This is a genomic window from Brevibacterium sediminis (assembly GCF_024895295.1).
GTDB classification, from domain to species: Bacteria; Actinomycetota; Actinomycetes; order Actinomycetales; family Brevibacteriaceae; genus Brevibacterium; species Brevibacterium sediminis.
Window position 1 is genome coordinate 856,114 of the sequence record NZ_JAHQRN010000001.1, and the last position, 97,603, is coordinate 953,716.

Below are 97,603 nucleotides of genomic sequence, written 5' to 3' on the forward strand. Positions count from 1 at the left end.
ATGGTCCGCGGCGATCGTCATGGCTGTGAGATATCCCCCATACGATCCGCCCTGGATGCCCAGACGGCTGCGATCGAGCGAGGGATCGAGGTCGAGGGCATGGTCGAGGACGGCGAGCACATCGGCCATCGCCGGTGCCGCCATGTCACCTTGGACGGCGGTCCCCCAGCTGCGGGTGCGGCCACCGGATCCGCGCGGGTTCGAGAACACGACGGCGTAACCTGCGGACGTGAGCACCTGGGTCTCGTCGAACCACGAATGCGTGTACTGGGCGAAGGGCCCGCCGTGGATGTTGAGGATGACGGGGAACGGCCCGTCGCCGTGCGGTTTGGCCAGCCAGCCGGTGATCGTCCCCGAAACGCCGGGCACCCGCAGCACCTGGGGCAGGACGGAGTTCGCCGGCGCCGGATGCTCCTTGACGATGACAGAGGACCCCCTCGCCGAGGCGGCCCCGGACTCCGTGGGTCCGCCGAGGGCGATGCGGCCGAGCACGGCCGGAGAGTGCGGGGTCGATCCGGTGAAGACGAGCGTGTCGTCGTCGGCATCGAAGCCGTTGACGACGGTGGTGTCGTCGGTGAAGAACTCGAGGTCATCCACGCCGATCTCTGCGGCGTCGAGGCCGATGCGAACGATCCGGGTGGCCCCGTCCGTGTCGACGGCGGCGATGACCGCTCCCTCGCGGATCTGCGGCGGGATCGGTGCCAGCGCCACGGTCTCCGGGTCGGTCAGCCGTCTCGTGGAGCCGGTCGATACGGTGTGGATGAAGAGCCCGGGCATCTGGCCGACGAAGTCGAGTTCGTCACGGGTCAGCGCATTGCCGATCAGCACAACGGTGTCTTCGTCGAGCCACCGGTGCAGACCGACGTCCATGGACGGCAGCTCGAGTGGTGTCGGCGCCTCTCCCCCGAGCAGCCAGACCGTCGAGCGCAGATCGGGCTGCCCCTGGTCGGGGTGAAGCGCGGAGACCACGGACACTCGCGTGCCGTCCGGGGAGAACTGCGGATCGTGGACGTCGCTGTCCGGGGTCGTCAGCAGAGTCGACAGCGGAACTTCGGAGGCCCCGCGCAGGCCCACGGTGCCGAGACCGGGTTCGGCGAGGTCGACGAGGAAGGCGCGGGCCGGACGGTCGTTCGTATAGCCGAGGCCGTTGGCCAGGTAGGAGGCCGTGGTGATCCGGCGTGGAGCTTCTTCGGCCGCCGGAATGGCATCGTCGAGCCCGTAGCGTCCGGGTTCGGCGACGCGGGCGACGTAGAGGGCCCTGGAACGGGTGTCGTCGAGGGCGAATTCGGACACGCCGAGGTGGTTGTCCGTGATCTGGTGTGCCGTCTCCAGGCTGTCGCCGACGAAGAGCTGCGGGGCGGCTTTCTTCTCCGCGCTCAGATAACCGGACCAATTCAGGCCGCACTCTGGATTCGAGTCCGACCATGAGTGAGTCAGCCGTCTGGAGTTGTCGTCGCTCAAGGAGAACAGCTGGGAGAGGTAGCTGTTGGACTCGAGGTCGGGTCGTCGGATCGTGATGACGGCGTCGTCGCCGCGCAGCACGGGTGAGGAGTACTCGGCAAGAGTGCCGAGGTCTTCAGGATTCATCTGTTCCATTCCTTTTTGAGCCGTGCCTGCACATCGGCGTGCACTTGCGGCAGGGCTTTGGTCTGGGCGATCACGGGCAGGAAGTTCGCGTCTCCGCCCCAGCGTGGGACGACGTGCTGGTGCAGGTGGGCGGCGATGCCTGCGCCGGCCACGGGTCCTTGGTTCATGCCCAGGTTGAATCCGTGAGGACCGGATACCGCCCGGATGACGCGCATCGCCTTCTGCGTGAACTCGGCGAGTTCGACGGTCTCCTCTTGGGTCAGATCCGTGTAGTCGGCCACGTGACGATAGGGGCAGATCAGCAGGTGGCCCGGGTTGTACGGGTAGAGGTTGAGCACCGCGTACACGTGCTGGCCGCGGGCGACGATGAGTCCGTCCTCGTCGGTCTTCGACGGCGCAGTGCAGAACGGGCACTCCTCGGCGCGGTCGTCCTTCGGTTTGTCCTGTCCGTCGATGTAGACCATCCGGTGCGGGGTCCACAGACGCTGGAATCCGTCGGGTTCCCCGGGGAACCCGGCGGCAGCCTCGGGGTAGGGAATCCCTTCGCCGAGGCGGCCGTCCGAGTTCTCTGCTGCGGTTCGGCTGTCGTCGCCTCCGCTCATACCTGGGCCTTGGTCTCTATCGCGTCGAGGATCCGTCGCACCGCCTCGGCGACGGGGACGCCGTTCTCCTGTTCGCCGTTGCGGAAGCGGAAGGACACGGCACCGGCGTCGCGGTCCTCTCCGCCGGCGATGAGGGTGAAGGGCACCTTCGACTTCGAGGCGTTGCGGATCTTCTTCGGGAATCGGTCGTCGCTGTCGTCGATCTCGACGCGGACCCCGGACCTGCGCAGCTGGTCGGCCACCTCGGCGAGGTAGTCGTTGAACTCATCGGCCACGGGGATGCAGGTCACCTGCACGGGCGCCAGCCACACGGGGAAGGCACCGGCATAGTGCTCGGTGAGCACGCCGAGGAAGCGTTCGATGGAACCGAACTTCGCCGAATGGATCATCACCGGCTGTCTGCGGGAGCCGTCGGCGGCGACGTATTCGAGTCCGAAGCGCTCGGGCTGGTTGAAGTCGAGCTGGACGGTCGACATCTGCCAGGTGCGGCCGATGGCGTCGCGGGCCTGGACGGAGATCTTCGGGCCGTAGAAGGCGGCGCCGCCCGGGTCGGGGACGAGTTCGAGCCCGGTCTCCTGAGCGACCTCCTCGAGCACGCTGGTGGCTTCGGCCCACTGTTCGTCGGAGCCGATGAACTTGTCGGCCTTCTTTCCGTCCTCGTCGCGGGTGGACAGTTCGAGGTAGAAGTCGTCGAGGCCGAAGTCGCGCAGCAGGCTGAGCACGAAGTTCAGCAGGTGGCGGATCTCCTTGCCCGCGTCTTCCTGCGCCACATAGGAGTGGGAGTCATCCTGGGTCAGCGCGCGGACCCGCGTGAGGCCATGGATGACTCCGGAGGCCTCGTCACGGTAGACGGTGCCGAACTCGAACAGCCGCAGCGGCAGGTCGCGATAGGAGCGGCCTCTGGAGCGGTAGATCAGGTTGTGCATGGGGCAGTTCATGGCCTTGAGCCGGTAGGGAGTGCCCTCCTTGACGACTTCGCCGGACTCGTCGCGGACCTCGTCGACGGACATCGCCGGGAACATGTTCTCTCCGTAGTAGGGCAGGTGTCCGGAGGTGTAGTACAGCGTCTCTTTCGAGATGTGCGGGGTACCGACGTATTCGAAGCCCTCGTCGATATGACGGGCGCGGACGTAGTCCTCCATCTCGCGTTTGATGACCCCGCCCTTGGGGTGGAAGACGGGCAGGCCGGAGCCGAGCTCTTCGGGGAACGAGAACAGGTCCATCTCGGCACCGAGCTTGCGATGGTCGCGACGCTCGGCTTCGGCGATGCGGTCTTGGTAGGCCTTGAGGTCGTCCTTCGACGCCCAGGCGGTTCCGTAGACGCGCTGCAGGCTCGCATTCGCCTGGTCGCCGCGCCAATAGGCCGCCGAGGATCGGGTGATGGCGAAGCCGTTGCCGATGAGCTTGGTGTTGGGCAGGTGGGGGCCGCGGCAGAGGTCCTGCCAGACGACCTCGCCCTTGCGGTCGACGTTCTCGTAGACGGTGAGTTCACCGGCGCCGACCTCGACAGAGGTCTCCTCGTCGCCGCCCTTGCCCTTGTCGTTGATGAGTTCGAGCTTGTACGGTTCGTCGGCCATCCGCTCGCGGGCTTCCTCTTCGGAGACGACGACGCGATTGAAGGTCTGACCGGACTTGACGATCTGGGCGGCCTTCTTCTGAATCGCCTTGAGGTCCTCAGGGGTGAAGGGTTCGGCAGCGTCGAAATCGAAGTAGTAGCCGTCGGTGATGTAGGGCCCGATGCCGAGCTTGGTTCCGGGGAAGAGCTCCTGGACGGCCTGAGCTGTGACGTGACCGGTGGAGTGGCGCAGGATGTCGAGTCCGGCGTCGGAGTCGATGGTGATCGGAGCGATCCGGTCTCCTGACTGCAGCTCGCGGCTGAGGTCGGCGGGTTCGCCGTTCAGCCACATGGCGACGACTGTGCGGTCGGTGGAGAAGATCTCCGTTCCGGTCAGACCCTCTTTCCAGGGAATGCTTTCGCCCGCGCAGTCGATGCTGTCTGCCACTGATCTTCTCCGTTCGTCATGTGTTCATTCGACCGGCCCTTTCGGTGGGCTGGTCACCCTCAGATTCTAGTACCAATTCGGTTGTGACAAATCAGTTGGGTGGCAGTCGAATGACTGCCACCCACACTGAGTCTGCCGAAGCCTGCACCCGAGGCGTCAGGGCCGAAAGGGCCTGGTCACCTCGGGGAACAGGGTGTCACTGCTTGTAGAACTCGAAGTCAGTGCCCTTGCCGAGGTCGTCGATGAGTTCGAGCTTGAGGTGCATGCCATCGATTTCGGCCTTGGGGACGGCGTAGGCGAATTCATAGGTCGTTTCGCCGCCGGCAGGAACCGGATCGGTGAAGGCCAGAGAGCCCTTGTAGTTTCCGCCGTCGAAGACGTCGTCATATTCCGTGCTGCCGCCGTTGTTGGCAGTCAGGTTCGTGAGAGTCATCTCGACATCGGAGCTCGAGTTGTTCTTCACGGTCATCGTCACGATGGCGATCTCACCATTGGTCGATTCGGCTCCGGAGGCGGACGACGATGCGGTGCCCTCGCGGACACTGATCTGGGCAGTGACGTCGGTGCCGATCTCGACCTCGCCGGCCTGAGCAGGAGCGGCGTCTCCGCCGTCGGAGCTGCCGGAGCCCTGGCTCGGGTCCTGGCCCGCACCCTGGCTCGGGTCGGCGGGGGCGGATGAGCTGGCAGCTTCGTCGATGGCCTTGCCGAGCATGCCGATGCCGAGGATGGTGAAGATGACGACGGCGATCGAGATGACGACCGACACAATGCCGAGGATGATGCCGGTGATGTTGAGGCCCTTGTTGCTGGCCAGGCCCTTCTTGACCGCGGAGAGTCCGACGAAGCCGAAGATCACCGCTGCGATGCCGAAGAGAGCGCCGCCGCCGAAGACGAACGCGCCGAGGACGCCGACGATGCCGCCGATGAGGGCGAGGATGCCCCAGATGTTCTTCGAGGTGTTGCCGCCCGACCCGGATGGGTACTGGCCGTAGCCGGAGTTGGGATTGGCCGGAATGAACTGATCGGAGGATCCGTCGGCACCGGCGTAGGCCGGCTGCTGACCATACTGGTTGGCGTCGTATCCCTGCGCGTTGGTGTCGTAGGGGTTCTGTCCGTACTGGTTGTCCCCGTACTGATTCTGGTCAGGCTGGCCCTGACCGTACTGGTTCTGATTGTTCGGGTCCTGGCCGTACTGGTTCTGGCCATACTGATTCTGATCGTTCGACGCACCGTAGTTCGGCTGGGAGCCGTACTGGGGAGCCTGCTGTCCGTACTGCTGCGAGCCGTCGTTGCCGCCCTGACCGTAGTTCGGCTGCGAACCATTGGGCTGGTCGCCCGACGCTCCGTACTGCTGACCGGGCTGCCCCGCTCCGTACTGACCGGGCTGCTGACCGGCGTTCTGATCGTTGCCATAGTTGGGGGCATTCGGCGGCTGGTTGTTCGGGTTCTGCCCGTTGGGGTTGTTGGGCGAACCGTCACCCGAACCGTACGGGTTCTGAGGAGTAGACATAGGTGCTCCGAGTCATCGTCGTTTAGTACAACACCTAGCGTACTAGTAAACCCCTTTGATACCGCATGCTGACCGCGTTTCAGTCCTGGAACACGGTGAACTAAACGTACACAATCCAGTTTCGCGGGTTCAGCCCAGCTTAGAGTGAACAGCCCTGTTTCAAACATGGGCTATTCGCCCAAAAGTGAGCTATTGCGAAAGAAGCTCAAGCGTGAATGCACGAAGCCCCGAGCGGATCACTCGGGGCTTCTTCTGTGCGCGATACTGGGATCGAACCAGTGACCTCTTCCGTGTCAGGGAAGCGCGCTACCGCTGCGCCAATCGCGCTCTATTCATTTGTTGCACCGGAACCCGAGGGTCCCTGTGCGCGATACTGGGATCGAACCAGTGACCTCTTCCGTGTGAAGGAAGCGCGCTACCGCTGCGCCAATCGCGCTGGTCAACCGACATTCCTGCCAGTCATCCGAGGTGGCGACGGGATTCGAACCCGTGTATACGGCTTTGCAGGCCGCTGCCTCGCCTCTCGGCCACGCCACCGCCAAGGCAGTGCCATGACGCCTCCGAGCGGATGACGGGACTCGAACCCGCGACCCTCACCTTGGCAAGGTGATGCTCTACCAACTGAGCCACATCCGCATTTCTCGCTGCCCGGTTTCCCTGGCAACGAGATATAACTCTATACGCAGGTGGCGGCTTACGCAAAATCAGAATCGGGTGATCGTGGTCACACGCATCGATCAAGCTTTCAGGGTCACCATCTTATAGTGGTTGGGTGAATGCAGAGAGCCCGCAGACCCGCCCGAAAGGCTGGTTGTCACGCCACCACCGGCAAGGTCCCCGACCGTGGCGGAAACTGCGTTTGGGGTTCCTCCGCTGGCGGCGCACAGTGTTGGCCAACCCGCACACTGCACGCCTCTATCGCACCGTCGTCGGCGGCCTCGGCACACTCATCGTGCTCATCGGCCTCGTTCTCGTTCCGCTGCCCGGCCCCGGTTGGCTCATCGTCATCATCGGCCTGTTCATCATCTCCAGCGAGTTCCACTGGGCTCAGCGACTTCTGCACTTCGTGCGCGTGAACGTCGAACGCTGGACGCGCTGGATCATGGCTCAGCGGCTGTGGGTGCGGTGGACCATCGGGGCCGTGACGGCCGCCTTCGTGGCTGTCATCGTGTGGCTCACCCTGAAACTCACCGGCCTGCCCGATTGGGTCCCGGACCTGCGTCTCTTCGACGTGATCGGCCTGCACTGAGAGACGACCGACGCCCGCCCCACCTTCATCAGAGGTGCGACGGGCGTCGATGGCCTCTCGGCTCAGGACGACAGAGCGGTCAGTCGCGAGAGGCAGCGCATGTACTTCTTCTTGTACCCGCCGGCCAACGATTCTTCAGTGAATACCTTGTCGAGAGCGGCACCGGAGTTGATGATGTGCACATTGCGATCGTAGAGCCGGTCGACGAGCGCCACGAAGCGCAGAGCCACGCTCTCGTTGTCGATCGTGCGCACGTTCTCCCACACAGCCGCGTCGATTCCGTCGACCATCCGCCCGTAACGTGAAGGGTGAACGGTGGACAGGTGGCTGAGCAGCGCGGAGAAGTCATCGCGAGCCACAACTCCGTCAAGCTGGCTCGCGGCCGAATCGAGTTCGGATTCCGGCAGCGGGTCCGCTGGAGCTGTCAGCTCACGGGCACGGTAGTCCTTGCCGTCGATGCGATAGACCTCGAACTGATCGGCCAGCGCCTGAATCTCGCGCAGGAAGTCCTGAGCGGCGAAGCGCCCCTCCCCCAGGGACCCTGGCAGAGTGTTCGATGTCGCAATGATCTTCACTCCGGCGTCGGTGAGTTCACGCATCAGCCGGGACATGAGCACGGTGTCGCCGGGATCGTCGAGTTCGAATTCGTCGACGCAGACGAGCTTCATCTTCGACAGGTCGTCGCGAGCCCGGGCGAAGCCCAAGGCCCCGACGAGGTTCGTGTATTCGACGAAGGTGCCGAAGGTCGCCGGCTTCTCGTTGGCATGCCAGGCCGAAGCCAACAGGTGAGTCTTGCCGACCCCGTAGCCGCCGTCGAGGTAGACGCCCTTGGCACCGGATCTTCCCTTCGAGAACAGCTTGCCGAGGAATCCCTTGTCGGTCGAGCGCTGGGTGAATTCCCGCAGCTTATTCCGTGCCTCTTCCTGCGAGGGCTCTGCGGGGTCGGTGCGGTAGCTGTCGAAGGACACGTCCTCGAACTGAGGGGGCGGCACGAGACCTGCGATGAGCTCTTCGGGGGCAACCTGTGGGGATCGGTCGCTCAGTGCGACCAGAGTCTGCTCGGCATTCACTCGGCCTAGTCTAAGGCAGGCTCGAGTGCCCGGTTCAACCCGGGCCTCGCAGAGTGATGCCCGTCACAGGCAACGCATCCGCGGCGCTTCCGCCGTCCGTCCACTACCGCGCCGACGCGCTGTTCGCATCACCAGCGGCGACCGACCCGGCAGATCAGTTGTTGAAGTCGAAGCCGAGGCGGCCGAGCTGTTTGGGATCGCGCTGCCAGTCCTTAGCCACCTTGACGTGCAGGTCGAGGTAGACCTTCGTGCCGAGGAGCCGCTCGATGCCCTGCCGGGATTCCGACCCGATGGTCTTCAGCCGGCTGCCGCCCTTGCCGATGATGATGGCCTTCTGGCTGGGACGTTCGACATAGAGGTTGACGTGGACGTTCCACAGCGGATTGTCCTCGCGGCGCCCTTCCCGCGGGTACATCTCCTCGACCTGCACAGCCAGGGAATGGGGCAGTTCGTCACGCACTCCCTCGAGGGCCGCTTCGCGCACAAGCTCGGCGATCATCTTCTCTTCCGGCTCGTCCGTGAGGTCGCCGTCGGGGTAGAGCGGAGGAGATTTCGGCAGATGCGCCGCGAGCACCGAATCGACGGTGTCGACCTGGAAGTCCTCGACTGCGGAGACCGGGACGACATCGGCGAAGTCGGCGAGCTCGCCGACGGCCAGCAGCGCCTCGGCGATCTTGTCCTTGGGCACCCGGTCGACCTTCGTCACGAGCGCGACGATCGGGGTCCGTCCGTCCAGCAGCGCCAGCTGGGAGGCGATATAGCGGTCGCCGGGACCGATCGGCTCATCGGCGGGCAGGCAGAAGCCGATGACATCGACCTCGCCCAGCGTGGATGCCACCAGATCGTTGAGTCGGGAACCGAGCAGGGTGCGCGGCTTGTGCAGTCCGGGGGTGTCGATGAGGATGAGCTGGTGGTCGTCCTTGTGGACGATTCCGCGGATCGTATGCCGGGTCGTCTGAGGTTTGGCCGAGGTGATCGCGACCTTCTCCCCCACCAGGGCGTTCGTCAGCGTCGATTTTCCTGTATTCGGGCGACCCACGAAGCAGGCGAAACCGGCTCGATAGTCATCGGGGTAGTCCGTGCGAAATTCCATCTCAGTCCTCTTCCTTCGTCCCCGAACCTTCGGCTGCGGCGGTGCGCTGTGCGTGTCTGCTGTTCTCGTGGGTGCGGGTGACCCGCACGTGCGTGATCCGGTGGCGTCGGCCCTGGCCCTCCATGGCTTCGATCTCGAGGCCCTCGATCGACGCATGCGAGCCGTCGATGGGCACGCGGTCGATGAGCTTCGAGAGCAGTCCGCCGACGCTGTTGACATCGTCTTCGTCGATGCGCACATCGAAGTATTCGGCGAAGTCGGAGATCGACATGCGGGTGCTGATGATGAACGATCCGTCTTCGGCGGCGACGAGTTCGTCATCGCCGTTGTCGTATTCGTCTTCGATCTCGCCGACGATCTCTTCGACGATGTCCTCGATGGTCACCAGCCCTGCGGTGCCGCCGTATTCGTCGATGAGGATCGCCAGATGCGTCGAGTCCAGCTGCATCTGCCGCAGCAGGTCATCGGCCGGCTTCGTCTCCGGGACGAACAGGACGGTGCGGGCCAGGTTGCCCACGGGACGGTCGGCCTCCTCGGGGTGGAGGTGGAGGCGGCGCGCGACGTCCTTGAGGTAGGCGACTCCGCGGACGTCGTCGAGGTCCTCCCCGCAGACGGGGATGCGGGAGAAGCCGGAGCGGAAGAACAGGTTCATCGCCTTCTGCAGGCTCACGTCCGCATCGACGGTGATGAGGTCGGTGCGCGGCACCATGACCTCGTTCGCCGAGGTGTCTGAGAGGTTGAACACCGACTGGATCATCTCGCGTTCGCCGTCTTCGATGATGTCGGATTCGCTCGCCCGCTCGACCAGGTCGCGCAGCTGTTCGGAGGTCACGAACGGACCGTCCTTGTACACCTGGTCCGGTGTGAGCAGATTGCCGAGCACGACGAGGATGCGGGTGAGCGGTTTGAGCGCGACGAGGACGATGCGCACGACCCAGCTGAGGTTGAGGCTGACGGCCAGCGACCGGCGCTTGCCGATCGTACGTGGGGAGACTCCGGCGATGATGAAGACCGCCACCGAGGCTGTGATCACCGTGAGGAAGACCATGAGCGGTCCCACGGAGTAGTAGGAATCGTAGGCCAGGGCGATGAACACCGTGGCGAGTGCTTCGAGGAAGTTGCGGACGAAGATGATGACGTTGATGTTCGTCGGCAGGTCCGCGAGGATCCTCTCGACACGCACCGCTGAGCGCTTGCCGTCCTCCTTCGCCTCTTCGACCGCATGGTGGGAGACGTTGAGCAGCGCGGCATCCACGGCGGAGAGGGTGGCTGCGATGATGAGGCACAGTGCCGCCCCGAGGAAGAACATGAACACGATCAGACCTCGGTGGGGGTGGGAATGTCGGTGCGACCGTCGTAGCGAGCCGCGAAGAAGGTCAGCAGCAGATGCCGCTGGAGAGCGAACATCTCTTCCCGCGCTTCGGGCTCACCGTGGTCGTAGCCGAGCAGGTGCAGGAATCCGTGGACGGTCAGCAGAAGGACCTCGTCCATCGTCGAATGACCGGCCGCCCGAGCCTGAGCCTCGGCGACCTCGGGGCAGATGATGATGTCGCCCATCTGACCTTCGGTCGGCTTCTCCGGCTCGCCCTGGTGGAGCTGATCCATGGGAAAGGACATCACGTCGGTCGGTCCTTCGAGGTCCATCCAGGTGACGTGGAGTTCGGACATGGCCGCTGAGTCGACCATGGTTACGGCCAGCTCCGCACCGGGGTGCATATGCAGGGCTTCGCCGAGATACTCGGTCAGGGCAACGACTTCGTCGAGGTCCACCTCGGCGTCGGTCTCGTTGAGGATCTCGGTGTTCATTCGGCATTCCCCCACAGGTCGTAGGCTTCGACGATCTTCGTCACCAGCGAATGCCGGACGACGTCCTTGCTGCCCAGTTCGCAGAACTGCAGGTCCTCGATTCCGTCGAGGATGTCGCGGACGACCTTGAGTCCGCTGCGGGTCTTGCCCGGCAGGTCGATCTGGGAGATGTCACCGGTGACGACCATGCGTGACCCGAAGCCGAGGCGGGTGAGGAACATCTTCATCTGCTCGGCCGTCGTGTTCTGTGCTTCGTCGAGGATGATGAACGCGTCGTTGAGGGTGCGCCCGCGCATATAGGCCAGGGGCGCGACCTCGATCGTTCCGGTCTCGATGAGCAGCGGGATCGATTCCGGGTCGGCCATGTCGTGCAGGGCGTCATAGAGCGGACGCACATACGGGTCGATCTTGTCGTTGAGCGTGCCCGGCAGGTAGCCCAGGGACTCCCCGGCTTCGACGGCCGGCCGGGTGAGGATGATCCGTGAGACCTCTTTGTGTTGGAGGGCGTTGACGGCCATGGCCATCGCCAGGTACGTCTTGCCGGTTCCGGCCGGACCGATGCCGAAGGTGATCGTGTGGTTGCGGATGGCCCTGACGTAGTCGTGCTGGCCCATCGTCTTCGGACGGATCGACTTTCCCCTGGTGGAGAGGATGTTCGTGCCCAGCACCGCCGAGGCGGCCGCTCCCTCGGAGGAGAACGTCGTGACCCTCTCGATCGTCTCTTCGTTGATGCGATGGCCGGCCGCGTGGAGTTTCTTGAGTTCCCCGATGACGCTGACGAAAGCTTCGACGCGTTTCGGGTCGCCGGTGACCTGGACCTGATTGGCCCGGACGTGGATGTCGAGGTCGGCGAAGGTCTTCTCCAGGGTGCGCAGGTTCGATTCCCCGGGACCGAAGAAGGCGACGAGGTCGATGGAGTCGGGGATGACCAATCGCACGGTGTCACGATCGGCACCTTGGGTGTCCGTCACGGCATCATCGCGTGCGGCACCGTCGCCGGTGTCCGAGTCGGTGGGGTTCATGGAGTTCGGGTTCGGTGGGGTGATGTCCAGAATGTTCCTTTGCAAATGAGCGCACCGTCACCGGCAGCGCCTGAGTGTGCTTCCATCCTAGTCCGATGCCTCACCAACGGCCCAATGAATTCTGGGCCAGGACGAGGCCGGCGGGTCCCGCCGATGACGAGCGCAGGATCGTCGGTCCCAGCAGCACCGGGGTTGCTCCACGGCCGGTCAGGGCGGCGAGTTCGCCGTCGCTGATGCCGCCCTCGGGGCCGACGACGAAGACGATGCGCTCCGGCGGCTGCACCGAGTCGTTCGCGATCAGGTCGTTCAGTGCTTCGGAGAGCCTGCGCTGAGCGGTCTCGTGGAGGACGAAGACCGCATCGGCGTCGTCGAGGGTCTTGGCCAGGGCGGCTCCGCGGGCGAGGCCGTGGAGGATGGGAAATCGTGCTCGTCTGGCCTGCAGGGAGGCCGCTCCGAGGAGGTTCTCCCATTTCGCGGCCATCTTCTCCCGCTTCTTGGCCGGCCAGTCGGCGATCGAGCGTTCAGCGGCCCAGGGAATGACGTCGTCGACGCCGATCTCCGTGGCTGTTTCGATGGCCTGCAGGTCCCGGTCGCCCTTGGCCAAGGCTTGGACGAGGACGAGGCGCGGGCCCGTGCGCTCCTCGGCCGTCACCTCGGTGACGTCGATCGTCAGCTCATTCGCCGAGGCGGCCGTGACGGTTCCGCGCGCACGTGTGCCTTCCCCATCGACGATGTCGATATCCTCGCCGGGACCGATCCGACGCACCCGCACCGCGTGCCCGGCCACGTCCTCACCGAGGGTGAGGGCGGACCCGACGTCCGCCTCGGCGGCGGTGGCGGAGCGGAAGACGGGAAGACTCACCGACCGGCGAACCTCTCACGCATGCGGGAGAACATTCCGCGGTTCTCGGTCGAGATCTGCGCGCGCGGTGTCTCTTCTCCGCGCAGTTCGGCGAGTTTCTCGAGCAGTTCGCGCTGTTCGTCGTCGAGTTTGTCCGGGGTGAGGACGTCGACGGTGATGAGCAGGTCGCCGCGGGTCTCCGAACGCAGGCGGGCGGCTCCGAGCCCGGGAAGTTTGACGATGGTGCCGGACTGGGTGCCGGCGGCGATGGTGAGGTCCTGAGTGCCGTCGAAGGTCTCGAACGGGATGGTCGCACCCAGGGTCGCTGCGGTCATCGGCACGGAGACCGCGGCCCGGAGGTTGTCGCCGTCGCGCTGGAAGACCTCGTGGCGGGTGACCATGACCTCGACGAACAGGTCACCGGCGGGTCCGCCTCCGGGGCCGACCTCACCCTGGCTGGAAAGCTGGATGCGGGTGCCGTCGGAGACCCCGGCGGGGATCCGGATCTTCATGGTCCGCTGCTTGCGCACGCGTCCGTCACCCTGGCAGTTGAGGCAGGGGTTCGGGATGACGGTGCCGAAGCCGTGGCAGGAGTTGCAGGTCTGGTTCGTGACCATCTGACCCAGCAGGGTCCGGGTCATGCGCTGGACGCTGCCGGCTCCGTGGCACAGCGAGCAGGTCTCGATCTTCGTGCCTTCCTGCGTGCCGGCGCCCGAACAGGTGTCGCAGACGACTGCAGTGGTGACATCGAGGTCGACGGTGCCGCCGAAAGCCGCGGTCTTCAGGTCGATATTGACGCCGACGAGGGCATCCTTGCCGCGCTGGGTGCGTGGGATCGGACCCCCGGCCTGACCGCCGCCACCGCCGAAGAAGGTCTCGAAGATGTCGCCGAATCCGCCGAAGCCGCCGCCGGCTGGGAAGCCCTGGCCGTTCTCGCCGCCGCCCATATCGTAGTTGCGGCGCTTCTCCGGGTCGGAGAGCACATCGTAGGCCAGTGAGATGGCTTTGAATTCGTCTTCGTGACCGGGATTGACGTCCGGGTGGTACTTGCGTGCCAGCTTCCGGTACGACGACTTGATCTCAGCCGCGGAAGCGTCTTTGGACACTCCGAGTGTTTCATAGTGATCGGCCACAGAAACTTCTCTCTCCCTGACGTAGTGGTCTTCTCTGTTCGTGGTGGTGGCTGCGCTGCTGCGCGGTGCTCACCGGTTCTGCGCTGCCCGTCTGCGGGTGCCCCTGGTCGATGTCAAGAGACCTACCCTCGATCGAGGATCGAGGACACGTATTTGGCGACGGCACGGACTGCCGAGATCGTCGTCGGATAGTCCATTCGGGTCGGGCCGAGCACTGCCAGTCTGGCCGAGGAACCCGCGTCATGACCATATTCGGCGGCGACGACGGAAGTCGAGCTGAATGATTCGTGAGTATTCTCACGCCCGATGCGCACGCTGATCTCCTCGTGGTCTTCTGCCATCGAGGTGAGCAGCCTGAGCAGGACGACCTGTTCTTCGAAGGCTTCGAGGATCGGGGCCATCTTCTCTCCGAATTCGCTTCCGGAGCGGGCGAGGTTCGCGGTGCCGGCCATGATGATGCGCTCTTCACGCGTCGCGGCCACGAGGTCGACGACGGCGGCTCTGACCTGTTTGAGCCCGGAGTCGTCACGGGCGGTCGGCTCACTCGATTCGGTGGCGGTCGCCTCGGCGGCGGGGGCCGATCCGAAGACCTGCGCGAGTGTGCGTCCGGCGAATTCGGCGTTGATCTGATCGCGCAGTCCGCGGGCGGCGTCTTCGTCGAGCGGGCTCGGGGTGATCACGGTCTTCTGCTCGACCTGGCCGGCATCGGTGATGAGGACGACGAGGATCCGGCCGGGTCCGAGACCGACGATCTCGATGTGCTTGATGCGCGCCCGCGACACCGTCGGGTATTGGATGAGCGCGACCTGTCGGGTGAGGCCGGAGAGGACGCGGACGGTGCGGTCGAGCATCTCGTCGAGATCGACGTCGCCGTCGATGAGCTGGAAGATCGCGCGCCGCTCGGCGGTGGTCAGCGGTTTGAACTCGTCGATCCGGTCGACGAACATCCGGTAGCCGAGGTCGGTGGGGATCCGTCCGGCAGAGGTGTGGGGCTGGGCGATATAGCCCTCTTGTTCGAGCGCGGCCATATCGTTGCGGATCGTGGCGGGAGAGACGCCGAGGGTGTGGCGCTGGACGATCGCCTTCGATCCCACGGGTTCGTTGGTGGCGACGAAGTCCTCGACGATGGCGCGCAGCACCTGTGCACGTCTGCTGTCGTTCATCGCGGATCTCCTCTCCGTCTCGCCGATCCATCGCGGTCCCGTGCCTGCGCTTGGCACTCTGTGAGTCTGAGTGCCAATTCTACGCCTCTCGTTCCCGGAATTCATTTCAGGGGTGGCCTGCGGGTCTGCGCGCCTGCGGGACCGTCCTTGATTATGGTGGGTGCCCGTGAATGCTTTTGATCGATATGGTCCCGATGTGCTCTCCGGTTCCTCCCCGTCGTCGCACCGCCCGAAGAAGTCCCGTCAGGTCGAGCTCGGCCTGGGCATGGTTCTCGAGGATGCGATGAGCGGCTATGTCGGCGCTGTCGTCGGCGCGGAGAAGACCACGGCCGGTGTCGTCGTCAAGCTCGAAGATCGCGTCGGCAAGGTACGTGCCTTTCCCCTGGGGCCGGGCTTCCTCCTCGAGGGTCAGCCCGTCGATGTGCAGCTGCCGAAGAAGAAGGCGCAGCAGCCCGGACGGACGGCCTCGGGATCTCGCGCCGTGGTCGGCGCGAAGGCTCGGGTGGCCCGTGGGTCGCGGATCTGGGTCGAGGGCAAGCACGACGCCGAACTCGTCGAGAAGATCTGGGGCGATGATCTGCGCATCGAAGGCGTCGTCGTCGAACCCCTGGGCGGTCTCGATGATGTCGCCGACAAGCTCGAGGCCTTCGGTCCGGATCGAGACCATCGGGTCGGTGTCCTCGCCGACCATCTGGTGAGCGGGACGAAGGAATCGAAGATCGCCGAGGCGGTCCGTGCCGATCCGCGCTACCGCGATGTCGTCCACATCATCGGTCACCCGTACGTCGATATCTGGCAGGCGGTGAAACCCCATGTCGTCGGCATCCGCGAATGGCCGGTCGTCCCCCGCGGTGAGGATTGGAAGACGGGAATACTGCGTCGCATCGGATGGCCGCACGCCGACCATCGGGACGTTGCCCGCGGGTGGGTGCGCATCCTCGGGAAGGTGAGCACCATTGCTGATGTCGAACCGACGCTGTCCGGTCGGGTCGAGGAGCTCATCGACTTCGTCACCGTCGGCTGAGAGTCGGCGGTGGTGCGGCGCGGTGGAGCGTCATGGTCACGCGGAGCTGTCGGCGTGTGCCGAATCTGTCACAGGAGTGAGGCTTTCCCGACATCCTCGGGACACCTGGCTCGGCTAGGGTGAATGGCAAGCACTCTTCGAAAGGATCCCCATGTCGTACCACCCCGAGCAGCCGGGCAGCCGACCGATGCCGCCGAACTACTCCCAGGCCTCCGGTTCGCAGCAGCCCTACGCGCCGCAGGGCCAGCAGTATTCGCAGCCGCAGACGCACAGCGGTCAGCCGGGCTACGGTGGGCAGTCGGGGTATGGTTCGCAGCAGGCGTACGGCGCTCAGCCGAACTACGGGGGCCAGCCGGGATACGGCGCACAGCCGGGCTACGGTATGCCGCAGATGCACAACCCGGCGATGTTCGACTCCCGCTCCCTGCCTGAGCAGGCCTACGGACCCGGCTCCGAGCGGTTCTGGATGGCCCACGAACCCGACCGGACCACGGCATTGTGGACCCACCTCGGCTCGCTCATCTTCGGCTTCATGCCGCTCATCATGTTCCTTGTGAAGAAGGACGAATCGCCGTTCGTCCGCGAGCACTCACGTCAGGGTCTCAACGCGATGATCACGAACACGATCGTCACCTTCGGTGCGCTCTTCGTCTTCGGCTTCGTCGGTTTCATCCTGGCACTGGTGACCTTCGGGATCGGCATCATCGTCATGTATGCGGCGCTCATCGTTCCGCTCGTCTACTGCGTCTTCTACATCATCGCGGCCGTCGCAGCGAACAAGGGTGAGGGGTATAAGTTCCCGCTCACAATCAATTTCGTGAAGTGACCATTCCCGCTCACCCCGGATTCTCTGGGGCTGCCCGGACTCTCTGGGTTAGTGTGGAGTGATCGCACACTCTGAAGGGACTCTCATGTCGGACAACCCGCAGCAGCCGAACAACGAACAGTCACAGCCGATGCCTCCGAACTACTCCCCGCAGTCGGGCTCGCAGCAGCCGTACACCCAGCAGCCACAGCAGGGTTCGCAGCCACAGCAGAGTGGTCAGGCCCAGCAGGATGGTCAGGCCCAGTACGGCTCGCAGCCGCAGACCCCTCAGCAGGGATCGCAGCCGGGCTATGGCTCGCAGCCGCAAGCCGGGTACGGCTCCCAGCAGCAGAATCCGGCCTCCGGATCTCAGCAGCAGAACCCTCAGCAGCAGTATGGTTCCCAACCGGGCTACGGTTCGCAGCAGGCAGGCGGCGCCCAGCAGCCGTACGGTTCTCAGCAGCCCTACAGCGCTCCGCAGGGACACCCTCAGCCCGGTTACGGATTCCAGGGAGCATCGTCGGCGCAGTCGGCTGCCGCAGGAGTGCCCATGGGGGCCGAACTGCCGGATGCGGCCTACGGCCCGAATTCGCTCGGATTCTGGAATGCAGATCAGAGTGAACGGACGACCGCACTGTGGTCGCACCTCGCTCACGCCGCCACCTATGTCGTCGGTGTCGGCTGGATCGTCACGCTCATCCTCTTCATCATTAATAAGGACAAGTCGCCGTTCCTCCGCCATCATGGCGCACAGTCGCTGAATCTGCTGATCATCGGCGTCATCGCGGCGTTCGGCATCGGGCTGATCGGCGGAATCCTCACGATCGTCGGAATCGGCTTCCTCATCCTCCTGCTCCTGCCGGTGCTCTCGATCTACATGATCGTCATCGAGATCATCGCCGGCATGGCAGCCAACCGCGGTGAAGGCTACCGCATTCCGATGACGCCGAACTGGATCAAGTGATCTGACGTCCAGTGAGAGCCTCACCCCGGCAGATTCGCTGAACAGCTCGCCCCGCCACTCGTTCCCGAATGGCGGGGCGAGACTCATTCACACGTATTCGGTGAGGATGCGCACCATATAGTCGGCCATGAGTCGTCCCTGCAGAGTCGGCTGGAACCAGCCGGTCGCGGCACCATCGGCGTCGAGCAGTCCCTGCCTGACGAAAGTCCTGATCGCCTGTTCGCTGCCCGGGGCCAGAGAATCGAGACGCAGCTCGCGGTCGATCCTGGCCGCCAGCATGATCCGTTCGATCTCCCGGGTCTGAACGTCGAGGACCTCACGACCGATCGCCGGGGACTCCCCCGCCAACAGCCGATCGGCCCAGGCACGGGGGTGTTTGGCATTCCAGAACCGCACGCCTCCGACGTGTGAGTGGGCGCCGGGCCCGAAGCCCCACCAGTCGGCATTGCGCCAATAGGCCATATTGTGCTCACAGCGGGTCTCGAGACCGGTCGACCAATTGCTCACTTCGTACCAGTGCAGACCAGCAGCGGAGATCGCTGCGTCGGCGATCTCGTATTTGTCGGCCAGGTCATCCTCATCAGGCATCGGCAGTTCGCCGCGGCGAACCATCGCACCCATCTTCGTTCCCGGTTCGACGATGAGGGAATATGCCGAGATGTGATCGACCTCGTTGGACAGCGCCACGTCGAGAGAGCGACGCCAATCGTCGATCGACTCCCCCGGGGTGCCGTAGATGAGGTCGAGGCTGAGCTCGAGGTCGGCGTCCTTGACCCAGCGGGCCACCTCGGGGATCTTCTCCGGGTCGTGGGTGCGGTCCAAGGTCGCAAGCACGTGCGGCACGGCCGACTGCATACCCATGGAGATCCGGTTGAAACCGGCTCCGGCAAGGGTCGCGATGTAGTCGGGGTCCAAGGTGTCGGGGTTGGCTTCGGTGGTGATTTCGACATTCCCGGCCAGGCGGAAGCGGGCGCGGACATCGTCCATCACCCCGGCGAGCACATCCGCTGCGAGCAAGGTCGGGGTGCCCCCGCCGAAGAAGATCGTCGAGACCTCACGGTCGCCGGCCCCCGCCTCGGCGAGGGTGGCCACGGACAGATCGAGCTCACGGGCGAGATTGCTGCGGTAGTCCTCGCGGGACGCGCCCGGGCCGAGATCGTCGGCGGTATAGGTGTTGAAGTCACAGTAGCCGCAGCGGACCCGGCAGTACGGGACGTGGATGTAGAGGCTCAGCCGCCGCTCCGCGGCCCCGATCCCCACCGATGTCGGCAGCGAACCGTCGCGCGGAGGGACCTCACCGGTCGGTTGTGCGGGCACTTACTTCTTGCTGTCCTTCGTCTCCGGCTCGTCGGAGGACAGGGCCGCGATGAACGCTTCCTGCGGAACCTCGACGGTGCCGACCATCTTCATCCGCTTCTTGCCTTCCTTCTGCTTCTCGAGCAGTTTGCGCTTACGGCTGATGTCACCGCCGTAGCACTTCGAAAGGACGTCCTTGCGGATGGCGCGGATGGTCTCACGGGCGATGATGCGTGAGCCGATGGCCGCCTGGATGGGCACCTCGAACTGCTGGCGCGGGATGAGCTTGCGCAGCTTTCCGGCCATCGCCACACCGTAGGAGTAGGCGTTGTCGCGGTGGACGATTGCGGAGAACGCATCGACCTGGTCGCCGTGCAGCAGGATGTCGACCTTGACGAGGTCGGAGGCGTCCTGGCCGTCATCGGAGTAGTCGAGGGAGGCGTAGCCCTTGGTCCGGGACTTCAGCTGATCGAAGAAGTCGAAGACGATCTCGGCCAGGGGCAGCCGGTAGCGGATCTCCACACGGTCCGAGGACAGATAGTCCATGCCCTGGAGTTTGCCGCGGCGATCCTGGCACAGTTCCATGACCGCGCCGATGTAGTCGCTGGGGGTGAGGATCGTGGCCTGCACCATCGGCTCCCGGACTTCCTTGATCTTGCCCGTCGGGTACTCGCTCGGGTTCGTCACCACGGTCTCCGAACCGTCTTCCATGGTCACGTCATAGATCACGGACGGGGCGGTGGAGATGAGGTCGAGATCGAACTCCCGTTCCAGGCGGTCGCGCAGGACTTCGAGGTGGAGGAGACCGAGGAATCCGCAGCGGAAGCCGAAGCCCAGTGCCGTCGAGGTCTCGGGTTCGTAGGCGAGAGAGGCGTCGTTGAGTTTGAGTTTGTCCAGCGCGTCGCGCAGCACCGGGTAGTCGGACCCGTCGATCGGGAAGAGTCCGGAGAACACCATCGGTTTGGGCTCCCGGTAACCGCCGAGGGCCTCTGTCGCGGGCCCCGCAGCGGCGGTGACGGTGTCGCCGACCTTCGACAGACGCACATCCTTGACACCGGTGATGAGGTAGCCGACCTCACCGACGCCCAGTCCCTTCGTCGCCTTGGGCTCGGGCATGGAGGCGCCGATCTCCAGCAGCTCGTGGGTGGTGCCGGTCGACATCATCTCGATCTTCTCGCGTGGGGACAGAGAACCGTCGATGACGCGAACATAGGTGACCACACCGCGGTAGGTGTCGTAGACGGAGTCGAAGATCATCGCGCGGGCCGGGGCCTCGGCATCGCCGACGGGCGCGGGGATATCGGTGATGATGCGGTCGAGGACCTCCTCGACGCCTTCGCCCGTCTTGCCGGACACGAGCAGGCAGTCCTCGGGTTCGCAGCCGATGAGGTTGGCGAGCTCTTCGGCGTACTTCTCCGGCTGTGCAGCCGGCAGGTCGATCTTGTTGAGCACGGGGATGATCGTCAGATCGTTCTCCATGGCCAGGTACAGGTTGGCCAGCGTCTGGGCTTCGATGCCCTGAGCGGAGTCGACGAGCAGCAGGGCACCCTCGCAGGCGGCCAGGGACCGCGAGACCTCGTAGCTGAAGTCGACGTGCCCGGGAGTGTCGATCATGTTGAGCGCGTACGGGGTGTCCTCGTGCTCCCACGGCATGCGCACAGCCTGGGATTTGATGGTGATTCCGCGTTCGCGTTCGATGTCCATCCGGTCGAGGTACTGGGCACGCATATCGCGGTTCTCGACGACGCCGGTCATCTGGAGCATGCGGTCGGCCAGGGTCGATTTGCCATGGTCGATATGAGCGATGATGCAGAAATTGCGAATCAGCTCGGGTGAGGTGGCAGACGGTGAGATCCGCTTTGCAGCTTCCTTATTCACCTGAGGTGACATGAACGCCCTTTCTTTGACAGACCAGGTCCCCAGACAGACCGGATCCCCCATTGTTTCATGACTTGCGCGCGGACCTGGAATCCACGGGCGTGCACGTCGTGATCGTCCGGATCTTTCGCGATTCGCCCCGCCGAACGGTGCCGATCGGGGAAGATGGTCTCATGAGCGAATTCCGGGTCATGAGCTTCAACCTCCGCTATCCCGCGATGGACGGTCATCCGGTGGCCGAGCGGCTGCCCATCGCCGCCGATCTCATCCGGCGTGCACGTCCGCACCTCATCGGCACCCAAGAGGGCGAGCTCGACCAGCTCGAGACGCTCATCGACCTGCTGCCCGAGGAGTACATCTGGCTCGGAGAGGGCCACTCCGGTGGCAACTCCGGCGAGTTCACAGCCGTGATCCTCGATTCGAAGCGCTTCGACGTGGAAGCCGTGGACATCAGCTGGCTGTCCGAACAGCCCGACACCGTGGCCTCGGAATCGTGGGGAGTCTCGCATGCGCGCACCCTGACGACGGTCGATGTCCGCGACCTCGAATCCGACCGGCGTCTGCGTGTGCTCAACACCCACCTCGATCACAAGTCCGAGCGCGCCCGTCTCGAGTCCGGTCGGATCATGGCCGAGACCATCGCCGAGGCGGCCCGTCCCTGCGTGGTCACCGGTGACTTCAATGTCGCCACCGGCTCCCCGGTCTACAACTTCTTCTGTACTGAGCTCGGCCTCACCGACACCGCAGCCGAGGTTCCCGGTGAGGACATCGGCACCTTCCACCGCTACAAGGGTCCGAAGGCAGGCGAGCCGCGCATCGACTGGATCCTCACAACACCGGGCCTGCGCACACTGTCCACGCGCATCGACACGTTCGAGGTGGACGGGAAGTACCCTTCCGACCATTTCCCCGTCGAGGCGGTCCTCGAATTCTCGTGACCATGACGGCACATAGTTCTTTGCAGCCTGTGCCAGCCTGCTCGTTTAGGCTGGACGTATGAATTGGAGATCACTGGTCAATCGGGCCGCGAGAATCGGTGTCCGCGAAGGGCTGCGCTATCTGCGCCAATCGCAGTCGAAGAAGAACTCCGGAGGCGCATCGCAGCCAACGGATGCCAGCCGGCCGAATCCGGCACGGTCCGGCGGTGGAGGTGCCGCCTCGGCGGGTTCTGCCGATCGTTCCGCCTCGGGCGGCCAGGGCGGATCCGGTGCGTATCCCGGCGATTACACGGGCTCGATCACGGTCAGCTACTCCCCCGATCTCGACGGCGACGCCGATCCGGGCGAAGTCGTCTGGGGGTGGGTCCCCTTCGAGGAGGACCACTCGCAAGGCAAGGATCGACCGTCCCTCGTCGTCGGACGTGACGGCCGATGGGTGCTCGCGCTCATGCTCACCAGCAAGGATCACATCCCCGGCGGCGTCGGCGAGGTCCGGCAGGACCGGCACGCGAAGTGGATGAACATCGGCACCGGGGATTGGGATTCGCAGGGTCGGCCCTCGGAGCTCCGCCTCGATCGCATCATCCGGCTCGATCCCGATTCGATCCGCAGGGAAGGCGCGATCATGCCCCGCGACGTCTTCGACCGGGTGGCCGGGCACATCTCCGGCTGAGCCCCGGCAGACCGACCGAGCGAAGCCTGCAGCTTCCCTGCGCTGCTGGGCGCGCAGGGATTTCCAGCCCGGGACGAGAGCCTGTATCATGGGTGATTGTGTCTTCATCAAGGCGTGTGTCTCGCCGAGGTCGGGTGAAGACGCCGTCGGATTCGATGTCGTCGATGTGTTTCCCCGCGGAGATGATCATGTCGGTTCGATGCGCCCTCACGACCATGTACCACTAACACGAAAGAGTGTTGAAATTGGCTAATATCAAGTCCCAGATCAAGCGGATCAAGACCAACGAGAAGGCTCGTCAGCGCAACAAGGCTGTCCGGTCCGAGGTTCGGTCCTACGTCCGCGTCGTTCGCGAGAACATTGCTGCCGGCAACAAGGAAGAGGCACAGCAGGCTTATGCTGTGGCTGCCCGCAAGCTCGACAAGGCTGTTTCGAAGGGTGTTCTGCACAAGAACAACGCTGCGAACCGCAAGTCGCGCCTGGCCACGCAGATCAACGCTCTCTGAGCGCACGACTGAGGCTATAGCTTCACGGGGTCCGAACCACACGGTTCGGACCCCGTACTTTTTACTTATTACTACCTGACGGCGGCCCAGCAACCTCGCGCGAGGTTGCTGGGCCGCCGTCAGGTAGTAATTAGCGGAGGCGGGCTAGGCGGGCGACTTCTGAGACGAACCATTCGACGGCGTAGACGGGGTCGCGTCCACCGCCCTTGACGGCCGCATCGGCCTCGGCTGCGGCAATGAGCGACTGGCCGAGCGCCACCTCGTTCCACCGCCTCACCTCCCGGCGGGCCCGGTCGACCTGCCACGGAGCCATCTTCAGCTCGGAGGCCAGCTCGCCGCTGGTGCCGGAGAACCCCTGCACCTTCGCCATACCGCGCAGCTTCATCGCAACTGCCGCCACCAGCGGGACCGGATCGGACCCGGTCGACAGGGCATGCCTGAGCAGGCTGAGCGCGTTCTTCGCGTCTCCGGCCACTGCCGCATCGGCGACCTTGAAGCCGGTGGCTTCGACCCGGCCGCCGTAGTACTGGTCGACGACCTCGGCGGTGATCGTGCCCTCGGTGTCTTCGATGAGCTGGTCGACCCCGGCATTGAGTTCGGCGAGATCAGAGCCCAGCGCCGACATGAGCGCGGCCATTCCCGCCTCGTCGATGCGCCGCTTCGCGGTCTTGAACCGGGTCTGGGCGAACTTCGCCCGATCGCTTTCGTTCTTCAGCACCGCCGCGTCGATGCGCGGGAAGCCGGCGGAGTCGAGTTTCTTGATGAGCTTCGCTCCCCGGTTGCCGCCGGCGTGCAGCAGCACCACGACGGCGTCATCGTTCGGAGCGTCCAAATAGGCCAAAGCGTCACCCAGGAAGTCCTCCGAACACTTCTCGACGGCATCGACGACGATGAGCTTAGAGGACGAGAACAGAGACGGTGAAGCCGCCATCGCCAACTCGCCGGCCTGGTATCCCGCTGCGTCGAATTCGATCTCTTCGGGATCCTGTTTCCGTGCGGCCGATACGATGCGGTCCTTGGCCATGCGCACGAGCACCGATTCGCCACCGGAGATCATGACGACAGGTGCCGGTTTCGCCGAGCTCCACGGGATCAGGGTCTTCTTCACTGCCATGGACCCCAGCCTATCGCGGCTGCCCGACATGACCGGCAAGTCGGACCGACACCCGCCGTCTCACCCCTTGTCCTCGGAACAACTGTGGCCGGTGCTGAATCGACTCTGGGCGTAGAGCGCAACCGAACCGCAGTGATCGGTGCGCAGCACGGGCACGGGGCCGAAGGAGCGCAGTGACTTCTCACTCGGATGCCCGTAGCTGTTCTCCCCCACCGAGACGACGCCGAGGCCGGGAGCCGCGGCCGCGAAGAACTCGGGAGCCAGATCGGAGGAACCATGGTGCGGTGCGACGAGCACATCCACCGGCCGCACCTGCTGGGCGAGCACATACTGCTCCTCGGCTCCGACGTCGCCGGGCAGCAGAGTGCTCAGACCCTCCTGTTCGACCCGCACCACCAGGGAGTCTTCGTTGCGCAGCTCCTCGTCCTCTGCCGCAGCAGCAACCGAGCGCAGGGGCGGCCACAGCACCTCCAGACTCGCCGCCTCGAAGCTCAGCGTCTGACCACGGTGGGTGGGGACGGCCTCGGCGCCGATGTCAGCGATCACGCGCCTGACTTCGGGCGAAGTCGCGACATTCGCGGAGACGAACAGCCGATCGACCGTGCGCCCCCACGTCGTGCCCGCATAGCCGGCGAAATGGTCGGCGTCGAAGTGGGAGATGAGCAGATCGAATTCCTCGATCCCGGATTCGTCGAGGCAGGTGTCGATGGGTTTCGGCTCACGCCCAGTATCGACGACGAGACCCCGACCATCACCGAGGTTGATGATGGCAGCCGAACCCTGACCGACATCGCAGACGAGCACCAGCCAGTCCGCTGCAGGCGGCTTCGCCCTCACCGTGACGATGACGGCGGCCGTGAGCAGGCAGCACAGGACGAGGACGGGCAGACCCCAGAGGCGACGCCGCACGAGCATCCACGTACCGGTCACGGCGAGGCCGAGCAGCCCGAGCGCCAGCAGCGTTCCGAGCGGCGGCACCGGCCAGTCCAGTGCCGCTCCCGGCAGTGCGGCGCAGACTCGGGCGACGAGGACGATCCACCAGGCCGGAAAGGACCCGATCCACGCCAGCAGGGCAGAGGCGAAGTCGGCTCCGGGCAGCCCTGTCGTCGCAATGCCGGTGGCCACGAGGCTGAGGAAACCCGCCACCGTCGCCGGCATGACCGCGGGTGCGGCCGCGGCGTTGGCAGCGACCGACCACAGTCCGATGCGCGGGTCGATCGCCACGAGCACCGGGGTGCACGCGAGCTGGGCGACGAAGGGCACGATGAGCGCGGTCACGAGCACCGTGGGCAGCAGCGGCAGGTGCACGGCGAGACGGCGCAGCAGGATCGGGACGACGAACATGATCGCGGCGGTGGAGACCACGGACAGGACGAACCCCACCGAGGTGGCCAACACCGGCACGAAGGCGAGCAGCAGGCTCGCGGTCGAGCACATGACCGCAACCGGGGAGATCCCACCGCCGCGCAGGAAGACGAGCGCCGCAGCAATCGCCATGCCGGCGGCCCGGATGGCGCTGGGTTCGAACCCGACGATGAAGACGTAGCCGAGGCAGGTGAGCACTCCGATGCTCACGCGCAGCCGTGGGCCGGCTCGGCAGGCTCCGGCAAGCAGTCCGGCACCGAGGCTGACGATCGTGACGTTGCTGCCCGACACGGCCGAGACGTGAGTGAGGGAGACGACCCGCATATCGTCGATCATCCGGTCGTCCTGAGGCGAGGTGTCACCGACGACGAGTCCAGGCAGCAGCCGTCCGCCGTCGTTGCCGGCGGCGAGAGAATCGACGCGGAGTTCGGTGCGCAGCCGCTCACGCCACTGCCACAGTCGGTTCGGTGCTTCGAGCACCTGTGGTTCCGCCTCGGTCGAGCGGATATCGTCGAGGCGCTGAGTGCGCATTCGCACGGTCGCTCCGTCGGCAGCGATTTCGGGACTGAGCACGTGAGTGAATCCGGTGGTGGTGAGCAGGGTCAGTCGCGTCCAGCCGGACGCTCCGGGTTCGCTGTGGCCGACGACGATCCCCGTGGTCTCGGCCTCATCATCCGGTCCGTGGGCGGCGGCCAGGGCGGTGATCTGGATCGTCAGCAGACAGGTGAAGACGAGAACCCCGACACCGAGGTGGTGGTGCCGAAGCAGGATCACGATCCCGAGGACTCCGAGCACGGGAACGCCGAAGAGCACCCACGGCTCCGGTGACAGGAGAGCGCTGGCCCAGAGGCCGACTGCACAGCAGAGGAGACGGACGGAGCCCGGCCACAGCGCCGCCCGCTCCCGCACCCAGGCAACCGCAGCCGCGCACACATGTCGCAGGGCAATCAGTCTGCGCTCCCACGCCTGCTGGCAGGATCGCCTCGTTCGCAGCCGTGAGTGCGCGGCTGCGGGACCCGGGTCAGCCGACGGTGACAAGGTCTTTGAGGCTTTCGAAGGTCTTCGGCCCGATGCCTTTGACGAGCAGCAGATCATCGACGCTCGCGAACGGCTGCTGGGTACGGTGGCTGATGATCGCCTCGGCTGTGACGGGTCCGACCCCGGGCAGCGTCTCGAGGGTCGTGGCATCGGCGGTGTTGAGGTCGACCTTCCCCGCCTGACCGGGTGCCCCGCCGCTCGCGGCTGCAGATGAATCCGAGGATCCCGGCGAACCGCCTCCTTCCGCGCCCCCTCCCCCACTTCCAGACGAACCGGTTCCGTCCTGACCGGTTCCGTCCTGACCGGTCCCGTTCGCCCCAGTCCCGTTCGCATCGGCACCATCGACTCCGGCTGCCGGCTCTTCGCCTTCTGTCGGGATGTGGATCTGCTCACCGTCGGCGAGCACGCGCGCCAGATTCACCGCTTCACCGTCGGCTCCGGCGCTCAGTCCTCCAGCGGCTTCGACGGCGTCTTGGACCCGCGCACCTGCCTTCAGCGTGACCACGGAGGGGTCGTTGACAGCCCCGGTGATATGGACGATCACCTCCCCGTTCGCATTCGCCGACTTCGCCGAGGCGGCTCCTTCCTGTCCTGCGGCCGATCCCGCCGATCCCTCACCGGCTTCTCCTGTTTCACCTCCCTCGCCGGTCGCGGCAGGCGACTGACCGGCTCCTGTGCCTTGGCCGGGATCGTCACCGCCGCCCACGGGCGAATGCTGTGCAGCGGGACGGAAGAGGAAGAAGGCGAGAACGAGGATTCCGACCGTGGCGATGCCGAGAGCTGCCAGCACGGGCAGACGCACGCGACGGGGCTCGACGGGTTCTTCCTCACCGGCGGTGTCGGCGGTATAGACGTCGCCCGGCACCCAACCGCCGCGCTCGGCACTGGCGCCCAGGAGGCCGGCGAAACGATCATCCGGAGACACAGCCATGGTCCGAGGTTAGGAAGCGCCGGTACGCAGCGGCCAGGGCAGAAGCGTCGCCTGTGGACAGAGCATCTGCGTCCACAGGGCAGAGGTGATCAAGTCACCCGAGCATCCCCAGGCAGGAATGTGTGAGTCAGGGTGTGGTCTGCACGGTCACACCGACCGTACCGGGGCCGACATGCGCGGTGATGATCGTCGACAGCGTCCTGAACGACGAGTCGAATCCGAGCTCGCGCAGCCGTGAGCTCAACAGCTCGGCATCCGCTGTGTCCATCTCCCCTTCGGCGTTCTGGACCTCGACGTGCACGGTGTCCTCGGGATCGGCCACCTCGGCTGCGGCCTGCGCGGCCAGGGCGACGATCTTCTCCAGGGCTTTGGTGCGAGTGCGCACCCGGGCGAGCGGAACGACGACTCCGGCGCTGAGACCGAGCACGGGGACGATCTGCAGGGCCCGGCCGAGCAAGGAGGACGCGGCGCCGATCCGGCCGCCTCGGCGCAGGTGTTCGAGGCTGCCGGGGGCGAACACGGAACGGGTCTCGGCCGCGCACCAGTCGGCGATGGTTCCGGCGATCGATTCGACGTCGAGTCCCTGCCGGATCCCGGCCACGGCCACAGACAGTGCCCCGGCCAGTCCCGCCGAGGTGGTCCTCGAGTCGACGACATCGACGAGGATGTCCTCGGCTTCGGCGGCCTTGACCGCGGAATCGCGGGTGCCCGAGAGCTCCGCGGACATGGTCACGACGATGATGGCTTCCGCGCCGTCCTCGCGCAGCCGTGCATAGGCGTCGGAGAACTGGGCCGGGGTGGCCATGGACGTGGTGACCTCGACTCCGTCGGTCATCTTCGCGCACAGATGCCCGGCATCGACCTCACCGTCGGCGAAGGCGACTCCGCCGATGAGCACGGTCAGCGGCACCACGGCGAAGAGACCGCCGGTGGCCTCGCTCAGCGCTTCGCGTTCGTCCGCGGAGAGCTGCGCCGTGGAGTCGGTGACCAGCCCGATTCTCATGGACGGCCCAGGGCTCGGTAGGTCCAGCCCGCTGCCCGCCACAGTTCGGGAGTGAGCACATTGCGGCCGTCGACGAGCACTTTCCCACTCACGAGCTCGGCGGTCGCCGCCGGGTCGAGGTCGCGGTATTCGCGCCATTCCGTCAGCAGCAGCACGGCTTGCGCCCCGGTGATCGCCTCGGCGGTGTCGGCGACGTAGTCGAGTTCGGGGAATGACTTCTGCGCATTCCCGATCGCCTGCGGATCGGTGACGGTGACCAGCCCGCCCTGGGTGGCGATGAGCCTGGCCACGGCCAGGGCCGGAGAGTCACGGACGTCGTCGCTGTCGGGCTTGAACGCGGCGCCGAGGATGGTGATCTTCTTGCCGATGAACGACCCGCCGAGGGCATCGCGGGCGATGTCGACCATCCGCACACGACGGCGCATGTTGATCGAGTCGATCTCCTTGAGGAACGCCACCGCCTGATCGGCGCCGAGCTCTCCGGCCCTGGCCATGAAGGCGCGGATGTCCTTGGGCAGGCATCCGCCGCCGAATCCGAGCCCGGCGTTGAGGAACTTGCGGCCGATCCGATCATCCATGCCGATCGCGTCGGCGAGCTGGGTGACATCGGCTCCCGATGCTTCGCAGAGTTCGGCCATGGCATTGATGAATGAGATCTTGGTGGCCAGGAACGAGTTCGCGGCGGTCTTGACCAGCTCAGCGGTCGCGAAGTCAGTGATCATCCGGGGCGTGTCTTCGGCGAGTATCGAAGCGTAGACCTCGTCGAGGGTCGCGGCCGCGGCCTGCCCCGGCTCACCGTCGGCGACTCCGTACACGAGACGATTCGGGTGGAGGGTGTCTTCGACGGCATGGCCCTCGCGCAGGAATTCCGGGTTCCACATCATGGCGGCGCCGGTGTCGGAGATGATTCCGGCCAGGCGCTCGGCGGTGCCCACGGGAACGGTCGACTTTCCCACAACCACCGACGTCGCAGTCAGGTGCGGGTGCAGGGATTCCACGGCCGCATCGACATAGGTGACATCGGCGGCGAACTCACCGGGCTTCTGCGGAGTGCCTACACAAACGAAGTGCACGGTGGCGTCGGCGGCGCGGGAGATATCGGTGGTGAATTCGAGTTTTCCGCGCTCCTGAGCCTTCACGAGGAGTTCACTCAGTCCCGGTTCGTAGAAGGGCGGACGACCGGAGGTCAGGGCCTCGACCTTCTCCGTGTCGACGTCGACTCCCGTGACCTCATGGCCCAGAGACGCCATGGCCGCCGCATGGACCGCGCCCAGATATCCGCAACCGATGACTGAAATCTTCAAACCGAGCTCTCCTGGGTATTGGCATGCGTTTTCGACCACACTATATGCCACCCGGTTGCACGATATGTGGAGGTTGAAACAGTAGGCTTGGAATTGTGAAGCGTTTCCTTGATTTCCTCACCAACTCACCGGCCGCCGTGACGTTTGCGGTGCTCACCGTGCTCGGCATCATCGTCTTCGCCATCCCCGGGCTGCACTCTGCAGCCTGGATCATCGGACTCGTGCTGTGCCTCGGCGTGATCGCCGCGCTGCTGATGTTCCACGGCGAATGGCGACGTGCCCAACAGCAGATCGACGCACTGCGCCAGCAGCTCAGCGTCGAGCGTGGTCGGATGGACACTCTCGGACTGACCCCGGTGGAGGACAAGGTCGAGCTGCTTCCCGATGAGCGTCGCGCCCGTCGCATCCTCGAGCTCATCCCGGATTCGTCGGGCCTCGTCCAGTCCCTGCGACTCGATGCGACCTTCGCCACCGTCGCCGTCGACGAACTCGAGCCGCTCACCACCTTCTGTGCCGAGTTCAAGAAGGCCAGCTTCGACAACCCCCGTTCGCACACCGCGTTCATGAACCTCTATCGGGCAGCCGAGGGGCTGTCAATCTGGGTGAAGGAGGAGACCCAGGTCTCTCCCGATGATGCCGGCACCCGTGAGATCCGTCCCGGCGATGCCCGCAAGGACGGCTGGCGCGGTTACACCGAGGCTCAGAGCCGGGGCGAACGCCTCAGCGACGACTTCGTCTCCTCCCGATGGGAGTTCAACCAGACAGCACTCGAACTCGGACTCGTCTCAGGCACCCCGCCGTTCAACGACTGACAACGTTCGACAGACGACGTTCGGTAAAAAATTGAGGCCCTCACATTGTGAGGGCCTCAATTGCTGCCAGTGTTCACGTGCTCGGCTCAGTGCCGGATCCACCACGAATCGACCGGAGCCACGGGGGTGCGGCGTTTGTGCTCTGAGCGGCGGTACTTCTCGATGAGCGCCGAGGCGGCCGCGGGCTCGATCTCCTTCCCCTCGAGGAAGTCATCGATCTGGTCATAGCTCAGACCCAGCGACGATTCGTCCGTCTGCCCGGGTTCGTCATCGAGCAGATCCGCGGTGGGGACCTTGACGATGAGATGTTCGGGAGCGCCGAGGTGGCGCAGCAGTTCCCGTCCCTGCCGTTTGTTCAGACCTGCCAGGGGGATGACGTCGGCTGCGCCGTCGCCGAACTTCGTGAAGAACCCGGTGACCGCCTCGGCGGCGTGGTCCGTGCCGACGACGAGCGCTTTCTTCTCCCCTGCCAGCTCGAACTGCGCGATCATCCGCATCCGGGCCTTGACGTTGCCCTTGCCGAAATCGGTGATCGGCTCTCCGGTGGCCTTCTCGTACTCCTCGGCGGCCGCATCCGTGGCGGCGCCGATGTTGATCGCGAGTTCGTGATCGGCGGCGATGAACGACAGAGCGTCCTGGGCATCGGCCTCATCGGTCTGCACATGGTGAGGCAGGCGCACGGCCCAGAATTCGGCATCGGCCCCACGGCGGCGCAGGTCCTCCACCGCCAGCTGGCAGAGCCTGCCGGCCAGTGTGGAGTCCTGCCCGCCGCTGATGCCGAGCACGAGACCTCTGACTCCGGTGGTGAGCACATAGTCGACGAGGAACTCGACACGCCGGGCGATCTCCGTCGCCGGATCGATCTGCGGTCGCACGCCGAGGGCGTGCCGAATCTCGTCTTGGACTCTGTCGTTCGTCATGCTCACACCAGTCGTAGTCGGGGGCGAAGCGCCGCCGTTCGGCGCCCGCACTCATGCAGTCTCCCAGATGCCGTGTTACGGCGAAGTATCGGCCGGGTCTCAGGCGTCGGGGACGATGTTGACGAGCTTGGGGGCTCGCACGATCACCTTGCGCACTCCGGCGCCGCCGAGGGCCTTGACGGCGTTCGGCGATTCGAGAGCCAGCTTCTCGAGTTCTTCTGCGGTGATGTCCGGGGCCACCTCGAGCCGTGCGCGCACCTTGCCCTTGACCTGGACCACGCAGGTCACGGTCTCGGCGACGAGGTGGTTCGGGTCCGCCTCGGGGAAGGCCGCATAGGTGACCGTCGACTCGTGTCCGAGACGTGACCACAGCTCTTCGGCCAGGTGCGGTGCGAAGGGTGCGAGCATGATCGTCAGCGGTTCGAGGACGTCCCGGGTCGCACCGCCCTGTTTGGTGGCATGGTTGGTGAGCACGATGAGCTTGGAGATCGCGGTGTTGAACCGCAGATGGTCCATGTCCTCGCGCACACCTTCGATGACCTGGTGGAGGACCTTGAGCGATTCGGCGTCGGCCTCACCGTCTGCGACCACGGACTCGCCGGTGGTCTCGTCGACGAAGAGTCGCCACACGCGCTGCAGGAACCGCTGTGCGCCGACGACGGCGCGGGTGTCCCAGGGACGGTCCTGTTCCAGCGGGCCCATCGACATCTCATAGACGCGGAAGGTGTCGGCACCGAAGGCGTCGTACATCTCGTCGGGCATGACGGAGTTCTTCAGCGATTTGCCGATCTTTCCGTACTCCCGATTGACCTGTTCGCCGTTGTACCAGAACGTCAGCTCACCGTTCGATTCGGTTCTCTCCTCCACCTCGGCGGCGGGGACGTAGACGCCGCGGGAATCGGTGTAGGCATAGGCCTGGATGTATCCCTGGTTGACCAGACGGTGGAACGGCTCGGACGAGGAGATGTGCCCGAGGTCGAAGAGGATCTTGTGCCAGAAGCGGGCATAGAGCAGGTGGAGCACAGCGTGCTCCTGTCCGCCGACGTAGAGGTCGGCGCCGCCGCGCGGTTTCGAGGCCCGCGGTCCCAGCCAGTACTTCTCGTTGGCGGGGTCGACGAGGCGTTCGTCGTTGTGTGGGTCCGCGTAGCGCAGCTGGTACCACGAGGATCCGGCCCAGTTGGGCATCGTGTTCGTCTCACGCTGGTAGGTCTTCGGACCGTCGCCGAGGTCGAGTTCGATGCTCGTCCATTCCTGGTTCCTGCTCAGCGCCGGTTCGGGACGGCTGTCGGCATCGTCGGGCGCGTAGGTCCGCGGTGCGAAATCGTCGACTTCGGGCAGCTGGACGGGCAGCATCTCGTCGGGCAGAGCAATCGGGGTGCCGTTCTCGTCGTAGACGATCGGGAACGGTTCGCCCCAGTAGCGCTGGCGCGAGAACAGCCAGTCGCGCAGACGGTACTGGGTGGACTCGGTGGCCAGTCCTTTTCCGGCCAGCCATTCGGTGACCCGGGCCTTCGCCGCGTCGATCTCGAGGCCGTTGATGTCGATCTCGGCGTTGGCCGAGTTGATCATCACGCCGGTGCCGGTGAACGGCGCGTCCTCGTCGTGGTCGGCCGGAGGCTGCACAGTGCGGATATAGGGCAGTCCGAACGCCTTTGCGAAGTCCCAGTCACGGGCGTCTTCGGCCGGCACGGCCATGATCGCTCCGGTGCCGTATCCCATGAGCACATAGTCGGCGATGAAGATCGGAACCTCGGCCCCGGTGGCCGGGTTGAGCGCATAGGAGCCGGTGAAGATGCCGGTCTTCTCCCGGCTCTGCTGCCGGTCGGCGTCGGTCTTGGCCGCAGCGGCGCGCTGGTAGGCGGCGATCGCCTCGGCGGGGGTTGCCTCTCCCCCGCGCCAGGACTCGGGGGTGGACTCATCCCAGACCTCAGCGGTCAGGTCGGCGACCTGCGGGTGTTCAGGGCTGAGGACGAGGTACGTGGCGCCGAACAGGGTGTCCGGGCGGGTGGTGTAGACCTCGATGTCGGACGCATCGTCACCGGCGATGGGCAGGCGCAGCAGGGCGCCCTTCGACCGGCCGATCCAATTGACCTGCATGGCGTGGATCGCATGCGGCCAGTCCAGCACGTCGAGGTCGTCGATGAGGCGGTCGGCGTACGCCGTGATGCGCATGTTCCACTGGCGCAGACGGCGGGTGAATACCGGGTAGTTTCCACGCTCGGACAGACCCTCGGCGGTGACCTCTTCATTGGCCAGCACGGTGCCCAGCCCTGGGCACCAGTTGACCGGGGATTCGGAGACGTAGGCGAGGCGGTAGCCCTGCAGAACGTTCTCGCGCTCCGCCGAGCTCAGCTCCGACCAGGTGCGACCGTCGGGTGTAGGGCGGGCACCGGAGGCGAACTGCTCGATGAGCGTGTCGATCGGTCGAGCCGCGCCTTTGGCCTCACCATCGGGGGTGGTCGCCTCGTTGTCGTACCAGGAGTTGAAGATCTGCAGGAAGATCCACTGCGTCCATTTGACGAATTCGTCGTCGGTCGTGGCGAAGCGACGGCGCACATCGTGGGCCAGCCCCAGGCGACGCAGCTGCTCGGTCATGTTCGCGATATTGGCATCGGTGGTGATGCGCGGGTGCTGACCGGTCTGCACCGCGTAGAGATCGGCGGGCAGTCCGAAGGCGTCGTAGGACAGGGCGTGCATGACGTTGTGTCCGCGCATCCGCTGGTAGCGGCCGTAGACGTCGGTGCCGAGGTAGCCCAGCGGGTGGCCGACGTGCAGTCCCACACCGGAGGGGTACGGGAACATGTCCATGATGTACAGGGACTCGCGCTCGCTGAGGTCGGCCGGCGGACCGTAGGGCGACGAAGCATCCTGGGAGTCGAGCTCGCCGAGGTCTCCGGTGGGGTTCGGGGTGTGGAACGTGCCCGATTCCTCCCAGGTGCGCTGCCAAGACTTCTCGATCTTTTCGGCCAGCGCCGCATCATAGCGGAAACCGGTCTCCTCAGGGTTCGTCGTCATTACCTTCCTTCGCAGAACAGACGTGAGCGGGTTCTGACCATCGTACTCTGAACGCCCCCTGATTCGACTTGGTTAGACTGCTCACAGGTCAGCGGACGCCGGTTATCTCGGCAAACGTGATCGATTTCACTGAGACCCGGCCGAACTGTAAGATAACCGAGCAGTAACTTACGTCCTCGAAGGAGACTCATGAGCTCAACGACCATGCCGCAGTCGTCAACACCCGTCGTCGGTTTCGAGGTCGATACCGCCTCGTCGACCACCGATATCTTCCTCAGCACAGTCGCTGAGAACCCCAGCCGCCCTCTGGTCGCTAAGCCCGACGGGGACGGTTGGAACGAACTGACCGCGGCCGAATTCCTCGCAGAGGTCAAGGCGGCCGCGAAGGGGCTCATCGCCTTGGGCGTGGGAGTCGGTGACCGGATCGCGATCTTCGGCCCCACCTCCTACGAGTGGACGCTCAGCGACTATGCCATCTGGTACGCCGGCGGAATCTCCGTGCCGTTCTACGACACCTCTTCGGAGAGCCAGCTCAGTTGGATGCTCACCGACGCCGATGTCACTCGTGGGCTCGTCGCCACTGGCGACCATGCCGATCGGGTGCGGGCGGCGGCCAAGGCTGCCGGACGGGAAGAGCCAGCCCTGCGGGTCTGGAACGAAGGCGCTTTCGCCGATCTCACCGAAGCCGGCAAGGCCGTCACCGATGAGGAGCTCGAAGCCGCCCGTTCGCAGGTCGGCTCCGATTCCGTGGCGACGATCATCTACACCTCCGGCACCACCGGAAAGCCCAAGGGCTGTGTGCTCACCCACGCGAACTTCGTGCAGACCGCCCAGGCCGCGCGCCACCAGATCCCCAGCGTTCTCGACACGAAGATGCGCTGCCTGCTGTTCCTGCCGCAGGCTCACGTCTTCGCCCGGTTCATCGAGGTCCTGGCCATCAGCAACGGTGCTCTGTTGGCGCATCAGTCGGACCTGACGAAGCTCACCGATGCCATGGGCAGCTTCCGTCCCTCGTTCATCCTCGGTGTGCCCCGGGTCTTCGAGAAGGTCTTCAATTCCGCGCTGGCGACCGCTCAGGCAGGCGGCAAGGAGAAGATCTTCCGCCGTGCCGAGCAGGTCGCCGTCGCCTATTCGAAGGCACTCGACACCGGCAAGGTGCCCACCGGGCTGAAGCTCCAGCACGCCCTGTTCGACAAGCTCGTCTATTCGAAGCTGCGCGCGGTCATGGGCGACAACGTCACTCATGCGGTCTCCGGCGGCGGTGCGCTCGGCTCTCATCTCGGCCACTTCTTCCGCGGACTGGGCATCATCGTCCTCGAAGGCTACGGACTCACTGAGACCACGGCACCGATCACCGTCAATATTCCGGAGAAGTCGAAGATCGGAACCGTCGGCGTGCCGCTGCCGGGCGTCTCGGTGGCGATCGCTCCCGACGGTGAGATCCTGGCCAAGGGCGTGCCGGTCTTCCGCGAGTACTGGAACAACCCCGAGGCCACGGCCAAGGAGTTCCACGACGGGTGGTTCGGCACCGGTGACCTCGGCTCACTCGATGACGACGGCTACCTCACGATCAACGGCCGCAAGAAGGAGATCATCGTGACCTCCAGCGGCAAGAACGTCGCCCCGGCACCGCTCGAGGACGTGCTGCGTCGCCACCCGATCATCGGCCAGCCGGTGCTCGTCGGCGAGAACCGCAAATTCGTCTCGGCGCTGATCTTCCTCGATTCGGAGATGCTGCCGGGCTGGCTGAAGAACCACGATCTGCCGCAGATGAGTCTGCGCGAGGCCGCCGAGGACGATGCGGTCCAGGCCGAAGTGGCCAAGGCCGTCGAACAGATGAACAGGACCGTCTCGCGGGCCGAAGGAGTCAAGAAGTTCACAATCCTGCCGATCGAGCTCAGCGAGGAGAACGGCTACCTCTCTGCCAAGCAGTCGGTCAAGCGTCACCTCATCAATAAGGACTTCGCCGCCGAGATCGACGCGCTCTACGCCGGCTGACGCACAGCCGCTGCCGGCTGGGACACAGTCGCTGAACTCAGCCTGCGGGGTACGGCCCGGGCACGGACTCGAACGGTCCGTCCCGGGCCGCCGTCGTCCCGCCTCGATGGCGGTGGGCGGACTCCTCCCAATCGGGAGGGCACGGCAACGGTGACGTCGTCCCGCCTCGGCGTGGGCTTGCCTCAGCGTCGTAAGCTGAGGACAGAAGTCGAACTCATCGATCTCATTGGAGGCAGCGTCATGTCCGAGACCACCGATCACACTCCCAGCTACGTGACGGAAGGGGCGGCATTCAACCGGGATACGAACTACATCGACGATCGCATCCTCAACGATCCGAACGCTCAGTGGCCCGTCGAACCGGGCCGGTACCGCCTCGTCGCCGCCCGTGCCTGTCCGTGGGCGAACCGGACGATCATCGTCCGTCGCCTCCTCGGGCTCGAGGACGTCATCTCCCTCGGCATGCCCGGCCCCACCCACGATGCGCGGTCGTGGACCTTCGACCTCGACCCGGGCGGGGTGGATCCGGTGCTCGGCATCGAACGCCTGCAGCAGGCGTTCTTCGCCCGTTACCCGGACTATCCGCGCGGAATCACCGTGCCGGCCGTCGTCGACGTGCCCACCGGCGTCGTCGTCACCAACGACTTCCCGCAGATCACGGAGGACTTCTCCACCCAGTGGACCGAATACCACCGAGAGGGTGCCCCGAATCTCTGGCCCGAGGAATCGCGGGAGGAGATGGAGAAGGTGATGCGCCATATCTACACGGAGATCAACAACGGGGTCTACCGCTGCGGTTTCGCCGGCTCCCAGGACGCCTACGAGGCGGCTTTCGACCGCCTATTCAACGCGCTCGATATCGTCGAGGATCGGCTCAGCCGGTCACGGTTCCTCATGGGTGAGACCATCACCGAGGCGGATGTGCGACTGTTCACGACGCTCGTGCGCTTCGATCCCGTCTATTTCGGTCACTTCAAGTGCAACCGGCAGCCGCTCACGGCGTTCGAGAACCTGTGGGGCTACGCCCGTGACCTGTACCAGACACCGGGCTTCGGGGACACGGTCGACTTCGAGCAGATCAAACAGCACTACTACATCGTCCACCAGGATGTGAACCCGACGCAGATCGTGCCGAAGGGCCCCGATCTCTCGGGTTGGCTCAGCGATCACGGTCGCGACCGGAAGTTCGGCGGATCCCCCTTCGGCGAGGGGACCGCTCCCGGGCCGGTCAAGCCCGGCGAAGAGGTCACACCCGCGCATACGGCGACGGCTTGGGTGAGCTGAGCCGAGGAATCACCTCAGACCTCGAATTCTCCGGGCTCGATATGATCGCCTTCGGTCGTGTCGAGCCCGGCGGCTTTCTTCCGCCGCTGTTTGCGGACCTTGAACACGATCCACACGATGACGAAGACGACGACGGCGACGATGACGACGTTCTGGAAGTAGCCGGCGTAGGTCTCGACGACCGACCAGTTCTCACCGAGGGTGAAGCCTGCGACGATGAGGATCGTGTTCCAGATCGCGCTGCCGGCCGTGGTCAGCAGCAGGAACTTGGTCAGGCGCATGTCCCGCATTCCGGCGGGGATGGAGATGAGCGACCGGAAGATCGGGATCATCCGACCGAAGAACACGGCCTTGTCCCCGTGCTTGTCGAACCAGTCAACGGTCTTATGCACGTCGTCGACGTCGACCAACGGCATCTTCACCGCGATCCGGGCGATGCGTTCGATGCCGATCCACTTGCCCAGCGCCCACAGCAGAACCGCGCCGACGACCGAACCGATCGTGGCGAAGACGATCGCGGCCACAATGTTCATCTGGCCTTGACTGGAGGTGAATCCGGCCAGAGGCAGGACGAGCTCACTGGGGATGGGCGGGAAGATGTTGTCGAGGAAGACCATGAACCCGACACCGACCGGCCCCAAGGTCTCCATGATCGTCACGGTCCAGGCCGAGAACCCGCTGAGATTGTCAGCAGCGCTGCCGCCGGCGGCGAGGACATCGGCAGGAACTCCGCCGGCAGGCAGGCCGGCAAGGCTGTCGGTGGCAACGGGTGCGAAATCGGCAGTCGGAGCGAACGAATCAGTGATCGGCATGGTCAAAAGTCTAGATAAGGGCGCGGCCTGCCGCTCACAGTACGCTCACAGCGGCTAGTGTGGAAACGAACACCTCAGACCGGAATACGAACGCACCTTGCGGATACGCATCGAAGGAGCACACACGTGGCACCTGCCAAAGTACTGGCCTCGCGCAACACCGTCGCTGAGGTCGGCCACAATGCCGTCAACCGACCCGGACCCGCCCACCTCATGCGCGCAGTCCAGCGTTTCGGACAGCGTCTGGGCAATCAGTTCGGTGCCGCGATCACCTACTTCCTCGTTCTCGCGGTCATGCCCATCGCCATGGTCAGCCTCGCGAGCATCGGATTCGTCCTCGACGTCGCACGCCCCGAGCTCCTTCCCGAGGTCACGAAGCAGATCGAGACCTTCACAGCCGGCAACTCCTCGCTGACCGAGCAGCTCGAGAGCTTCCTCCTCGACTGGCAGGGAGTGGGAATCATCGGTATTCTCACCGGCCTCTACACAGGTCAGGGATTCATCGGCAACCTCGGTGCCGCGGTGAGAGCTCAGCTGCACGACGACTTCGACGATGCCGTGCCGGAGAAGTCCTTCGTCAGCAAGGTCATCAACAACGTGGTCACCCTCATCGGCCTCATCATCGGCCTCCTCCTGGCCGTGGCGCTCACCGTCGTCGGCACCGGTCTTCGCTCGATGATCGCCGACTTCCTCGGGCTCGGCGGATTCGCCGGCAGTCTGCTGTTCATCGTTCCGGTCATCCTCACCTTCGGCGCCGCCTGGCTGATCTTCTGGTTCCTGTTCACGATGCTGCCGGAGAAGCCGGTCGACAAGCAGGCGAAGAACCGCGGTTCGCTCATCGGCGCGACCGCGTTCCTCATCCTCATCAACTTCTCCACGGTGCTCGTCAATCTCTTCTCCGGGAACAAGGCCGCCGGTGTGTTCGGGTCGATCATCGCGATCATGCTCACCCTCAACGTCTTCGCCCGCATCATCCTGTTCATCGCCGCGTGGATCGGCACGGCGAAACCACCGCGGCCGCGCGAAGAGGAGCCGGAGTATCGGTTCGTCGAACCGAAGGTGCAGGCGCAGAGCCTCGGCGCGCTCATCACCGGTGCGGGAATCGTGGCGCTGACCCTGCTGGGCTTCAAACGGTTCGAGGAACGCCGGTCCGATCGCGAATAGGCGAGACGGTAGACTGTTGGCGCATCCGTTATAACTGACCGAGGGGACACGACCTTTGACTGACGCTACGACTGCTCGCCTGGACGATTGGGCGAAGAAGCAGACCGCCGCCGAAGAACTCATTCCGCTAGTCGGACGCCTGTACCGTGAGAACGACGTGCTGCTGACCCTGTTCGGGCGGTCGCTGCTGAACAAGTCGGTGACCGGCATGATCAAGGCGCACCGCTATGCTCGCCACTTCCTCGGCGAAGAGCTCGACATCCAGATCACCCACCGCATCGTCAAGGCGCTGTCCGGGCTCAACCTGGCTCCGGCTCGCATCGATCTGGGCCGTCTCATCGAGAAGCTCGATGATCCGAACGCGGACGTCGACGCCTTCCTCGCCGCCGAGCTCGCCGAGGTCGTCCAGTCGCAGTCCGGCAAGGGCGAGGTCCGCGACGTCGTCCTCTACGGCTTCGGTCGCATCGGTCGTCTGCTCGCCCGCATCCTCATCGATCGCGCCGGCGGAACCGGTATGCGTCTGCGTGCGATCGTCGTGCGCCGCAATGGGGAGAACGACATCGTCAAGCGCGCCTCCCTGCTGCGCCGTGACTCGGTGCACGGAGCCTTCGACGGCAGCATCGTCGTAGACGAAGAGAACAGCACCATCCAGGCCAACGGCACCCTCATCCAGGTCATCTACTCGAATGATCCCTCGGAGGTCGACTACACCGCCTACGGAATCGATGACGCCATCATCGTCGACAACACCGGAAAGTGGCGTGACGAAGAGGGCCTGTCCAAGCACCTCGCGTGTCCCGGTGCGTCGAAGGTCCTGCTCACGGCTCCCGGCAAGGGCGATGTGAAGAACATCGTCTTCGGAGTCAACGACGACGCGATCCTCGACACGGACACCATCGTCTCGGCAGCTTCGTGCACGACGAACGCGATCACCCCGGTGCTCAAGGCCATCAACGACAAGTTCGGCGTCCGCAACGGCCACGTCGAGACGGTCCACTCGTTCACCAACGACCAGAACCTCATCGACAACTTCCACAAGGGCTCCCGCCGCGGCCGTGCGGCCGGACTCAACATGGTCCTCACCGAGACCGGTGCCGCCAAGGCTGTCGCCAAGGCTCTGCCGGAGCTGGCCGGGAAGCTCTCTGGCAATGCGATCCGCGTACCCACCCCGAACGTGTCCATGGCGATCCTCAACCTCAACCTGGACAACGCCACCACCGTCGACGAGCTCAACACCTTCCTCCGCGAAGTGTCGATGCATTCGCCGCTGCGCAACCAGGTCGACTACGTCACCTCTCCCGAGCTCGTGTCCACCGACCTCGTCGGCTCCAAGCGGGCGGGTGTCGTCGACGGCCTGGCCACGATCGTCGATGAGGACCGCGTCGTCGTCTACGTCTGGTACGACAACGAATTCGGCTACTCCTGCCAGGTCGTGCGCTGCGTGGCCAAGATGGCCGACGTGGACGTCCCGGCATTTCCCTGATATCGCCGAGGCGGCCCACCGAAACGCTCGGATGAGCGCTCGGTGACCGGCTGAGACAGGCACCCGGAGTCACATGACTCCGGGTGCCTTCGTCATTCACCTCCGTCGCCATCCCGCACCCTCGGCCGCAAGCTCTGTACTTCGGGCCGCACCATCTCTCACCGGTACTGCCACGCCCTACACCTCCCGCCGAAACCTCTCGGGAATGACAAAAGCGCCCGCAGGAACGAGAGGTTCTGCCGGCAACGAGGTGTTCTGCCTAATTCGCGGCGTCGGACTCCATGGCCTCATGCAGCCAGATCGGGGTGAAGGTGGCGAATCGCTCCGCCAGATCATCATCGCTGTCGAGGATGACGGCGAGTCGGTCATCGGCATTCGCCAGCTCATTCGCCCAGATGGGACCCAGGCAGGCCAGCAGCAGGCAGGCGATGACGACGGCGCCGGCCAGGATCGGAGTCTCGGCCCACAGCAGCATGCCGAACAGGATTCCGACGATGGCGAAGCCTACCGCGACGGCGAGTCCGGCGTTCCGCGTCCGCGGCGCCTTGGCACGAGCCGGTCGCGACGCAGCGATCGAGTCGAGCACGTCCCTGTTGATCCGCGTCCAGGCGATGATCGCGCCCAGCGCGCAGACGATGCCGATCATGATGAGGCTGAACGCCGAGAACAGCAGCACCGCATCGATGTGATCTCCTTGGGCTTGGAGGGCGGCCCCGAGTCCGGCGACGAGCATGGCCAGGGCGAGCACCAGCATGCTGAGCAGACGGGCACGGCGCACGGCGATGAGTTCGGCGATCACCCTGGCCAGGAACACCCGCTCTGCCGCGGGGTCGTCGGCCTGGCTCACCGCACGTACCCGAGCTGCTTGTCCACGGTGTGCGGGAACTGCTCACCGGCCAGATACTGTTCGAACAGGGCGTGGAACTGCTCCGCCAGTCGCATTCTCCACCCGTCGGTATCACCGCTCATATGCGGGGTGATGATGACATTGTCCAGCGACCACAGAGGATGGTCGGCGGGCAGCGGCTCTTCGTCGAAGACGTCGAGTCCGGCCCCGCTGATCTGTCCCTCGCGCAGCGCGGTCACGAGTGCGTCAGTGTCGACTGTGTCTCCGCGTCCGACGTTGATGAACACGGCGGTGTCGTCCATGGCGGCGAACGCCTCGGCGCCGATGAGTCTCTCGGTCTTCTCCGTCAGCGGTGCGATGTCGATGACCCAGTCGAATCCGGCCACGTGCTCGGGCAGAGTGGCGGAGTCGATGACCTCACCGAAGTCGGCGTCGCCGCTGCGGGCGCGCGATCCGGCTCCGGTGACGTCGATGTCGACGGCCTTCAGCAGGCGTGCGATGCCTCGACCGATGGCTCCGGTGCCGACGATGAGTGCCTTGGTTCCGGCGATGTCGCGGGTCGACCGGCGGTTCCACCTGCCCTCCGCTTGGTCGTCGAGCGAGCCGATCGAGCTCTTCGCGTGCATGAGGATGTAGCTGAGGACGAATTCGGCGATCGGGCGGTCGAAGATTCCCCGGGCGTTCGTCACGGTCACCGGTGAATCGACCAACTCGTCGAAGAGGAGCGAGTCCACGCCCGCTGCCGCGGCATGGACCCACTCGAGTCTGTCGGCGCTGCCATAGGCGTCCTTGAGTGCGGTGGAGAAGAAATCCCACATCAGCAGCACATCGGTGCCGGGCAGCGCCTGGGCCAGGGTCGATGCTTCGGCGATGCGCAGTTCGATCCCGTCCCGCTCCCCCAGATCAGTGATCAGTGCGGGGACCTCGGTCCCGGGTGAGTTGAGTATGGTCAGTACCGTCATTCCTCGGCTCCTTGGACAGTGGGCTTTCTGCCACACTAACCGATGAAGTCTCTGCCGGGGTGGAAACCGGCGCGGACACGGCACCCGCATGCTCGGCTTCGACATCGAGGCTCTCGCGCTTCGCCGGTTCGTTCTTCAGTGTCTGCGCCAGCGGAGTGTTCGGCAGGAAGCAGAGGAAGACGAAACCGAGGACGGCCAGCGGAGCCACCCACAGGAACAGGGGCACGAGAGCGTCGTTGTAGGAGGTGATGATGAGTGAGTGCATCGGCTCCGGCAGCTTCGACACGATCTCCGGGGTCAGCCCCGTCGAGGAGATCTTGGGCATCTGCCCGTGTGGGGCCGCCTTCGCGATCTCTGTGATTCCGGACTTGATGTTGTCCATGAGCCGCTGGGTGAATACGGATCCGATGAAGGCCATTCCGAGTGTGGCGCCGACCTGACGGAAGTAGTTGTTCGACGCGGTCGCGGTGCCGACCATGGACACCGGGAAGGCGTTCTGGACGACGAGGACGAGTGTCTGCATGCTCAGGCCCAGACCGAGTCCGAGCAGCGCCAGGCAGCCGATGGTCTCCCAGGCCGAGCTCTCGGCCTTCAGCTGGGAGAGCAGGACGAGCGAGGCGGCCATGATGAGGATTCCGGTCAGCGGGTACTTCTTGTACTTGCCGGTGCGGGAGACGATGAACCCGACGAGCGTCGAGGACACGAGCATGGTGCCCATCATCGGCACCATCATCAGCCCGGCGACGGTGGCGTCGATTCCGTGGACCATCTGCAGGTAGGTCGGCGTATAGGAGAGCACACCGAACATGCCGATGCCGACGAAGAGGCCGGCGATCGTGCACAGCAGGAAGTCGCGGTTGGTGAACAGGTGCATCGGAATGACCGGTTCGCTGACCTTGAGTTCGACGAAGACGAAGGCGACTGCGGCGATGATTCCGGTGATGATGAGCCCGTTGATCTGCCAGGATCCCCATTCATAGTCATGTCCGCCCCAGGCGGAGGTGAGCACGATGCAGGAGGTGACGATCGAGATGAGCGCCATGCCGATGACATCGATCTTCGGGCGAGGGCCGGCACCCTTGGTGTGCTTGGGCACTTTGAGGAACACGGCGGCGGCGATGAGGGCGATGATGCCCAACGGGAAGTTGATGGCGAAGGCCCAGCGCCAGCCGGGTCCTTCGGTCAGCCAGCCGCCGATCAGCGGTCCGGCCACGGACGACACTGCGAAGGCGGAGCCCATGATGCCCATGTATTTGCCGCGTTCGCGGGCAGGGACGACGGAGGCGATGATCGACTGTGAGAGGATCATCATTCCGCCGCCGCCGATGCCCTGGAGCACTCGACCGAAGATCAGCGTCGACATCTCATTCGCGATGAGGGCGAAGACCGAGCCGAGCAGGAAGCAGCAGATGGCGAACATGAACAGCGGCTTACGTCCGAACAGGTCGCCGACCTTGCCGTAGACGGGCATCATGATCGTCGAAGCGAGCATGAATGCGGTGGAGACCCACAGCATCTGGTCGACGCCGTCGAGTTCGCCGACGATGGTCGGCAGCGCGGTCGCCAGCACCGTCTGGTTGAGCGAGAACATGAACATCGCGATCATCAGGCCCACGAAGAGCAGAATGATCGCCGAGGTGGCCATCGGCTCTGTCTGTGCGTCGGGTCCCGCGGGGGCGGAGTTCTTCGAGGTGGTTGCCGTCATCGTCTTCTCATCGGGTTCGTGGTTGCTTCTCATCACAGCTTTCGTCATGGCAGTCGGTCCAGGACCTTGCGGAACAGGTTCAGGGAGTCTTCGAAGATCGCTTGGGTGCCGCCTTTGTCCTCGACCGCCTCAGGATCGGCCTTGATCACCTGTCCCGCATGGTTGAGCGGGACCCGGCAGAGTTGGGTGAGCATGCGCGCGCTGCGCCAGGCGGAGTCCTCCGAGGAGAACTCCTGGCCGAGGTGTCGCAGTCGGGCGAGCACGTGACCGGTGACGATCTCTTCGAGTTCCTCTGCCCGGTCGAAGCTCTTGCTCACGAGTTCCGGATACAGCGCGAAGAGGCGGCGGCGCCGCGCCGGAAGTTTCGGATCGACGGAGCCGACGAGGAGCGCTTCGCGGACGAAGCGCGCCGTGTCCTCGGCCAGCGTGTCGAGCCCGGCAGGGCTGTGGACATAGTCGAAGGCGAGGCCCTCATCGACGCCGACATCGGCTCCGAGGCCGACGATCGCGTCCTCCTTCGTCTCGAAGTAGTTGAAGAAGGTGCGTGTGGACACTCCTGCGTCGGCGGCGATCGTCGCCACGGTGGCGCAGGCCAAGCCGTCTTCGAGCACGCGAGTGATCGCCGCTTCATGGAGGGCGTTGCGAGTCAGGCGCGCCTTTTTAGAGCGCAGGGATTCTTCAGCGGGCATAGGTACATTTTGCACCACATGCAAACTTTCACCAACTGCAAATCTGCAATTGTGCACTATTTCACTGTGCGCAGTCTTTCACATGAGCATCTTCAGCCGTGCCCGGTGCTGCTCGAGGGTCTGCAGCTGACCGAGCAGTGCTGCCTGACCTGCTCCGTCGGCGGTGTCCTGGCGCTGCAGGCGGGAGTGGAGTTCCTTGGCGATGCGTTCGAGGTCGTAGTCGAAGAGGCGGGCGACGATCCCGCGGGCGAACCGATCGATCCCGTCTCCCTCGATGACAGGCAGCGGGGTCACGAGCAGCTGGGCCACATAGGGCTTGAGGTCCTCGGCTGCGGCGTCGAGCACGCGTTCGGCCCATTTCGACTGAGCCGTGCCGGCTGCACCCAGTCCCCCGGCCTGTTTGATGGCGTCCTGGATCCGCCGGTAGCCGGGGTGCTCGAAGGCCTTCGCGGACAGCGAGTCGAAGAGCTTCGCATTGACCACCTCCGGATGTTGGAGGGCGACCATGAGAGCCCCCTTCTCCGTCTTCAGCCGGGCGGGGCTGATCGGGGCCGAGAGGTTCGAGACGTCGGGGCGTTCGTCGTAGACGTATTCGATGCTGCGTTCATCGGAGACCTCCCCCGCCGAGGCGGGACCGGGCCCGCGTGCGCCTCCGGACGGGGCGATTCCCGGCTCGGTTCCGGGACCGGTCCCCTGTCCCGAACCTGACACGTGCCCGGGTCCGGATGTGGCCGGCGACGAGGGTGCGGGTGCGCTCGGTGCCGGCGGTGGGCCGTCGCGGTAGGACGACTGGCGGGCGGGCGCCTCGGCGGGCTGGCGGTTCTGCTTCGGTTGGCGGGCGGCGGTGCGGACCGCGGCCTCCACCTCGTCGATATCGACGCCGATGCGACCGGCGACGAACCGGTAGTAGTGGGAGAGGCTGTTGCGGTCGCGGATGTCGGTGAGCACCTCGGCGGCGGCGCGGACCGCGGAGATCCGTCCTTCGACGGTGTCGAGGTCGAAGCGGGAGATCGCGGTGGTGATGACGAACTCGAAGAGCGGCTTGCAACCGTCGATGAGTTCGCGCAGGGCCGCGTCGCCCTTCTGCATGCGCAGGTCACAGGGATCGAGGCCATCGGGTTCGACGGCGACGAAGGTTTGGGCGGTGAACAGGTTCTCGAATTCGAAGGCTTTGAGCGCAGCCTTCTGACCGGCGGCGTCGCCGTCGAAGGTGAAGATCACCTGTCCGGTCGGGTCGTCGCCGAGGAGGCGGCGGATGATCTTCACGTGTTCGGCGCCGAAGGCCGTGCCGCAGGTGGCCACGGCCTGGTCGACTCCGGCGAGGTGGGCGGCCATGACGTCGGTGTAGCCCTCGACGACGACGACGCGTTTGGTCTTCGCGATGGACTTCTTCGCCAGGTCGAGTCCGTAGAGAACCTGATTCTTGTGATAGAGAGCGGTCTCGGGAGTGTTGAGGTACTTCGGTCCCTTGTCATCGTCATAGAGTCGGCGGGCGCCGAAGCCGATGGTCCGGGCGGTCATGTCCTTGATCGGCCAGATCACCCGACCACGGAATCGGTCGTAGATTCCCCGACCGCCCTCGCTGGCCAGGCCGCCGGCGAGGATCTCCTCATCGGTGAAGCCGGCCTTGCGCAGATGGCTCGTCAGGGCATCCCAGGATTTCGGGGCGAACCCGATGCCGAATTCCCGGCTCGACTCGGCGGGAAAACCGCGGCCGGACAGGAACTCCCGGCCGATCTGCCCGGCCTCGGACTCGAGGGCCTGGGCGAAGAAGCGCCCCGCGACCTCGTGCATCTCCAGCAGCCGCTGCCTGCGGCTGGCCTGTTCCCGGTCCGGGCCCTTCCCGTCCTCGTAGCGCAGGTGCATTCCGGCCTTGCCGGCCAGCGTCTCGACGGCTTCGACGAAGCTGAGCTGTTCGACCTTCTGCAGGAAGGTGAACACGTCTCCGGACTCACCGCAGCCGAAGCAGTGGTACATCCCGACCTGCGGACGCACCGTGAACGACGGAGTCTTCTCGTCGTGGAACGGGCACAGTCCTTTGAGGGATCCGATGCCCGCGGTCTTGAGGGTGACGAATTCCCCGATCACCTCGTCGATGCGGGTGCGGCTGCGCAGTTCGTCGATGTCCTCGCGTTTGATGAGTCCGGCCATGGTCTAGAGCCGATCCTCCGCTCCGGCGTTGAGGTGGTGGTACAGGGCCCAGGCGGAATGGTCGGTCAGGGAGGCGATCTGGTCGACGATGACGCGCAGTCGTGCGGAGTCGTCGGCGGCCTCGGCGTGGTCGGCGCGGAACATCGGATCGAGCTTGTCCGGTGACTGCGAGTACCATTCGGCGAGTTCGTTGATGACCGCCGCCTGGATGTCATGCAGCCGCAGTCGATCCTCGGCGACCATGACCGTCAGCGTGGCCATGCCTTTGAGCACGGCGATCTCCACGGTGGTCGCCTCGGGGACGACGAGCGAGGCCGAGTATCGGGCGAGGGGCTCCCAGCCGAATTCCTCACGGGTCGCGGATTCCGCGGCACCGACGAAGCGCCCGATGAGCTGACTGGTCATGTGTTTGAGGCCGGCCTGAGTACGTCGGGATCCGTCGAAGGCCTCCTTGGGCCAGTAGGCGGCGGCCTGCAGTCGGCCGAGTGCCTTGTCCATCTCCGCATCTGTGGTTTCCGGCAGGTACCACTGACGGGTGATGTCGAAGAGTTCGGCCCGCCGCTCATCGGCGGCGAAGTCGGCAAGGTCCAGATGGCCTGCGACGATGGCGTCCTCGACATCGTGGACGGAATAGGAGATGTCGTCGGCCAAGTCCATGACCTGGGCTTCGATGCATTTCTGGCCGTTGTCGATGCCGTCGCGGTAGAAGTCGAAGACAGCCCGGTCGTCATCGTAGACACCGAATTTGCGCACCCCTGAGTCACGGCGACCGGCCGTGGCTTCGGCTCGGGGCCATGGGTACTTCGTCAGTGCATCGAGGCTCGCGCGGGAGAGGTTGAGGCCGGCCGGGCGACCGTCATCGGCGATGACCTTCGGTTCGATCCGGGTGACCAGACGCAGGGTCTGGGCATTGCCCTCGAAGCCGCCGATGTCTGCGCACAGGGCATCGAGGATCGTCTCACCATGGTGGCCGAAGGGAGGGTGTCCGAGATCGTGGGACAGGCAGGCGGTGTCGACGATATCGGGATCGCAGCCGAGGTAGCGGGCGAGTTCGCGGCCGACCTGGGCGACCTCGAGGGAGTGGGTGAGACGGGTGCGGACGAAATCGTCCGTGCCCGGGGACACGACCTGGGTCTTCGCGCCGAGGCGGCGCAGACCCGAGGAGTGGAGGACGCGGGCACGGTCGCGCTGGAAAGCCGAGCGCCGCGGATTCTTCGCCGGTTCGCTCACCCACCGCTCCTCGTCCCACGGCGAGTAGACCGCCACGGTCCCCGTCCCCACCGAGATGTGCGGGTGAGTGTCGAAGGGCATTCTCATCCTCCTGAGATGTCGAGTTCGGCCTCCGACAGCAGCGACTTCCCGCTGGGATCGAAGATGCGGGAGTTCAACCACCCCTCGGGCAGGTGCGGCTTCTTCGGCCGGGTGGTGCGGCCGCGGGACCCTTCGGCGGCTTCTCCCGGGTAGGGCGCTGACTTGTCGAGCTGGTCGAGCAGTCCGGCGAGTTCCTCGAGAGAGGAGACCATGGCCAGCTGACTGCGCAGCTCTCCCCCGACGGGGTAGCCCTTGAAGTACCAGGCGATGTGTTTGCGCAGGTCACGGACGCCGAGGAATTCGTCCTCGAAGTGATCGACGAGGTATTCGCCGTGTTTGTACACGGCACGAGCCACCTCGGCGAGTCCGGGACGGTGGCGTTCGTCGCTGCCGTTCAGCGCGTTCGCGAGGTCGCCGAACAGCCACGGCCGGCCCTGACAGCCGCGCCCGATGACGACGCCGTCGCAGCCGGTCTTGGCCATCATGTCCAGGGCATCCTCGGCGGCGAAGATATCACCGTTGCCGAGCACCGGAACGGTGTCGCCGAGGTGGTCCTTGAGCCGGGCGATCGCGTCCCAGTCCGCGGTCCCCGAGTAGAGATCGGCCGCGGTGCGGCCGTGCAGTGCGACGGCGGCGACGCCGGCGTTGCGCGCGGTCTCGGCGGCGTCGAGGAAGGTCGTGTGGTCAGCGTCGATGCCTTTGCGCATCTTCACGGTCACGGGCACGTCCCGGCGGCCCGCCTCGGTGACGGCCGTGGTGACGATGGATTTGAACAGGTCCTGCTTCCACGGCAGCGCGGAGCCACCGCCCTTGCGGGTGACCTTGGGGACGGGGCAGCCGAAGTTGAGGTCGATGTGATCGGCGCGGTCCTCTTCGACGAGCATCCGCACGGCCTGGCCCATGGTCACCGGATCGACTCCGTAGAGCTGGACGGAGCGTGGGGTCTCATAGGGCTCGTGGTGGATGATGCGCATCGTCTTCGGATTGCGCTCGACCAGGGCCCGGGTGGTGACCATTTCGGTCACGTACAGGCCGGCGCCGTATTCGCGGCACAGACGGCGGAAGGCGGTGTTCGTGATTCCGGCCATGGGCGCGAGCACGACGGGCGAGGACAGCTCGATGGGCCCGATGCGCAGGGCAGTTTCGGGCTTCGGGGATGCGGCTTCTGGGGCAGGGCTGATGACACTCACGCAACCATTATCCCAGTCAAGTCAAAATCGCACATTCGTCTGCCTCTCCTGCCTGCTTCGCCGCCTCGGCTCGTCCTTTTCGCCTCAACTCAATCAACGGCTTCCGTGCGCAGAAATTCCCGCACATCCCATTCGGTGTCGACGGAGAGTTCGGCGGCGAGCCGGTCGTCGTGGGTGACGATCACCATGGCACCGCCGAATCCTTCGAGAGCGGTCACCAGCGCCTCGAGGGATGACAGGTCGAGATTATTGCCCGGTTCGTCGAGGATGAGCAGCTGCGGAGCCGGGTCCTGGAGGAGGCCTGAGGCCAGGGCGACACGGAAGCGCTCCCCTCCGGACAGGGTCTGACAGATCTGGTCGGTGCGTCCGGCGCGCAGTCCCATGGCCGCGAGCACCTCGTGGACGCGGTGCGGGTCGAGCTGCGGATTGCCCGCGCGCACTGCCTCCATCACCGTGAGCTCCCCCGGCAGTCGGTACTGCTGGTCGAGGTGAGCCGTCGGCGCGGAGACGGTGATGGCGAGGTCGCCGAAGAGTTCAGCGACCGGCGGACCGGTTTCGGCTCCCGCGTGTCCCTCGACAGTGTCGCCCGTGTCCCCGCCCGGTCCGCCCTGGCCGTTGGCAGCCGCCAGGATCGCTGCCAGCAGGGTCGACTTGCCCGCCCCGTTCGGTCCGGTCAGCCGGATCCGCTCGGGACCGACGATCGTCTGGGGTCGTTCGGACCTCGCCGAGGCGGCCGTGGAGATCTCGAGGAGCCGTTTGCTCGCGTGGACCTGGGTGTCCGGCAGGTCGAGGCGGACGCTCGAGGACCGGCGCAGCGCATCCTTGGCGTTGGTGAGCTCGTCCCAGGCAGCCGCTTCGTCGGCGGCTTTGTCGCCGCGGCGTTTGGCCGCGGACTTCTCGGCGAAGTTCGTCAGCCCGTTCATCACGATCTTCGGTCGACGTTTGTTCTCTTTGTCCTTCTTGGCTTTCCGGTCGGCTCGAGCGAGTTTCGTCTCCAGTTCGATCCGTTGGCGCTTCTCGACCTGGTGGGACTTCTTCGCATCCGTGACCTTCTGCTGCTTCGCCTCCTCCTCCGCGGCGACCATGGCTTCGTAGTCGTCGAAGTTCCCTCCGTAGACCCGCAGCCGGTCGGTCATCTCGATGATCGAGGTCATATGCGACAGCAGCGTGCGGTCGTGGGAGATGACCAGGGTCGGTCCGCGTCGGTCGGTGAGCAGCGTCGTCAGCAGAGTCCGTCCGTCCTCGTCGAGGTTGTTGCTCGGCTCGTCGAGGATCAGCCAGGTGTCACCGACCAGTGCCGCTCGGGCCAGTCCGATGCGTGTGGCCTGTCCACCGGAGAATCTGCTCAGACTCCGATCGAGATCGCTGACACTCAGCTGCAGACCGAGTTCGGACAGCGCCGCCAGGGCTCGCTCTTCGATATCCCAATCGTCGCCGATGAGGTCGAAGTCGGCCCCCGTCGCCTCTCCGGCCAGGGCGCGGCCCAGCGCTTGTCGGACGGGGGCGATGTCCAGTGCGGCATCGACCCGCTGCGTCGAATGCGGCAGCAGCTGGTCGATGTAGACGGCGCCATCGGCACCTGTGACGGTTCCTGACGAGGCACTCAGCCGACCGGCGAGGATGCGGGCGAAGGTGGATTTGCCGATTCCGTTGTCGCCGACAAGTCCGACGAGGTCGGCAGGGACAGTGGCGGTGAGTCGGGAGAAGATCTCGGTATCGTCGCCGAGGCGGTAGTCCAGTTCGGACACAGTGATTGCTGCAGGCATGAGGGTCCTCATTTCGTGTACGCAGAAGCGCTGCGGGCCCGTGGCACCCGCAAGTCACGGTATGAGGATTCACTTCACAGCAGAGACGTCCTTGAACGGAAATGGAACATAACAATGATCGCCGAGGCGGCTCACCCGGTCAAGACCACCCCTTATTGCTACCTGACGGCGGCCCCACAACCTCGCGCGAGGTTGCGGGGCCGCCGTCAGGTAGCAATAAGGGGTTCGGCAGGTTCAGACGATGATGAGCATGAGTTCGGCAGGCTCGTCGTGAGGGTTGGCCAATTGGTGCGGAACGTCACCGGGAGCCTGGGCGCAGTCACCGGCGTGCAGGGTCGTGCGGCGGTCGATGGTGACGACCTCGATGCTGCCTTTGAGGACGAAGAAGCTCTCACGCGATCCGCTGCGGTGGGCGGCGAAGGCCGAGGTCTCGCTGCGCGGGTCGAGGCGGTAGTGCACGACATCCATGTTCTCGATCGCCGAAGGCAGATCCCGCCGCCAGACCCCCTTCCCGAAGGTCGAGGTCGTGGGGATCGCCTCGCTGCGGGTGATCGTGACTTCCGGGGCGGCCAACAGTTCACCGACATCGACGCCGAGGGCGCGGGAGAGACCCATGGCGTTCGATACCGATGTGTCCTGCTCGCCGCGTTCGATCTTCGACAGAGCGGCGCGGGACAGTCCCGCCCTCACCGCGAGCTCATTGAGGGTGAGGTTGTTGTACTTGCGCCGGGCTCTGATGCGGGCGCCGAAGACACGTGCGCCGAGATCCTCTTCTTTCGCCATTGGAGCATCATATTCTATTCTTGGATCATAGAATCACATCTCACAAAGGAAACTTCACCCTATGGCGGCAGTGCTGGCTCTCACACCGATCCTCATTGCCATCGTCCTGCTCCTGCTCAAACAGAGCTCCTGGGTCGCCGCTCTCGCCGGCGCCGTGCTCGCGGCCGGTCTCGTCGCCTTCGTCTTCCCCACCCCCGCCTCGGTGTTGGTGGAATCGGGGATCGACTACTTTCCGCTCATCCTCGAGGTCGCGCTCATCCTGCTCTTCGGCATGCTGCTCGCCCGGCTGCTCGAGTCCGCGGGGTCGATGTCGCAGATCTCGTCCTGGGTCGAGTCGCTGTCACCGGGGCGCCCGCTCGGGGTCGCGCTCGTCGTGTTCGGCATCGTGCCCTTCGCAGAATCGGTCACCGGCTTCGGCATCGGCGTCACCGTCGGGGTGCCGATCCTGCATCATCTCGGCTGCACCCTGCGGCAGTCCGCGATCCTCGGCCTCCTCGGTCTCATCGCGGTGCCGTGGGGTGCCCTAGGACCGGGCACCACCGTCGCAGCGGCGCTGGCCGGACTGGACGTCGACGAGCTCGGTCTGGCCACAGCGTGGATCAACGCGATTCCGGTCATCATCGTCGCGATCGCCGTGGTCGCGATCATGCGACCGTCCGCCGCCTCGGCGCTGGGGATCATCGGTTCCGGCGCACTCATGTGGGCGGGGATCCTCGCCTCCAGCTCTGTCATCGGCATGGCCCCGTCGGGGATCATCGGCTCTCTGATCGTCATCCTCCTCGTCGGTATGCTGTTCATGATCCGAAAGAGAGCCACGGGGCTCACGCGTCGCCTCGGCGTGGCGGTTCTGCCCTACGGGGTGCTCACGGTGGGCCTGCTGTTGGCACGGGCCCTGCATGCCGCGCTGCCGTCGACCTTCACGCAGATCATCGCCTCTCCCCCGTTCTGGCTGGCCGCCGCCTGTCTCATCGCTGCCATCACCGTCGCCGGCAGACGCGATGTCACGGTTGCGGCCGTGCGTTCCTGGGTTCCCATCGGCGTCGGCACCGCCGCATTCATGCTCATGGGTTGGATCATGACGACGACGGGGATGAGCGAGGCGATCGGTTCCCTGCTGCCGGCCGGGCTCATTCTGCTGACTCCCTGGCTGAATTCCATCGGAGCGGTGCTCACCGGGTCGAACACTGGAGCGAACTCGATGTTCACCGGCACTCTGACCGCGGCCGCCACATCATCGCATGTTTCGGCCCTGCCGGTCGTCGCGGCCGGAAACGCGGCAGGATCGCTGGCCGCTCTCGCCGCTCCCCCACGGGTGGCGATGGCTGTGCAGATCGCCGATTCATCGGTGGCCGCCTCGGCGAAGGACATCTCCTGGGTGCAGGGCCGAGCACTCGCGGTGGCGGGGATCAACGCCCTTGCCCTCGGCCTGTGGATCCAGTTCTTCGCCTGATCGTCGCCGGCGAGTTCGGCTCGGGGATGTGGACGGAGACTGCCGAGGCGGGCGGGCTGTGCCCGAGGGCGGCCGCGGAACCCCTCAGACGCGGATGATCTCACGCGGGAAATGGGTGAACGGTTCGCAGCCGGTGTCGGTGATGAGCACCGGTTCCGAGAGCTCGATTCCGTAGCCGTTCATCCACATTCCGCCGATGAGGTGGAAGGTCATTCCCGCCTCGAGGATCTGGTCGTCCTCGGTGCGGATCGAGATCGTCCGCTCGCCCCAGTCGGGAGGGTAGCCGATCCCGATCGAGTACCCCAGGCGACTGGGTTTCTCCAGTCCCGACAGGGCGAGCACGCGATTCCAGGTGCGGGCGAGTTCCGCAGTGGGCACCTCGGGTGCGGCGACGTCGAGGACCGCGGACAGCGCCTCGGCGACAACGCCCTCGAGACGGACGAGCTCCTGCTTCGGTCGCCCGGTCACCGCGGTGCGGGCCAGCGGAACATGGTAGCGGCGGTGGACTCCGGCGAGTTCGATGCTCACCGATTCGTCGCGTTCGAACTTCCGATCGGTCCAGCTCAGGTGCGGGGTGTCCGCGCTTTCTCCGGTGGGCATGAGCGGGACGATCGAGGGATAGTCACCCCAGACTCCGTCGCCTCCTCGGGTCTGGGCTTCGGAGATCGCGGCCGCCACTTCGTTCTGGCCGACGCCGACGCCGATCGTGCCCAGTGCCGCGTCCATGGCGGCGGTGGTCACCTTTGCGGCCTTGCGCATGAGCGCGATCTCCGCCGGAGACTTGACCGCGCGGATCCAGTTGACGAGCTCGAAGGAGTCGACGAGGCGCCATTCGGGCACGCCGTTGACCAGGGCCCGGAAGGCTCGCGGGGAGAAGAAATGCGAATCCATCTCCACCCCGACCGGAGAAGTCGAGGCACGGGCGACCTCCCACCGCTGGCGCAAGGCGAAGGCGACCCAGTCGAAGGGGTGGATATGCGGACGCTGCACATAGCGTTCGGGATAGCCGACGATGTCCTCGGGCGGCAGCCAGGAGGTATGCGAGGCTCCCCGTGCGTCCATATCGCGCATGAACAGCGTCATCGGTCCCGACGACGGCACGAAGAGCAGCTGCGGGGTGTAGAACGACCACGCGTTGTAGCCGGTGAGATAGTAGATGTTCGCCGGGTCGGTGACGATGAGCGCGGCCAAGCCCTGGTCGACCATCCGGTTGCGCACCGAAGCGATCCGCCCGAGGTACTCCTCGGCGCTGAACGACAGTTCGTTCGCGCCGATCGTATCGACCTCGCCGGGAACCGGCTGCGGGCGCGCCTTGACCTCTTTGCCGGCCTGCCCCTGCTCGGCTCCGGGACGCATCCCGTGCACATCCGGGCGATTGTCATCGCCGCCGTAGAACAGCTCACCCTCATTCATGATCCCAGTGTGGTGATCTCGCTCACATACTGTCAATCACTGTCGATGCGCGTGTTGTCGACGGTCTGCCGATCCGCGCACCCGCGGGGATCGGCGGGCTTTCGCAACGGCGGTTCGCAGTCCTTCACAACAGGGATCCGGGCAACCGCCGACGCCGGGCCAGGCAACCCTCGAACCGCCACTTCGGGTGGTCGGCGAACGGCGGTTCCGGGCGGTCGGCGAACGGCGGATCCGGGCGTCGCGGCAACGGTGCTCGACATGGATACCCGTCGGCCACCTCGGCGATATTGACGAATCCAGAACCAAACTTTTTCAGTTTCGACGGAATTCGCATGCACAACAGCGCATTTCAGCAGATTCGGTGATAGATTGGTCTGAGACGCACATCACGGAGGTGAAGAATGGACCCGCTTCTGCCGAACGGCAGCGGTTCCCGACTGGGGAATCTCGACGAGAAATCTAAGGCGATCATCGTCGAGCTGCAGCACGACGGAAGGAAATCCTATTCGGCCATCGGCAAGTCCGTCGGCCTGTCCGAGGCCGCCGTGCGCCAGCGGGTGTCGCGGCTCATCGATTCGGGCGTCATGGAGATCGTCGCCGTGACCGACCCGCTGAGTCTGGGATTCGCGCGGCAGGCGATGGTGGGGCTCAAGGTCCGCGGGGATATCTCCGCGGTCGCCGAGAAGCTCCACGACTACGACGAGATCGACTACCTCGTCGTCACCGCCGGTTCGTTCGACCTCCTGGTCGAGATCGTGTGTGAATCGGATCGGCATCTGATCGAGTTCGTCAATGAGGAGCTCCGCTCGATCGATGCCGTCGTGGATACGGAGCTCTTCATGTACCTCTCACTCGAAAAGCAGAAATACAACTGGGGGACGCGATGACAGACAATGTCACCAGGGCCGGCACTCCTTATCAGGATGCCATCCGCAACAACGTGTGGATGCACATGTCACCACACCAAGCACTGTTCAACGGTGGTGAGGCGCCGGTCATCGTACGCGGCGAGGGCCACCACATCTTCGATGACAAGGGCAAGAAGTACCTCGACGGCCTCGCCGGCCTGTTCACCGTTCAGGTGGGCCACGGTCGTGAGCAGATCGCGAAGGCGATGTACGACCAGACGCTGAAGCTGCCGTTCATGCCCCTGTGGTCGTATGCCCACCCACAGGCGATCGAGGTCTCGGAACGTCTGGCCAGCTATGCGCCGGGCGATCTCAACCGGGTCTTCCTCACCTCCGGCGGCGGCGACTCGGTCGAGTCTGCCATGAAGCTGGCGAAGAACTACTTCAAGCTCGTCGGCAAGCCCGGCAAGCACAAGATCATCTCGCGGGCGACCGCCTACCACGGCACGCCGCACGGTGCGCTGTCGGTGACCTCGCTGCCGGGCCTGCGTGAGCAGTTCGCTCCGCTGGTCCCCGGTGCGCACAAGGTACCGAACACGAACTTCTACCGGGCACCTGAGCACCTCGCCCACGATGAGAAGGCCTTCGGCCGCTGGGCCGCCGACCGCATCGGTGAGGCCATCGAGTTCGAAGGTGCCGACTCCGTGGCCGCCGTGTTCCTCGAGCCCGTGCAGAACTCCGGCGGCTGTTTCCCGCCGCCGCCCGGATACTTCGAGCGGGTCCGCGAGATCTGCGACGAGCATGACGTGCTGCTGGTGTCGGACGAGACGATCTGCGCCTACGGCCGCATCGGCGACATGTTCGCCTGCAACGACTTCGGCTATGTTCCCGACATCATCACCTCGGCCAAGGGCATCACCTCCGGCTATGCACCGCTGGGTGCGATGATCGCCTCCGATCGGCTCTTCGAGCCCTTCGGCCCCGGCGGCGATGAGACCTTCTACCACGGCTACACCTTCGGCGGTCACCCCGTCGCCTGTGCCGCGGCGATGGCGAACTTCGACGTCTTCGAAGAGGAGAAGCTCAACGACCACGTGCACGAGAATGCTGCGGCGTTCAAGTTCACGCTCGAGAAGCTCAAGGACCTGCCGATCGTCGGCGACGTCCGCGGTGAGGGATTCTTCTACGGAATCGAACTCGTCAAGGACAAGGACACGAAGGAATCGTTCACCGAAGAGGAGTCCGAGCGGATCCTCAAGAACTTCGTGTCGGCGAAGATGTACGACAGCGGTCTGTACTGCCGCGCCGACGACCGCGGCGACCCGGTCATCCAGCTCTCGCCTCCGCTGACCGTCGGTCAGAACGAGTTCGACGAGATGGAGCAGATCATCCGCGGCGTCCTGCAGGAAGCCTGGACAATGTTCTGACCCCAATTGCTACCTGACGGCGGCCCAGCAACCTCGCGCGAGGTTGCTGGGCCGCCGTCAGGTAGTTCCGGGGCTAAGTTCAGCGGTTCTGGTCGCGTTCACGGGCCTCGCGACGGGTCATCGGCGGCCGCTCCTCGGCGGGGTCCGCCGCCGTGATCGTGCCTGGGTCTGCAGCCGTGATCGTGCCGGGCGCAGCAGCGGATCCGGTGGTCCGCCTCGGCGGTCGCACTCCCGATTTCACCACGAGGACACCGAGTCCGGTCGTCAGCGGAATCGCGATGACCAGACCGATCGAGCACACGAGGATGCTCACCACCTCGACCGACATGTCTCCGAGTGTGAACGTGTCGAACAGCGGCTGATCGTGCGCGGAGACGATGATGAGCGTCATCAGCGCCGAGCCCACATACGCGAACGTGATCGTATAGACGGTCGAGGCGATATGGTCACGCCCGATGCGCATCGCCCGGGAGAACAACTGACCGGGCTTCATCTCCGGGGCAGCGGCTGCCAGCTCCCACACCGCCGAAGCCTGTGTGATCGTGACGTCGTTGAGAACTCCGAGTCCGGTGATGAGGATCGCGCACACGATGATGTCTGTCATCCCCAGATCGGTCGTATCGACCAGCAGATACCCGTCCTCCGAATAGGCGATGCCCAGATTCGCCCAGGACGTCATCCATGCACCGAGGATGCCCGTGATGACGATGCCGAGCACCGTTCCGAACAGCGCCGTCGACGTCCGCGTCGAGATTCCGTGTGCCAGGTAGAGCGCGATGACCATGATCAGGCTCGCCGAGACCATCGCCACCAGCACCGGCGGTTTGCCGTCGAGCATCGCCGGGAGCATGAAGACGAACAGCACGGCACCGGCGAAGCCGAGTCCGATGAGTGCGCGCAGTCCCCGCAGACCGGCGACGAGGAGGACGACGATCCCGTAGATGATCGCCAGGGCGAGCATCGGCACGTTGCGGTCGAAATCGATGAACACGTAGTCGGTGCCCATCTCCGCCCGGTCCGGTGACTTCGTGAAGTCGAGGACCTTGATCGTGTCTCCGACATCGACGCCGGCCTTGACAGCGTCGGGGGTGACGTAGAGGCTCCCTTTCTGCCCGTCCGCCTCCACGGTGTACGTCGTGCAGTCGGCGCGGACCATCGGGTCCGTCTCCCCAGGGTCGCAGTCCGAAGCGTCGACGGCGGTGACGGTGACCTTCGTGTCGGTGGTCCCCTCGGCCGTGTTCGTCGTCGGCCCGCCACCGGGCAGATCCTTGTCGGGTCCCGACGGCCACAGTACGAAGAGTCCGGCGATCGTGACGACGATGAGCGGGATGAGGCAGGCGAGCATGATCAGACGAACCTTCGGCGAGGCCTTCGGTTCGTGTGTGGACGTCATATGCATGGCGATCCTTCAGGGACGGCCGACCGGACAGATGCAGGGCGGTCGACCAGGGCGGAATGGTGGCTGGTGCTCACCGAGGCAGCCAGCCCAGAACTACCTGACGGCGGCCCAGCAACCTGGCGCCAGGTTGCTGGGCCGCCGTCAGGTAGTAATTGGGGTCAGGCTCCGGCGAGGTGGTCGGCCAAGTAGTTCTCCACCTGATCGATGCTCACGCGCTCCTGGCTCATGTCATCACGCTTGCGAATCGTCACTGCCTGATCATCGAGGGTGTCGAAGTCGACGGTGATGCACAGCGGCGTTCCGATCTCGTCCTGGCGACGGTAGCGACGGCCGATGGCTCCGGCATCATCGAAGTCGATGTTCCAGCGTCGACGCAGCGTCGCAGCGAGATCCTTCGCCGCCGGTGTCAGCTTCTCGTTGCGGCTCAACGGCAGCACCGCAGCCTTGACCGGGGCCAGACGCGGATCAAGCTTGAGCACGACGCGCTTGTCGACGCCGCCCTTCGTGTTCGGCGCCTCGTCCTCGCTGTAGGCCTCGACGAGGAAGGCCATCATCGACCGGGTCAGGCCGAAGGAGGGTTCGATGACATATGGGGTGTAGCGGTCTCCGCTGGCCTGGTCGAAGTACTGCAGCTTCGCCCCCGAGACCTCCGTGTGAGTGCCGAGGTCGTAGTCGGTGCGGTTGGCCACACCCATCAGCTCGCCCCACTCGGACCCCTGGAAGCCGAAGCGGTATTCGATGTCGATGGTGCCCGCCGAATAGTGCGCACGGTCCTCGGCGGGAACGTCGAGGCGGCGGACGTTGTCTTCGGAGATGCCGAGATCGAGGAACCAGGACCAGCAGTCTTCGACCCACTGCTTGTAGTAGTCATCGGCCTCGTCCGGGTGGACGAAGTACTCGATCTCCATCTGCTCGAACTCACGGGTGCGGAAGATGAAGTTGCCGGGGGTGATCTCGTTGCGGAAGGCCTTGCCGATCTGGCCGATGCCGAACGGCGGCTTCTTCCTGGCGGCGGTGAGCACATTGTTGAAGTTCACGAAGATGCCCTGCGCGGTCTCCGGACGCAGGTAGTGGAGTCCGGCTTCGGAGTCGACGGGTCCGAGGAAGGTCTTGACCAGACCGGAGAACTCCTGCGGCTCGGTCCACTGACCGCGGGTTCCGCAGTCGGGGCAGACGATATCGGCCATGCCGTTCTCCGGAGCCTTCTTGTTCTTCGCCTCATACGCCTCGACGAGGTGGTCCTCGCGGTGGCGCTTGTGGCAGTTGAGGCACTCGACGAGAGGATCGACGAAGGTGGCGACGTGGCCGGAGGCTTCCCAGACGCGCTTGGGCAGGATGATCGAGGAGTCGAGGCCGACGACGTCTTCGCGACCGCGCACGAACTGCTGCCACCACTGGGCCTTGATATTGTCCTTGAGCTCCACGCCCAAGGGCCCGTAGTCCCATGCCGAGCGGGAACCGCCGTAGATCTCTCCTGCTTGGAAGACGAATCCTCTGCGCTTGGCCAGGGCGATGACGGCATCCAACTTGGACTGTGCCACTAGTTCTCTCCTTGTTTCAGTTCGCCGACGGCCGGCTGCCGTGGCTCGCAGGTACCAGCCTAACTGGTCACGCCTTCGCTTCCTCAACGCCGACCCGGCCCTCCCTGACGCCCGACCTCGGCGACGGCAGGAGACCACCGGAGGCGACTGATCTCACACTCGGATTCCCACTCCGGGACCGCCTCGGCGAGGGTGTGGCATGTAGACTTGGGGTACACCCAAACCTTTCTCCGTATCGACGTCTTCACGTCTGTCCAAGCGAGTTCTTGGATCTCTACGGTTTCGGCCCGGATTGCTCACGATGATTGCACAAGCGGCCGCAGGGTAGATCGCCACTACAGTCATCTGCGATCAAGTGTGTGCCGACGTGAGAGAGATCACTCATGACCGATGTGTCCGCAAACGACGAAACCACTCCGAGATTCTCCGAACTGGGACTTCACCCGCTCGTGCTCAAGGCCGTAGAGGCGCAGGGCTACGAGATCCCCACCCCCATCCAGGCCGAGACGATCCCGACCCTCCTGTCGGGCCGTGACGTCATCGGTCTGGCCCAGACCGGAACCGGCAAGACCGCGGCTTTCGCCCTGCCGGCCCTGTCCGACCTCGCCGAGGCGGGGCGCGCCGACGACGGCCCGTTCGCTCTCGTACTCACCCCCACCCGCGAACTCGCGATCCAGGTCGCCGAGGCGTTCACCTCCTACGCCACGGAACTGTCCGACTTCTCCGTGCTCCCGATCTACGGCGGTCAGGCCTACGGCCCGCAGCTGGCGGGTCTGCGCCGTGGTGCGCAGGTCGTCGTCGGCACCCCCGGTCGTGTCATCGACCACCTCAAGAAGGGTTCGCTCAAACTCGGCAGCCTCAAGCACCTCATCCTCGATGAGGCCGACGAGATGCTCAAGATGGGCTTCGCCGAAGACATCGAAGAGATCTTCAGCCAGGTCGGTCCCGACCGTCAGGTGGCACTGTTCTCTGCGACCATGCCGTCGTCGATCCACCGGATCACCGGCAAGTACCTGGACGACCCGAAGGAAGTCCGGATCGCTGCGAAGTCGCAGACCGGTGCGAACATCCGCCAGCGCTACTTCATGGTTCAGCACTCGCACAAGCTCGATGCGCTGACCCGGATCCTCGAGGTCGAGGAGTACGAGGGCATCATCATGTTCGTGCGCACGAAGCAGGCCACCGAGGAGCTGGCCGAGAAGCTGCGTGCCCGCGGGTTCAAGACCGCCGCGATCAACGGCGACATCCCGCAGCAGGCTCGTGAGCGCACGATCGACATGCTGCGTGAGGCGAAGATCGACATCCTCGTCGCCACCGATGTGGCCGCCCGCGGTCTCGACGTCGAGCGCATCACGCTCGTCGTCAACTACGACATCCCGCACGACACCGAATCCTACGTCCACCGCATCGGCCGCACCGGTCGTGCCGGACGCTCCGGTGAGGCGATCCTCTTCGTCACTCCGCGCGAGCAGCGCATGCTCGGCTCCATCGAGCGCGCCACGAAGCAGAAGGTCGAACCGCTGACCCTGCCCAGCGTCGAAGAGCTGACGAACACTCGCGTCGACAAGTTCACGAAGCGCATCGACGATGTGCTCGCGCAGACCGAACTGTCCGAACTCACCGACGTCATCGAGGCGTACTCGCTCTCCCGTGATGTGCCGGCCTCGAACATCGCCGCCGCGCTGGCGTCCCTCGTCCTCGAGTCGAACACGCTCAAGGCCGAGCCGATGCCCGAACCGGCACGTCGTCAGGGACGTGACCGTGACCGCGACGGCGGTCGTGACGGCGGCCGTCCGGGCCGTGGCGGACGTGCCCGTGATGAGAACATGACGACCTACCGTCTGGCCCTGGGACGCAATGAGCGCCTGCAGCCGGGCGCCGTGGTCGGCGCGATCGCGAACGAAGGTGGAATCACCTCGAAGCAGATCGGCCATATCGACATCCGTTCGAACCACACACTCGTCGACCTGCCCAAGGACCTCGATCCGTCGGTGCTGCGCAAGCTCTCCCACACCGAGATCCAGGGCCGGCCCATCGACATCCGTCCGGATTCCGGTCGCCCGGGACGCCCGTTCAAGAAGCGCAACTTCGACAAGCAGCCCGGTGACGGCCGCAACTTCCGGAATGATCGCCGAGGCGGCAAGAAGTTCGGCGGACGAGGCGACCGCTCCCGCGACCACTACTGATCCGCCTCCGGGACACGACCGGGGCTCCCCCGGAGTCGTGAGACCCTGAAGCGCCGATCCGGCCGTAACCATGACGCGGGCCCCGCAGCAAGATGCTGCGGGGCCCTCGTCGTCAGCAGAGTGGAACGGGCCGGCCGAGCCTCAGAAGCCCGTGGAAGCTGCGCCGCAGTCCTCAGCCTTCGCGTCAGGCCGAGGGCGTGTCGACGGCTCCGCCGAAGCGACGGTCGCGGCGGGCGTACTCTTCGATCGCCGCCCACAGGGTGCGCCTGTCGACGTCGGGCCACAGCACATCCTGGAAGACCATCTCGGCATAGGCTGACTGCCAGAGCAGGAAGTTCGAGGTCCGCTGCTCCCCCGACGACCGCATGAACAGGTCGACGTCGGGCACGACGGGTGCGTAGAGGCGGGAGCGGACGGTCTTCTCCGAGACCTTGCCGGGTTTGAGCTTCCCAGCGGCCACCTCGGCGGTGATCTCATTGACCGCGTCGACGATCTCGGAGCGTCCACCGTAGTTCACGCAGAACTGGAGCACGAGACCGGTGTTGTTCTTCGTCATCTCCGCGGCGGTCTCGAGTTCGTCGATGACCGAACGCCACAGCCGTCCGCGCCGGCCGGACCACACGATCCGCACGCCCAGGGCGTTGAGCTCATCGCGACGGCGGCGGATGACGTCACGGTTGAACCCCATGAGGAAGCGCACCTCTTCGGGTGAGCGCTTCCAGTTCTCCGTCGAGAACGCATACGCCGACAGATAGTCCACGCCGACCTCGATCGCGCCGTGGATGACGTCGAGCAGCGAAGCTTCCCCGGCTCTGTGCCCTTCCGTGCGCGGCAGCCCCCGCTGATTCGCCCACCGACCGTTGCCGTCCATGACGATCGCGACGTGCCGGGGCACGAACTTCGCGTCGATGCGCGGAGGTCTCGCTCCGCTGGGGTGGGCCGGTGGTGCGGGGTAGCTCATGTGCTCTCCAGAATTCTCAGTGATCGGATATTGCGCTCGAGGTGCCAGGACACCCAGTCCGAGACCAGCTTCGACCCGTCGATCTGATCGTGCAGGTCGGAGGCCTCGGCGCGCTCCCAGTCGCCGGACAGGAGCGCGGCCATATGCTCGAGCGCATCGGTGTCGGGCAGCGCGGCACCGGAGGGGCGACAGTTCGTGCACACGGCCCCGCCCAAGGCTGCGGAGAACGCGCGGTGGGGTCCGGGATTCCCGCACTGGGCGCAGTCGAGCAGGCTCGGTGCCCACCCGGCCACGGACATCGCGCGCAGCAGGTACGCATCGAGGGACAGCCTCGGCGGGTGTTCGCGGTTGCACAGCGAACGGATCGCAGAGACGAGGAGGAGGAAATGCGTGCGGGATTGGGGCTCGGCTTCGGTGATGCTGCGCGCCGTTTCGGCCATCACCGAGGCGGCCGAATAGACATCGAAGTCCGTGGCGATTCCGCGGGCGAAGGGTTCGACGAGTTCGACCTGGGTGACGATGTCGAGGCTGCGCCCGACATGGCATTGCAGGTCGACGAGCATAAAGGGTTCGAGGCGGGAGCCGAACCGCGATTTCGTCCGGCGTACCCCCTTCGCGACGGCGCGGACGAGGCCGTGGCTGCGAGTGAGCACGGTGACGATGCGGTCGGCTTCGCCGAGCTTGTGCCCCTGGAGCACGATGCCTTCATCACGATAGTTGTGCACCCGCCCATTATCGCTGAAGCGCGGCGGGGAATCACCCCGCCGCGCTTAAGCGACTTCTGTGAGATCGACCGCGCAGCCTCAGCTCTGGCGGTCGCGAGCCGCACGGTTGACGGCCGAGACGACGGCCTTGAGCGAGGCCTTCGTGATGTTCGGGTGCAGACCGGCGCCCCAGACGACGCGGTCTTCGACGGCGAGTTCGACATAGGCTGCGGCGTTGGTGTCAGCGCCGGAGCCGATGGCGTGCTCGGAGTAGTCCTGGAGTCGCACGTCGACGTCGAACTGGTCGATGAGGATCTTCACCAGCGCGTCGATCGGTCCGTTGCCGCGTCCTTCGTAGGTGCGCTCCTGACCGTCGACGATGAGGTCGACCTCGATGCGCTCCGCCGATGAGCCGCCACCGTCGACATTGCCCGATTCGGTGCGCAGACCGACGATCTGGAAGCGGCCCCATGCCTTCTCTGGGTCGTCGGCGGGCAGGTATTCGTAGTTGAAGATGCGGCGGATCTCCTCGGCGGTGACCTCGCCGCCGGCTTCGGTGTGCTGCTGCACGGCGCGGGAGAATTCGACCTGCATCCGACGCGGCAGGTCGAGTCCGTACTCGCTCTTGAGCAGGTAGGTCACTCCGCCCTTGCCGGACTGCGAGTTCACACGGATGATCGCCTCGTAGCTGCGGCCGAGGTCCTTCGGGTCGACCGGCAGGTAGGGCATGTCCCATTCCATGAGGTCGACGGGGGTGCCCTGGGCGTGCGCCTTCTTCTCACGATCGGCGAAGGCCTTGTTGATCGCGTCCTGGTGCGAGCCCGAGAACGAGGTGAAGACGAGGTCGCCGCCGTAGGGGTGACGTTCGTGGACACCGATCTGGTTGCACTCGGTGACGGTGTGGATGACCTCGTCGATATCGGAGAAGTCGAGCTCCGGGTCGATGCCCTGCGTGTACAAGTTGAGAGCGACGGTGACGAGATCGAGATTGCCGGTGCGCTCACCGTTGCCGAACAGGCAGCCTTCGATGCGGTCGGCGCCGGCCATCATTCCCATCTCCGCAGCGGCCACGCCGGTGCCCCGGTCGTTGTGCGGGTGCAGGGACACGGCCACTTCGTCGCGGTAGGGCATATTGCGGCAGAACCATTCGATCTGGTCCGCGTAGGTGTTCGGTGTGCCGCGTTCGACCGTGGCCGGCAGGTTGACGACGGTCTCGCGGCCGGCTGCCGGCTGCCACATGTCGAGGACGCTGCCGACGATGTCGAGGGCGAACTCGGGTTCGGTGTCGACGAAGATCTCCGGCGAATACTGGTAGCCGAAGTCCGCGTCGGACAGCAGAGTCTCGGCGTGCTTCATCACGGCCTGGGTGCCCTGCAATGCGATATCGCGAGTCTGGTCGAAGCCGTCTCCGTCGAAGCCGAAGACGACCTTGCGGAAGACCGGCGCGGTTGCGTTGTAGAGGTGCACGGTGGGCATCTTCGCGCCGACGAGGGATTCGACGGTGCGTTCGATGAGGTCCTCACGAGCCTGTGTGAGCACGGAGATCCGGACGTCGTCGGGAATCGCGTCCTGTTCGATGATCTCGCGGACGAAGTCGAAGTCGACCTGGCTGGCGGCCGGGAATCCGACCTCGATCTCCTTGAAGCCGAGCTTGACGAGCAGATCGAACATCTTGCGTTTGCGGTCCGGGGTCATCGGATCGATGAGCGCTTGGTTGCCGTCGCGCAGGTCGGTGCTCAGCCAGCGAGGTGCCTTGCTGATGATCTGGTCGGGCCAGGTGCGATCGCGCATATCCAGCGCGATGCGGTCCTGGAACGACTTGTACTTGCCGAACGGCATGGGAGAAGGCTTCTGCAGTTTCATTGTTCCTCTATCTCAGTTTCTCAGCGCTTGACCAGCATACGAGGACTCCGCGACGAGCGTGCTGTCCGTTCAGGACTCGTCGCGGCAAGGAAGGAGGAGGAACCTATGAGCCACACGATCACCGTAGTCCCCCTTCCGCGATCCGTCCGAATTCCGTCCACATCCTAAGATCGCCGAGGCGGCTCCCGGCTCCTACTTGAGGAAGTCGACCGAGGCGCGGCGGACGTTGAATCCGACTCCGGTGTCATCGGATTTGCAGGTCATGCCCTCTTCGCTGGAGGTGCAGGTCATCCCCGCCGCGGAGATCGAATCCCCGTAGCCGAGGACACGTGCCGGGCCGTTGCTCTCGGGAGCCTCGACGCAGGAGAAGCCTGAGCCTTCCTTGTTCGCCACGACGATGGAGCCCCAGTCGTCGAGCTTGCAGTCGTCGGGCTTCTCCGGTGGTGAGTACTCGTAGTCCTTGATCACGCAGCGCACTCGTTCGGAGTCGATGGTGCAGGCGATATTCCCCGACGGGGATGTGAAGTTCTCTTCGGCGACGGGAGCCTTCGAGCTGCCCGAATCGGACGGCTCGGGATCATCGGTCTGACCGATCGACGGTTCGTCCGTGGGTCCGACGGTGGTGGTGTCGTCACCCTGGGTGGAGTCCCAGACGATATAGCCGACGATGCCGAGGGCAAGGATGAGCGCGATGGCAGCGAGCACCCACAGCCACGCGGGGACCTTCTTCGTATCATTTCGCCGACCATAGGGGTCGTGCGGGCCGCCGGGATTCCCCGGTCCGCCGGGTCCTCCCGGCCCTCCTGGTCCGCCGGGTCCTCCGGGACCGACAGGTCCGCCCGGCGCATAGCCGGCGGCATAGGCACCGCTGTAGGCGGGAGCGTGGCCCGCCTGCCCGTATCCGGGCCCCGTGGGGCGACCGGTGCCGGGCTGAGCGTAATCGGGTCCCGCCGGCGACTGCACCGGCCCGGCAGCCTGCGGCTGAGAGGCTGCGGCCTGACCGGCGGCACCGAACTCTCCGCCCCACTGCCCCTGATGCGGGTGAGGACCTCCCTGCTGCGGGTGTGATTCGGGCTGCTGCGAATGCGGCTCGGCCCGGTGCGCGTCCGCAGGCGCCGGCTGCGAGCCGGGCAGCGGGTTCCACTGTTTCGGAGCCGAGGGAGCCTCCGCAGCGGCGATATCGTCGGAGTTCACCTTGCGCGGCGCGGCCGGCAGCCCTCCCGTCTGATATCCATCGGCGGCGGCCAGTCCGCGCAGCTCTTCGAGGCTGAGCACCTCGGTGGCATCGGTGCCGTCGGATTCGACCATCGACCGCAGCCTCTGCAGTTCTGCGGGAGTGAGTGCTTGGGTGGAGCCATCAGCGGCCGCGGACTCATCCTCGCCGATGAACAACTGGGTTGTGATCGACTCCGGAGACTCCTCGGCCGGCTTCCGACGCCCGGGGCGCGGAGGATGGTTCGGCACAGGTGGAATGCTCATGGTGTCATTTTCGCATAGTCGCTACCGGCGAGTTCTCATGCTTCGTGAGATGATGACCTCATGTCCGATGGAGTCCTCCGGCGCGCGGGAGTGCCCGCGCTTCTCGCCTGCGCTCTGCTGGTGACCGCCTGCGGGGCCGATGCCGACGACGGCCCGGACGATCCCTCGGCGGTCGAGTCCGCCGGTTTCGCCGCTCCGGCACAGCAGACGAGCTTCGGTGATTTCGCAGCCCCGGCCCAGGACTCCCCCACCGGCGCCGACTCGGATTCGACTGCATCCGATCAGCCCGCCACCGAGGCGACCGGACCGATCCACCCCGTCCCTGTCCCCGGTCTGGCGAAGGAGTTCACCGACCAGATCCCGGCAGAGACCTCGCAGGTCCTCGTCGCGACCTCGCCGACAGCCGCTTCGGAGAAGTCGAGCCTGAGCTTCTATGAGTTCACGGACAAGAAATGGAAGAAGCTCAAGACCTTCGACACCCACAACGGCTCCAAAGGATGGCTGAAGGATCGCCGCGAGGGCGATAAGACCACCCCGATCGGAGTGTTCACACTCAGCGACGCGGGCGGTTTCAAGGCAAACCCGGGCACCGACCTGCCATACACCCAGGACAATCGTCTGCCCTCCTCGGCGACGGTGGCCTATGGGGCGGACTACGAATCGGTCTTCGACTACATCATCGCCATCGACTACAACCGCAGACCCGGCACTCCGCCGACGGACAAGACCCGACCGATGGGCTGGGACAAGGGCGGCGGAATCTGGCTGCACCTCGACCACGATTCCGGCACGAACGGCTGCGTCACCCTCGACGAGGCGGACCTCAAGTGGATCATGCGCACCATCGATCCGGACGCTCACCCGCGCATCGCCATGGGGCCGGCACCCGAAGTCAAGAAATAGCAGAGCCGAAGAAGCAGAAGAGCAGGAACCCGTGCGCCGTCTCATCCTCTCCCTCGTCCAGTCGATCAACGGATCCTTCGCCGAGAACGGCTGGTCGACCGGGGTGTCCACGGACGCCGACTTCCGGCGCTTCCTCGCCCTGCGACGCAGCGCGAATGCGATCATCGTCGACCGCCGCACCGCGCTGAATCCGCAGCTGCCCGTCATCAACGCCGCAGGCAAAACGCTGCAGCACATCCCCGTGCACGTGCTCACCGAGTCCGATCCGATGGCACTGCAGAGGGAGCTCGACGCCCGCGGCCTCGACTATCGTGCCCAGCACTTCACAGCAGAAACGATCACCGAGGTGGCTGCCTCGCTGCCGACGGCCCCCTCCCCCGAATCGGCACCGACCGATGAGACGGTGCTGCTGTGCGAGTCGGGACCGAATCTCGCTTTCCGGCTGCTCGAGCACTATCCGGGTGCGGAACTGCATCTGAGCGTGAGCCCTTGCTATATCCGCACTCCCGGCAGCCACTTCTCCGGGCTCGAGGCCGAGATCGATCTGCGCCTCATCGATGTGCGCACCGAGGACGACCAGGTCTTCCTCCGCTACACCCGCGCCTGAGTCGAAGCAGTCAGCCGGCAGAGGTCCCAGCGTTCGCGTGGATCTCGGTGCCCACCTCGAAGCGATCGGGTGAGTCAAGGATCGCGGTGATACCGTCGGCCACCTCGGTGAGTTGAACGGTTTCGACTCCCCCGGACAGATCATTGCGATCATCGCCGCCGATCGGAGCCATGATCCGCAGCTCGCGGAAGGCCACGCTCGTCGATTCCGCTGCGGCGACTTCGATGAGCATCTTCTGCGCGGCGCCGAAGACGCTGATCGCCCCTGACCCGGCCAGCGCTTCGACGCTGGCGACGCCGTTGAGCGCCAGGTGGACGATTCCCCGGATCGCGCTCGTCCGGTCGGTGGCCAGGGACTGCGAGATCGCACAGGCTGTGAAGTGCCCGCGCAGGTAGGAGTCATAGTCCGCATCGAACTTCTCCAGACCTCGGTCGAGCACCGGTTCGTCGATGTACCACCCGCCGATGGCGGCGATGACGGCATCGACCGGCGGCAGGTCTCTGGAGGCGAGCGCCGAGGTGACCGCCTCCGGCTCGTCCACCCAATCCGGCACAGTCACCGGTTCGTATGCCGTCTCCGTGTCCGGAGTGCGGCGGACGATGCCGGTGACTCTGTGCTGCGGACTGAGCTGCTGGGCGAGCCCGGTGCCGACGTGACCGGAGGCGCCGAAGAGGAGGATGTGCATGAGATGAGTCTATGTCCCCTGCGTTCGGTCAGGTGAGATAGACCTTGACGCCCTGACTCTTCGTGTAGGTCATGTACCCGTGTTCGAAGTTCTGACGGATCTTGCCCGCCGAGGAGAACTGGTCCGTCTTCGGCAGTCCGAGCTTGCTGCGTTCCCAGCCGAGGGACTTCCACTTCTTGAGCATCTCGCCGCGCATCGGCTGTCCCTTCGTCGCCGACGACCACGTGATCATCCCGTTCTCGTAGTTCTGGTAGTAGGCGCTCTTGCGGTATTTGAAGGTCTTCTCATCGCTGCTGGGGTAGCCGAGGAAGCCCTTGGTGTATCCGGCCCGCTTGTAGCCGTTGCGGATTCCGCCCTTGTTCAGGTGCGCCCCTGTCTTCGACGACCAGTACACGGTGCCCTTGGCGAAGCGCTGATAGGCGCCGTTCGGGTTCGACAGCTTCCCTTCGAGGCTGCGGGCCTCGCCCGTCTGCGCGGAGTGCGACCGGTAGTACGTGCCGATGGCTCCCTTCACCGGATAACCACCGACATCGGACTGCATCGACTTCGCACCGGACCGGATCGATCCGAGTCGCGAGTAGAAGGCATTTCCCGGGCAGGCGGTGTAGCTCGTGTCCCGGTGGCCGGAGACCACATTGAGGCTGACCTTCCTGCCTTCGGGATACCGGCTCGTGCTTCCTCCGCCGGAGGTCAGCGTCATCTTTCCCGTCGGGTTGAAGGCGTACTGGTTGGCCTTCCACGCGATGAGCCGCTTGACCGAATTCTGGGCTGCTGTGCTCGGCGCGGACCCTGTGTAGGTGCCCAGCACGCTGATGCCGATCGTGTACGAGTTGAATCCGGAGGCGTGGGCTCCGGTCACAGACAGATCGATGCTGCCGGCACGGCCCTCGTAGATGGTTCCGTATTTGTCGACGAGGAAGTTGTACCCGAGGTCGCACCAGCCTCGTTCTTTCGTGTGGTACGCGAGGTAGCCGCGGATGATGCCCGGGGCCTGTGCCTTCGTATAGGAGTTCGATCCGGCGGTGTGGTGGATGAAGACGCCCTTCGAAGTCGACGTCTTGTCGGTGGTGCAGCGGACGAGCTTCTCGTCGGCACCCCATTCGCGGCGGGTGACGATGTTCGCTCTCAGTTCGTGGTGGGACACCTGCGCTGTCGCCTTCTGTGCGGTGACCGAGGCGGGCTTCTTCACTGCGGCCGCGTCGGCGCCGGTGACGGGGCTTGCGACGTTGGTCACTGCGAGGTCGTTCGTGTCGGCGTTCTTCGCTGTCGCACGGATCTCCACCGAGGTGGAGTCGACCACGGGCACGGCTTCTGTCCGTCCTTCCTGAGCCGCAGCGGGGACCTGTTTGCCCTCAGCCGAGGAACGGTCAGGGCCGGCACCGTCATCGGCCGGCAGGGTCTCCCACGAGGACCAGCCGCCGGAGTCGCGGTAGCGAAGTTCGAGACGTGGGTCGTCTCCCGTCCACTTGGCTCCGATGACATTCACTTCGGAGTCTTTGAGTTTGAGTGCTGTGACCTTTGCCGGAGTGGACGAATACGTCTTCGTCGTCGATCCTGCGTTCCGGCTCACCTGGGGAGCGTCCGCGGAGTCCGCTGTCTTGGTCGCTGCAGGCTCCGTCGGTGTATCCGAATCGGATGGTTCCTTCGTCGGCGCGTTAGTCGGCGCGGGCTGCGGCTGGCCCCCGCCGTCGAGTGACGGTGAGCCGCTGTCGCCGAGCGATGGCGCTTCGGCGGCGAGCGCGGGACCACCGGTCATCATCGACACGGTGAGCACCGCAGCCAGTGCGGGGGTGACAAGTCGGATCGGTTTCATCGGGGCTGCTTCCTCTGCAGTCTGTCCGCCTTCTGGTTATCACGGACGCCAATGGGTTCACGTCGCCGTCGACACTGCCTTGTCGGCGCCGCAGCGTCGCAGCACTCCTGCGACACTGATGCACAGATTAACGGCATTGCCAGTTTCTGTGAAGGTGACTCGCAAGTTCTATTCAGAATTTCACCTCCTTCGGACACGGCGATGTCACACTGCCCGCTCCGACAGCCCGGCCCACTCGCGCGATACGCTGGCACTCCACATTCCCCGCGTCCCCGTCGTCGAAGGACCCATATGGCCGATCGCCGCGAACTCACTCGACTCGAGGCAGTCCTCGACGCCTTCGCCGACCGCGTTCTCCCCCGCGTCCCCGCCGGGATGCGGGAGTTCCTCGCCTTCGGAATCAAACAGGCGTGGGCGTGTCTCTTCGGTGCTCTCATGCTCTTAGCGATCATCCTCACCGCTTGGCTCTACCCCGATGACGCGGCCATCGCCCGCAACGACTTCCTCGTCATCCTCGCCGTACTCATCCAGATCGGCATGCTCGTCGCTCGACTCGAGACCGGTCGCGAGCTCATCGTCATCATCGTCTTCCACATCGTCGGCACCGGAATGGAGATCTTCAAGACCGCCGTGGGTTCATGGAACTACGCCCCCGGCGGGGTCCTCCACATCGGCGCAGTACCGCTGTTCACCGGGTTCATGTACGCCGCCGTCGGCTCCTATATCGTCCGCGTGTACCGTCTCTTCGACTTGCGGTTCAGCCATTACCCGCCGAGGTGGCTGACCGTGATCATCGCCGCCGCCATCTACCTCAACTTCTTCACCCACCACTTCATCGTCGACCTCCGACTGCTCCTCGTCCTGGCCACCGTCGTCGTCTTCTTCCGCTGCCGCATGTACTTCCATATCCATCGCAGGACACTGACGATGCCCGTGCTGCTGGCCTTCCTCCTCGTCGCCTTCTTCATCTGGGTGGCCGAGAACATCGGGACCGCGGCCGGTGCCTGGCTGTATCCGAGTCAGGACGACGGCTGGCACCTGGTGCCGCTGACGAAGCTGGTGGCCTGGTTCCTGCTCATGATGATCTCCGTCGTCCTCGTGACCTTCGTCCACAGACCCAGGCCGCCTGAGGTCCACAGACCCGAGCCTCCTGACACCTATACTTGCTGAGAACCGAAACTTCCAGGACGGCCGAAGGAGACTCATGGCGGCACCCGATGCGCAGAATGAGAAGGAATCGAGCGCATTGCTCAAGGTGCTCCGCCCAACCAGCGGTCCCAACCTGTCGGTCAGTGCTCGTGTGCTGCTGCGCGTCATCGCCGGAATCCTCGTCCTCGCCCTCATCCTCGCCCTCGTCGGACTGTTCCTCGTCCGTCGCTCCTTCCCGACCACCGACGGCGAGATCTCGCTGCCGGGGCTCGACGCGCCGGTCACCGTCCACCGTGACGAATCGGGTGTTCCCACCATCGAGGCCGAAACCGCCCACGACCTGTTCCTGGCTCAGGGGTTCGTCCACGCTCAGGACCGGTTCTGGGAGATGGACTTCCGCCGACACGTCACCTCGGGACGACTCTCCGAACTCTTCGGCAAATCCCAGCTGGGCACCGACACCTTCATCCGCACGCTCGGCTGGCGGAAGGTCGCCGAGCAGGAGGTGAAGAAGCTCGACAAGACGAGTCTGGGCTACTACGAGGCCTACGCGGACGGTGTCAACGCCTACCTCAAGGACAAATCCCCCACCGAGCTGTCCCTCGAATACGCCGTCCTCGGCCTCGAGACCGGCAGCACCGAGGTCGAGAAATGGACCCCGGTCGACAGCGTCGCCTGGCTCAAGGCCATGGCATGGGATCTGCGATCGAACCTCGAAGACGAGATCGACCGGTCGATCCTCGGCTCGGAGCTCACCGACGAGCAGATGAGCGACCTCTATCCGGATTACCCATATGCCACGCGTCCGACGATCCTCGGCGGCAGAGCCGGCGACAAGGCACCGAAGGACCGCAGCGGCGACGACGTCGAGCAGAAGCCGCGAGTCGACGACCGTGCACGGGAGGACGATGAGGCACATGCCGGAGGCACCGTCACCGAGGCACCCCGAACAGGGAACACCGACACCGAGGCGGCCGTCCCCACCGATGATCTCCTCGAACTGCGGAATACGCTCACATCGCTGCCGCCGATGCTGGGACAGAACAGCGACGATATCGGGTCGAACTCGTGGGTGATCTCCGGGGACCACACGAACACCGGTCGACCGCTGCTGTCCAATGACCCGCACCTCGCCCCGGCGATGCCCTCGGTCTGGTACCAGGTGGGACTGCGATGCAAGAAGGTCACCGATGCCTGCCCCTTCGACGTCACCGGTTTCTCCTTCTCCGGACTGCCGGGAGTCGTCATCGGCCACAACCAGTCGATCGCCTGGGGACTGACGAACCTCGGCGCAGATGTCACCGACCTCGTGGTGGAGAAGATCCGCGACGGGAAGGTCATCCACGACGACGGAGACGAACCGCTGCAGGTGCGCAAGGAGACGATCGAGGTCGCGGGCGAGGACCCACGCGAGATCACCATCCGCTCCACCCGCAACGGCCCACTCGTGTCGAAGCTCGACGGCACGTATCGCAAAGCACTCGATGCGACGACCGGGGCGGATTCGCAGGACCCGAAGTCGGGACCGGCCGAGGAGCACTACGGTCTCGCCCTCGATTGGACGGCTCTGCGTCCGGGTACGACCGCCTCGGCGGTGTTCGCCATCAACAAGGCCACGAACTGGCAGGAGTTCCGGCACGCGGCGTCCCTGTTCGACGTGCCCTCCCAGAACCTCGTCTACGCCGATGTCGCCGGGAACATCGGCTATCAGGCCCCCGGAATGATCCCACGCCGAGGCAAGGCCGACGGCACCGTGCCCCGCCGCGGGTGGAAATCCGACGAGGATTGGCAGGGCTGGGTCGACTTCGAGGATCTCCCACACCTGTACAACCCCGAACGCGGATGGATCGTCACCGCGAACAACCCGGTCGCCGCCCCCGGTGAGACAGTGCAGCTGGGTGAGGACTTCGACTACGGGGATCGTGCCCGCCGCATCACGAAACGCATCAAGGACGCGGTCGACGAGGGCCGGAAGCTGCGGCCGATGGACATGGCCGAGATCCAGAACGACGACCAGAATCCGTTCGCCGCGAAGCTCGTACCCGAAGCGGTGAAGATCCACTCCCATGGTGACGAGGACATCCTCGAGGCGAAGAAGCTGCTGAAGAGCTGGAACGGCTTCGACTCCGCGAACAGCGCAGGCGCCGCCTACTTCAATGTGCTCACGAAGACGCTGCTCGAGCAGACGATCAGCTCGAAGCTTCCCGACGGGGTGTCCCCCGCCGGCGGTTCACGGTGGTACCTCGTGCTCTCGGAACTGCTCGAAGACCCGGATTCCCAGTGGTGGTCGAGCAAGGGCGTCGAAGGTCGGGACGAGGCTCTGCGCAAGGCCATGAAGACGGCGTGGGCGGAGACGGAGGACCTGCTGGGACCGGAGCCCGTGACGTGGCGGTGGGGAATCCTGCACCGCCTGACGATCCGCAACGCCAGCCTCGGCGAATCCGGGATCACACCGGTGGAGAAGCTGTTCAACCGCGGCCCCTATGAGGTCTCCGGCGGTTCGGGCGTCGTCCATGCCACCGGGTGGGATGCCTCGGTCGGCTATGAGACGAACTGGGTGCCGTCGATGCGCCAGACGGTCGATCTGTCGAACTTCGACGCCTCGAACTGGATCAACCTCACGGGCGCGTCGGGGCATGCCTTCCACCCGCATTACGACGATCAGACGAACGATTGGGCCGCCAATGTCAATCGACCATGGCCGTACTCGAAGGAAGCCGTGGCCGCGGCGGCAGAGGACACACTCACTCTCGAGCCGTGAGAACGGGGTTTCAGTCCTTGGGCAGGATCTTCGCTTCGAGGAAGTTCGCGACATCGTCTTCCCAGCGCACCGGGTCGATGTTCCATTCCTTCGTGTGATGGGCCTTGCCGTATGACGGCATCGTGACCAGATCCCGTCTGACACCTGCCAGCGCATGGGAGGGGCCGGAGGGGACGAATTCGTCGTCATCGGAGTGGATGAGCAGAACCGGCACATCGAGTTCGGCGGCACGGGTCACCCAATCCATGCGATCGAGATCGAGCGGGGTCTCGAGCCCGGTGATCGGCCGCGCCCATGGCTGCGTGATCATCTCGAGCGTGAGTTTGGCGATCGGTGTCGGCAGCAGGTTCTTCTTCGCCTGCCCGTCGAGCACGTTCACCCAGTCGACGACGGGTCCGTCGAGGACCAGTGAGGTGACGAACCTGCGGTTGCGTCCGCGGGAGGCCGCCTGCAGGGCGATGGCTCCGCCCATCGACCAGCCGAAGAGCACGACGTTCTTCGCTCCGTGTTCGACCGCGAAGTCGATGGCGGCGTCGACGTCGATCCATTCGGTGTCGCCGAGCCCGTAGCGAGATGTGGTCTCCACCCGCACCTCGGCGTCGTTGCGGTAAGACATCGCGATCGAGGGCACCCCGAGGGTGTTGAGCACGGGAGCGGCGCGCAGTCCCTCGGCGCGGGTGCTGGCTCGGCCGTGGATGAGGATCGCCCAGGTGTCGTGGGGTTCCGGATGGTCGGTCGGCAGCAGCCACGCGGGCAGGTCACCAGCGTCGGAGCGAATCTCGATGTCGTCGAAATTCACTCCGGCAGCGATCGGATCAGGATAGACGACTCCGGTCCACCGTCCCCGCCAGGCCCGTCGGATATCGCCGCGGGTGACGGACAGGATCTCTCGGGAGACGGTGCGCGAGCGGGGATCGTACTCGACGATATCGCCGACGACGGCATGTCCCGAACCCTGGTTGAAGTAGAGACCATAGGTGCCGGGCACCGTGGTCTCCTCATCGGCGGGCAGCTGAATGCGCATATTCGGCGGAAAACCGTCGATGTGCAGGATGTCGAGTTCTTCCGGGGCGTTCTCCGGAACGATGATCTTGCGGGCGAAGTAGGCGGCCAGACCCGACGACGCCACAGAGATCAGGGCACCGAGTCCGGCGCCGACGCCGATACCGGCGGCGAGCAGGCGGGCGGGGAACTTCGTGTCGCGGACCATGAAAACCTCCTGTGTTCATTGTTGCCTACGGAATGATCAGGCACCAAACGCTGTTGTGCGGAATGAGCGAGTGTCACTCGCTGTTGCGCTCACCAGGGGCGGAGATCTTCTCCTCCTCGCCGCAATCACCGTCACTGACAGAGACCGGAGGTCACGATGACTCAGTCATCAGATATCAACGCTGGAACTTCGACGAACGAGGGGGCCGCGGCTGAGGAGATCCGTTGGCAGGACGTGCTCACTCCCGAGGAGTTCGCGGTGCTGCGCCAGGGCGCGACCGAACGCCCCTTCACCGGCGAGTACAACGACGAGACGGCAGCCGGGATGTACCAGTGTCGGGCCTGCGGAGCCGACCTGTTCCCCTCCGATACGAAGTTCGCCTCGCACTGCGGATGGCCGTCGTTCTACGCGCCTCTGGCCGAGGACCGGGTCCGCTACATCCGCGACACCTCGATGGGCATGGAACGCGTCGAGGTCCGCTGCGCGAACTGCGACTCGCATATGGGCCATGTCTTCTCGGGCGAGGGCTACGGCACTCCCACCGATCAGCGCTACTGCATCAACTCGATCTCGTTGAAGCTCAACACCGACGCTGCGGACAGCTGAGGTGGCGACAGACACTCAGAGCACCGAGGCGACCGAGCTCGTCGTGAAGAACTTCGACGAGCTCCGGCCCACGGAGCTCTACGGAATTCTGCAGCTGCGCTCACGGGTCTTCGTCGTCGAACAGGAGTGCGTGTTCCTCGACCCCGATGGGGTGGACTCACTGCCGGAGACTCTGCATTTCTTCTACCCTCGACCGGCCACGGCGATGTCGGACACTCACGGCGCCGAGCATGGACGCGACCTCTCGCCATGGGCCTATGCCCGTCTGCTGCCGGCGGAGTTGCCCGACGGACCGGCGGCCAGGCCGGGAGCACGCAGCATCAGTCGTGTCGCCACCCACCCCGACGCCCGCGGGCAGGGTTGGGGCCGCCGACTGCTCAGCGACATCGTCCACGCCTGGTCGACTGCCCCGCTGACGCTCAATGCGCAGTCGCACCTCGAGGGGCTGTACTCGTCCCTCGGCTTCGCCCCGAACGGTCCGCGCTTCGACGAGGACGGGATCGAGCACACCCCGATGGAGCGCCCGGCCGGCTGACCGATCAGCTCTCGGCCTCGACCTCGGCAGCGGCGTCGACGGAGGCGATGATCTTCTGCATCACAGCGTGCAGTTCACGCACTCCGTCGACGTCCATGCCGAGCTTGGCCATCATCGTTCCGGGAATCGCCTCGGCGGTCTTGCGCAGTTCACGGCCGGTGTCGGTGAGGGTGACCTCGACGATCCGCTCGTCGCTGTCGCTGCGCGTCTTCGTGACATAGGCCAGCGCTTCGAGGCGTTTGACCAACGGGGACACAGTCGCGGGTTCGAGTCGCAGCAGTCGAGCGATCTCGCGCATCGGCAGCTTCTCGTGCTGCCACAGCGCAAGCATGACCAGATACTGCGGATGCGTCAGACTGATCGGTTCGAGCACGGAGCGATACGCGCCGATCACCCCGCGGGACGCCACCGCCAGCGCGAAGCAGATCTGGCTTTCCAGCGCCAGCGGGTTGTCCAGCGGCTCCGTCGAAGCTTCGGATTCCAGCATCGTGTGTCGTCGATCCTCCGTGTCGGCAATCAGGGCGTGCATACTCTTCGAAGATTACTTAGTGCGCTAATGATTAGTGTACACTAAAGGTGAAACCTGCCCAATCCCCGCCCAAGCGGCACCTCGTCGATAGGATCCTCGCTATGTCGTCCGCCTCGCAGCCTTCCCCCGATGGTTCGAACCGGAAACAGGACAAGAAGCAGAAGAATTCGGCACGGAAGAAGAACCAGCATCCGGAGTCCCAGCGCGGAGTGGGCTGGCTCAACAACTTCTTCCGCAAGATCGTCGGGCCGGCGCAGGTCGACAACACGCGCCCGGGCGGATACTTCGAGGACGAGACGCTGCGGCACCAGCAGCTCGATGCCATGGGGCTGGAGATGCGCACCGACGCCAACGGCCATTCCTATGTGGTGAAGAAGGGCAGCAGGTAGCCGCCGGTCACTCCCCGACCATGCACAGGGCCGCCGCACCGAATCGGTGCGGCGGCCCTTTCCCGCTGTCTCGTTCTCGCTGCCTCCGTCCCGGCCGGGCGACCTGCTCTCTGCCTCAGTCCCGGCCGGGTCTATGACGTTCGGTCAGCGCCAGTCGGAGATGATGTCGACGAGTTCGCGACGCGGTCCGGTGTAGAACGGAACCTCTTCGCGCACATGCAGGCGCGCCTCGGTGTTGCGCAGATCCCGCATCAGGTCGACGATGCGGTGGAGCTCGGCGGCCTCGAAGGCCAGCAGCCATTCGTAGTCGCCGAGGGCGAAGGAGGCGATCGTGTTCGCCTTGATGTCCTTGTACCCGGCGGCGGCCATACCGTGGTCGCGCAGCATCTTCGCCCGTTCGGCGGGGTCGAGGAGGTACCAGTCGTAGGACCGCACGAACGGGTACACGCAGATATAATCGCCGGGCTCGGGATCGGTCAGCAGAGCGGGCAGGTGCGCCTTGTTGAACTCCGCCGGGCGGTGGATTCCGACGACGGACCAAACGGGTTCGAGCACTCCACCGATCAGGCTGCGGCGGATCGCCGAGTACGCGGCCTGGACGACCTCGATTTCGGGGGCGTGGTACCAGAACATGACGTCGGCATCGGCGCGCAGGGCGGAGACGTCGTAGATTCCGCGCACGATCAGACCGCGTTCCTTCAGGGGCTCGAGAGCCGCATGCAGCTCATCGGCGAGTTCCTTACGGTCGGCATCGCCGAGCTCTCCGGCAGAGGCGAAGACGGAGTAGGCGATATACCGCGTCTGCTCGTTCGCTTCTTTGATCTGGGCGTCGGTGGGCTGAGTGTATTCGCTCATATCTGCTCCTTCTGTCTTCTCTTCATTCTGAAGTGTCACGGTGGTCGTCTGCGGGTCGGTTCAGTCTCTGGGCCGCGGCGTCCGCGCGGGCGATGCAGGCGGGTATGCCGACTCCCCCATAGGCGGATCCGGCGAGTTCGAGGCCGGACAGCGACGCGATCTCTGCGTCGATGGCGGCGATGCGACCGGCGTGGCCGGGCAGGTACTGCGGCAGTGCGGAGTTCCAGCGCTGGACCTCCGAGCCCAGCAGCTGCGATTCAGGACGGGAGGTGATCGTCTGCCAATCGGCGAAGGCTCGTTCGACGATCTCCTCATCAGAGAACCTGCTCCAGACCTCGGGTCCGTCGCCGAAGCGTCCGATGCTCATCCGCACCAGGGCCGCCCCCGCGGGGATATGGTCGGCCGTCCACGGCCATTTGTTCGACACGAAAGTCGAGGCCTTGATGAACGTGCCCTCGGTCGCGGGGACGAGGAACCCCGAACCCTTCAGCTCGACTCCCCCGAGGTCGACGAGGGCGGCGACCAAGGCGGTGGAGGCATAGGGAATCTCGCCGAGGCGGCTCGCCGATTCCGGGGCCACCGACGTCAGGAGTCCGGCAGTCACATGAGCGGGCGTGGCGAGGACGAGTCCATCGGATTCGATGTCGTCCCCCTCGCCGCGGACGATCCATCTCTCGCCGTCCCGGTCGATCCCGGTGACACCGGCACCGAGGCGGACCGTCCCGCCGCCCCGCACGATCGCCGCGTGCAGGGCGGGGATGAGGCGGTTGATTCCGCCTTCGAAGCTCATGAACACCGGTTCCGGGTTCCCTGCCGACGCGGTCTGGGCGTCGCGGGCGGCGAGGAGCTGTGCGACGAGGTCGAGCACCGAGGTGCCTTCGACTGCGGCAGGCAGCAGCGCGGGCACCGTTTCGGCCAGGGACAGGTCCCGGCAGCGGCCGGCGTAGACGCCGCCGAGCAGCGGATCGACGAGTTCGTCGACGATGGCGCCGCCGAGGCGCTCGGACAGGAAGTCCCCGAGCGAAACGTCATCACCTTCGATCGGCGGGGTGATCCGTTCGACCGCCAAGCGAGCGGCCGCCTCGGCGCCGATGAGGGATTCGACCTCGGCCGCTTCGGCGGGCACCCCCATGATCGTCCGTTTGGGAATCGCGTGCAGGTCTCCCCTGCTGAGCACCTGCGAGCTGTGCCGGGTCGAGGGGAACACCGAGTCGAGGCCGACTTCGGCGGCCAGGCTCTTCGTCTCCGGACGCCGGTTGAGGCTCGCTTCGGCTCCCGAGTCGATTCCTACGGGCACGGCTCCATCGAGCGTGGTCGCTTTCAGGCAGCCGCCGAGGCGGTCGCCTGATTCCAGCACTGTGACTTGGTGCTCGGCGGAGAGGCGATAGGCGGCGACGAGGCCGGAGATCCCTCCTCCGACGACGGTGATCCGAGTCATTCGATCAGCCGCGGCTGCCGAGGATCTCGGCCGAGACGCGGTGGACGAGGTCGACGACGCGTCCGGGCACTTCGGGGTCGGTGTCGGGCAGGACGCCGTGGCCGAGGTTGAAGACGAATCCGCGGTCGAGTTCGAGTCCCTTGCGCACGATCGCCTCGACGCGGGCGGACAGCGCTTCCCACGGGGCGAAGAGCAGGGCCGGGTCCAGGTTGCCCTGCAGTGCCTGACCGGGATTGACGCGAGTGGCGGCATCGGCGAGGTCGACGCGGAAGTCGACGCCGACGGTCGTCGATCCGGCCTGTGCCATGGAGCCGAGCAGCTCACCGGTCTGCACGCCGAAGTGGATGCTGGGCACGTCGTGTCCGGACAATGCGTCGAAGACTGCGGTGGAGTGTGCGAGGACATGGTCCTCGTAGTCCTCCCGAGCGAGGTAGCCGGCCCAGGAGTCGAAGAGCTGGAAGGCCTTGGCACCGGCGTTCAGCTGCACGTCGATGAAGGTCGCCGACATCGTCGCAAGCTTGCTCAGCAGGGCCGAGAACGCCTCGGGGTCGGAGACCATGAGCGACTTCGTCTTCTCGTGGTTCTTACTCGGCCCACCTTCGATGAGGTAGCTGGCCAGGGTGAACGGAGCACCGGCGAAGCCGATGAGTGGGGTGGCTTCGCCGAGTTCGGCGGTCACCCGCTGGATCGATTCGGTGATGTCGGGGATATCGGCGGCGTCGAGATCAGGCAGGGCGTCGATATCTGCGCGGGAGCGCACCGGGGAGGCGATGACCGGGCCGACGCCGGGAACGATCTCCACCTCGACTCCGGCGGCCTGCAGCGGGACGACGATATCGGAGAAGAAGATGGCCGCGTCGACGCCGTGGCGGCGGACCGGCTGGAGGGTGATCTCGGAGACCATCTCGGGGTCGCGGCAGGCATCGAGCATCTGAGTGCCTTCGCGCAGCTTACGGTACTCAGGCAGGGAGCGGCCGGCCTGCCGCATGAACCAGACGGGAGTGTGTGAAACCGGCTCCGAACGCAGGGCAGCCAACAGGGGTGATGTCATGGGGCCATCTTCCCATTCTTCGATCGCTCATGCCCACTCGCCGGCGGTTTCAAGACGGGCCGTCTTGCCGTCTCAGCATTCGGCCGAGGACACGGTCCGACGGATTGTCCGCGGCCGCCTCGGCGTGGATGATTCCTCTGTCCCCGCGGCTGCTCTATCGTGGCAACTGTGGTCAACACCTCACCTCTCAATCGCATTCCGGCGGAGTTCTCCGCCGTGACGTCGGTGCTGCGTCAGGCGCGCAGCACGAACAACGTGTCGATTTCCGAGATTCCGGCCCCGGCCAAGCTGGCCCCGTACTCCTATGCTCTCGGCGCCGAGGTCAGCGCCGATGAGACGTTCCTGCGGGCCAGCGGCGAGACCATCGACGAACTCGCCACCGGCCGTATCGTCGTCCTCTTCGATCCCGCCGCCCCGGAGGAGTGGGAAGGCTCCTTCCGGGTCGTCTCCTATATCCGCGCCGAACTCGAACACGAACTCGGCAATGAGACGATGCTCGGGCATGTGGCATGGAGCTGGCTCGAAGATGCCCTCGATGCCAACGACTGCCAGGTGCTCGCCGCCGGCGGGACGACCACTCGGGTGCTGTCCGAGAGCTTCGGCACCTTGGCCGATCGCCCGGCCACGATAGACTTGGAGCTGCGCGCCTCGTGGACACCCGTGATTGACGAGCCGGATCTGATCGGCAATCACTTCGAGGCCTGGATCGATCTGCTCAGCACAGTCGCCGGACTGCCACCACTTCCTGAAGGAGTCACAGCCCTGCCCGGGCGCCGTCGATGACATCTGAACTACCGCTTTTGGAAACACCCGCGAACGGCATCCCCGACGTCGTCGATACCCCGGAGGACCTCTCCTCCTCGATTGCCAGTCTGGCCGCCGCCAACGGTCCGATCGCTGTCGACGCCGAACGCGCGTCCGGCATCAGATACGGACAGCGCGCCTTCCTCGTTCAGCTGCGCCGGGAGGGTGCGGGCACCTTCCTCCTCGATTCCGAGACGCTCGGTGATCTCAGCGCCCTCAATCCGGCTCTCGGAACTGATGAGTGGGTCATCCATTCGGTGACGCAGGATCTGCCGTGCCTGCAGGAGCGCGGAATGCGCCCGGCGGCTCTGTTCGACACCGAGCTGGCCGCCAGGCTGCTCGGATGGGAGAAGTTCGGTCTGGCCGCGGTCGCCGAACGCACCCTCGGGGTGCGTCTGGCGAAGGAGCATTCGGCCGCCGATTGGTCGACGCGTCCGCTGCCGAAGGAGTGGCTGAACTATGCCGCCCTCGACGTCGAAGTGCTCCTGCCGATCCGCGACATCCTCCACCAGCAGCTTCTCGACTCGGACCGGTGGGAGTTTGCGCAGCAGGAGTTCACGCACCTGCTCGATTTCACGCCGAAGCACTTCGATGAGCCGTGGCGACGCACGCATGGACTGTCGAAGATCAGGTCCCGCCGCGACATCGCCCGGGTCCGTGAGCTCTGGCAGGCCCGTGACTCCATGGCCCGTGAGGCCGATCTGGCTCCCACGAAGATCCTGCGTGATCGTGAGCTCGTCGCCCTCGCCCAATCCGGTGTGAAGTCCAGCGACGATATCTTGGCTCAGTGGCGCAGACTCTCCCGCGCCGAGGCGGCCCGACTCTTCCGTGCCTACCGCAAGGCCTCCCGTTTGGGGGCCGAAGAGCTGCCGGGACGGTCCGAGCGCGGACGGTCGAAACGCAGCGCATTCAACCCGGCGGAGCTCAAAGAGCGGGTGGCGGCGCTCAAGGCCGCGATGTCGGAGCTCTCCGAAGAGCTGACGATCCCCCACGATGTACTCCTCCAGCCGGCAATCGTGAAGTCCCTGGCCGCGGAGTCGAGCGTCGACGTCGAGGGCTACCTCGGCGAGGCGGGAGCCCGACCCTGGCAGATCGAGCTCAGTGCCCCCGCGCTGAAGAAGACCCTGGCCGGACTCCCCCAGGCCTGAACTCACGCTCAAGTCCTGCGGTTCGAGCGTCGGTCCTCCGTCGCCTCTGAGGGCATGGACTCACACCGCGCGGCGGGAACTCTGAGCGGCACGGTCGGCCACCTCGGCGGGCAGGGCCTTGAGGATTTCGGACACGATCGTGTCGACGTCGAGGCCCACTTCGGCGAGGATCTCTTCACGTGTCCCCTGCGGCAGGAACTCATCGGGCACGCCGAGTTCGAGCACCCCGATCCGCGAATCGGCTTCGCGCAGGTCGGAGCGGACCTGTGAACCCACACCGCCGATCTTCACTCCGTCTTCGATGACCGCGGCGAGACTGTGCTCGGCGGCGAGAGCGACGACGGATTCGGGTACAGGCAGCACCCAGCGGGGATCGACGATTGTGGAGGTGATCCCGCGGCCTTCCAGCACGTCAGCGACTTGCCCGGCCAACCTGGCGAACGGTCCGACGGAGACGATGAGCACATCGGCGGTGGCCTCTGCGGACGATTCCCGGAGGATGTCGACGCCGTCGTCGAGCCTCCTCAGCGCCGGGATATCGGCTCCGACGCTGCCGCGGGGAAATCTCACCACGGTCGGGGCGTCCGAGACGGTGACGGCTTCGCGCAGCTCTTCGGTCAGCCGTGCGGCGTCGCGGGGTGCGGCGAGGCGCAGTCCGGGGACGACGCGCAGCATCGCGATGTCCCAGATTCCGTGGTGGCTGGCTCCGTCGGGGCCGGTGATGCCGGCACGGTCGAGGACGAAGGTCACACCCTGCCGGTGGAGGGCGACGTCCATGAGCACTTGGTCGAAAGCACGGGAGAGGAACGTGGAGTAGATGCACACAACGGGGTGGAGTCCGCCGTAGGACAGGCCCGCCGCCGAGGCGACCGCATGCTGTTCGGCGATGCCGACGTCGAAGACGCGGTCGGGGAACTCCTCGGCGAATTTCGCCAGCCCCACGGGCAGGAGCATGGCGGCGGTGATGGCGACGATGTCTTCGCGTTCCTCGGCGAGTGCGCAGATCTCGGTGCCGAACACGGAGGTCCATGACGTCGATTTCGACGGTGTCGATCTCCCGGTGACGGGGTCGATGACGCCGACGGAGTGGAACTGGTCGGCGTCGTCGTTGACGGCCGGGTCGAATCCGTGCCCTTTCTGCGTGATCATGTGGACGATGATGGGGCCGCCGTCGAACTGTTTGGCCAGTTGGAGGGCCTTGTCGACCGAGGGCAGGTCGTGTCCGTCGACAGGGCCCAAGTATTTGATGCCGAGTTCGTCGAACATTCCGGTCTCGGGTGGGCTGACCATGTCTTTGAGTCCGCGTTTGACGCCGTGGATGGCGCTGTAGGCGGCGCGGCCGGGTCGGCCGGATTGGCGGAGCGTCTCCTTGCCCCAGGTCAGGAGTTTCTCGTAGCTCGAGGTGGTGCGCAGTTCGTCGAGATGGGCGGCGAATCCGCCGACGGTCGGGGCGTAGGAGCGGCCGTTGTCGTTGACGACGATGACCAGCCGCCTCGGCGGGGTGGAGGTGTCGGCTGCGATGGTGTTGAGCGCTTCCCAGGCCATTCCCCCGGTCAGGGCTCCGTCGCCGATGACGGCGACGACGTGGCGGTCTCGCTCACCGGTGAGCTGGCGGGCCTTGGCGATGCCGTCGGCCCAGGACAGGGAGGCCGAGGCGTGGGAGTTCTCGACGACGTCGTGCTCGCTCTCTCGCCGGCTCGGGTAGCCGGAGAGGCCGTCGCGCTGCCGCAGGGTGGGGAACTCCTCGCGGCGGCCGGTGAGCAGTTTGTGCACATATGTCTGGTGGCCGACGTCGAAGATGATCGTGTCGCGCGGCGAGTCGAAGGTGCGGTGGAGGCCAATGGTCAGTTCGACGACTCCGAGGTTGGGGCCCAGATGTCCGCCCGTGCCGGACACGGTCGTGATGAGGTAGTCGCGGATCTCTTTGGCCAGCACTTCGCATTCGCCAGCCGAGAGTCGACGCAGATCGGCAGGCGAGCCGAGGGATTCGAGAAAGGTCATGCGGCCTCAGTTCTGACGACATCGTTGGCGGACAGATTCCATCCGCCCCATCCTATCGCTCACAGATGCGTCCCTCACCCTTCGCGACATGTCTCCGCGCTGCAGTACCCCTCAGCCTTCTCGCTGCACCGCCTCGGCGCAGTATCCCTCAGCTTTCCCGCTGCACCTCCCCGCGGCACACCACCCCTCAGCCTTTTGATCACACCGCCTCGGCGCCGGCAATTCGCACCATTGCGAGCGCACCCCTCACCGTTCGTGGCACACCAACCCGTTGCAGCACGGTGTTGAGCGACTGCCGATGAGTGATGGTCGCGTTTGCGCCCACCCCCACCCACGCCGAGGTGGCCGACCGCCAGCGCACGGATTCCCGCGGACGCGCTCACGCTTCCCGACAATCCCGCGCGACAGCGACCGTCCCTCACCCTTCGCCGCACAGCGCACTGTTGCAACGAGGCGATCTGCCACGAACGGTGACGGATTCCTTGGCAGCGGTGTGTTTAGTCACGAACGGTGACGGATGCCGAACTGCGTGGAGGACGTGACGCGAACGGTGAGGGATGCTCGATCAACGGCACCGTCACACGCGCCCGGGCACGACGAAGGCCGGTGGGAACAAATCCCACCGGCCTTCGATCAGCTCCGGCTCAGCGCCTCAGCGCGAACCGACTGCCGCGAGTCGCAGACTCACAGCTCAGCCTGGTGCGGCGAAGTCGCCGCTCAGGCCTCGTCTTCTGCGATCAGGCTTCTGCGAGCTGACGCAGAACGTACTGCAGGATGCCGCCGTTGCGGTAGTAGTCGGCTTCACCCGGGGTGTCGATGCGGACGACGGCGTCGAATTCGACCTTTGTGCCGTCTTCCTTTTCGGCGGTGACCTTGACGGTCGCCGGGGTCTTGCCCTCGTTGAGCTCCGTGACGCCTTCGATGGAGAAGGTCTCGGTGCCGTCGAGTCCGAGCGAATCAGCGGATTCGCCGGCGGGGAACTGCAGCGGCAGAACGCCCATGCCGATGAGGTTCGAGCGGTGGATGCGCTCGAAGCTTTCGGTGATGACGGCTTCGACGCCGAGCAGCTTCGTGCCCTTGGCAGCCCAGTCACGCGAGGATCCCGAGCCGTACTCCTTGCCACCGAGGACGACCAGCGGGGTGCCGGCAGCCTGGTAGTTCACGGAGGCGTCGTAGATTGTGGTCTGCGGTCCGCCCTCCTGCGAGAAGTCGCGGGTGAAGCCACCCTGGACTCCGTCGAGGAGCTGGTTCTGCAGACGGATGTTCGCGAAGGTTCCGCGGATCATGACTTCGTGGTTGCCGCGACGCGAGCCGTAGGAGTTGAAGTCCTTGCGCTCGACGCCGTGCTCGACGAGGTACTTGCCGGCCGGGGTATCGGCCTTGAAGGAACCTGCGGGCGAGATGTGGTCGGTGGTCACCGAGTCGCCGAGCTTCGCGAGCACGCGGGCGCCCTTGATGTCCTTGACGGCTTCGGGCTTGAGACCCATGCCGTCGAAGAAGGTGGGCTTGCGCACGTAGGTCGACTCGTCGTCCCACTCGAAGACCTTGCCTTCGGGGGTGTCGAGCTGCTGCCAGCGCTCGTCACCGTCGAAGATGCGACCGTATTCGTTGTCGAACATATCGGTCGAGATCGAATCGGCGATGACCGACTCAACCTCTTCAGGCGAGGGCCACAGGTCGGCCAGGTAGACGTCGACGCCGTCCGAGTCCTTGCCCAGGGGCTGGTTCTCGAAGTCGAAGTCCATGGTGCCGGCCAGTGCGTAGGCGATGACCAGCGGAGGCGAAGCGAGGTAGTTCATCTTCACGTCCGGGCTGATGCGGCCCTCGAAGTTGCGGTTGCCCGACAGGACTGCGGTGACCGAGAGGTCGTTGTCCTGGATGCTGTTCGAGATCTCCGAGTCCAGCGGACCGGAGTTGCCGATGCAGGTGGTGCAGCCGTAGCCGACGATGTAGAAGTTCAGCGCTTCGAGGTCCTCGATGAGGCCGGCCTTGTTGTAGTACTCGGTGACGACCTTCGAACCCGGTGCGATCGAGGTCTTGACCCACGGCTTCGAGTTGAGTCCGCGCTTGCGGGCATTGCGTGCCAGCAGGCCGGCGGCCATCATCACCGAGGGGTTCGAGGTGTTGGTGCAGGACGTGATCGAAGCGATCGCCACGGCACCGTTGGCCAGCTCGAAGTTGCGTCCGTCAGCGGTGCTGACGTCCACGGACTTCGACTCCTCGCCGGGAGCGGCGTAGTTGTGGATGTCCTTGGCGAACTGGCTCTTGGCATCGGAGAGCTCGATGCGGTCCTGCGGGCGCTTCGGTCCGGAGATCGAGGGCACCACGGTGGACAGGTCGAGTTCGAGGTACTCGGAGTACTCGACTTCGTTCTCCGGATCGTGCCAGAGTCCCTGCGTCTTGGCGTAGTCCTCGACGAGCTGGATCTGCTCTTCCGAACGGCCGGTGAGCTTGAGGTAGTCGATGGTGACTTCGTCGATCGGGAAGATCGCGGCGGTCGAACCGAACTCGGGGCTCATGTTGCCGATGGTGGCGCGGTTGGCCAGCGGCACCTCGGCGACGCCCTTGCCGTAGAACTCGACGAACTTGCCGACGGCTCCGTGCTGGCGGAGCATATCGGTGATCGTGAGCACAACGTCGGTTGCGGTGACACCCGAGGGGATCTCACCGGTGAGCTTGAAGCCGACGACGCGCGGGATGAGCATCGACACGGGCTGGCCGAGCATGGCGGCCTCTGCCTCGATGCCGCCGACGCCCCAACCGAGCACACCGAGGCCGTTGACCATCGTGGTGTGCGAGTCGGTGCCGACCAGGGTGTCCGGGTAGGCCCGGAGGACTCCGTCGACCTCGCGCGGCATGACCACGCGAGCCAGGTGCTCGATGTTGACCTGGTGAACGATGCCCATGCCCGGAGGCACGACCTTGAAGTCTTCGAATGCGGTCTGGCCCCAGCGCAGGAACTGGTAGCGCTCACCGTTGCGCTGGTATTCGATGTCCATGTTGAGCTCGACGGCGTCAGCGGTGCCGAAGCGGTCGATCTGCACCGAGTGGTCGATGACCAGCTCGGCCGGAGCCAGCGGGTTGACCTGATCCGGGCTGCCGCCGAGCTCGACGACCTTCTCGCGCATGGTGGCGAGGTCGACGATGCAGGGCACACCGGTGAAGTCCTGCATCACCACGCGGGCGGGGGTGAACTGGATCTCCGTATCGGGTTCGGCATTGGGGTCCCAGCTGCCGAGGGCTTCAATATGTTCCGAAGTGATGTTTGCGCCGTCTTCCGTGCGCAGCAGGTTCTCCAACAGCACCTTGAGGCTGAAGGGAAGCTTCTCCGACCCTTTGACCTGGTCCAGGCGATAGATCTCATAATCCTTATCGCCTACGGTCAGGGTGCTCTTCGATTTGAACGTATCGACGTTGCTCATCGTGATTCTCCTGTTTCATCCGACACTCATCCAAGAAACCGGGTCCGTCCGACTCGGCGGTCGGACCCTTGCATCACGCACCGATTTACGCGACACATATGTTTCCATAAGTATCTTGACGTCAAGATAAATTCTATCGCATTTGAGGGGCTTTGACCACCATGGCACACGGAGGTGCGAAACCCTGCGATCGGGTTTTCCCCAGGCCCTCGTGCGGTCATCACCAGGGCCGCGGCCGGGTCGCGCGGCCTAGCCTGGACAGCACACTCAAAGCAGCAGCGCACTCGCCTGCCATCCCCGAGGAGAACCCATGGACCCGTTCACACTAGGCGCCGGATTCGGCTTCGGCGCACTGCTCGTCGGCATCATCTTCGCCGTCGTCTGCAGCTCATTCGCGAAGGAGAAGGGCCGGTCGGGCGGCTGGTGGGGACTGTGGGGCTTCCTCACGACGTTCATCGCCCTCATCGCGCTCGTCCTCCTCCCCCGCCGCCCGGTCACCGCCTGAGGTCACCGGTCGGTCACCGCCGGAGCACGGTGACCGTCTCCAGGTGCGAGGTCAGCGGGAAGAGGTCGAAGCCGGTGAGGCTCTCGATCGCGAATCCCCCGTCCGTGAGAGCCGCGAGGTCCCTGGCCAACGTGGCCGGGTCACAGGACACGTAGACCAGGGTGCGTGCCGCTGATTCGATGATCGCCGAGGTGGCTTTCCTCCCGGCGCCCGCCCGTGGCGGGTCGAGGATGATGACGTCCGATTCGGGCAGTCGGGCCCGATCCACGCTGAGAGCGAGGAATCGGGACTCGAGATCGGCGGCATTGTCTCGAGCATGAGCAATGGCTGTCTCCACCCCTTCGACCCCGAACAGAGGTGCTCCGGTGGCCCGGGCGGCAGTGATGCCCAGGAGTCCGACCCCGCAGTAGAGGTCGGTGATCGCCCCGACGTCGGCAGGCAGGGCTGTGACGACCTCCGAGCTGAGCAGAGCGGCCGCATCCCGGTGCACCTGCCAGAAGCCGTCGGCGCCGACGGTGAAGTCACGACCGTCGACCGTTTCGGTCAGGGTGCGGTCTCCACGGATCACGCGCAGGGCGGGAGCGGGCGCATGGGAACGACCGCGACCGCGGGGACGACCCCCGCGACCACGACCACGACTCTGCTCCGGTCCGGTCGCCTCGGCGAGGAGGGAGAACGACGTCGGCAGCCAGGACTCGATCTCATCGAGGACCTGCGCAGTGGGCCGACCACGGACGATGAGCGCGCCATGGTCGCCGGACCACGCGAATTCGAGTCGGCGGACTCCCGGCACATGCAGTGTCGTCATGTCGAGGTCGTGCAAGGGCCCGGCGGCCAGAGGGGGCGTGGTCACAGGGATGACCGCATGTGATCTGGGGGCGAGCATTCCGGCACGGCCCTCATCGTCGACAGCCAGCTGCACACGGGTGCGCCAGTCCGTGCCGTCGGTCTCGCCCGGCGCGGGAAGCACCTCGGCGGCGCAGTCGATATGTCCGATGCGCTGAAGCTGGTCATTCAGCACCTCGGCCTTGAGCGTGCGGGAATGGGCGAGGTCGACGTGGGCGAATTCCATTCCGCCGAACCCGGCCGAATCCGGCACGGCCCCAGCATCGGGGCCCGCAGCGGATCCCGCACCGGAACCGTCGGTCGAACCACCGGGGACATAGTCGAGGCGACGATCGGGGACGCGGTGAGCCGAGGCCTCGATCACCTCGGTGACGGCGGCGCGGAGGAACCGGGCAGGCGTTCCTGCCTCGGTGCGGACTCGGACCTTCTCTCCGGGCAGGGCCCCGGAGACGAAGACGACCTGACCGTCGTGTCGGGCGATGGAGGTGCCGCCGGCCGCCGGTGCCTCGACGTCGAGGGTGAGTTCCTGGGCGGGAACCGAAGTGTCGCTCATGCGTGTTCTAAGCCTGTCTGTACAGCGAGGTGTCGGAATCGGGTCCGTCTCCGCCGTACTGTCGAGAGAAGGATTTCAGTCGCCAGGGCACGGAGACCACGACGACGTTGGGCACCAGCAGCAGTCGGGTGCGCAGTTTGAGAGCCACCTGGTTGTGCAGGATGTGCTCCCACCAGCGACCGACGACGAACTGCGGGATGTAGACGATGACGAGGTCCCTGGGCGACCTGCGGCGGATGGCGAGAATGTGGGCGAGCATCGGACGGACGAGTTCGCGGTACGGCGAGCCGAGCACGGTCAGCGGCACCGGCAGCTCCATCTCGTTCCATCGTTTCTGCAGACCGGCCGCGGCCTCTTCGTCCACGGCCACGGTGACGGCTTCGAGCTGACTCGACCGGGTCACCCGGGCGTAGGAGAGGGCCCGCATCGTCGGTTTGTCGATTTCGCTGACAACGACGATGGCGTGGGTGTTCGACGGGATCGTCCGTGAGTTCACGTCCGCGTCGGGGGCGAGCTCGCGGGCCACGCGCGAATAGTGGCGGTGGATGGCGCCCATGACGAGGTAGAGCCCGGCCATGGCGGCGACCGCCAGCCAGGCGCCGGCGAGGAACTTCGAGACGATGACGACGATGAGGACGCCGGCGGCGAGCACGCAGCCGACGGTGTTGACGACCTGGTTGAAGTGCATCCGCATCCGGGTCTTCGAATCGATGACCAGGCGCAGCCGTTTGCGCCAGTGCAGGACCATTCCCGCTTGGCCGAGGACGAAGCTGGCGAAGACCCCGACGAGGTAGAGCTGGATGAGCACCGTCGCCGAGGCGGAGGTGGCAACGACGAGGACGATCGCCGCTGCGGCCAGCAGCAGGATGCCGTTGGAGAAGGTGAGTCGATCGCCCTTCGTCGCCAGCTGCCTTGGCAGGAATTCGTCGCGGGCCAGCCGAGAGGCCAGTCCGGGGAAGCCCTCGACCGCAGTGTTCGCCGCGGCGATGAGCACGAGCGCAGTGATGAGGACGACGATGAAGAACATCACCGGCGCATTGTCGAAGATCGCGTGCGCCAGCTGCGCGAGGACGGGTTCCTGTTCGTATTCGGCGCTGACCGGGCTGCCGTCGCCGCGGACGAGATAGAGATGCGGGTCGTCGACGTATTTGATTCCGGTGACCGACGCCAGATAGGTCAGCCCCGTGAGCATGAGGGCGGCGAGCAGTCCCGACAGCAGCAGGGTGTTGCCGGCGTTCTTGCCGCGCGGTTTCTTAAACGCCGGAACCGCCGTGGCCACGGTCTGCACGCCGGCCAGTGCGACGGCACCGGACGAGAACGCGCGCAGGACGATGAGGACGGTGGCCAGACCGAGCGTCGCCTGATCGCCGATGTTGCTGTGCACGACCGTATAGTCGGCGGTCTGGGCGTGCGGGGTGTCACCGAGCCCGACGCGGATGAGACCGACCGACATCGTGAGGAACACGGCACCGAGGAACAGGTAGGTCGGCACGGCCAGCAGCATCGGAGTGGCCCGGGAACCGCGCAGACCGGCGAAGCAGATGAGCAGGATGCCGACGATGGCCACGGGCACACGGTAGGGCGCGAGCATCGGGAACGCCGTGGTGATGTAGGCGGCGAAGACCGTCATCGACACGGCCAGGGTGAGCACATAGTCGACGAGGAGGGCCGCGGCGACGACGAGCCCCGCACCGGAGCCGAGGTTCTTCGAGGCCACCTCGTAGTCACCGCCGCCGGAGGGGTACGCCTTGACGTTGATGCGGTAGCAGGCGACGATCACGAGGATGACGATGCCGACGGCCACACCGATCCAGGGGGCGACGGTCAGGGCCACGAGTGACGTCAGCGACAGTGCCAGCAGGATCTCATCGGGGGCGTAGGCCACCGAGGAGAGCATGTCGGAGGCGAAGACGGGCATCGCGATGCGCTTCTTCAGCGCAGGCGCACGCCTGTCCTCACTGCGGAAGGGCCGTCCAACGAGTAGTCTTTTGACGGCATCAGAAAAACTGCTGGCCACGGCAACCAATGGTAGATCACTGCGGGAAGGATTACCCATGCACTTCGTGATTATGGGCTGCGGTCGAGTCGGGGCCTCCCTGGCCAAAGCCCTTGATGCGAATGGGCACTCCGTCGCAGTCGTCGATCGAGACCCCGACGCATTCCTCAAGCTCGGTCGGGATTTCAGCGGTTCGACGATCACCGGCGTCGGTTTCGACCGCGAGACTCTGTCCCAGGCGAAGACCGCCGAGGCCTTCGCCTTCGCCGCCGTCTCCAGTGGTGACAATTCGAATATCCTCGCCGCGCGTGTCGCTCGTGAGACCTTCGGGGTGAGCAATGTCGCCGCCCGCATCTACGATCCTGACCGTGCGCAGGTCTTCGAACGTCTCGGCATCCCCACGGTGCCCACCGTGCGGTGGACGGCCGAGCAGGTGATGCGCAAGCTCGTCCCGCAGGGGTCGATCACCGAATACCGTGAGCCCTCCGGCAACCTCGTCCTGGCGGAGGTGCATCTGGATCCTGGCTGGGTGGCCCGTCCGATCAAGGAGATCGAAACACGGACCAAGGCTCGGGTCGCCTATGTCACCCGCCTGTCCGAGGGCATCGTCGCCCACGACGATCTGCTCCTCCAGGACGGCGACCTCGTCCATCTCATGGCTCCGGTCGACCGCCTCGGCGAGATCGAACGGATCCTCGATCAGCCCGTGCGAACCGTGGAGGAAGAAGAATGAGGGTCATCATCGCCGGAGCCGGCTCCGTCGGACGTTCGGTGGCCAGGGAGCTGCTGGACAAGGACCATTCGGTCCTGCTCATCGACCAGAGCAAGGAGGCGCTGGGCCATGAGCGCATTCCGGGTGCCGAATGGCTGCTCTCCGATGCCTGCGAGCTCGCCGGTCTCGCCGAGGCGGGGCTGGAGGAGGCCGATGTCGTCGTGGCCGCGACGGGAGATGACAAGACCAATCTGGTGCTCTCCCTGTTGGCGAAGACCGAGTTCGGGGTGCCGCGGACGGTCTCGCGGGTGAACAATCCGAAGAACGAATGGCTCTTCGACGACAACTGGGGCGTCGATGTCGCCGTCTCGACTCCGCGCCTGATGACCGCGCTCGTCGAGGAGGCCGTGGAAGTCGGCGGACTGGTCCACCTCATGAGCTTCGAACGCGGGCAGGCGGGACTGCTCGAGTTCACCGTGCACGAGAACGCCGAACTCGTGGCCGAGCGCGTCGGTGGGATCACCTTCCCGCTCGATACGGTGCTGGTGGCGATCATCCGCAATTCGCGGGCGTTCGCTCCGAGCGCCGATGATGTCATCGAGGCCGGAGACGAACTGTTCTTCCTCTCCTCCCCCGATCAGGAGCCGGCGCTGCTAGCGCTGCTGCAGGAGACTGCGAAGGCCGACGAGAACGCAGAGAGCTGAGCCCGGTCGTCTGCGGCCGAGATCGTCAGTTCTGCGGCCGACCGCCGCCCGGCCCCTCGGGACGGTCAGTCTTCGGAGTCGTCGCGGGTCTGCAGGAGTTCGTAGACGGGATTGTGTGCGGTGAGCACTCCGTCCTTGCCGCAGAACCGTCCTTCTAAGACGATGAGGGACCCGGGACGGATGCCGCTGATCTCCCGGCGTCCGAGGAACTGGGCTCGGGCTTCGCCGGTGCCGTCGGCGACGGTGATGTCGAGCCTGGGGCTGTCGGCGCTGCACGACTGAGTGGTCGCTGAAACGACTCCGGCGATGCGTGAGGTCTTTCGCGCCTCCAGCTCTTCGACCGGAATGACCCCGGGGATCTGGCTGACCAGTCGCAGATCGGCCCGGGCCTCGGCCTCACGGGATCCGAAGTCGCGCACGAGGCGAGGGATGAGGTTCCGCATCAGCGCTCAGCGGACCTCTGTGATCTCGGGGCCGCGTTCGAAGGGGTTGAGTTCGTCCTCGTCCTTCTTCTCCTCCGCCTCGTCCTGGTCGACCTGCGGTGCGGTCAGTGTGATGAGCTCGCGGGGAGCCATCGCCTCCTCACCGCGATCGACGACGACTCCGCGGAAGAGTGCGGAGAGTTCGGCACGCACCTCGTCATCGGTCACGGCCTTGCCGGAGAACACGGCGCGGACGAACCAGCGTGGTCCGTCGATGCCGGCGAAGCGCATGGCGCGTTTGCCGGGGCGACCGGATTCCGTCTTCGCCGGAACCTCGATGGCCAGCTCCTTGCCGAGAGAGGTGTGCAGCTCGGTCGATTCCCCACCCTGTTTGGTCACGGATTCGGCGAGCTGACCGCGCACCGTGTTCCACAGGCCTTCGGAGCGTGGCGTCGCGAACGCCTGCAGCTGGATGCCTCCACCGTCGTGGATGAGGGTGACGGCCAGCACGCGCTGAGAATCGTCGTCCGTGTCCAGGCGCACCTGCATGCCGTCGACGACGGGCACCTTGAGTGCGCCGAGGTCGAGGCGGTCATGCTCCGGATACTCCTCGGAGATGTCGAAGGGGCCCTTCTCGGATCGGTCGAAGGGTGCGGACTTCTCCAGCCGCGCTTCTTCCTCGTCGATATCGTCGTCGGACTCGGCCGCTTCGGCGGCGGACTCTGCCTCGCCGTCAGCGGCGTCGTCGTCTGCACAATCGGCCGCCTCGGTGTCGGCGTCCTGAGCGTCGAGCTCATCGTCGTCGGTGAGTTCGTCGTCGGCGCGGACGTCGTCATCGGTCGGTGTGGATTTCTTGAACCGGGAGAACAGTCCCATAAGTCCTCACTTCTCCTTTTCGCTGAGGCCGGCGACGATTCCGCCGGTGGATCCGAATCCCCCGGCGCCGCGGGCGCTGTCTTCGAGGGATTCGACGATGTCGAAGTCGGCGTGAGCGATCCTCTGGATCACGAGTTGGGCGATGCGGTCGCCGCGCACGACGCGCAGCGGGGTCTTCGCGTCGAGGTTGATCAGCGGCACCTTGATCTCGCCGCGATAGCCGGCGTCGATGGTGCCCGGCGCATTGACGACCGTGACTCCGTGCTTGCTCGACAGGCCCGAACGCGGATGCACGAAGGCCGCATAGCCCTCTGGCAGGGCGATCGCGATTCCGGTCGGAACGACACGGCGCTCGAACGGTTCGAGCACGAAGTCGATCGCCGAATGCAGGTCTGCACCGGCGTCGCTCGCATGCGCGTAGCCGGGCGCGCTCATGCCCGCGTCGAGGAGCTGGAGGTTGATCTTCACGGTTTCCGTCACAAAGATGCACTCTAACGCTCCAGCCTGAGCGTGGCCAAACTTCTCGCTATGGGACAATGGCCGCATGGCAACAACTCAATCCGGAACCCACGTGGTCTATCAGGAGAAGGTCCGCCCCTCGGTCGGCATGTGGATCCTCGTCGTGGTGGCCGCTCTGTCCACGGCACTCATGGTCATGCCCGTCTGGCAGCTCGGCACCATCATCCTTCCCGTCGTCAGCTTCGTCCTCTTCGCCTGGTGGCTGAACTCGCTGACGCTGACGATCATCGTCACCGAACGACAGCTGTTCGTCGGCGAAGCTCATATCGACCGCACGTTCGTTCCGGGTGCGGTCGCCTTCGACGGCGAGGAGGCCCGGCAGGCGCGCGGTGTCGATCTCGACGCCCGCGCCTTCCTCAAGATCCGGCCGTGGGCGAAGTCTGTCGTCCGCATCGATCTCGACGATGAGACGGATCCGACCCCGTACTGGCTCGTCTCGAGCCGTCACCCCCACAAACTAGCCGCCGCCCTCACCCCCTGATT

Annotated in this window: 81 protein-coding genes and 4 tRNA genes (1 of these 85 cut by a window edge); 29 read left to right on the forward strand and 56 right to left on the reverse strand. The window is 65.3% G+C overall.

All coding sequences use genetic code 11. The features are described from left to right. The 8 genes from KTJ89_RS03965 to KTJ89_RS04000 form a co-directional block, all read right to left on the reverse strand. On the reverse strand, positions 1-1,587 hold the 5' portion of the coding sequence (locus KTJ89_RS03965; protein WP_259356820.1) for an alpha/beta hydrolase family protein. Its footprint begins 456 nt before the window's first position; the window shows 1,587 of its 2,043 coding nt (coding positions 1-1,587); it begins with the start codon at positions 1,585-1,587; its stop codon lies beyond the left edge, outside the window. Next, entirely contained in the window at positions 1,584-2,189 is a 606-nt protein-coding gene (locus KTJ89_RS03970; RefSeq protein WP_139467358.1) for an HIT family protein, read from the reverse strand. Before KTJ89_RS03970 ends, KTJ89_RS03965 begins: the two co-directional genes overlap by 4 nt. Continuing rightward, complete coding sequence (gene thrS / locus KTJ89_RS03975) at positions 2,186-4,192, reverse strand: threonine--tRNA ligase (protein WP_139467359.1); 2,007 nt, start codon at positions 4,190-4,192, stop codon at positions 2,186-2,188. The genes KTJ89_RS03970 and thrS overlap by 4 nt, the downstream gene beginning before the upstream one ends. 196 nt (positions 4,193-4,388) lie before the next feature. After that, positions 4,389-5,702, reverse strand: coding sequence for a DUF4190 domain-containing protein (locus KTJ89_RS03980; protein WP_259356821.1), 1,314 nt, complete (start codon positions 5,700-5,702; stop codon positions 4,389-4,391). 255 nt (positions 5,703-5,957) lie between these two features. Further along, positions 5,958-6,029, reverse strand: a tRNA-Val gene (locus KTJ89_RS03985). A 37-nt stretch (positions 6,030-6,066) separates the two neighbouring features. Next, positions 6,067-6,138, reverse strand: a tRNA-Val gene (locus KTJ89_RS03990). Between the two features lie 30 nt (positions 6,139-6,168). After that, positions 6,169-6,239, reverse strand: a tRNA-Cys gene (locus tag KTJ89_RS03995). 26 nt (positions 6,240-6,265) lie between these two features. Next, a tRNA-Gly gene (locus tag KTJ89_RS04000) sits at positions 6,266-6,338 on the reverse strand. 136 nt (positions 6,339-6,474) lie between these two features. Here KTJ89_RS04000 and KTJ89_RS04005 point away from each other — a divergent pair. After that, a complete protein-coding gene (locus KTJ89_RS04005; protein ID WP_259356822.1) occupies positions 6,475-6,951 on the forward strand; it encodes a TIGR02611 family protein in 477 nt (158 codons plus the stop codon). A gap of 62 nt (positions 6,952-7,013) precedes the next feature. Here the strand turns inward: KTJ89_RS04005 and zapE are convergent, their stop codons facing one another. The 8 genes from zapE to hrcA all read right to left on the reverse strand — a co-directional run bounded on the left by zapE (position 7,014) and on the right by hrcA (position 15,079). Next, positions 7,014-8,021: a cell division protein ZapE gene (gene zapE, locus KTJ89_RS04010; protein WP_139908133.1), complete on the reverse strand. Its 1,008-nt coding sequence runs from the start codon at positions 8,019-8,021 to the stop codon at positions 7,014-7,016. 154 nt (positions 8,022-8,175) lie between these two features. Next, positions 8,176-9,114, reverse strand: coding sequence for a GTPase Era (era, locus tag KTJ89_RS04015; protein WP_139467362.1), 939 nt, complete (start codon positions 9,112-9,114; stop codon positions 8,176-8,178). 1 nt (position 9,115) lies between these two features. Then, the gene (locus KTJ89_RS04020; protein WP_248283853.1) at positions 9,116-10,423 is read right to left on the reverse strand and encodes a hemolysin family protein; all 1,308 of its coding nucleotides are present in this window, start codon (positions 10,421-10,423) and stop codon (positions 9,116-9,118) included. Positions 10,424-10,431: 8 nt separating this feature from the next. Continuing rightward, complete coding sequence (gene ybeY, locus KTJ89_RS04025) at positions 10,432-10,920, reverse strand: rRNA maturation RNase YbeY (protein WP_172169763.1); 489 nt, start codon at positions 10,918-10,920, stop codon at positions 10,432-10,434. Further along, entirely contained in the window at positions 10,917-11,942 is a 1,026-nt protein-coding gene (locus KTJ89_RS04030; protein ID WP_259356823.1) for a PhoH family protein, read from the reverse strand. Before KTJ89_RS04030 ends, ybeY begins: the two co-directional genes overlap by 4 nt. 100 nt (positions 11,943-12,042) lie before the next feature. Next, on the reverse strand, positions 12,043-12,804 hold the full coding sequence (locus KTJ89_RS04035) for a 16S rRNA (uracil(1498)-N(3))-methyltransferase (RefSeq protein ID WP_259356824.1): 762 nt from the start codon (positions 12,802-12,804) through the stop codon (positions 12,043-12,045). Further along, a complete protein-coding gene (gene dnaJ, locus KTJ89_RS04040; protein WP_139908137.1) occupies positions 12,801-13,916 on the reverse strand; it encodes a molecular chaperone DnaJ in 1,116 nt (371 codons plus the stop codon). The genes KTJ89_RS04035 and dnaJ overlap by 4 nt, the downstream gene beginning before the upstream one ends. A 122-nt stretch (positions 13,917-14,038) precedes the next feature. Beyond that, positions 14,039-15,079, reverse strand: coding sequence for a heat-inducible transcriptional repressor HrcA (gene hrcA, locus KTJ89_RS04045; protein ID WP_259356825.1), 1,041 nt, complete (start codon positions 15,077-15,079; stop codon positions 14,039-14,041). 160 nt (positions 15,080-15,239) lie between these two features. Between hrcA and KTJ89_RS04050 the strand changes: the two genes are divergently transcribed. The 3 genes from KTJ89_RS04050 (at position 15,240) to KTJ89_RS04060 (ending at position 17,872) form a co-directional block, all read left to right on the forward strand. Beyond that, the gene (locus KTJ89_RS04050) at positions 15,240-16,103 is read left to right on the forward strand and encodes a DUF3097 family protein (RefSeq protein WP_139908139.1); all 864 of its coding nucleotides are present in this window, start codon (positions 15,240-15,242) and stop codon (positions 16,101-16,103) included. Positions 16,104-16,254: 151 nt separating this feature from the next. Further along, the gene (locus KTJ89_RS04055) at positions 16,255-16,929 is read left to right on the forward strand and encodes a DUF4870 domain-containing protein (RefSeq protein WP_139908140.1); all 675 of its coding nucleotides are present in this window, start codon (positions 16,255-16,257) and stop codon (positions 16,927-16,929) included. Between the two features lie 85 nt (positions 16,930-17,014). After that, positions 17,015-17,872, forward strand: a complete 858-nt coding sequence (locus KTJ89_RS04060; protein WP_259356826.1) for a DUF4870 domain-containing protein — start codon at positions 17,015-17,017, stop codon at positions 17,870-17,872. An 87-nt stretch (positions 17,873-17,959) separates the two neighbouring features. Here the strand turns inward: KTJ89_RS04060 and hemW are convergent, their stop codons facing one another. Next, positions 17,960-19,189, reverse strand: coding sequence for a radical SAM family heme chaperone HemW (gene hemW / locus KTJ89_RS04065; protein ID WP_259356827.1), 1,230 nt, complete (start codon positions 19,187-19,189; stop codon positions 17,960-17,962). Further along, entirely contained in the window at positions 19,190-21,058 is a 1,869-nt protein-coding gene (gene lepA, locus KTJ89_RS04070; protein ID WP_253903700.1) for a translation elongation factor 4, read from the reverse strand. Between the two features lie 161 nt (positions 21,059-21,219). Between lepA and KTJ89_RS04075 the strand changes: the two genes are divergently transcribed. The 3 genes from KTJ89_RS04075 (at position 21,220) to rpsT (ending at position 23,163) form a co-directional block, all read left to right on the forward strand. Next, on the forward strand, positions 21,220-21,984 hold the full coding sequence (locus KTJ89_RS04075; RefSeq protein WP_139908144.1) for an endonuclease/exonuclease/phosphatase family protein: 765 nt from the start codon (positions 21,220-21,222) through the stop codon (positions 21,982-21,984). A gap of 58 nt (positions 21,985-22,042) precedes the next feature. Then, positions 22,043-22,657 carry a type II toxin-antitoxin system PemK/MazF family toxin gene (locus KTJ89_RS04080; RefSeq protein WP_259356828.1) on the forward strand — a complete coding sequence of 205 codons (615 nt, stop codon included), beginning with the start codon at positions 22,043-22,045 and terminating at the stop codon, positions 22,655-22,657. A gap of 245 nt (positions 22,658-22,902) precedes the next feature. Beyond that, complete coding sequence (gene rpsT / locus KTJ89_RS04085) at positions 22,903-23,163, forward strand: 30S ribosomal protein S20 (protein WP_139467376.1); 261 nt, start codon at positions 22,903-22,905, stop codon at positions 23,161-23,163. Positions 23,164-23,293: 130 nt separating this feature from the next. On the opposite strand, the gene holA is transcribed toward rpsT, so the two are convergent. From holA to KTJ89_RS04110, 5 genes are all read right to left on the reverse strand, one after another. Beyond that, a complete protein-coding gene (gene holA, locus KTJ89_RS04090; protein ID WP_172169784.1) occupies positions 23,294-24,277 on the reverse strand; it encodes a DNA polymerase III subunit delta in 984 nt (327 codons plus the stop codon). A gap of 60 nt (positions 24,278-24,337) precedes the next feature. Beyond that, positions 24,338-26,551: a ComEC/Rec2 family competence protein gene (locus KTJ89_RS04095; protein ID WP_259356829.1), complete on the reverse strand. Its 2,214-nt coding sequence runs from the start codon at positions 26,549-26,551 to the stop codon at positions 24,338-24,340. A gap of 112 nt (positions 26,552-26,663) precedes the next feature. Next, complete coding sequence (locus KTJ89_RS04100) at positions 26,664-27,611, reverse strand: ComEA family DNA-binding protein (RefSeq protein ID WP_259356830.1); 948 nt, start codon at positions 27,609-27,611, stop codon at positions 26,664-26,666. A 127-nt stretch (positions 27,612-27,738) separates the two neighbouring features. After that, complete coding sequence (locus KTJ89_RS04105; protein WP_139908148.1) at positions 27,739-28,614, reverse strand: DegV family protein; 876 nt, start codon at positions 28,612-28,614, stop codon at positions 27,739-27,741. Next, positions 28,611-29,918: a UDP-glucose dehydrogenase family protein gene (locus tag KTJ89_RS04110; RefSeq protein ID WP_259356831.1), complete on the reverse strand. Its 1,308-nt coding sequence runs from the start codon at positions 29,916-29,918 to the stop codon at positions 28,611-28,613. Before KTJ89_RS04110 ends, KTJ89_RS04105 begins: the two co-directional genes overlap by 4 nt. A 95-nt stretch (positions 29,919-30,013) precedes the next feature. Between KTJ89_RS04110 and KTJ89_RS04115 the strand changes: the two genes are divergently transcribed. Next, the gene (locus KTJ89_RS04115) at positions 30,014-30,730 is read left to right on the forward strand and encodes a hypothetical protein (protein WP_139908150.1); all 717 of its coding nucleotides are present in this window, start codon (positions 30,014-30,016) and stop codon (positions 30,728-30,730) included. Between the two features lie 86 nt (positions 30,731-30,816). On the opposite strand, the gene nadE is transcribed toward KTJ89_RS04115, so the two are convergent. Together nadE and leuS are read right to left on the reverse strand one after the other, a co-directional pair. Beyond that, positions 30,817-31,650, reverse strand: a complete 834-nt coding sequence (gene nadE, locus KTJ89_RS04120; protein WP_181270571.1) for an NAD(+) synthase — start codon at positions 31,648-31,650, stop codon at positions 30,817-30,819. Between the two features lie 99 nt (positions 31,651-31,749). Beyond that, on the reverse strand, positions 31,750-34,665 hold the full coding sequence (gene leuS / locus KTJ89_RS04125; RefSeq protein ID WP_259356832.1) for a leucine--tRNA ligase: 2,916 nt from the start codon (positions 34,663-34,665) through the stop codon (positions 31,750-31,752). Between the two features lie 189 nt (positions 34,666-34,854). Between leuS and KTJ89_RS04130 the strand changes: the two genes are divergently transcribed. Continuing rightward, on the forward strand, positions 34,855-36,663 hold the full coding sequence (locus tag KTJ89_RS04130) for an AMP-dependent synthetase/ligase (RefSeq protein WP_139467384.1): 1,809 nt from the start codon (positions 34,855-34,857) through the stop codon (positions 36,661-36,663). A 240-nt stretch (positions 36,664-36,903) separates the two neighbouring features. Then, on the forward strand, positions 36,904-37,947 hold the full coding sequence (locus KTJ89_RS04135; protein ID WP_259356833.1) for a glutathione S-transferase C-terminal domain-containing protein: 1,044 nt from the start codon (positions 36,904-36,906) through the stop codon (positions 37,945-37,947). A gap of 14 nt (positions 37,948-37,961) precedes the next feature. Here the strand turns inward: KTJ89_RS04135 and KTJ89_RS04140 are convergent, their stop codons facing one another. Next, entirely contained in the window at positions 37,962-38,759 is a 798-nt protein-coding gene (locus KTJ89_RS04140) for a DedA family protein (protein ID WP_310650271.1), read from the reverse strand. 126 nt (positions 38,760-38,885) lie between these two features. Here KTJ89_RS04140 and KTJ89_RS04145 point away from each other — a divergent pair, with 126 nt between their 5' ends. Both KTJ89_RS04145 and KTJ89_RS04150 read left to right on the forward strand, forming a co-directional pair. Further along, positions 38,886-39,923: a YhjD/YihY/BrkB family envelope integrity protein gene (locus tag KTJ89_RS04145; RefSeq protein ID WP_139908153.1), complete on the forward strand. Its 1,038-nt coding sequence runs from the start codon at positions 38,886-38,888 to the stop codon at positions 39,921-39,923. Positions 39,924-39,978: 55 nt separating this feature from the next. Then, positions 39,979-41,406 carry a glyceraldehyde-3-phosphate dehydrogenase gene (locus KTJ89_RS04150; RefSeq protein WP_139467387.1) on the forward strand — a complete coding sequence of 476 codons (1,428 nt, stop codon included), beginning with the start codon at positions 39,979-39,981 and terminating at the stop codon, positions 41,404-41,406. 259 nt (positions 41,407-41,665) lie between these two features. On the opposite strand, the gene KTJ89_RS04155 is transcribed toward KTJ89_RS04150, so the two are convergent. The 9 genes from KTJ89_RS04155 to KTJ89_RS04195 all read right to left on the reverse strand — a co-directional run bounded on the left by KTJ89_RS04155 (position 41,666) and on the right by KTJ89_RS04195 (position 52,810). After that, positions 41,666-42,253: a hypothetical protein gene (locus KTJ89_RS04155; protein ID WP_139908155.1), complete on the reverse strand. Its 588-nt coding sequence runs from the start codon at positions 42,251-42,253 to the stop codon at positions 41,666-41,668. After that, positions 42,250-43,215 (reverse strand): D-2-hydroxyacid dehydrogenase, encoded by a 966-nt coding sequence (locus KTJ89_RS04160; RefSeq protein ID WP_259356834.1) that lies wholly within the window; start codon positions 43,213-43,215, stop codon positions 42,250-42,252. The genes KTJ89_RS04155 and KTJ89_RS04160 overlap by 4 nt, the downstream gene beginning before the upstream one ends. Next, the gene (locus KTJ89_RS04165) at positions 43,157-44,953 is read right to left on the reverse strand and encodes an MDR family MFS transporter (protein WP_259356835.1); all 1,797 of its coding nucleotides are present in this window, start codon (positions 44,951-44,953) and stop codon (positions 43,157-43,159) included. Before KTJ89_RS04165 ends, KTJ89_RS04160 begins: the two co-directional genes overlap by 59 nt. 11 nt (positions 44,954-44,964) lie before the next feature. Next, positions 44,965-45,609: a TetR/AcrR family transcriptional regulator gene (locus tag KTJ89_RS04170; protein WP_259356836.1), complete on the reverse strand. Its 645-nt coding sequence runs from the start codon at positions 45,607-45,609 to the stop codon at positions 44,965-44,967. Positions 45,610-45,687: 78 nt separating this feature from the next. Beyond that, positions 45,688-47,760 carry a DNA primase gene (gene dnaG, locus KTJ89_RS04175; protein WP_259356837.1) on the reverse strand — a complete coding sequence of 691 codons (2,073 nt, stop codon included), beginning with the start codon at positions 47,758-47,760 and terminating at the stop codon, positions 45,688-45,690. A 3-nt stretch (positions 47,761-47,763) separates the two neighbouring features. Continuing rightward, a complete protein-coding gene (locus tag KTJ89_RS04180; RefSeq protein WP_259356838.1) occupies positions 47,764-49,071 on the reverse strand; it encodes a deoxyguanosinetriphosphate triphosphohydrolase in 1,308 nt (435 codons plus the stop codon). Positions 49,072-49,073: 2 nt separating this feature from the next. Further along, complete coding sequence (dusB, locus tag KTJ89_RS04185; protein ID WP_259356839.1) at positions 49,074-50,261, reverse strand: tRNA dihydrouridine synthase DusB; 1,188 nt, start codon at positions 50,259-50,261, stop codon at positions 49,074-49,076. An 89-nt stretch (positions 50,262-50,350) separates the two neighbouring features. Next, positions 50,351-52,027, reverse strand: a complete 1,677-nt coding sequence (locus KTJ89_RS04190) for an ATP-binding cassette domain-containing protein (protein ID WP_259356840.1) — start codon at positions 52,025-52,027, stop codon at positions 50,351-50,353. A gap of 234 nt (positions 52,028-52,261) precedes the next feature. Further along, positions 52,262-52,810 carry a helix-turn-helix domain-containing protein gene (locus tag KTJ89_RS04195; protein ID WP_139469824.1) on the reverse strand — a complete coding sequence of 183 codons (549 nt, stop codon included), beginning with the start codon at positions 52,808-52,810 and terminating at the stop codon, positions 52,262-52,264. Positions 52,811-52,871: 61 nt separating this feature from the next. Between KTJ89_RS04195 and KTJ89_RS04200 the strand changes: the two genes are divergently transcribed. Continuing rightward, positions 52,872-54,260, forward strand: a complete 1,389-nt coding sequence (locus KTJ89_RS04200) for an L-lactate permease (protein WP_259356841.1) — start codon at positions 52,872-52,874, stop codon at positions 54,258-54,260. An 84-nt stretch (positions 54,261-54,344) separates the two neighbouring features. Here the strand turns inward: KTJ89_RS04200 and KTJ89_RS04205 are convergent, their stop codons facing one another. Continuing rightward, positions 54,345-55,673 (reverse strand): M24 family metallopeptidase, encoded by a 1,329-nt coding sequence (locus tag KTJ89_RS04205; RefSeq protein ID WP_259356842.1) that lies wholly within the window; start codon positions 55,671-55,673, stop codon positions 54,345-54,347. A 401-nt stretch (positions 55,674-56,074) separates the two neighbouring features. Here KTJ89_RS04205 and KTJ89_RS04210 point away from each other — a divergent pair, with 401 nt between their 5' ends. Further along, entirely contained in the window at positions 56,075-56,560 is a 486-nt protein-coding gene (locus tag KTJ89_RS04210) for an Lrp/AsnC family transcriptional regulator (RefSeq protein WP_101547408.1), read from the forward strand. Next, positions 56,557-57,948: an aspartate aminotransferase family protein gene (locus KTJ89_RS04215; protein WP_259356843.1), complete on the forward strand. Its 1,392-nt coding sequence runs from the start codon at positions 56,557-56,559 to the stop codon at positions 57,946-57,948. The genes KTJ89_RS04210 and KTJ89_RS04215 overlap by 4 nt, the downstream gene beginning before the upstream one ends. Positions 57,949-58,027: 79 nt before the next feature. Here KTJ89_RS04215 and KTJ89_RS04220 read toward each other — a convergent pair whose 3' ends face one another. Both KTJ89_RS04220 and KTJ89_RS04225 read right to left on the reverse strand, forming a co-directional pair. Continuing rightward, positions 58,028-59,341 carry a YibE/F family protein gene (locus KTJ89_RS04220; RefSeq protein ID WP_259356844.1) on the reverse strand — a complete coding sequence of 438 codons (1,314 nt, stop codon included), beginning with the start codon at positions 59,339-59,341 and terminating at the stop codon, positions 58,028-58,030. 164 nt (positions 59,342-59,505) lie between these two features. Then, entirely contained in the window at positions 59,506-60,888 is a 1,383-nt protein-coding gene (locus tag KTJ89_RS04225) for a glycine--tRNA ligase (protein ID WP_139469819.1), read from the reverse strand. A gap of 383 nt (positions 60,889-61,271) precedes the next feature. Between KTJ89_RS04225 and KTJ89_RS04230 the strand changes: the two genes are divergently transcribed. Then, a complete protein-coding gene (locus KTJ89_RS04230) occupies positions 61,272-63,074 on the forward strand; it encodes a DEAD/DEAH box helicase (RefSeq protein WP_259356845.1) in 1,803 nt (600 codons plus the stop codon). 184 nt (positions 63,075-63,258) lie between these two features. Here the strand turns inward: KTJ89_RS04230 and KTJ89_RS04235 are convergent, their stop codons facing one another. The 4 genes from KTJ89_RS04235 to KTJ89_RS04250 form a co-directional block, all read right to left on the reverse strand. Beyond that, positions 63,259-64,035, reverse strand: a complete 777-nt coding sequence (locus KTJ89_RS04235) for an isoprenyl transferase (RefSeq protein WP_259356846.1) — start codon at positions 64,033-64,035, stop codon at positions 63,259-63,261. Further along, positions 64,032-64,760 (reverse strand): DNA repair protein RecO, encoded by a 729-nt coding sequence (gene recO / locus KTJ89_RS04240; protein ID WP_139469816.1) that lies wholly within the window; start codon positions 64,758-64,760, stop codon positions 64,032-64,034. Before recO ends, KTJ89_RS04235 begins: the two co-directional genes overlap by 4 nt. A gap of 78 nt (positions 64,761-64,838) precedes the next feature. Beyond that, entirely contained in the window at positions 64,839-66,602 is a 1,764-nt protein-coding gene (gene leuA / locus KTJ89_RS04245) for a 2-isopropylmalate synthase (RefSeq protein WP_172169836.1), read from the reverse strand. Between the two features lie 192 nt (positions 66,603-66,794). Beyond that, complete coding sequence (locus KTJ89_RS04250) at positions 66,795-68,081, reverse strand: DUF6636 domain-containing protein (RefSeq protein WP_259356847.1); 1,287 nt, start codon at positions 68,079-68,081, stop codon at positions 66,795-66,797. Between the two features lie 60 nt (positions 68,082-68,141). Between KTJ89_RS04250 and KTJ89_RS04255 the strand changes: the two genes are divergently transcribed. Beyond that, positions 68,142-68,984 (forward strand): L,D-transpeptidase family protein, encoded by an 843-nt coding sequence (locus KTJ89_RS04255; RefSeq protein WP_259356848.1) that lies wholly within the window; start codon positions 68,142-68,144, stop codon positions 68,982-68,984. A 31-nt stretch (positions 68,985-69,015) separates the two neighbouring features. Further along, on the forward strand, positions 69,016-69,591 hold the full coding sequence (locus KTJ89_RS04260; RefSeq protein ID WP_259356849.1) for a hypothetical protein: 576 nt from the start codon (positions 69,016-69,018) through the stop codon (positions 69,589-69,591). Positions 69,592-69,601: 10 nt separating this feature from the next. Here the strand turns inward: KTJ89_RS04260 and KTJ89_RS04265 are convergent, their stop codons facing one another. Together KTJ89_RS04265 and KTJ89_RS04270 are read right to left on the reverse strand one after the other, a co-directional pair. Next, entirely contained in the window at positions 69,602-70,276 is a 675-nt protein-coding gene (locus KTJ89_RS04265) for an NAD(P)-dependent oxidoreductase (protein WP_139469811.1), read from the reverse strand. 28 nt (positions 70,277-70,304) lie between these two features. Further along, the gene (locus tag KTJ89_RS04270) at positions 70,305-72,089 is read right to left on the reverse strand and encodes an N-acetylmuramoyl-L-alanine amidase (RefSeq protein ID WP_259356850.1); all 1,785 of its coding nucleotides are present in this window, start codon (positions 72,087-72,089) and stop codon (positions 70,305-70,307) included. A gap of 291 nt (positions 72,090-72,380) precedes the next feature. On the opposite strand from KTJ89_RS04270, the gene KTJ89_RS04275 reads away from it, so the two are divergent. Further along, positions 72,381-73,259, forward strand: coding sequence for a DUF817 domain-containing protein (locus KTJ89_RS04275; protein ID WP_181270594.1), 879 nt, complete (start codon positions 72,381-72,383; stop codon positions 73,257-73,259). 34 nt (positions 73,260-73,293) lie between these two features. Further along, the gene (locus tag KTJ89_RS04280) at positions 73,294-75,999 is read left to right on the forward strand and encodes a penicillin acylase family protein (RefSeq protein ID WP_259356851.1); all 2,706 of its coding nucleotides are present in this window, start codon (positions 73,294-73,296) and stop codon (positions 75,997-75,999) included. Positions 76,000-76,009: 10 nt separating this feature from the next. On the opposite strand, the gene KTJ89_RS04285 is transcribed toward KTJ89_RS04280, so the two are convergent. Next, positions 76,010-77,209, reverse strand: coding sequence for an alpha/beta hydrolase family protein (locus KTJ89_RS04285; protein ID WP_139469807.1), 1,200 nt, complete (start codon positions 77,207-77,209; stop codon positions 76,010-76,012). Between the two features lie 156 nt (positions 77,210-77,365). Here KTJ89_RS04285 and msrB point away from each other — a divergent pair, with 156 nt between their 5' ends. Both msrB and KTJ89_RS04295 read left to right on the forward strand, forming a co-directional pair. Then, a complete protein-coding gene (gene msrB / locus KTJ89_RS04290; RefSeq protein ID WP_139908177.1) occupies positions 77,366-77,815 on the forward strand; it encodes a peptide-methionine (R)-S-oxide reductase MsrB in 450 nt (149 codons plus the stop codon). A gap of 1 nt (position 77,816) precedes the next feature. Further along, a complete protein-coding gene (locus KTJ89_RS04295; protein WP_139908178.1) occupies positions 77,817-78,350 on the forward strand; it encodes a GNAT family N-acetyltransferase in 534 nt (177 codons plus the stop codon). Between the two features lie 4 nt (positions 78,351-78,354). Here the strand turns inward: KTJ89_RS04295 and KTJ89_RS04300 are convergent, their stop codons facing one another. Continuing rightward, on the reverse strand, positions 78,355-78,879 hold the full coding sequence (locus KTJ89_RS04300; RefSeq protein WP_310650272.1) for a MarR family winged helix-turn-helix transcriptional regulator: 525 nt from the start codon (positions 78,877-78,879) through the stop codon (positions 78,355-78,357). A 101-nt stretch (positions 78,880-78,980) separates the two neighbouring features. Here KTJ89_RS04300 and KTJ89_RS04305 point away from each other — a divergent pair, with 101 nt between their 5' ends. Then, positions 78,981-79,268, forward strand: a complete 288-nt coding sequence (locus KTJ89_RS04305) for a hypothetical protein (RefSeq protein ID WP_258233245.1) — start codon at positions 78,981-78,983, stop codon at positions 79,266-79,268. Between the two features lie 144 nt (positions 79,269-79,412). On the opposite strand, the gene hemQ is transcribed toward KTJ89_RS04305, so the two are convergent. From hemQ to hemE, 3 genes are read right to left on the reverse strand one after another with little or no spacing between them, the layout of a single operon-like run. Beyond that, entirely contained in the window at positions 79,413-80,123 is a 711-nt protein-coding gene (gene hemQ / locus KTJ89_RS04310; RefSeq protein WP_259356852.1) for a hydrogen peroxide-dependent heme synthase, read from the reverse strand. Between the two features lie 22 nt (positions 80,124-80,145). Further along, positions 80,146-81,561: a protoporphyrinogen oxidase gene (hemG, locus tag KTJ89_RS04315; protein WP_259356853.1), complete on the reverse strand. Its 1,416-nt coding sequence runs from the start codon at positions 81,559-81,561 to the stop codon at positions 80,146-80,148. A 4-nt stretch (positions 81,562-81,565) separates the two neighbouring features. Further along, positions 81,566-82,612, reverse strand: a complete 1,047-nt coding sequence (hemE, locus tag KTJ89_RS04320) for a uroporphyrinogen decarboxylase (protein ID WP_259356854.1) — start codon at positions 82,610-82,612, stop codon at positions 81,566-81,568. 168 nt (positions 82,613-82,780) lie between these two features. On the opposite strand from hemE, the gene KTJ89_RS04325 reads away from it, so the two are divergent. Beyond that, positions 82,781-83,395 (forward strand): DUF3000 domain-containing protein, encoded by a 615-nt coding sequence (locus tag KTJ89_RS04325; RefSeq protein WP_172169860.1) that lies wholly within the window; start codon positions 82,781-82,783, stop codon positions 83,393-83,395. 17 nt (positions 83,396-83,412) lie between these two features. Then, the gene (locus KTJ89_RS04330; protein WP_259356855.1) at positions 83,413-84,564 is read left to right on the forward strand and encodes an HRDC domain-containing protein; all 1,152 of its coding nucleotides are present in this window, start codon (positions 83,413-83,415) and stop codon (positions 84,562-84,564) included. Between the two features lie 60 nt (positions 84,565-84,624). Here KTJ89_RS04330 and dxs read toward each other — a convergent pair whose 3' ends face one another. After that, positions 84,625-86,565, reverse strand: a complete 1,941-nt coding sequence (gene dxs / locus KTJ89_RS04335) for a 1-deoxy-D-xylulose-5-phosphate synthase (protein ID WP_259356856.1) — start codon at positions 86,563-86,565, stop codon at positions 84,625-84,627. A 737-nt stretch (positions 86,566-87,302) separates the two neighbouring features. Next, positions 87,303-89,987 (reverse strand): aconitate hydratase AcnA, encoded by a 2,685-nt coding sequence (gene acnA / locus KTJ89_RS04340; protein ID WP_219922351.1) that lies wholly within the window; start codon positions 89,985-89,987, stop codon positions 87,303-87,305. Positions 89,988-90,297: 310 nt separating this feature from the next. On the opposite strand from acnA, the gene KTJ89_RS04345 reads away from it, so the two are divergent. Then, positions 90,298-90,492, forward strand: a complete 195-nt coding sequence (locus KTJ89_RS04345) for a hypothetical protein (protein ID WP_101553389.1) — start codon at positions 90,298-90,300, stop codon at positions 90,490-90,492. A 13-nt stretch (positions 90,493-90,505) separates the two neighbouring features. Here the strand turns inward: KTJ89_RS04345 and KTJ89_RS04350 are convergent, their stop codons facing one another. Further along, the gene (locus KTJ89_RS04350) at positions 90,506-91,891 is read right to left on the reverse strand and encodes a class I SAM-dependent RNA methyltransferase (RefSeq protein WP_259356857.1); all 1,386 of its coding nucleotides are present in this window, start codon (positions 91,889-91,891) and stop codon (positions 90,506-90,508) included. 7 nt (positions 91,892-91,898) lie between these two features. Next, positions 91,899-93,809 carry an APC family permease gene (locus KTJ89_RS04355; protein ID WP_259356876.1) on the reverse strand — a complete coding sequence of 637 codons (1,911 nt, stop codon included), beginning with the start codon at positions 93,807-93,809 and terminating at the stop codon, positions 91,899-91,901. 136 nt (positions 93,810-93,945) lie between these two features. Between KTJ89_RS04355 and KTJ89_RS04360 the strand changes: the two genes are divergently transcribed. After that, positions 93,946-94,620, forward strand: coding sequence for a potassium channel family protein (locus KTJ89_RS04360; RefSeq protein WP_101546977.1), 675 nt, complete (start codon positions 93,946-93,948; stop codon positions 94,618-94,620). After that, positions 94,617-95,303 carry a potassium channel family protein gene (locus KTJ89_RS04365; protein WP_259356858.1) on the forward strand — a complete coding sequence of 229 codons (687 nt, stop codon included), beginning with the start codon at positions 94,617-94,619 and terminating at the stop codon, positions 95,301-95,303. Before KTJ89_RS04360 ends, KTJ89_RS04365 begins: the two co-directional genes overlap by 4 nt. 65 nt (positions 95,304-95,368) lie before the next feature. Here KTJ89_RS04365 and KTJ89_RS04370 read toward each other — a convergent pair whose 3' ends face one another. Genes KTJ89_RS04370 through dut form a run of 3 tightly spaced genes read right to left on the reverse strand, consistent with a single transcriptional unit; the run spans position 95,369 to position 97,081 of the window. After that, a complete protein-coding gene (locus KTJ89_RS04370; RefSeq protein WP_259356859.1) occupies positions 95,369-95,746 on the reverse strand; it encodes an OB-fold nucleic acid binding domain-containing protein in 378 nt (125 codons plus the stop codon). 6 nt (positions 95,747-95,752) lie between these two features. Continuing rightward, a complete protein-coding gene (locus KTJ89_RS04375; protein WP_259356860.1) occupies positions 95,753-96,601 on the reverse strand; it encodes a DUF3710 domain-containing protein in 849 nt (282 codons plus the stop codon). A gap of 6 nt (positions 96,602-96,607) precedes the next feature. Then, entirely contained in the window at positions 96,608-97,081 is a 474-nt protein-coding gene (dut, locus tag KTJ89_RS04380) for a dUTP diphosphatase (protein WP_229664113.1), read from the reverse strand. A 64-nt stretch (positions 97,082-97,145) separates the two neighbouring features. On the opposite strand from dut, the gene KTJ89_RS04385 reads away from it, so the two are divergent. Beyond that, entirely contained in the window at positions 97,146-97,601 is a 456-nt protein-coding gene (locus KTJ89_RS04385) for a DUF3093 domain-containing protein (protein ID WP_101546972.1), read from the forward strand. Positions 97,602-97,603 lie beyond the last annotated feature (2 nt).

Bases quoted from the DNA above. Each gene is read 5' to 3' on its own strand.
- KTJ89_RS03970 (WP_139467358.1), bottom strand. From the start codon at position 2,189: ATGAGCGGAGGCGACGACAGCCGAACCGCAGCAGAGAACTCGGACGGC.
- KTJ89_RS03980 (WP_259356821.1), bottom strand. From the start codon at position 5,702: ATGTCTACTCCTCAGAACCCGTACGGTTCGGGTGACGGTTCGCCCAAC.
- era (WP_139467362.1), bottom strand. From the start codon at position 9,114: ATGGAATTTCGCACGGACTACCCCGATGACTATCGAGCCGGTTTCGCC.
- KTJ89_RS04020 (WP_248283853.1), bottom strand. From the start codon at position 10,423: ATGTTCTTCCTCGGGGCGGCACTGTGCCTCATCATCGCAGCCACCCTC.
- ybeY (WP_172169763.1), bottom strand. From the start codon at position 10,920: ATGAACACCGAGATCCTCAACGAGACCGACGCCGAGGTGGACCTCGAC.
- KTJ89_RS04030 (WP_259356823.1), bottom strand. From the start codon at position 11,942: ATGAACCCCACCGACTCGGACACCGGCGACGGTGCCGCACGCGATGAT.
- hrcA (WP_259356825.1), bottom strand. From the start codon at position 15,079: ATGAACGACAGCAGACGTGCACAGGTGCTGCGCGCCATCGTCGAGGAC.
- KTJ89_RS04055 (WP_139908140.1), top strand. From the start codon at position 16,255: ATGTCGTACCACCCCGAGCAGCCGGGCAGCCGACCGATGCCGCCGAAC.
- KTJ89_RS04060 (WP_259356826.1), top strand. From the start codon at position 17,015: ATGTCGGACAACCCGCAGCAGCCGAACAACGAACAGTCACAGCCGATG.
- lepA (WP_253903700.1), bottom strand. From the start codon at position 21,058: ATGTCACCTCAGGTGAATAAGGAAGCTGCAAAGCGGATCTCACCGTCT.
- KTJ89_RS04075 (WP_139908144.1), top strand. From the start codon at position 21,220: ATGAGCGAATTCCGGGTCATGAGCTTCAACCTCCGCTATCCCGCGATG.
- KTJ89_RS04080 (WP_259356828.1), top strand. From the start codon at position 22,043: ATGAATTGGAGATCACTGGTCAATCGGGCCGCGAGAATCGGTGTCCGC.
- holA (WP_172169784.1), bottom strand. From the start codon at position 24,277: ATGGCAGTGAAGAAGACCCTGATCCCGTGGAGCTCGGCGAAACCGGCA.
- KTJ89_RS04100 (WP_259356830.1), bottom strand. From the start codon at position 27,611: ATGGCTGTGTCTCCGGATGATCGTTTCGCCGGCCTCCTGGGCGCCAGT.
- KTJ89_RS04105 (WP_139908148.1), bottom strand. From the start codon at position 28,614: ATGAGAATCGGGCTGGTCACCGACTCCACGGCGCAGCTCTCCGCGGAC.
- nadE (WP_181270571.1), bottom strand. From the start codon at position 31,650: ATGACGAACGACAGAGTCCAAGACGAGATTCGGCACGCCCTCGGCGTG.
- leuS (WP_259356832.1), bottom strand. From the start codon at position 34,665: ATGACGACGAACCCTGAGGAGACCGGTTTCCGCTATGATGCGGCGCTG.
- KTJ89_RS04130 (WP_139467384.1), top strand. From the start codon at position 34,855: ATGAGCTCAACGACCATGCCGCAGTCGTCAACACCCGTCGTCGGTTTC.
- KTJ89_RS04135 (WP_259356833.1), top strand. From the start codon at position 36,904: ATGTCCGAGACCACCGATCACACTCCCAGCTACGTGACGGAAGGGGCG.
- KTJ89_RS04140 (WP_310650271.1), bottom strand. From the start codon at position 38,759: ATGCCGATCACTGATTCGTTCGCTCCGACTGCCGATTTCGCACCCGTT.
- KTJ89_RS04160 (WP_259356834.1), bottom strand. From the start codon at position 43,215: ATGACGGTACTGACCATACTCAACTCACCCGGGACCGAGGTCCCCGCA.
- KTJ89_RS04165 (WP_259356835.1), bottom strand. From the start codon at position 44,953: ATGAGAAGCAACCACGAACCCGATGAGAAGACGATGACGGCAACCACC.
- KTJ89_RS04170 (WP_259356836.1), bottom strand. From the start codon at position 45,609: ATGCCCGCTGAAGAATCCCTGCGCTCTAAAAAGGCGCGCCTGACTCGC.
- dnaG (WP_259356837.1), bottom strand. From the start codon at position 47,760: ATGGCCGGACTCATCAAACGCGAGGACATCGACGAACTGCGCAGCCGC.
- KTJ89_RS04180 (WP_259356838.1), bottom strand. From the start codon at position 49,071: ATGCCCTTCGACACTCACCCGCACATCTCGGTGGGGACGGGGACCGTG.
- KTJ89_RS04190 (WP_259356840.1), bottom strand. From the start codon at position 52,027: ATGCCTGCAGCAATCACTGTGTCCGAACTGGACTACCGCCTCGGCGAC.
- KTJ89_RS04195 (WP_139469824.1), bottom strand. From the start codon at position 52,810: ATGGCGAAAGAAGAGGATCTCGGCGCACGTGTCTTCGGCGCCCGCATC.
- KTJ89_RS04200 (WP_259356841.1), top strand. From the start codon at position 52,872: ATGGCGGCAGTGCTGGCTCTCACACCGATCCTCATTGCCATCGTCCTG.
- KTJ89_RS04205 (WP_259356842.1), bottom strand. From the start codon at position 55,673: ATGAATGAGGGTGAGCTGTTCTACGGCGGCGATGACAATCGCCCGGAT.
- KTJ89_RS04210 (WP_101547408.1), top strand. From the start codon at position 56,075: ATGGACCCGCTTCTGCCGAACGGCAGCGGTTCCCGACTGGGGAATCTC.
- KTJ89_RS04215 (WP_259356843.1), top strand. From the start codon at position 56,557: ATGACAGACAATGTCACCAGGGCCGGCACTCCTTATCAGGATGCCATC.
- KTJ89_RS04220 (WP_259356844.1), bottom strand. From the start codon at position 59,341: ATGACGTCCACACACGAACCGAAGGCCTCGCCGAAGGTTCGTCTGATC.
- KTJ89_RS04230 (WP_259356845.1), top strand. From the start codon at position 61,272: ATGACCGATGTGTCCGCAAACGACGAAACCACTCCGAGATTCTCCGAA.
- KTJ89_RS04235 (WP_259356846.1), bottom strand. From the start codon at position 64,035: ATGAGCTACCCCGCACCACCGGCCCACCCCAGCGGAGCGAGACCTCCG.
- leuA (WP_172169836.1), bottom strand. From the start codon at position 66,602: ATGAAACTGCAGAAGCCTTCTCCCATGCCGTTCGGCAAGTACAAGTCG.
- KTJ89_RS04250 (WP_259356847.1), bottom strand. From the start codon at position 68,081: ATGAGCATTCCACCTGTGCCGAACCATCCTCCGCGCCCCGGGCGTCGG.
- KTJ89_RS04255 (WP_259356848.1), top strand. From the start codon at position 68,142: ATGTCCGATGGAGTCCTCCGGCGCGCGGGAGTGCCCGCGCTTCTCGCC.
- KTJ89_RS04265 (WP_139469811.1), bottom strand. From the start codon at position 70,276: ATGCACATCCTCCTCTTCGGCGCCTCCGGTCACGTCGGCACCGGGCTC.
- KTJ89_RS04270 (WP_259356850.1), bottom strand. From the start codon at position 72,089: ATGAAACCGATCCGACTTGTCACCCCCGCACTGGCTGCGGTGCTCACC.
- KTJ89_RS04275 (WP_181270594.1), top strand. From the start codon at position 72,381: ATGGCCGATCGCCGCGAACTCACTCGACTCGAGGCAGTCCTCGACGCC.
- KTJ89_RS04280 (WP_259356851.1), top strand. From the start codon at position 73,294: ATGGCGGCACCCGATGCGCAGAATGAGAAGGAATCGAGCGCATTGCTC.
- KTJ89_RS04285 (WP_139469807.1), bottom strand. From the start codon at position 77,209: ATGGTCCGCGACACGAAGTTCCCCGCCCGCCTGCTCGCCGCCGGTATC.
- msrB (WP_139908177.1), top strand. From the start codon at position 77,366: ATGACTCAGTCATCAGATATCAACGCTGGAACTTCGACGAACGAGGGG.
- KTJ89_RS04300 (WP_310650272.1), bottom strand. From the start codon at position 78,879: ATGCACGCCCTGATTGCCGACACGGAGGATCGACGACACACGATGCTG.
- KTJ89_RS04305 (WP_258233245.1), top strand. From the start codon at position 78,981: ATGTCGTCCGCCTCGCAGCCTTCCCCCGATGGTTCGAACCGGAAACAG.
- hemQ (WP_259356852.1), bottom strand. From the start codon at position 80,123: ATGAGCGAATACACTCAGCCCACCGACGCCCAGATCAAAGAAGCGAAC.
- hemG (WP_259356853.1), bottom strand. From the start codon at position 81,561: ATGACTCGGATCACCGTCGTCGGAGGAGGGATCTCCGGCCTCGTCGCC.
- hemE (WP_259356854.1), bottom strand. From the start codon at position 82,612: ATGACATCACCCCTGTTGGCTGCCCTGCGTTCGGAGCCGGTTTCACAC.
- dxs (WP_259356856.1), bottom strand. From the start codon at position 86,565: ATGACCTTTCTCGAATCCCTCGGCTCGCCTGCCGATCTGCGTCGACTC.
- acnA (WP_219922351.1), bottom strand. From the start codon at position 89,987: ATGAGCAACGTCGATACGTTCAAATCGAAGAGCACCCTGACCGTAGGC.
- KTJ89_RS04345 (WP_101553389.1), top strand. From the start codon at position 90,298: ATGGACCCGTTCACACTAGGCGCCGGATTCGGCTTCGGCGCACTGCTC.
- KTJ89_RS04350 (WP_259356857.1), bottom strand. From the start codon at position 91,891: ATGAGCGACACTTCGGTTCCCGCCCAGGAACTCACCCTCGACGTCGAG.
- KTJ89_RS04355 (WP_259356876.1), bottom strand. From the start codon at position 93,809: ATGCCCGTCTTCGCCTCCGACATGCTCTCCTCGGTGGCCTACGCCCCC.
- KTJ89_RS04360 (WP_101546977.1), top strand. From the start codon at position 93,946: ATGCACTTCGTGATTATGGGCTGCGGTCGAGTCGGGGCCTCCCTGGCC.
- KTJ89_RS04365 (WP_259356858.1), top strand. From the start codon at position 94,617: ATGAGGGTCATCATCGCCGGAGCCGGCTCCGTCGGACGTTCGGTGGCC.
- KTJ89_RS04370 (WP_259356859.1), bottom strand. From the start codon at position 95,746: ATGCGGAACCTCATCCCTCGCCTCGTGCGCGACTTCGGATCCCGTGAG.
- KTJ89_RS04375 (WP_259356860.1), bottom strand. From the start codon at position 96,601: ATGGGACTGTTCTCCCGGTTCAAGAAATCCACACCGACCGATGACGAC.
- KTJ89_RS04385 (WP_101546972.1), top strand. From the start codon at position 97,146: ATGGCAACAACTCAATCCGGAACCCACGTGGTCTATCAGGAGAAGGTC.